Genomic DNA, 113440 nt, shown 5'->3' with positions numbered 1-113440 from the left:
CGCCACCGGCATCAAGGCCATCGACGCGATGACCCCGATCGGCCGTGGCCAGCGCCAGCTGATCATCGGTGACCGCGCCACCGGCAAGACCACCATCGCGATCGACACGATCATCAACCAGAAGCAGAACTGGGAGTCCGGCGACCCGGACAAGCAGGTGCGCTGCATCTACGTCGCCATCGGCCAGAAGGGCTCGACCATCGCCTCCGTGCGTGGCGCCCTCGAGGAGGCCGGCGCCCTGGAGTACACCACCATCGTGGCCTCCCCGGCGTCCGACTCCGCCGGCTTCAAGTACCTCGCCCCCTACACCGGCTCGGCCATCGGCCAGCACTGGATGTACGAGGGCAAGCACGTCCTGATCGTCTTCGACGACCTGACCAAGCAGGCCGAGGCCTACCGCGCCGTGTCGCTGCTGCTGCGCCGCCCGCCGGGCCGCGAGGCCTACCCGGGTGACGTCTTCTACCTGCACAGCCGGCTGCTCGAGCGCTGCGCGAAGCTCTCCGACGCCATGGGCAAGGGCTCGATGACCGGCCTGCCGATCATCGAGACCAAGGCCAATGACGTCTCGGCGTTCATCCCGACCAACGTCATCTCGATCACCGACGGCCAGATCTTCCTGCAGTCGGACCTGTTCGCGGCCAACCAGCGTCCCGCCATCGACGTGGGTGTCTCGGTCTCGCGCGTGGGTGGCTCGGCCATGACCAAGGCGATGAAGGCCGTCACCGGCTCGCTCAAGGTCGACCTGGCGCAGTTCCGCGCGATGGAGGCGTTCGCCATGTTCGCCTCCGACCTCGACGCGGCCTCGCGCCAGCAGCTCGACCGCGGCCAGCGCCTGATGGCCCTGCTCAAGCAGCCGCAGTACTCGCCGTACCCCGTCGAGGAGATGACCGCCTCGCTGTGGCTCGGCACCACCGGCCGCCTCGACAAGGTCCCCACCGACGACGTCCTGCGCTTCGAGCACGAGTTCCTGGACTACCTGCGCCGCAGCCACGAGGGCATCCTCGCGGGCATCCGGGAGACCACGAAGTTCGACGACGACGCCGAGGCCGAGCTCACCGCGGCCTACGACTCCTTCCTCGACCAGTTCGAGACTTCCGACGGCCAGAGCATCAAGGCCGGCAAGGAAGAGCACGTCGCCCTCGAGGACGAGGACGTCGAGCAGGAGCAGATCGTCAAGCAGAAGCGGGGCTGACGCAATGGCTCTCTCGGTACGCGAGTACCGCGCGCGGATCAAGTCGACGGAGTCGATGAAGAAGATCACGCGTGCCATGGAGCTCATTGCTGCGTCGCGGATCATCAAGGCACAGCAGCGGGCCCAGGCGGCAGCGCCGTACGCCCGTGAGCTGACGCGTGCGGTGTCGGCCGTGGCGACGTTCTCCAACGTCGACCACGCGCTGACCACCGAGCCGGAGGACCCCAAGCGGGCCGCCGTGCTCGTGGTCACCTCCGACCGCGGCCTGGCCGGCGCCTACTCCTCGAGCGTCCTCAAGGAGGCCGAGCGCCTCGTCGAGAAGCTCAAGAGCGAGGGCAAGGACGTCGACCTCTACGTCAGCGGTCGCAAGGGCGAGGCCTACTTCAAGTTCCGCCAGCGCGCCGTCGTGCAGGCGTGGACGGGCTTCTCCGACCAGCCGACCTACGACGTGGCGGCCGAGATCGGCGCCACGCTGATCGAGGCCTTCCTGGGCGAGACCGGCACCGACGAGGTCGCCGTGGACGAGGTCCACGTCGTCTACACGCGGTTCCGCTCGATGCTCAGCCAGGAGCCCACCGCCGTACGCCTGCTCCCGCTGGAGGTCGTCGAGGGCACCGAGGCGCCCGAGAAGGACGACCTGCTGCCGCTCTACGAGTTCGAGCCGTCTCCCTCCGAGGTGCTCGACTCGCTGCTCCCGCGCTACGTCCAGAGCCGGATCTTCTTCGCCCTGCTACAGGCGGCCGCCTCCGAGCTGGCCGCTCGCCAGAAGGCGATGAAGTCCGCCACGGACAACGCCGACGAGCTCATCAAGAAGTACACCCGAATCGCCAACCAGGCCCGCCAGGCCGGCATTACCCAGGAAATCAGCGAGATCGTCGGTGGCGTCAACGCCCTTGCCGACGCCAACGCCGGGAGTGAGTGAGAGAAATGACTGCCACTGTTGAAGAGACCCAGACCTCCGGCAACGCCGGCTCGGCCGGTCGCATCACGCGCGTCATCGGCCCGGTCGTGGACATCGAGTTCCCGACCGACGCGATGCCGGCGATCTACAACGCCCTCAAGGTCGACCTGACCCTGGGTGGCGAGACCACGACCATCACGCTCGAGGTCGCCCAGCACATCGGCGACGGCATGGTCCGCGCCATCTCGATGAAGCCCACCGACGGCCTGGTCCGTGGCGCGCAGGTGACCGACACCGGTGAGTCGATCACCGTGCCGGTCGGCGACGCGACCCTCGGCAAGGTGTTCAACACCACCGGCGAGTGCCTCAACCTCGAGGAGGGCGAGACCCTCGAGGTCAAGGAGCGGTGGGGCATCCACCGCAAGGCCCCGGCCTTCGACCAGTTGGAGTCCAAGACCCAGATGTTCGAGACCGGCATCAAGGTCATCGACCTCCTGACCCCCTACGTCCAGGGTGGAAAGATCGGCCTGTTCGGTGGCGCCGGCGTCGGCAAGACCGTGCTGATCCAGGAGATGATCGCCCGCGTCGCCAAGGACCACGGTGGTGTGTCGGTGTTCGCCGGTGTCGGCGAGCGCACCCGTGAGGGCAACGACCTCATCGTCGAGATGGAGGAGGCCGGCGTCATCGGCCAGACCGCCCTCGTCTTCGGCCAGATGGACGAGCCGCCGGGCACCCGCCTGCGCGTCGCCCTCTCGGCGCTGACCATGGCGGAGTACTTCCGTGACGTGCAGAAGCAGGACGTGCTGCTCTTCATCGACAACATCTTCCGCTTCACCCAGGCCGGCTCCGAGGTCTCCACGCTGCTCGGCCGCATGCCGTCCGCGGTGGGCTACCAGCCCAACCTCGCCGACGAGATGGGCCAGCTCCAGGAGCGCATCACCTCGACGCGTGGTCACTCGATCACCTCGATGCAGGCGATCTACGTCCCCGCCGACGACTACACCGACCCGGCCCCGGCCACGACCTTCGCGCACCTCGACGCGACGACCGAGCTCTCGCGAGAGATCGCCTCGCTCGGCATCTACCCGGCCGTGGACCCGCTGACGTCGACCTCGCGGATCCTCGACCCGCAGTACATCGGCGACGACCACTACCGCTGCGCCGTCCGGATCAAGCAGATCCTGCAGCGCAACAAGGAGCTCCAGGACATCATCGCGATCCTCGGTGTCGACGAGCTCTCCGAGGAAGACAAGATCATCGTCTCCCGCGCCCGTCGCATCCAGCGCTTCCTCTCGCAGAACACCTACGTCGCCAAGCAGTTCACCGGCATCGAGGGTTCGACCGTCCCGGTGGCCGACACCATCGAGGCGTTCAACAAGATCGCTGACGGCGAGTACGACCACGTGGCCGAGCAGGCCTTCTTCATGTGCGGCGGTCTGGACGACGTCGAGCAGAAGTGGGCCGAGATCCAGAAGAGCCTCTGATGGCCGAGTCGACCGACAAGGTCCTCCAGGTCGAGCTGGTCGCTGCGGACCGGCTCGTCTGGTCGGGCCAGGCCACCATGGTCATCGCCCGCACCACCGAGGGCGACGTCGGCATCCTGCCCAACCACGCGCCGCTGCTGTCCTCGATCATCGAGGGCGTCGTCGACGTGCAGACGGTGGAGGGTGAGACCTGGGTCGCGGCGGTCGACGCCGGCTTCCTGTCGGTGGCCGACAACCGCGTCTCGATCCTCTCCGAGCGGGCCGAGATGTCGCACGAGATCGACCTCGAGCAGGCACGCCAGGAGCTCGAGCGCTGCAAGCAGGCCGGCGAGAACGACGACGAGGCGCAGGAGAAGGTTCGCCGCGCCGAGGCGCGCGTCCGCGCCGCGGAGCGGGCCTCCTGACGAGGTCCTCCGCACGACCGCTAGGGTGAGCGCACGAACCACACGGTTCGTGCGCTCACCTTTGTTCTGTCGGCGTGTGGAGGGTGTGGATGCCGGTCTGGGAGTGGATGCTCGACGTCGTCGGGCTCGCCCTGCTGCTGGCCCTGCTCTACGGCATCTCGCTGATCGTCCGACGCCGCTTCCTCGCCCGCAACGGCGGCACCTTCGAGCTGAGCTACCGCGTCCGCACCGAGCACCCCGGGCGCGGCTGGCTGCTCGGCATCGGCCGCTACTCCGGGCAGTCGCTGGAGTGGTTCCGGATCTTCTCGCTGTCCCCGCGCCCCAAGCGCGTCTGGGCGCGTGACCACCTCGAGTACTCCGGGCGACGGGCGCCGGCCGGGACCGAGGAGATGTCGCTGTACGACGGCCACGTGGTCGCCGCGTGCCACTACGCCGGCGAGCCGCTGGAGATCGCGATGAGCGAGGCGTCGCTCACCGGCTTCCAGGCCTGGCTCGAGTCGGGTCCTCCCGGCACCGACTGGAACCGGCGCTAGTCCTCCCGGGCCGGCCCGGTGGACTCACCGACACGCAGCCTCACGGGGAGCAGCACGTCAGCGACGTCCTCGCCGTCGACCCGGGCCAGCGCCGCCTCGGCCGTGGCACGGCCCTTGTCGGCGATCGGCTGGACCACGGTCGTGAGCTCGAGGTCGAGCCACGGCGTCGCCACGCCGTCGAAGCCCGCGACGCTCAGGTCCTCGGGCACCCGCAGCCCGCGGCGGCGCGCCTCGATGACCACCGCCGCAGCCTGGACGTCGCTCTGGCAGACCACGGCCGTCACGTCGGGACCGGTGTCGAGGTAGCCGGCCACGATCGCCTGCGCCGCCTCGTGGTCGCTCGGGCACGCACCGATCGTGTTCGCGTCGGGGAAGACGTCCCGGATGCCGGCCTCACGCTCACGCTGCGGGTGCGACGCCTCGAGGGTGAGGAGGGCGACCCGGCGGTGCCCGAGGTCGTGCAGGTGCTCGGCCAGGGCGGCCGACCCGCCACGGTGGTCGACGTCGACGAACGTCGTGCCGGGCCACGCGGGGCCCTCGACGACGACCATCGGCACGTCGCGCGCCACCAGGTCGTCGTACGGAGCCCAGGTCTCGCGGCCGCAGTTGTCGTAGATGACCGCGTCGAGGGGGAGCCGGCTCTGCTCGTCGCCGTCGGCCATCAGCAGCAGGCCGACGCCGGCCGACTCGAGGACCTCGGAGACGGCGTCGAGCATCGGGAGCGCGGCGGGATCGCGGAACGCGGTGCTGAGGCGGCCGACGGCGATGCCGACGACTCCGCTGCGGCCCTGGCGCAGGTTGCGGGCGAGCGGGTTGGGGCCGGTGTAGCCCAGCGAGGAGGCGGCGTCGAGCACCCGCGCCCGGGTCGACTCGGAGACCGGCTTGTTGCCGGAGAAGGCGAGCGACGCCGTCGACAACGACACCCCGGCGGCCGCGGCCACGTCGGCGAGGGTCGGACTGCGAGTTGTCCCGGACACGGGGGAGAGGTTAGCATCGAATCGATTCGATCGAAACGTTTCGCCGCGAGCGCGGCGGACCCCTGCAAGGAGCGCCCGTGCCCACCCTGACCGCCGCCCGCAACGCCGTCGGGCTGTCGTTCTTCCTCAACGGGCTGGTGTTCAGCAGCTGGGTCTCGCGCATCCCCGAGGTCAGGTCCAGCTTCGACCTGACCAACGGCCAGCTGGGCCTGGTGCTCCTCGCGATCGCCCTCGGCTCGGTGCTCGCGCTGCCGACCAGCGGCGCCCTGATCAACCGGTGGGGGACCGTCCGCATCGTCCGTTTCGGCTCCACTGCGGCGACCGCCGGCATGCTCACCGCGGCGCTCGGGCTCGGGCACGTGCTGCCCGTGACGGTCGCCGGGCTCTTCGTCTACGGCCTCGGCATCGGCGTCTGGGACGTGGCGATGAACGTCGAGGGGGCCGAGGTCGAGCGCGGACTGCGGCGCACGATCATGCCGCGCTTCCACGCCGGCTTCAGCGGCGGCACCGTCATCGGCGCGCTCCTGGGCGTGCTCCTGATCGAGCTCTCCGTCCCGTCCGCGGTGCACCTCGTCGTGATCGTCGTGCTGGCGCTGCTGCTCGTCTGGCGCACGTCGCCCTCGTTCCTGCCGGTGGCGGAGTCCCACGAGGAGCAGCGGACCTCCGCCGCCCGTGCGTGGCTCGAGCCGCGCACGCTGCTGATCGGCGTGATGGTGCTGGCGCTCGCGATGACCGAGGGCACGGCCAACGACTGGCTCGCGGTCGCCCTCGTCGACGGCCACGACGTCTCCCACGCCACGGGCGTCGCCGGCTTCGCGGTGTTCGTGCTCGCGATGACCGCTGGCCGGTTCGCGGGCACCGGCCTGATCGACCGCTTCGGCCGGGTGCTCGTGCTCTGGGGCACGATGGCGCTCGCCGGGGCCGGTGTGCTGCTGATCGTCTTCGCCGACCAGCCGGGCCTCGTGGTCCTCGGCATCGTGCTGTGGGGCGTCGGCGCCTCGCTCGGGTTCCCGGTCGGGATGAGCGCGGCGGCCGACGACCCGGTGCGCGCCGCGTCGCGGGTCAGCGTGGTGTCGACCATCGGCTACGCCGCGTTCCTCGCCGGCCCGCCGTTCCTCGGCTTTGTCGGCGACCAGGTGGGCACCCTCAAGGCGCTGCTGGTGGTCGCCGTGCTGCTGATGCCCGCCGCGCTGGTCGTGCCGTCGGCACGGGAGCAGCGTGACGACCGGGCGCCCGCGACCCACTAGGAGGGTCAGCGGCGCCCGCGCTTGTCGGTGTACATCGCCGCGTCGGCGGCGGCCTCGGTCCCGGCCATCGTGCCGACCTGGTCCAGGGTGGCCCAGCCGATGCCGGCGGACAGGCCGGCCTCGGTCAGGTCGGAGCGCAGCCGCTGTGCGACAGGAGCGACCTCGTCGGCAGTCGTCTGCGGGCACAGCACGGCGAACTCGTCCCCACCGAGCCGGGCCACCACGTCGGTGCGGCGGCAGCCCGACCCGATCACCTCGGCGGCCAGCCGCAGCATCGCGTCGCCTGCTGCGTGGCCCTCGCGGTCGTTGACCTCCTTGAGGCCGTCGAGGTCGAGCATGATGATGCTTGCGTGGTCGCCCAGTCGGTGGTGCCGCGCCTCCTCGAGCTCGCACGCCCGGCGCCAGGCGCGTCGGTTGCGCAGGCCGGTCAGCAGGTCGGTCTCCGCCTCCTGGACGGTCGCCTCGAGCTGGCGTGACAGCCACATCGCCTGGTCGTCCAGGTTGCGCACGACCGAGAGCATCTGTCCCAGCAGCTCGAGCAGAGGGGTGTGCTCGGTGAAGGAGTCGGCCCGCACCTCGGAGTCGATGCCGCACACGGTGCCGAAGAGCGTGTTGTCACTGTTGAACAGCGGGATGCCGACGTAGCTGGCGACGGACAGCGCACGAGCGGCGGAGTTGTCGGCGTACTGCCGCACCCGGGACACGTCGGGGGCCACGCGAGGCCCGCCGTGCTCCCACATGGAGTGGCACAGGGAGTCCTGCCACGCGGGCCCGTCGCCGACGGCCAGGTCGAGGTCGTTGGGGGTGACGTCGAGGTAGACCTGTCGGCCGTCGATGACGCGGGAGACCGTCCAGAACTCCATCGGCACCTGCTGCTGCAGGTAGTCCAGGACCAGGCGGGTGGCCTCGTCGAAGGTGGACACCCCGGACAGGCGGGGGATCGCGGACGCGACGGATGGTGCGTTGTACTGCACGGACACGGCTCTCCTCGAGATGGTCAGGACCGAGTGCAGTCCATTGTGGGCCACCGGCAACGGGCTTCGGGCCGGAATCCGGCGGAGGGGTGGCTCAGCGCTCGCCGCCGGGCACCCACAGCACGTCGCCGTTCTCCCGGTTCGCGTGGCGGGCCAGGATGAAGAGCAGGTCGGAGAGGCGGTTGAGGTAGGTGATCGCCAGCAGGTTCATGGTCGCCTCGTGCTCGGCCCAGGCCGCCCACGCGGCGCGCTCCGCACGGCGTACGACGGTGCGCGCGACGTGGAGGTGGGCCGCCGCGACCGTGCCGCCGTTGAGGATGAACGAGCGCAGGGCCGGCAGCGACTCGTTGTAGTGGTCGCACCACGCCTCGAGCCGCTCGACGTAGTCCTGCTCGACGCGCAGCGGCGGGTACTTCGGGTCGGGGACGACGGGCGTGGAGAAGTCGGCGCCGACGTCGAACAGGTCGTTCTGCACCCGGGTCAGCACCGCGACCACGTCGTCCTCGAGGCCACCGTCGGCCGCCGCGTGGGCGAGCGCCACCCCGATGTGCGCGTTGCTCTCGTCGACGCAGGCGTAGGCCTCGAGCCGGAGGTCGGTCTTCGCCGTCTCGCTCATGTCGCCGAGCCGGGTGCTCCCTGCGTCGCCGGTGCGGGTGTAGATGCGCGTCAGGTTGACCATGCTCGGGAGCCTATCGGTGGGGGACTCGCCGAAAAGATCAGGCATCGATGCAACCGGACGGGGTACAACTGCGTCCTAGGAGTGACAGCGGTCACGGCCCTGGCGTCGGGGGACGCCGGTGAGGAGCACCAGATGGACATCGTCTCGGACGGTCACACGCTTGTCCTGCAGGGCGCCTTCGACGTGCGCAGCACCTCGGAGGTCCGCAACGCGATCTACGAGCACCTCGAGGGGCTCGACGACGACGTCGTCATCGACATGACCGACGTGACCACCATCGACCTCACGGCCCTGCGCCTGCTCGCGGTGGCGACCCGGCACGCCTGGCTGACCGGTCACCACCTCACCGTGCGCAACCCCGGGCCGGCCGTGCGCCGGATGGCCCACCTCGCGCGGCTCGCCCACGCGATCGAGGTCGAGCGGGCCGCCGCGACCGCCTGACCAGCCCTCCGGGCTGAGGTTGTTGTCACATTCCTGGCCGGTGACTGGCGGGTAACGAGCGTCCTACCCTGTCGCCATGACGGAATCTCCGGGCAACACTGCGGGCAGCTCCTCGGCCAAGGACCGCCCCTGGGTGATGCGCACCTACGCCGGCCACTCGACGGCCGAGGCGTCCAACGCGCTCTACCGCACCAACCTGGCCAAGGGCCAGACCGGCCTCAGCGTGGCGTTCGACCTGCCCACCCAGACCGGCTACGACCCCGACAGCCCGCTGAGTCGCGGCGAGGTCGGCAAGGTCGGCGTACCCGTCCCGCACCTGGGTGAGATGCGCAAGCTCTTCACCGACATCCCGCTCACGGAGATGAACACCTCCATGACCATCAACGCGACGGCCATGTGGCTTCTCGCGATGTACCAGGTCGTCGCCGAGGAGCAGAACCCTGACCTCTCGCCCGACGAGGTCGCGCACCTGCTCGCCGGCACGACCCAGAACGACATCATCAAGGAGTACCTCTCCCGCGGGACCTACGTCTTCGGGCCCGAGGCGTCGCTGCGCCTGATCGCCGACATGATCGCCTACACGGTCCACGAGATCCCCAAGTGGAACCCGATCAACATCTGCAGCTACCACCTGCAGGAGGCCGGCGCGACGCCCGTGCAGGAGCTGGCGTACGCCCTGTGCACCGCGATCGCCGTGCTCGACCAGGTCAAGAACTCCGGGCAGGTCTCCGACGACGACTTCGAGAAGGTCGTCGGCCGGATCTCCTTCTTCGTCAACGCGGGCGTCCGCTTCATCGAGGAGACCTGCAAGATGCGGGCCTTCGTGCAGCTGTGGGACGAGATCACCCGCGAGCGCTACGGCGTCACCGACCCCAAGATGCGGCGCTTCCGCTACGGCGTGCAGGTCAACTCGCTCGGCCTCACCGAGGCGCAGCCGGAGAACAATGTCCAGCGCATCGTGCTGGAGATGCTCGGCGTGACGCTCTCCAAGGACGCGCGCGCCCGCGCCGTGCAGCTGCCCGCCTGGAACGAGGCGCTCGGCCTGCCGCGACCGTGGGACCAGCAGTGGTCGCTGCGCTTCCAGCAGGTGCTCGCCTTCGAGTCCGACCTGCTGGAGTACGACGACATCTTCGCCGGCAGCCACGTGATCGAGGCCAAGGTCGCCGAGCTCGTGGAGGGCGCCAAGGCCGAGATCGACCGGGTGCAGGCCATGGGCGGCGCGATCGCTGCTGTCGAGTCCGGCTACATGAAGCAGAACCTGGTCTCCGCCCACGCCGCCCGCCGCGCCCGGATCGAGTCGGGCGAGGAGGTGATCGTCGGCGTCAACAAGTTCGAGACCACCGAGCCGTCGCCGCTCACCGCCGACCTCGACTCCGCGATCCAGGCCGCCGACCCCGAGGCCGAGCGGTCGGCGCTCGCGAGCCTCGAGGCGTGGAAGGCCCAGCGCGACGAGTCCGAGGTCACCGAGGCGCTGGCCGCGCTCGCGGCGGCCGCCAAGACCGACGCCAACCTGATGCGGCCGACCCTCGCGGCTGCCCGTGCCGGCGCCACCACGGGGGAGTGGGCCGGCGCGCTGCGTGAGGTCTTCGGCGAGTTCCGCGCCCCCACGGGGGTCTCGGGTGCCGTCGGGGTGGCCGAGGCAGGTGCCGAGCTGAGCGCGGTGCGCGACCGGGTGAAGGCCACCGGCGAGGAGCTGGGCGGTCGCCTGCGCGTGCTCGTCGGCAAGCCGGGCCTCGACGGGCACTCCAACGGCGCCGAGCAGGTCGCCGTACGGGCACGCGACGCGGGCTTCGAGGTGATCTACCAGGGCATCCGCCTGACCCCGGAGCAGATCGTCGCGGCCGCCGTGGCCGAGGACGTGCACCTCGTGGGCCTCTCGATCCTCTCCGGGTCCCACATGGAGCTGGTGCCCGACGTGCTCGACGGCCTCGAGGCCGCGGGCCTCGGCGACCTCCCGGTCATCGTCGGCGGCATCATCCCGAGCTCGGACGCGAAGGCACTCATCGAGCGCGGGGTCGCCGCCGTCTACACGCCCAAGGACTTCGGCCTGACCGAGATCATGGACGGCTTCGTCGACGTGATCCGCACGGCCAACGACCTGGACTGACCTGCTGGCACACTGCAGGTCATGCGACGCGTGATCGTGGTGGGGGCCGGCGTGGTCGGGCTGGCGTGCGCGGTGCGGCTGCTCGAGGCCGGGCACCGGGTCGACGTGGTCGCCCGCGACCTGCCGCTCGAGACGACGTCGGCGATCGCCGCGGCGCTCTGGTACCCCTACCGCGCGCTGCCGCAGGACCGCGTCACTGCCTGGTCCAAGGCGTCGTACGACGTCTTCGCCGGGCTGGCCGCCGACGAGCGGACCGGGGTGCGGATGCTCACCGGCACCGAGGTGCTGCGGAGCCACCAGCCCGATCCGTGGTGGCGCGCGGCCGTGCCGGCGCTCGACCGGGAGACCGCGCTGCCGGCCGGGTACGCCGACGGCTGGACGTTCGTCGCACCGGTGGTCGACATGCCGGTCCACCTGCGGTGGCTGGCGGCACGGGTCGAGGAGCTCGGCGGCACCCTCACCCGGATGAACCTCTCGTCGCTCCCGGACGACGGCACGCTCGTGGTCAACGCAACCGGTCTCGGGGCGCGGCACTTCGGCGCCGACCCGTCGGTCCACCCCGTCCGCGGCCAGGTGGTGGTCGTCGAGCAGGTCGGCCTCGACCGCTGGACGCTGGACGGGAGCGGGCTCACCTATGTCGTGCCGCGGGGCTCGGAGATCGTGGTGGGCGGCACCGACGTCGAGGGGGAGTGGAGCCGGACGCCCGACCCGGAGGTCGCCGAGCAGGTGCTGCACCGCGCGACCGCGCTCGTCCCCGAGCTCGAGGGTGCGCGGGTGCTGCGCCACAAGGTCGGGCTGCGGCCGGCCCGGCCCGAGGTCCGGCTCGAGCGCGTCGGGGAGGTCGTCCACTGCTACGGCCACGGCGGCGCCGGGGTGACCCTGGCGTGGGGCTGCGCGGCCGACGTGGTGGGGTTGGCCGGTGACTGACCTCCAGTGCGCCGCCCGGGTCTTCGTGGCCCGGCACGGCGAGGCCGCCTACGAGAGCGAGCTGCTCAGCGACGCCGGGGGCTGGCTGACCCCGCTCGGCCGCGAGCAGGCCCGGCGGCTGGCTGCCGACGTGGGGCCCGAGCGGATCTCGCGGGTGTGGACCAGCGACATGGCGCGCGCCGTCCAGACCGGCGAGATCGTCGCCGCCCAGCTCGGCGTCGACGTCGTCGTACGCACGGGGCTGCGCGAGTTCGGCGTCGGTGACGCGGCGGGCACCACCGGTGACCCCGACCCGTTCGCTGCGACGTTCGCCGCCTGGCTCGACGGCGAGCTCGACGCCCGGATCCCGGGCGGGGAGAGCGGCCACGAGGTCGTCGACCGCTACCGGGCTGTCCTCGAGGAGGTCGCCGACACCCATCGCGGGGAGGGCGTGCTTGTCGTGAGCCATGGAGGCGTCATGTGCATGGCGCTCTCGGCGCTGTCCCGCAACCTGACGATGGCCCACAGCCGCGACCTCCCGATGCCCAACGGCGGGGTGGTGGCGCTGGAGGCCGACGCCGACGGCTGGGTGGCGCGCTCCTGGGCAGGCACCCCTCTCGCGTGAGAGTGGGCGGGATGCTGGGTCGACACCAGGCAAGACGCTAGGTAAGGCTTCCCTAACCGTGCTGTAGTCTGCGGCGCGTGGGCAAGACCAAGAGCGCTTCGAAGAAGGCGGCCAAGGCGAAGATCGCCAAGCTGCCGAAGAAGAAGTGCTGCGTGTCCTCGACCAAGTGCGGACGCTGCCCGCTGCGGATGCTCAAGGAGGGCACGCTGCCCCCGGGCTACACCGTCAAGAAGCGCAAGCTGGTCAAGGTCGAGGTCATGGCCAAGAGCGGCAAGAAGGGCAAGAAGGCCGCCTGAGTCTCAGGCCAGCCGCTGGACGAGCAGCACCACGACGGCGATGAGCGCCATCACGAGCAGGGCGAGGCCCATCCGCCGGGCCATCTCCTTCACCCACAGCGACATCACGGACTCCACCGCGCCGGTCCGGCTCAGCGGGGCGACGTCGACAACGGCCCGGCGATTGATCGGGCCGTAGACGTGCGGGTAGGTGTCGTCGCCCACGGGCTCCACCCGGACCTCCGACTCGAGGCGCGTGGTGTCGATGGTGAGCAGGACCAGGTCCTCGTGCAGGGAGCGGTAGTAGCGGTCGAAGACGCCCTGCACCTGCTCGCGCCGGCTGGCGTGGATGAAGCCCTCCTCCTCGAGGGTCACCCCCACGGTCGAGGTGGTGTAGGTGCCGCTCCCGAGCGTCCGGCGCCAGTCCGCCGCCGTGGCGATGTGGAAGATGCGCTCGGGAGGGCTCGCGGTCACCGTGCGAGGGTAGCGACATGGCTGAGCAGCAGGGCGCGGGACGCGTCTACGTCGTGACCGACATCGAGGTGGACGGCTTCGTCCCGGGGGCGAACTCCATGCTGGCGCTCGCGAGCGTCGCGGTGACTGCCTCGGGCGACCTGGTGGGCGAGTTCGAGGCGGTGCTCGAGACGTTGCCCGGCGCCCAGGCGAACCCGGCGACGTGGGAGTGGTGGCTGAGCCAGCCGCCGGAGGTGCTGGCGGCCTCCACCGAGGGCGCCCGACCCGTGCCCGAGGTGATGGCGGAGTACGTCGCCTGGGTGCAGGGCCTGCCGGAGCGTGAGTTCGTCGCCTCGCCCCTCGGCTTCGACGGGACCTACGTCGACAGCTACCTGCGCCGCTTCACGTCGTACGGCCTCGCCCAGGGTCCCGACGAGACCGACCGCCTCTTCCACGGGGCGGGCCTGTGCCTCAAGAGCCTCGCGTGCGGGCTGGTCGGCGGCGACCCGGCCACCTTCACGGTGCACGACCTCCCGAGGGAGTGGTTCGGCGACGTGCCGCACACCCACCGCGCGATCGACGACGCCCGGGGCTACGCGAACCTCCTCGTCGAGGTGCTGCGCCGCTCGCGCGACCGGGCCGGCGTCTAGAACAGTCGGTGCTCGGCGTCGTCCATGCCGCGGAGGGCGTCGTAGTCGACGAGGGCGCAGGCGATGCCGCGGTCGGTGGCGAGCACGCGGGCCTGGGGCTTGATCTCCTGGGCGGCGTAGATGCCGCGGACCGGGCCCTTGCTGGTGAGCATCGGGTCGCGGTTCAGGAGCTCGAGGTAGCGGGTGAGCTGCTCGACGCCGTCGATCTCCCCGCGGCGCTTGATCTCGACCGCGACCGAGAGGCCGTCGGCGTCGCGGCACATCAGGTCGACGGGGCCGATGGCGGTCATGAACTCCCGGCGCACCAGGGTGAGCCCCTCGGCGAGCGTGGTGGGGTGCTCGGCGAGGAGCTCCTGGAGGTGCTTCTCGACGCCGTCCTTCTGCAGGCCGGGGTCGACGCCGAGGTCGTGGGACGAGTCGTGGAGCACCTCGTCGATGAGGATGCGCAGGGTGTCGTCGGACTTCGTCGCCGTCACCAGCCACTCGGGCCGGCCGTCCTCGGAGACGCCTTCGCGCACCGTGCACGGCGGTGACATCCAGTTGAGCGGCTTGTAGGAGCCGCCGTCGGAATGGATCAGCACGGAGCCGTCCGACTTGAGCATCAGGACGCGGGTGGCGAGCGGCAGGTGGGCCGAGAGCCGTCCGGCGTAGTCCACCTGGCAGCGTGCGACGACCAGCCTCATGAATACAGCCTCACGACGGGCGAATCTACAGTGACCTCGTGACCGACCACGCAGTACGCCCCGCGCGGGCGCGCGACCTCCCTCTTCTCGCCGCGATCGAGGACTCCGGCCTGCCGATGTTCGAGGAGGTCCTCGGCGACCTCACCGGAGATCCTCTCGCCTCCCCGGCCGTCAGCGGGCGCGAGCGGGCGGCCGAGCCGGGCTTCATCCTGGTCGCCGGCGACCCGGCTGTGGGCTTCGCCCACGTGCGCGACCTCGAGTCCCACGCACACCTCGACCAGATCTCCGTGCACCCCGACCACGCCCGCCGCGGGATCGGGACCGCGCTGCTGGAGGCGGCGGCCGAGCGAGCCGCGCTCAAGGGCCACGGCACGCTCACCCTGACGACGTACGCCGACCTGGCGTGGAACGCGCCGTTCTACGCCCGGCACGGCTTCGTCGAGGTCTCCGGCGACGAGCCGCGGACGGCCAGCCAGCTCGCGATCTCCGAGGCGGAGGAGGCGCTCGGCCTGGCGCGCCACGGCCGCCGGATCTGGATGCGACGAGTGCTGCGCACCCACCGGACGGCGGCGGAGCTCACCGCGTTCCTCCCCGTCCTCGACGCCGCGCCGCGCGACATCGGCGTGCTGCGGGCGGTCGTGCGGCGGCCGGCGGCGGGGGAGCGCGAGGTGCTGGAGGTCGGGCACCTGGACGTGACCGACGGCCTGGTCGGCGACACCTGGGCCGTCCGGGGGAGCAGGAACACCCCTGACGGGTCGGCCCACCCCGACATGCAGCTCAACATCATGAGCCAGCCGCTGGTCGAGTTCCTCGCCCAGGACCCCGAGCGCGAGCGGCTGGCCGGCGACCAGATGTTCGTCGACCTCGACCTGTCCCACGCCAACCTGCCTGCGTGGAGCGAGCTGCACATCGGCGGTCCCGAGGGGGCCGTGGTCGTGGTGACCGAGCAGCCGCACAACGGCTGCGCCAAGTTCATCGCCCGCTTCGGCAAGGAGGCGATGACCTTCGTCAACGGCCCGGAGGGCAAGCCGAGGCGGCTGCGCGGGCTGTGCGCGAAGGTGGTGCGCCCGGGTCCGGTGCGACCCGGCGACGAGGTGGTCGTCGTACGCCCCGGCCCGTCCGGAGAGTGACGGTTCCCACATTCGCGATGCGCGGACGGCATGGGAGCATGCGTCCATGACTGACACGGCTACTCGCGAGTTCACCACCATCGGCGTGATCGGCCTCGGCACCATGGGCGCCGGCATCGCCGAGGTCTTCGCGCGCAACGGCTACGACGTCATCGGCGTCGAGCTCAACGACACGGGCGTCGAGCGGGGCCGGCAGCACCTCGAGCACTCCACGGGCCGCGCGGTGAAGCGCGAGAAGATGACCGACGAGCAGCAGGCCGAGCTCCTCGGCCGGATCACGCTGACCACCGCGATGGAGGAGCTCGCCAAGGCCGACCTCGTCGTCGAGGCGGTCGTCGAGTCGCTCGAGGTCAAGAAGTCGATCTTCCGCACGCTGGACGGCATCGTCCGCGACGACGCCGTGCTCGCGACCAACACCTCGTCGCTGAGCGTCACCGAGATCTCCACGGCCAACTCCAAGCCCGGCCGCGTCATCGGCGTCCACTTCTTCAACCCCGCGCCCGTGCAGAACCTCGTCGAGATCATCCGCACGGTGGTCACCGAGCCGGAAGTGCTCTCGCAGGTCCAGGGCCTGCTGCGCGACCTCGGCAAGAACCCGGTCGTGTGCGGCGACAAGGCCGGCTTCATCGCCAACACGCTCCTGTTCGGCTACCTCAACCACGCCGTGGCGATGTACGAGGGCAAGTACGCGTCGCGCGAAGACATCGACGCCGCGATGCGCTTCGGCTGCGGCTACCCCATGGGCCCGCTGGCGCTGCTCGACCTGATCGGGCTCGACACGGCCTACGAGATCCTCGACACGATGTACAAGCAGGGTCGCGACCGGCTGCACGCCCCCGCGCCGATCCTCAAGCAGTACGTCACCGCGGGCCTGCTCGGCCGCAAGTCGGGTCGCGGCTTCTACACCTACGAGGCCCCCGACTCCCCGATCGTCGTCGACGACGCCCACACGCCCAGCGAGGACGACAAGCCCCAGCTGCGCCACGACATCACGCTCGTCGGAGTCGTCGGCACCGGGACGATGGCCTCCGGCATCGTCGAGGTCTTCGCCAAGGCCGGCTACGACGTGCTGTTCACCGGCCGCGGTCAGGACAAGGTCGACGGCGTGGTCGCCACGATCACGAAGAACTTCGACAAGCAGATCCAGCGCGGTCGGGCGACCGAGGAGCAGAAGACCGAGGTCCTCGGCCGGGTGCGCGGCACCACCTCGCTCGACGACCTCAAGGACGTCGACCTCGTGGTCGAGGCGATCGCCGAGGACCTGGCGATCAAGACCACCCTCTTCGAGAACCTCGACGAGATCTGCAAGCCCGGCGCGATCCTGGCCACGACCACCTCCTCGCTGCCGATCATCTCGATGGCCAAGGTGACCAAGCGTCCCCAGGACGTCATCGGCATGCACTTCTTCAACCCGGCGGCGATCATGAAGCTCGTCGAGGTCGTCTCGACCGTGGCCACCGACGAGGCGGTCACCGAGAGCGTCCTCGCACTGTGCGAGAAGGTCGGCAAGGTGGCCGTGAAGTGCGGCGACCGCGCGGGCTTCATCGTCAACGCGCTGCTCTTCCCCTACCTCAACGACGCGGTGAAGATGCTCGAGGCGCACTACGCGACCGCGGACGACATCGACACCGCGATGAAGCAGGGCTGTGCGCTGCCGATGGGCCCCTTCGAGCTGCTCGACGTCGTCGGCAACGACGTCTCGCTGGCCATCCAGAAGGAGCTCTACCTCGAGTTCCGCGAGCCCGGCTTCTCGCCGGCGCCGCTGCTCGAGCACCTGGTCACCGCGGGCTACCTCGGTCGCAAGACCGGGCGAGGCTTCCGCGACTACAGCGCGCGCTGACCCACCGATCCGGCAGAGTGACGGATCAGATCGTTGACGAGATGGTGCGGGTCGCCGAGGTCGCCTGCGGCGACGTGGCGTAGGCGGTGAGCGAGGCGACCGTCGACGGGCTGTCTGTCCGCTTGACCACGAAGACCAGCTCGGGGGTCGACTGGTTGCTGTTGTCGAGCTTCCCGGTCCACGTGAACGTGTAGGTGAAGTTGCCGCCCGCGGGGCCGGACACCGAGCCGTCCGTCCAGCCCGTGCCGGAGACCGAGGAGGCCTTGCCTCCGGCGGCCACCGAAGCGGGGATCACCACGCTCACCGTCAGGCTCTTGACCGCCGGGCCGGTGGCGGACCACGCGCGCCGGACCTGGATCTTGCCCTCGATGCGGGTGGGGACGCCCGCACCCGTGTAGCTGGTCGGGTAGGCCGTGAAGGTGTCGAACACGAGTGACGCGGCTGCCGACGCGGCGTAGGCCGGTGCGGTGCCGGCAGCGACGATCACGGGTGCGGTCCACGCGGCGCCGAGCAGGGCACGACGAGAGGTGGCCGGGCCACCGTCCTGGGTCGTCAGGTCAGTCATGCAGACCGCCCTCCCTCGAAGCGGTGTGCGAGCGTACTGTCACTCGTTGATCATTGAACCACGTGCGGCCCCGAGGGCCAGGCGATCAGTCGAGGCAGAACTCGTTGCCCTCCGGGTCGGTCATGATGATGTGACCACCGCTCATGGGCGGGGCGGGCTCGTGCCGCTCCACCCGCGAGGCGCCGAGGGCGACGAGGCGCTCGCACTCGGTCTCGAGCGCGGACATCCGCTCGTCGCCCTCGAGGCCCGGGGCCGCGCGCAGGTCGAGGTGCACACGGTTCTTCGCGGTCTTGCCCTCGGGCACCCGCTGGAAGAACAGGCGCGGGCCGTCGCCGTCGGGGTCCTCGGCGGCGGATGCGGCGTTCCACTCCGACTCGGGCACCCCGAGCTCGGCGAGGAACGCGTGCCACGCCTCGAACACGTCCTGGCCGGGCTCGACGTCGCGCCCGGGCGGGGGTGGGTTGACGTAGCCCATCGCCTCGGCCCAGAAGTGGGAGAGGGCCTGTGGGTCGTGGGCGTCGAAGGTCACCTGGATGGTCCGGCTCATGGGAGCCATCATGCGCACACGCCACCGACAGTGCCCTGGGCGAGCGGAGGGCAGACGTCAGAGCGCCCGCTGCGACTGCTCCATCACCAGGGCCGCCAGCCGCGCCCGGGTGTTGATGTCGAGCTTGCGGTAGATGTGGGTGAGGTGCGCGTCGACGGTGCGCGGGGAGACGAAGAGCTCCTCGGCGATCTTGCGGCTGGTCAGGCCGTGGGCGACGCGGTCCGCGACCTGGCGCTCGGCGGCCGTCAGCGCGTCGAGCGCCGACGGGGGAGCCGTGGCCGGGCGGTTGAAGACGGCCGTGATCAGCGGCAGCGCGTCGGCCGAGAGGTCGTCGCCGTCGAGCCACTCCTCGGGCGCGGTGCCCGGCGAGATGTCGTAGTCGGCGGAGTAGCCCCAGCGCACCGCCATCCGCGGCGCACGGAGGGCGACGGCGGCAGCGGCGAGCGCCCGGGCCTCGGGCAGCTCGCGGGCGCGGGCGACACCGGCCAGCCCGTCGAGCACGTCGGCCGCGCGCAGGGGCAGGCGCATCGTGCGGCACTGCTCGAGCGCGGTGAGGTACGTCGTCGTGGCCTGGTCGAGGTCGCCGAGGTCCACCAGCGCCCGCCCGAGCAGCAGCCGCGCCTCCACCCCGTCGCGACCCAGCCGCGCGGAGTCGGCCAGCGCCACGACGTCGGCCGCGAGCCCTGCGGCCTGCCGGGTCTCGCCGCGCGCGAGCAGGTCGCGGCCGTCCTGGGCCAGGACCGGCAGCCGGACCGCCCACGGCAGCGTGTCGCGGTTCACCTCGGTGGGCTCCCACGTCGGGTCGAGCCCGCGCAGCATCGTCTCGGCCAGCAGCCCGACGCGGTCCTCGGCCAGCTCGCGGGCCTCCACCACCACGGCGCGGGTGCCGGCCACCGCCTCGGCGATGCGTCCCTGCTCGAGCGCGATCCGGGCCAGCACGGTGCGGGCGGAGAGGTCGATCCAGCGCTCGTCGCGGCTGGCGCGCGCGGGCATCGCCTCACCGGCGGCGCGGGTGGCCTCGGCGAAGCGGCCCTGCGAGGCGTAGACGTCGGCGAGGGTGCGCGTCGCCTGGCGGCGCATCGAGCCCTCGGGGTCGAGCGCGATGGCCCGCTTCGCCTCGCTCTCGGCGCTGACGAGGTCACCGGCGTCGAGGTGCATCTCGGCGCGGATCGAGGCGGTCTTGGCGAGCTGCTCCTCGGGGCGGGGCGCGGAGGAGGCGTGCTCGTCGGAGCGGTCGAGCAGCCAGAGGCCCTCGTAGGTGCCGCGCATCTCCGAGGCGGCGATGCCGGCGCGACGGGCGATCTGTGCGCCGATCGCCGGCGGACCGTCTCCGCTCGCGATCGCACCCTCGAGGATCTCGAGCGCCTCGCGGGCCCGCATCGAGGTGTAGAGCGAGGAGTAGATCCGGTTGGCGAGGGAGTAGCCCTCGGCGCGGGTCGCCGGGTCGGCGCACGCGGCGAGCACGGCGTGGCGCATGGCCGGCAGGTCGCGCAGCCACGCGGCGTCGGCCGCGCCGAAGTTGTCGTGCTCGGGCACGTTCGCCCCGGCCCAGCGGAGCAGCCCGGCGTCGACCGCCCGGGTGTCGCCCGGCCGCGCCAGCGCCCGCGCGCGGCCGCGGATGGGCGACAGCATGTCGAAGTGACCGCGGTGGTCGACCTCGAGCAGGCTGCGTCGTACGAGTCCACCGGCGAGCTCGGCCGCGTCGGGGACCGGGAGCTCCAGCACCTCGGCGAGGACGCCGAGGCCCACCGGGAAGTCGAGCAGGCCGATCCGGCGCAGTGCCGTGGCGCTGGCGTCGTCGAGCAGGTCGTGCGCAGAGTCGACGGCCTGGTCGAGGCTGACGGTGGACATCGCGTTGCTGAGCCCGACCAGCGCCGACTGCACGGCGACCTGCTCGATCAGCAGCGGCAGGCCGCCGGTGGCGCTCAGGAGTCGTCGTACCTCGTGGGCCTGGGCGGCGAGGTCCACCTGCTGCCCGCCGGCAGAGCGGATGCGCTTCAGGAACAGCTCGACGGCGGGGCCCTCGAGCGGCGAGCGAGGTGTGGGCACCGGCAGCGGCCCGACACGTACGACGGACTCGTAGGGCTGCCCGGCCGTGGTCCGGGCGGTCACAACCACGCGCGCGTCGCTGGTGCTCTCCAGGACCGACTGCAGCACCGGACCTGCGTCGGTGGCGTCGAGGTCGAGCCCGTCGAGGACGAGCAGTGTGTCGCGGCCGTCGACCGCGCGACCGAGCGCGCCGGTCAGCGAGTCGCCCGGGGCGGTCTCGGACTCCAGGCTCGCGAGCGCTGCGACGAGCACGTCGTCGAGGGTGCGCAGGTTGCGCGCGTCGACCCACGACGCGGGCGCGACCTCCGCGACGTGGCGCACCAGCAGGGTCTTCCCGCTGCCGGGAGGACCGACGACGGTGACCCACCGGGACTCGTCGATCGCCTCGTTGAGCGCGCGCTGGACGTCGTCTCGACCGAGGCACGGGGACAGCACGGGGCTGAATCTATCGGCTTACGTAGGAGAGATAGGTAGGACTACGGATGCTGACACCCGGGGTTTCGCGGGAACGTAGTCCTACGCCGAGAGCGGCGGGACCGCACAGGGGAGGGTCCCGCCGCCCGGCCGCCTCTCAGGAGCAGGTCGCACATCGTCGGGGGTCGATGCGCGACCTGCTCTTCGGGTTCTGGGGCAGTTGCGGCCGCTGCGTACGCTGTGGCCATGGAAATCGTCCTGCTGCTGGTCGTCCTCGGCGGTCTCACCGCGGTCGCGGTGGCGGCGGGCAAGTCGGGCAAGAAGCGCGAGCTGGCCCGCGCCGAGGCCGAGGTCGCACCGGTCAAGAAGCTCGCCGAGGAGGACGTCACCGCCCTCGGCGTCGAGCTGCAGGACCTCGACATGGACCTCGCCGGCACCGAGCTCGACGCCGGTGCCAACGCCGACTACCAGCGAGCGCTCGACTCCTACGAGTCGGCCAAGACGGCGGCCGCGGGCCTGACCCGCCCCGAGGACGTGCGCCACGTGACCGAGATCCTCGAGGACGGCCGCTATGCGATGGCCTGCGTGCGCGCCCGCGTCGCCGGTGAGCCGCTGCCGCAGCGCCGTCCGCCGTGCTTCTTCGACCCGCGCCACGGCCTGTCGGTGGCCGACGTCCCGTGGACCCCGCCCGGCGGCACGTCGCGCGACGTGCCCGCCTGCGCCCTCGACGTCGAGCGCGTCCGCGCCGGCGCCGAGCCCGACATCCGCAAGGTGATGGTCGGCTCGCGGCGGGTGCCCTACTGGCAGGGTGGCCGCGCCTACCAGCCCTACGCCCAGGGCTACTTCGGCGCCTTCTCGCCGATGGACTGGATGTTCATGGGCATGCTCTTCGGCGGTGGTTTCGACGGCCTGGGTGAGGGCATCGGCGCGATCGGCGAGGGCATCGGCGACCTCTTCGGTGGGATCGGCGACGGCATCGGCGACATGTTCGACGGCTTCGACTTCTGAGCCGGCACCGACCTCGGGCCCCTTCGTCCTTCAGGGTGTGCTGGGCCTCCGGAGGCAGGTCTAGCGTCCGAAGACATGGCCGGAGTCCAGACAGGCACCATCACCACTGACATCCCCGCACGGATGGATCGCCTGCCGTGGGCGCGCTGGCACTGGCTGGTCGTCATCGGCCTCGGCACCGTCTGGATCCTCGACGGCCTCGAGGTGACCATTGTCGGCTCGATGTCGGAGGCGCTCAAGCCGAGCGACACCGGCCTCGGCCTGTCGAGCTCCGACGTCGGCATGGCCGGCGCGATGTACGTCGCCGGGGCCTGCGTCGGCGCGCTCTTCTTCGGCCAGCTCACCGACCGGTTCGGCCGCAAGAAGCTCTTCCTGCTCACCCTCGGCGTCTACACGGTGGCGACGGTGCTGACGGCGTTCTCGATGAACCCGGCGTGGTACTTCGCCTGCCGCTTCCTCACCGGCACCGGCATCGGTGGCGAGTACGCCGCGATCAACTCCGCGATCGACGAGCTCATCCCGGCGAACTACCGCGGGCGGGTCGACGTGGCGGTCAACGGCTCGTTCTGGGTCGGCGCGGCGCTGGGCTCGCTGCTGACCATCCCGCTGCTCGACCCCGACGTCGTCGACCCGAGCTGGGGCTGGCGCTCCGCCTTCGCGCTCGGCGCGATCCTCGCGATCGGCATCCTGGTGGTGCGTCGCCACGTGCCCGAGAGCCCCCGGTGGCTCTTCATCCACGAGCGCGAGGACGAGGCGGAGCGCATCGTCCGCGACATCGAGAAGACGGTCGTCGACGAGACGGGCCGCGAGCTGCACGACGTCGACGACACGATCACCATCAGGCAGCGCAAGACGATCAGCCTGCCGCTCATCGCGAAGACCGTGTTCACGCTCTATCCCCGCCGCACGATCCTGTGCTTCTCGCTGTTCGTCGGGCAGGCGTTCCTCTACAACGCGTTCTTCTTCACCTACGGCGACACCCTCAGCACGTTCCTCGACGTGAAGCAGACCGGCTGGTACCTCGCGGTCTTCGCGGTCAGCAACTTCGTCGGCGCGCTCGTGCTCAGCCCGCTGTTCGACAGCATCGGCAGGGTGCGGATGATCGCCGGCACCTACATCCTCTCGGGCGCTCTGCTCGCGGTGGCCGGCGTGATGCTGGGCGATCTGAGCGCGACGACGCTGACGCTGTTCGGCGCGGTGACCTTCTTCTTCGCCTCCGCCGGAGCCAGCGCGGCGTACCTCACCGCCTCGGAGATCTTCCCGATGGAGACGCGGGCGCTGTGCATCGCCTTCTTCTACGCGATCGGCACAGCGGCCGGCGGCATCGCCGGCCCGCTGCTGTTCGGCAAGCTCATCGACAGCGCGAGCAGCGACGGCGACATCACCGGCATCGCGATCGGCTACTTCATCGGCGCCGCCCTGATGATCGCCGGCGGGATCGTCGAGATCTTCCTCGGGGTCAAGGCCGAGGGCCAGTCGCTCGAGGACATCGCCCAGCCGCTGACCGCCGAGGACCAGCCCTCCCGCGTCTGAGCAGACGCCCCTGCGCGAGGATGGGACCGTGAGCCTGCACACCACGGTCCTCGGCGACCACGGCCCGACCGTCGCGTTCGCCCACGGCCTCTTCGGGCAGGGCAAGAACTGGACCCAGATCGCCAAGGCGCTCAGCGCCGACCACCGCGTGGTGCTCATCGACATGCCCAACCACGGCCGCTCGCCGTGGACCGAGACGTTCGACTACCTCGACCTCGCCGACCAGGTCGCCGAGACGCTGCGCCCGGAGGGCGAGGTCGCGCTCGTCGGCCACTCGATGGGCGGCAAGATCGCGATGTGTCTCGCGCTGCGGCACCCCGAGCTGGTCGAGCGGCTCGCCGTGGTCGACATCGCGCCGGTGGCCTACGACAGCGGGCGCGAGTTCGTCGGCTACATCGAGACCATGCGCGCGCTCGACCTGACCCGCATCGAGCGGCGCGACCAGGCCGAGGAGGCGCTGCGCGAGGCGGTGCCCAACCCCGTCGTGCGCAGCTTCCTCCTGCAGAACCTCCGCCGCACCGACGACGGCTGGCACTGGCAGGTCAACCTCGACCTGCTGGGGGAGGAGATGGCCGGGCTGGTCGGCTGGCCCGACGCCGAGCTGGGCGAGTCGTCGTACGACGGCCCGGTGCTGTGGGTGGGCGGGGCCGACTCCGACTACATCAGCGACGAGAGCGCCGGCGAGATGGACCGCCGGTTCCCACGCAACCGGCGGGTGCTGATCAAGGGAGCCGGCCACTGGGTGCACTCCGAGCAGCCGGAGATCTTCCTCGAGGTGCTGCGCCGCTTCCTGCCCTGAGCGGGCGAGCGGTCCGTCAGGAGCGCTGGCGGGCCCGGTAGGCCGCGACGGCCTCGCGGTTGCCGCAGGTGGTGGAGCAGTAGCGCCGCGAGCGGTTGCGCGACAGGTCGAGGACGACGTCCTCGCAGTCGTCGGCGGCGCAGCGGGCCAGGCGCGACATCTCGTCGGCGCGGATCACGTCGACCATCGCCATCGCGGTCTCCACCACCACGCGCTCCTCGAGCGGGCGATCCGGGTCGACGGCGTGCAGGTGCCAGTCCCAGGTGTCGTGGCGCTGGAGCTGGGGGAGCGCCTTCGCCTTGGCCAGCATGGTGTTCACGAGGTCGGCGGCCTCGTCGCGCTCGGCCAGCAGCAGGCCGCGCAGGGCCGGACGGAGACGTCGTACGGCGTCGAGCTCGGCGGGCGTCGCGTCGTGCCGACCGGTGTAGGACCACCCGACGAGGAAGGCCGACAGGTCCTCCACCGTCCCGAGCGGCTGGCCGGGCTCGTCGGTCGAGTTGGCCAGCGCGACGGCCGCCTGGAGCGCGGCGTCGGTGTCATCCGTGAAAAGCATGTTGACACATTACACGGACGGTCCCTAGTGTCATGGGCGTGACGCGCTTGACTCATGACGCGACCTCGTCGAGGACGGCCAGCGGCCTGCTCCTCGCGGTGGCGTCCGCGACCTCCTTCGGCCTGTCAGGCGCGCTCGCGCGCGGCCTGCTCGACACCGGGTGGAGCGCCGGCGCGACCGTCGCCCTCCGGATCGGCATCGCCGCCCTGGTGCTGGTGGTGCCCGGAGCGATGGCCCTGCGGGGGCAGTGGCACCTGCTGCGCACCAACGCCGGCCTGGTCGGCGTCTACGGCATGGGGGCGGTGGCCGGCGCGCAGCTGTGCTTCTTCTACGCCGTCACCTACATGCAGGTCAGCGTGGCGCTCCTGCTGGAGTACACCGCTCCGGTGGCCGTCGTCGTGTGGCTGTGGCTGCGCCACGGCCAGCGGCCCTCGCGCCTGACGCTCGTCGGCGGCTCGATCGCCGCGGCAGGTCTCGTCCTCGTGCTGGACGTCGTCTCCGGTGCCGACCTCAGCACGGTCGGCGTGCTCTGGGCGCTGGCCGCCATGCTCGGCGTGACGACGTACTTCATCATCTCCGCCGACGAGGGCAACGGGCTGCCCGGCATCACCCTGGCTGCCGGCGGCCTCGTGGTCGGCGGCGCGATCCTGCTCGCTGCGGGCGCGACCGGCATCCTGCCGTTCGACGCCTCGACCGCCGACGCCGTGTACGACGGTCGGGCAGTCGCGTGGTGGATCCCGGTCGTCGTGCTCGGCCTGGTCACCGCGGCCTTCTCCTACGTCACCGGGATCGCCGCGGGCCGCCGCCTCGGGAGCCGCCTCGCGTCGTTCGTCGCGCTGGGGGAAGTGCTGGCGGCGGTGGTCTGGTCGTGGGTGCTCCTCGGTGAGCTGCCGCGGCCACTGCAGCTCGCGGGCGGGCTGCTCGTGCTGGTCGGCGTCGTCGTGGTCAAGCTCGGCGAGGGTCGCGCGCAGTTGCTGGTCGAGCCGCTGCCCGAGCCGGAACCCGAACCCCTCAGCGAGCGTCCTGCCGCTTGAGGAACACCTCGCGGTGCAGCAGGAGCAGCGCCGCCGCGACCGGCACCGCGAGCAGGGCGCCGATGATCCCGAGGAGCGAGCCACCGATGAGCGCTGCGATCACCGTGACCGCGCCGGGGATGTCGACGGCGCGCTTCATGATCCGCGGTGAGATCAGGTAGGACTCGAGCTGCTGGTAGGCGATGTAGTAGATCGCTGCGACCAGCGCGACGGTCGGTGAGACCGTGAGCGCCAGCAGCGTCATGATCACCCCACTGACCACCGCACCGAGCACCGGGATCAGGCTGAGCAGGCCGACGATGAAGGCGAGCGCGAAGCTGTAGTCGCCCAGCCCGACGATCCAGGTGAAGATCAGCGTGCTGATTCCGGCGCACACGGCGACGAGGAAGGCGCCGGAGACGTAGGCGCCGGTGCTCCGGATGATCTTGTCGCCGAGCTCGCTGACCCGGGGACGGCGCGAGGCCGGCGCCAGGCTGTAGCCCGCGTGCTTGATGCTCGGCAGCGAGGCGAGGAAGTAGATCATCAGCACCAGCACGATGAAGGCGTTGGTCACGGCGGACAGGACCGCGAGGCCGAAGCCGAGGGCGCCGCCGAATGCTCGCTGGGTGAAGTCACCGTCGGTGACGTAGTCCTGGATCTTGTCGATCACCGAGAAGCGGTCGTCGAGCTGCTGGACGTAGGAGTTCTTCTGGAGGTCGGTGAACCAGCCCGGCGCGTTGGTGGTGATCAGCGCGATCTGGTCGCTGATGACCGGCGCCACCGCGCCGACGAACAGGGCGAGCACCGCGATCACGACGACCAGCACCAGGACGACCGCGAAGCCGCGGCGCATCCCACGCCGCATGAACCACTCGACGACCGGGTTGAGGCCCACCGCCAGGAACATCGCGAGCACCAGCAGCACCAGGATCGAGGAGATGCTCAGCACCTGTTGGGTGAGGAACACCGCGAACACCGCACCGAGCGCACCGAAGAACCCGATGTTGAAGGGCGAGTGGCGCAGCAGCGGCACCGGTCCGATCGTGTGGTCGGCAGGTGGCTCGGGGTACGACGGCAGGTCGGGGCTGACCACCAGGTCGGTGGCGTTGTCGATGCGCTCGGCGATGGCGGCAGACGACTCGGCCGCGTCCTCCGCGGCCTCGACCGCAGCCTCCTGGGCGTCCTGCGCGATGCCGGCGGCGTTGTCGGCCCGCTCGGCCGCCGACTCCGCCCGCTCGGCGGCGTCGACCGCCCCGGCCGCCCCGGGCTCGAGCTCGGAACCGGCGTCCGGGCCGCTCAGGACTCGTCCTCGCCGAACCCGGCGACCACGTCGCGCAGGGCGCCGAGCTGGGCCGTGATGGCGTCGCGGCGCTTGGTGACCCGCTCGACCTCGGACTGGATGTTGGCCAGCTCGCGCTCGGCCTCCGCGTGCTTGGTCGCGGTGATCGAGTCGGCCTGCGTCCGGGCGGAGGCGACGACCTGCTCGGCCTCGCGGCGGGCCCGGCTGAGCAGGCCCTCGGCCTCGCTCTGGGCCTGGGAGCGGTGGGTGTTGGCCTGGGCGGTCGCCTCGCGGGCCCGCTGCTCGGCGGCGTTGGCGCGCTCCTCGGCCTCGCTGACGAGGCGCTGGGTCTCCGCGGTGGCGTTGCTGTGGTGGTCGGCCGCCTCGCGGGTCAGCCGCTCCTTCTCCACCGCCAGCGTCCGGCGCGCCTCCTGCACCTCACGGTCTGCCGCCGCGCGGGCCTGCTCGGCCTCGCGGGTCGCGGTGGTGCGCATCTCGTTGGTCTCCTGCTGCGCGGCGAGCCGCAGCTGGTCGGCCTCGCGCCGCGCCGCGGCCAACAGGTCCTCGGCCTCCGCCCTGGCCATCGAGCGCTCGGTCTCGGCGTCGGCGGTGAGGCGCGAGCGCATCTCGTCGAGCTCCTTGAGCTGGACCATGCGCATGTCGTCGGCCTCGCGCGCGGCGTCGGCGCGGATGCTCTCGGCGTCACGGCCGGCGGCCTTGCGGATCTCCTCGGCGTCGCGCCGGCCCGCCGTACGGACGTCGGTGGCCTCGTCCTCGGCGAGCTTGAGCATCGAGGTGGCCCGGCCGCCGAGGCCGGCGTAGGTCGGGTTCGCGTTCTCCTCGAGCTCGGCCCGGAGGCGGGCGAGCTCGGACTCGAGCTCGATCACCCGCTCCTCGCTGCTGGCCAGGCTGCTGGCCAGGCCGGACTTCTCCGACTGGAGCTGGCCCACGCGCTGGTCGACGGCGGCCTTGTCGTAGCCGCCACGGCGCACCTGGGGGAGCGGCGCGGGCGCAGGTACGACCGGGCGGGCCGCCACCGGGGTCGGGGCAGGGGTCGGGGCAGGGGTCGGGGCAGGCGCGGGAGCCGGCGACGAGGCCCGGATCGGCGCGGTGGCCGGCGCAGGCTCGGCGGCCCGCTTCGGGGCCGCGGCGGGTGCCGGCGGCGGGATGATCGGCGCCTTGCGGGTCGCCTCCGGGTCGGGCGTCACCACCGGCTTCTCGGCCGGCTTCTCGGCGGCCTTCTCCGCCGGCTCTGCCGGCGCGGCAGCCTTGGGTGCCGCCGGCTTGGCGGCCGTCTTGGCGGCAGGCTTCTCCGCCGGCTTCTCGGCAGGCTTCTCCGCCGTGGCAGGAGCAGGCTGGTCCTTCGGCACCACCGGGAGCACCTGGGTCTCCTCGGCCGACTCGTCGGAGGACTCCGGCTCGTCGAAGATGGACAGGCCCTGGTCGGAGCTCATGCTGCGACACCCACTCTCACGTCGTACGGACTGCGTCGGTGCCAGTGTCTCCGATGCCGTCGAACAAACACACCCCGGCTCGCGGGCGCTCTGCATTCGAGCGGGCGAACCGGGGTGTGACGAATCTCAACATGCCCCGAAGGGGTGGGTCAGACCCCCCGGAAGCGGTTGATCGCGGTCTCGTGCTGGGCGCGCATCTCGTGGTCGAGGACGCCCTGGCCCTCCTCGGGGGCCAGGCACAGCACGCCGACCTTGCCCTGGTGGGCGTTCTGGTGGACGTCGAGCGAGGCCTGGCCGACCTCGTCGAGCGTGTAGGTGCGCGACAGCGTCGGGTGGATCTTGCCCTTTGCGATGAGGCGGTTGGCCTCCCACGACTCGCGGTAGTTGGCGAAGTGGCTGGAGATGATGCGCTTGAGGTTCATCCACAGGTAGCGGTTGTCGTACTCGTGCATGTAGCCCGAGGTCGAGGCGCAGGTGGTGATGGTGCCGCCCTTGCGGGTGACGAAGACCGAGGCGCCGAAGGTCTCGCGACCCGGGTGCTCGAAGACGATGTCGATGTCCTCGCCGCCGGTGAGCTCACGGATGCGGGCGCCGAAGCGCTTCCACTCGCGCGGGTCCTGCTCGGTGCCCTCGTCGTTCCAGAACTTGTAGCCCTCCTCCGAGCGGTTGATGATCAGCTCGGCGCCCATGCTGCGGGCGATCTGGGCCTTCTCCTCGTTGGAGACCACGCACACCGGGGTGGCGCCGCCGTTGAGGGCGTACTGCGTGGCGAAGCCGCCGAGGCCACCGGAGGCGCCCCAGATGAGGACGTTGTCGCCCTGCTTCATGTCGCCGCCGTTCTTGCTCACCAGCTGGCGGTACGCCGTGCAGTTGACGAGGCCGGGGGAGGCGGCCTCCTCCCAGGTGAGGTGCTCGGGCTTGGGCATCAGCTGGTTGGCCTTGACCATCGCCACGTCGGCGAGGCCGCCGAAGTTGGTCTCGAAGCCCCAGATCCGCTGCTCGGTGTCGAGCATCGTGTCGTTGTGGCCGTCGGGGCCCTCGAGCTCGACGGACAGGCAGTGCGCGACGACGCGGTCGCCCGGCTTCCACTTGGTGACGCCGGGACCGGTCTTCAGCACCACGCCGGCCAGGTCGGAGCCGACCACGTGGTAGGGCAGGTCGTGGCGCTTGGTCAGCTCGGAGTTGCGGCCGTAGCGCTCGAGGAAGCCGAAGGTGGAGACGGGCTCGAAGATCGAGGTCCACACGGTGTTGTAGTTGATGGCGCTCGCCATCACGGCCACGAAGGCCTCACCGGGGCCGAGCTCGGGCAGCGGCACCTCGTCGACGTGGAGCGACTTGCGCGGGTCCTTCTCCTTGGCCGTGAGGCCCTCGAACATGTCGACCTCGTCCTTCTTCACGAAGGCGGCGCGGTAGGACTCGGGGAGCTCGAGGCTGGCGAAGTCCTCCGACGTGGCGTTGCCGGACTGGATGGCTTCGAGGATGTTCTGCACGGGTGTCTCCTGGAATCAGGGGGCGAATCTCGGGCTGTGAGGCATCGGTGTCACGATCGAGGGCGAAGATACCGGCGAGTAACCTCGCGCGGGTGGAGGTGTGAGATACCTCGCTCAGTGGGAGGTCGCCGCAGGCTCGACCAGCTCGACCAGCACGCCGCCCGCGTCCTTGGGGTGGATGAAGTTGACGCGGCTGTCGGACGTGCCGCGCTTGGGGGCGTCGTACAGCAGGCGGAGGCCGCGCTCGCGCAGCACGTCGGCGACGTGCTCGACGTCCTCGACGCGGAAGGCCAGCTGCTGGATGCCCTGGCCGTTGCGCTCGAGGAATTTGGCGATGGTCGACTCGGGGGTCAGCGGGGCCAGCAGCTGGATGCAGGAGCCGGAGTCGCCGACGCCCACCATCGCCTCGCGGACGCCCTGCTCCTCGTTGGTCTCCTCGTGGAGGACCTGCATGCCGTAGGCGTCGCGGTAGAACGTCATGGCCTCGTCGAGGTCGGGCACGGCGATGCCGACGTGGTCGATCGCGGTGAAGAGGTGGCGCACGTCGGCAGGCAGGTCGGGGGTCATGGAGCACATCGTGTACGACGGCGCGCTCAGGGGCGAGGGGGTGTGACCGTCGCCACTCCCTCTCGCCCCCGTCGCCCCTGTCGTCGTGGGTGGCCGGGCGTGCCCGGCCGGGTGTCAGCCCAGGCTGGCGGTGCGGTCGTAACGACCGAGGACGGCCGCGCCGTCGATGTCGCCGACGAAGCCGAGCGGGCTGGCGCACGGGCCGCCGTAGTCGCCGACGTAGAAGTCGTCGCCGTTGGGCATGCCGTAGTAGACGTCGACCGCGGCCGGGACCGGAGTGCCCACCTGCCGGCCGTCGACCCAGAGCCGGATGGACTGGCCGTCGAAGGCGCCCATCACGGTGTGCCACGCACCGTCCCAGATCCCGGCACCTGCGTCGGCCGAGCGGAAGACGGTCGTGCCGTCGGAGACGTAGAACACCAGGCCTCCGTCGCCGCCGGTGAAGAGGCCGTAGGACGCGTTCTCGCACTGGAACGCCCCCTTCGACATCACGTAGCGGAAGGCGCCCGGGCCGGTGCTGCGCACGCGGGCCAGGACGGTGACACCGTCCGGCTCCAGCGACGGGGCGTCGGCCATCCGCACGCTCTGTGCGCCGTTGAAGCGGAGCGCGGACTGCTTGAAGAAGAGGAACCTGGGCAGTGAGACCCACGTCGGGTCGGCGGCGTCGGCACCTGCGGTGGTGCCGAGCTGGCCCCGGTTGCCGTTGAAGGAGAGGTCGTAGGCCACCTGGCCGGACCCCTCGTCGAACAGCCAGAGCCCACCCACGCCCCCGGCACGGGCGCTCGCCGGCGGTGCGGCGAGCACGGTGCCGAGCAGGGCGGCCGTGGCCAGCGCGACGGCGGAGGTCAGGGTGCGGCGTACTCGTGACATGGGCGCTCCTCGGAGACGTCGGGTCGGCCCCGAGGCCGCGGTGTGCCCAGCCCACCACCTCGGCGACCCCTGCGGCTCCGGGCGGGGGGCCGCTCCCTCATTTTGGTGAGCACTTCGGGGTGTGACGTGTGCCTCACAGGTGAAGGGTCGCTAACCCCTGCCGGACCCGCCACGCTGGTGGGTATCGTCCGAAGGAGCAGCACGTCTGCCGGACCCACCCCCGCACGCCTGGAGGAACAACATGCCCACGTCCGTGATCGTCGCCGGTGCCCGCACCCCGATCGGCCGCCTGCTGGGCGGCCTCAAGGACCAGTCGGCCGCCGACCTCGGTGGCGTCGCCATCAAGGGTGCGCTCGAGAAGGCCGGCGTGACCGGCGAGCAGGTCGACTACGTGATCATGGGCCAGGTCATCCAGGCCGGCACGGGCCAGATCACCGCCCGCCAGGCCGCGGTCAAGGGCGGCATCCCGATGGACGTCCCGTCGATCACCATCAACAAGGTGTGCCTCTCGGGCATCAACGCGATCGCGATGGCCGACCAGCTGATCCGTGCCGGCGAGCACGACGTGGTCGTGGCCGGTGGCATGGAGTCGATGACGCAGGCCCCGCACCTGCTGCCGAAGAGCCGCGAGGGCTTCAAGTACGGCGACACCGCGCTGGTCGACTCGATGGCCTACGACGCCCTCTACGACCAGTTCACCCACCAGGCGATGATCAACCTGACCGACGGTTGCAACGCCGCCGGCGCCAACCTCACCCGCGAGGAGCAGGACGCGTTCTCGGCCCAGTCGCACCAGCGCGCGGCTCTGGCCTGGAAGAACGGCCTCTTCGACGACGAGGTCGTCCCGGTCACCATCTCCACGCGCAAGGGCGACATCACCGTCGCCGAGGACGAGGGCGTGCGCGGCGACACCACCGCGGAGAGCCTTGCCGGCCTCCGCCCGGTCGCCAAGGACGGCAGCATCACCGCCGGCTCGGCGTCGCAGATCTCCGACGGTGCCTGCGCCGTGGTCGTGATGAGCAAGGCGAAGGCCGAGGAGCTCGGTCTCACCTGGATCGCCGAGATCGGCGCGTCCGGCCAGGTGGCGGGTCCCGACTCCTCCCTCCAGCTCCAGCCGGCCAACGCGATCGCGAAGGCCGCCGCCAAGGAGGGCATCGAGGTCTCCGACATCGACCTCTTCGAGCTCAACGAGGCCTTCGCCGCCGTCGGCATCGAGTCGGCCCGCCAGCTCGGCGTCAGCGAGGACAAGGTCAACGTCAACGGCGGCGCGATCGCGCTCGGCCACCCGGTCGGCATGTCCGGCGCCCGCATCGTGCTGACGCTCGCCCTCGAGCTCAAGCGTCGCGGTGGTGGCGTCGGCGCGGCCGCGCTGTGCGGCGGTGGCGGCCAGGGCGACGCGCTGATCATCCGCGTCCCGGCCTCCTGACAGAGCTCCTGATCGGGAGGTGGCGCGCGTGACCCGGCGGGGTGCCCTCGCGGTGCCCGACCTGGTCGCGCGCGCACGCACCGGCGACCCCGCTGCGGTCGCCCGGCTCATCACGCTGGTCGAGGACGCCTCCCCGCTGCTGCGCGAGGTGATGTCCGCGCTGCAGGAGCACGCGGGCCGCGCCCACGTCCTCGGCATCACCGGGGCCCCGGGCGTCGGGAAGTCCACGTCGACCAACGCGCTGGTGGCTGCCATGCGGCGGGCCGGCAAGCGGGTCGGCGTGCTCGCCGTTGACCCGTCCTCGCCCTTCTCCGGCGGCGCACTGCTGGGCGACCGGGTGCGGATGGGCGACCACGCGCTCGACAAGGACGTCTACATCCGCTCGATGGGCGCGCGGGGCCACCTCGGCGGGCTGGCCTGGTCGACCCCGCAGGCCGTGCGGGTGCTCGACGCGGCCGGCTGCGACGTGGTGATCGTCGAGACCGTCGGTGTCGGCCAGAGCGAGGTCGAGGTGGCCGGCCTGGCCGACACCACGCTCGTGCTCCTCGCGCCGGGCATGGGCGACGGGATCCAGGCCGCCAAGGCGGGGATCCTGGAGATCGGTGACGTGTACGCCGTCAACAAGGCCGACCGCGAGGGCGCCGACCGGACCCGCCGCGAGCTCCGGACGATGCTCTCGATGGCCGAGCGCCGCGACGGTGCGTGGCGGCCGCCGGTGCTCCAGACGGTCGCCAGCACGGGGCAGGGGATCGACGAGCTGCTGGCCGAGGTCGACCGGCATGCCGCCTGGCTGGCGGAGTCGGGCGAGCGCGCTCGTCGTCGTACGGCACGGGCGCGGCGGGAGGTCGAGGCGATCGCCCTGGCCGCGCTGCGCGAGCGCTGGGGGCAGGCAGGCGGCAGCGCCGACCTGGACCTGTTGGCCGGACGGGTCGCCTCAGGTGAGGTGGACCCCTATGCCGCGGCCGACGAGCTGCTGGCTCAGGGCTGACCAGCCAGCAGCCCGCGGAGCTCCTCGGCCGCGCGACGCGTCTGCGTGATGAGGGGAGTGGCGATGGTGGCGCCGTCGGCGGTCACCGCGAGGACGTGCTGGCCCATCTCGGTGCCGTGGACCGGGGCGACGACGGTGTGTGTGATGCCGGCGGTCAGGTGCACAGACTCGAGCCCGGACTCGTTGAGGGCAGCGGCAGCGCCGAAGAGCACGCCCGTCAGGTTCGAGGCGCGGGCCACGTCGGCGGACGCCAGGCCGTAGGTCGCCACGGCGCCTCCCGCCGAGCTGCACAGGACCACCGAGGAGACGTTGTCGAGCTCGCGGCACAGCATCTTGACGACCGGGAGCCAGCGCTCCTGGACCTGCGTCGCCCACGCGATGCGGACCTGGGCCAGGTCGAGCGCCAGGCGCTCTGACTGGACGGGCCCCGTTGGCCCCTCGTGCGTCGGGTGCGCCATCCGCGCCGCGATCTGCTCGCGGCGGTGCTGGGACACGCGGCCGGCCCAGACGGCGCGGGAGGGGGAGATCAGCTCGGTCAACGGGGGCTGTCCTTCCGAGTCGGTGGGCACGTTGCCCTCCTGTGGGTGGCTTGTGGCGTTGTGTGCATGAACCGTAACCGCGCGTCGCAGTTCGCGAGGCGTTTCCGGAGAACTCTACTTGCACGCCAGTGCAAAGTTGCACTACGGTGCAGATCATGACCTTGCAGATCAGCGGCGCCCGCGAGCGCCGCAAGCTCGAGACCCGCGCGGCCCTCACGGCCGCGGCGATCGAGGTCCTGGTCGAGGAGGGGCTCGAGGAGCTCACCGCCGACCGCATCGCCGAGGTGGCCGGCGTCTCGCGCCGCACCCTGTTCAACTACTTCCCGCGCGTCGAGGACGTGCTGACGGCCTCCCTCGAGGCCGCGACCGCGGAGACCATCGACGCCATCGTCGACCGTCCGGCCGACGAGCCGCTGCGCACCTCGGCGCTGGTCGTCCTCGAGGCGATGATCGACGGGCCCGTCTTCGCCCAGGCCCGTGAGCTGGAGCGGGCGGCGGGCCGCTCGACCGCCACCCGCCGCTTCCTGCTCGAGTTCGAGGACCGGCAGCGCGCCGCCCTCGAGGAGGGCCTGCGTCGCCGGCTGGGCCCCGACGCCGACCCGATCTACGTCGCCAGCCTGGCCGCCGCCTCGTTCGGCGCGCTCTGCGCGGTCACCCGCCTGGCTGTCTCCGCGTCCGCCGACGAGACGCAGGCCGCCGAGCTCCACAGGGTCTGGATCCGCCGGGCCATGGAGCACCTCTTCGCCGGCTTCGACGAGGCCGATGCCTTCCCCGCACGTCCCGAGATGGAGAACTGACGTGGCCACCCTGCTCCACCGACTCGGCCTGTTCTCGGCCCGTCGCCCGATCGCCGTGCTGCTCGCCTGGCTCTTCGTGATGGCCGCCGCCGTGGGCGGCATGGCCACCCTGTCGCGCCCGCTCAGCAACGAGTTCGAGATCCCGAACAGCGAGTTCGGGCGCGTGCTCGACGAGCTGGGCCAGGAGATCCCTGCCGTCGCGGGCGGCACCGGCACCGTCGTGGTGCACAGCGCCGACGGCTTCACCGCCGAGCAGAAGGCCGCCCTGCGCGACACCATGGCCGAGTGGAAGGACCTGCCCCACGTCACCGACGTGATGGACCCCTGGGACCTCCAGCGCCAGCTCGACAGCTCCGACGACCAGCTCGCCAAGGGCGAGCGGCGTCTCGTCAAGGGCCAGGAGCAGTACGACACCGGCCGCGCGCAGCTCATCGGCCTCGAGAACTACCTCGCCGACCACCCGGCGAAGGCCACACCCGAGCTCGAGCAGCAGCTCGCCGACGGTCGTACGCAGCTCGCCGAGGCCGAGGCGAAGCTCAGCGCGGGCTGGGATGCCTATCACGCGGGTCGCGACCTGCGGTCCGCCGGCGAGGGCGTCTCCTTCGTCAGCAGCGACGGCACGACCGCGCTCGTGCAGGTCCGCTTCGACACCCAGACCCAGCAGCTCGACCCGGCGGTCCTCGAGGCCGTGCCTGAGGCGGGCGCGGCTCTCGCCGACGCCGGGATCGAGGCCGACTACGGCCAGGAGCTGACCATGAGCCGCGAGGTCGGCGGCATCGGCGAGATCATCGGCGTGGTCGCCGCAGGCGTCGTGCTCCTGGTCATGCTCGGCTCGCTCGTGCTGGCCGGCCTGCCGCTCGCCATCGCGCTGGTCGGCGTCGGCGTCAGCCTGACGATCGGCATCGCCACCACGCACTGGATCGACCTCCAGCAGATGGCACCGGTGCTCGGGATGATGCTCGGGCTCGCCGTCGGCATCGACTACGCCCTCTTCATCGTCAACCGCCACCGGCGCCAGCTCGCCGAGCTCACCGCCGACGGCACGGAGCCGACCAAGGACAGGATCCGCGCCAGCATCGCGCTGGCGACCGGCACCGCCGGCTCGGCCGTCGTGGTCGCCGGCACGACGGTGGTGATCGCGCTGGCCGCACTCGCGGTCTCGGGCATCCCGACGCTGCTCCAGATGGGCCTGCTCGCCGCCTTCACCGTCGCGGTCACCGTCCTGGTCGCGCTGACCCTCACGCCCGCGCTGCTGTCGCTGGTCGGTCGCCGCGCGGTGCCCAAGCGGTCGCGTCGCAGCCCCGCATCGTCGACGCACGACGGCTGGCCGCAGCGCTGGGTCGGCGTGGTCACCCGCCGTCCGCGTGCGGCGACCGCGCTCGTCACGCTCGTGATGCTGGTGCTTGCACTGCCTGCCCTCTCGATGCGGCTCGGCCTCCCCGACGGCTCGTCGGAGCCGCAGGACTCGACCGCCTACCAGGCCTACGAGCGCGTCGCCGACAGCTTCGGCCCGGGCAGCAACGGACCCCTGCTCCTCGCGGCGGAGTACGACGCCCCGGTGGCCGACGACGACCTCGTGGCGGAAGAGGCCAAGGTCGCCCGCGCCGTGCTCACCGTCGACGACCGCGTCTCGGTGCTGCCGATCGGCACCAGCGAGGACCGTCGCACCATCGCCTTCCAGGTCGTGCCCGCCGAGGGCCCGTCCGCGGAGTCGACGGTCGAGCTCGTGCAGGGGCTGCGCCGGCTCGCCGACGGCGACGCCGCGCGGGAGGGCTCCTGGCTCGACCTGAGCCAGGTCATCGGCGACGCCAACCCCAGCGGCGAGCAGCTGCTGGGCGACGACGTCGAGCTCGGCCTGACCGGCGCCACCGTGGCCAACATCGAGGTGTCGGAGCGCCTCGCGGGCGCGCTCCCGCTCTACCTGACGATGGTCATCGGCCTCTCGCTGGTGCTGCTGACGATCGTGTTCCGCTCGATCCTGGTCCCGCTGGTCGCGACCGCGGGCTTCCTGCTCTCCGTGGCGGCCAGCTTCGGCGCGATCGTCGCGGTCTACCAGTGGGGCTGGCTCGGCTCGCTCTTCGACGTGCACGACCCGTCGGCGGTGTTCAGCTTCATGCCGACGCTGCTGATCGGCATCCTGTTCGGCCTGGCCATGGACTACCAGATGTTCCTGGTCTCCGGCATGCACGAGGCCTACGTCCACGGCAAGGACGCGCGTACGGCGGTCCGCGTGGGCTTCTCCTCGGGCGCCCGCGTGGTGGCTGCTGCGGCGCTGATCATGGTCGCGGTCTTCTCCGGCTTCATCTGGGCCGAGATGACGATGGCGCGCTCGATCGGCTTCGGCCTCGCGGTCGGCGTCTTCCTCGACGCCTTCCTGGTCAGGATGACGTTCACTCCCGCGGTGCTCTCGATGCTGGGCGACCGCGCCTGGTGGCTGCCGCGGTGGCTCGACCGCCTGCTGCCCAACCTCGACGTCGAGGGCGCGGCGCTGGCCGAGCGGCTCTCGGCGCAGCAGGAGACGGCGGAGCCGGAGCGCGAGCTAGCCCCGGTCGGCTGACCGATCAGCTCAGGCGCAGCGTCTGGCCGGTGACGCGGGAGGCGCCGCTGCTGGCGAGGAACAAGGTGGCCTCGGCCACCGCCTCGCTCACCCGCTGGCCGCGCACGAGGGTGTCGCCGGCGAGCCGGCTGCGGACGCTCGACGCCGCGACCGGGGCGTACTGGCGGGGGAGCACCGCGCGCTGGCGCTGCAGCACGGAGTTGACCCGGACGCCCAGGCCCGCCCACTGCTCGCCGGCGCGCGCCGTCGACTCGATGAGCTGGGACTGCGCCGCCTCCGGGGTGGTGGAGAGCTCCAGCCACCTGCTGACGGCGCCGGTGTTGATCACGCAGCCGCCGCCCTGGGCCGGGCTCTGGCCGAGCTTGAGCCGCAGCCGGGTGGTGAGGAAGGTCGGGCCGAGCAGGCCGGAGCGGGCGGCCTCGGCGACGAACGCCCGCTCACCGGCAGGCAGGTCGAACGGCAGGTGGCACGAGGCCGCGAGCACGAGCACGTCGATGGGGCCGATCACCCCGACCAGGTTGTCGATCGACTCCTGGCGGGCGAGGTTCACCGACTCGTAGTCGAACTGCGAGAGGTCGGTGTCGTAGAGCGCGCGCAGCATCATCGTGCCGGTGACGGTCACGGACGCGCCGGACCTGGCGAAGGCGGAGGCGATCGTGTGCCCCTCGCCGCGTGTCCCCCCGACCACCAGCACCTCGTAGCCGGTGAAGTCGTACGACCCCGAAGTCATGCCGCCTGTCGCCCCTCCCGTCGAACCCCGGGGCATTTTCTACCACGGGCTGGGTACGCCTAGATAGGTGAGGCTGTGCTCAGTTCAGGCACAGTTCGACACGCTCAGACCACATCGTCCCCAGCCATCACTTCCTCCTCACGGGTGGGGTCCTGGAGGTCGAGCCGGCCGGTCCGGACGGCCGCGAAGGTCCAGAGCTTGTTGAACACGAACGACAGCGGAGTGACCAGTGCGATCACGATGAGCTGCGACCAGTAGAGGCGGTTGCGCAGGCCCGTGGAGTCGTCGAAGACGTGGGTCGGCAGGCTCACCGGCGAGTGCGGGTGCATCAGCAGGGTGAGCAGCGCGAGGCCCACTGCCTGGCCGCCGAGGCCGACCACGAGGAACGGCCAGTACTCGTTCCACCACCGGGTGCGCCGGGTGGTCTGGAAGGTCCATGACCGGTTGAGCTGGAAGTTCGAGAGGTTGGCGACGAGGAACGCGATGGTGGAGTAGACGTGGTACCAGCGCAGGTTGAACTCCGAGGTGCCCAGCCCGACGACGGCGTCGTCGAAGTGGGGGCCGAGCTTGCGCAGCACGATGAGCGTCACCATGTTCACCAGGACGCCTGAGGCCCCGACGACCCCGAAGCGTGCGAGGAGGCCGAGGTTGCGGCGGTGGCGCGTCGACAGCGCGGCTCCCCGAGGTCCCATGTCGCGAGCCTAGCGGCGAGCGACGAAGGAGCTCGCCACTATCAGCGAGAGAGGTCGAGTGATCCCGCGGCCGAGGGACGAGGTCGCGACGGATCGTATCGAGACCCGGACCCTGGCCGACCGGAGCGGCGCCGCGTGGCGGCTCTCCCTAGGATTGGTCCCATGACGCAGCAGCCGTTCAGCCGTCCAGGTGCCATCGACCTCTCCGGGCTCGGTCAGCCCGCACGCCCAGCCCCGGCCGGGACGCCGGCGGGCGGGGGAGCTGCGGCAGGGTCGTCGTACAGCGTCGTGGTGGACGAGCAGAGCTTCCAGGGCCTGCTCGAGCAGTCCATGACGGCCCCCGTGCTGCTGGTGTTCTACTCGCGCAGCCGGATGCCGGAGAGCGGCCAGCTCGCCGACGACCTCGACACCGTGGTCGGTGAGCACGAGGGGCGCTTCCTCCTCGGCCTCGTCGACATCGACGCCGCACCCCAGATCGCCCAGGCGATGCAGATCCCGTCGATCCCGCTCGTCGTCGCCGTGGTGGACGGCCGGCCGATGCCGCTGTTCCAGGACCCGCTGCCGATCGAGGAGCTGCGCGCCGCGCTGACCCAGGTGGGCCAGCAGCTCACCGCGCAGGGCATCACCGGCCGCCACCAGCCCCGCTCCGCGGCCCCCGCTGCCGAGGGCGAGGAGGAGGTCGTCGACCCGCGCTACGCGCCGGCGCAGGACGCGCTCGCCGCCGGCGACATCGACGCCGCCGTCGCGGAGTACCAGAAGCTCGTCGACGCCAACCCCGCCGACGTCGAGGCCGCCGGTGGCCTGGCGATCGCGAAGGTCATGCAGCGCACCCAGGGCGTCGACCTCAACGAGGCGCGTGCCGCCGCGGCCGAGAACCCGGACGACGTGGACGCGCAGACCATGGTCGCCGACCTCGACATGCTCGGCGGCCACGTCGAGGACGCGTTCACCCGGCTGGTGAACCTCGTCGCCCGCACGGCCGACCCCGAGCGGGCCAAGGCCCGCGACCACCTGCTCGCGCTGTTCGCCGCGGTCGGCAACGACGACCCGCGCGTGCTCGCGGGCCGCCGCAACCTGGCGTCGGCGCTCTTCTGACCGGCGCCCGGCCTAGCGCTTGCCCAGGACGGACCGCCCGGCCTCGAGCCGGGCGACCGGAACGCGGAAGGGCGAGCACGAGACGTAGTTGAGCCCGACCTCGTCGAAGAAGTGAACCGACAGCGGGTCGCCGCCGTGCTCGCCGCACACCCCGATCTTGAGGTCGGGCTTGGTCTTGCGACCCTTCTTCGTCCCCATCTCGACCATGCCGCCGACGCCGAGCTGGTCGAGCGACTCGAACGGCGAGACGTCGAAGATGCCGTGCTCGAAGTAGCGCGAGAAGAACGACGCCTCGACGTCGTCGCGGGAGAAGCCCCACGCCATCTGGGTGAGGTCGTTGGTGCCGAAGGAGAAGAAGTCGGCCGACTTCGCGATGCGGTTGGCCAGGAAGGCCGCGCGCGGCAGCTCGATCATCGTGCCGATGGAGATGTCGAGCTTGACCCCGCGCTCCTCCTCGACCTCCGCGATCTGCTGGTCGAGCTCGGCCCGGACGATCTCGAGCTCGCGGACGCTGGCGACCAGCGGCACCATGATCTCGGGCAGCGGCGTCCCGTGGACGGCCATCCGGTCGGCCGCGGCCTCGGCGATGGCACGGCCCTGCATCCGGAAGAGGCCGGGGATCTGGATGCCGAGGCGCACGCCGCGCAGGCCGAGCATCGGGTTCTGCTCGTGGAGCCGGCGCACGTGCGTGAGCAGCGTGCTCGCGTGCTCGTCGACCTCGCCGCGCTCCTCGGCGAGCGCCACCTCGACGCTCAGCTCGGTGAGGTCGGGCAGGAACTCGTGGAGCGGCGGGTCGAGCAGGCGGATGGTGACGGGCAGGCCGTCCATCGCCTCGAGGATCTCGGTGAAGTCCTGGCGCTGGAGGGGCAGCAGCTCGGCCAGGGCCGCCTCGACGCCCGCGTCGTCCTCGGCGACGATCAGCTTCTCCACCAGCTCGCGGCGCTCGCCGAGGAACATGTGCTCGGTGCGGCACAGCCCGATGCCCTGCGCGCCGAAGCGGCGGGCGCGGGCGGCGTCCTCGGGGGTGTCGGCGTTGGTGCGCACGCGCAGGCGCCGGGCGCCGTCGGCGTGGGCCATGATCTTCGAGACGGCGAGAGCGAGGTCGTCGTCGATCTTCTCGCCCTCGAAGTGGCGTACGACGACGGAGTCGGCCACCGGCACGGCACCGGCGAACACCTCGCCCGTGGTGCCGTCGATGGAGATCACGTCGCCCTCACGGATGGTGTCGCCGTCGCGGACCCGGAACTCCTTGGCCTTGGTGTCGACGTCGAGCGACTCGGCGCCGCACACGCACGTACGACCCATGCCGCGCGCCACGACCGCGGCGTGCGAGGTCTTGCCGCCGCGGCTGGTGAGGATGCCGCGGGCGGCGACCATGCCGCGCAGGTCGTCGGGGTTGGTCTCCTTGCGCACGAGGATGACGTCCTCGCCCTTCTCGGCCCACTCCACCGCGGTGTCGGAGTCGAAGACGGCCTTGCCGACGGCGGCGCCGGGGGAGGCGTTCATGCCCTTGGCGAGGAGGGTGCGCTCGGCCGACTCGTCGAAGCGGGGGAACATCAGCTGTGCCAGCTGGTCGCCGGTGACGCGCAGGACGGCCTCGTCCATCTGGATCATGCCCTCGTCGACCATGTGCACCGCGATCCGGAAGGCCGCCTCGGGCGTCCGCTTGCCGACGCGGGTCTGGAGCATCCAGAGCTTGCCGCGCTCGACGGTGAACTCGATGTCGCACATGTCGCGGTAGTGGCGCTCGAGCCGCGTCATGATCGTCATCAGGTCGTCGTGGGACTTGCGGTCGATCTCGGCCATGTCGGCCAGCGACACGGTGTTGCGGATGCCGGCGACGACGTCCTCGCCCTGCGCGTTCTGGAGGTAGTCGCCGTACTCGCCCTGCGCGCCGCTCGCGGGGTCGCGGGTGAAGGCGACGCCGGAGCCGGAGTCCATGCCGAAGTTGCCGAAGACCATCGCCTGCACGTTGACCGCGGTGCCGAGGTCCTCGGGGATGCGCTCCTGGCGGCGGTAGAGCCGCGCGCGGTCGGTGTTCCACGAGTCGAAGACCGCGCGGATGGCGAGGTCCATCTGCTCGCGCGGGTCCTGCGGGAAGTCACGGCCGGTCTCGGCCTTGATGATGCCCTTGAACGTCTCGACCAGTCCGCGCAGGTCGTCGGCGTCGAGGTCGAGATCGTTCTCGGTGCCCTTGGCCAACTTCGCCTCGTCGAGCGCCTCGGAGAACAGCTCGGACTCCACGTGGAGCACCGTGCCGCCGAACATCTGCAGCAGCCGGCGGTAGGAGTCCTGGGCGAACCGCTCGGACTCGCTCCGGGCCGCGAGGCCGCCCACGGAGGTGTCGTTCAGGCCGACGTTGAGGACCGTCTCCATCATGCCGGGCATCGAGAACTTGGCGCCCGATCGCACCGAGACCAGCAGCGGGTCGTCGGCGTCGCCGAGCTTCTTGCCCATCGCCTCCTCGAGCGAGGCGAGGTGCTCGGTGACCTCCTCGGCCAGGCCGTCGGGCTCACCGTCCTCGGCCAGGTAGGCACGGCAGGTCTCGGTGGAGATCGTGAAGCCCGGTGGGACGGGCAGGCCGAGGTTGGTCATCTCGGCCAGGTTGGCTCCCTTGCCGCCCAGGAGGTCCTTCTGGTCCTTGCTTCCCTCTGCGAAGTCGTACACCCAGGTCATACAGGGCATCCTGCCTCAGCGACCGGACTCCGTATACGGCTGATCGCCACCGACTGCCGCGCGGATGCGCCGAGCGGTGAAGTCGGCGGCCAGCTCGTCGACCTCCTCGAGCGTGCAGAACCGCGCGTCGCGGATCTCGCGCTCCTGCTTCACGATGCCGTCGAGGATCGAGGAACTGTGGGTGCCGCCGTCGAAGACCAGGCACACCGCGTCGTCCCAGCCGCTCCACGCCGGCAGCCAGTCGGTGAGCACGAGCCCACCGGGCTCGATCGTGAGGCCGAGCTCCTCCTCGACCTCGCGCTCGACGGCCAGCCGCGGGGACTCGCCGACCTCGACGACGCCGCCGGGCAGGTCCCAGTCGCGCTTGTACGTCAGCTGGCACAGCAGCACGCGCCCGTCCTCGTCGCGCACCAGCATCTGGGAGATCGCGCGCTTGCGGGGGAGGAAGGAGTTGAGCAGCGACCGGAACGACTCGGGGTCGCTCAGCGGTGGGTCGGTGACGAGCCGGGCGAAGACGGCGTACGAGGTCGCGTCGGAGCGGTCGCCCATGCCGGGCACGATGCGCTGCATGCCTTCGAGCCGCAGCCCTGCCCGGGTCGCGACCCGGCGGCTCGCGTGGTTGCGGGGGTCGATACGTGCCTCGACGCGCTGGAGGCCGAGACCTCCGTCGTCAGCGTCGGCGAAGGCCCAGTCGACGAGCACCCGCACGGCCCGGGCGGCGTACCCGTGCCCGCGATGGCCGGCGTAGAGCGTCCAGCTGAGGCTGGCCCCCGCGTCACCGTTGCGGGTGATCTCGACGCTGCCGGCGACGTCGCCGCCGTGCTCGACGACGAAGCTGGTCCGGCGACGATCGGCCGCGTAGTCGGCGCGCCAGTCTGCGATGGCCCGACGGTGCGAGTCCTCCGTCACGTCGGCGGGGTCCCACCCGAACCACAGGGCCATCTCGTCGTCATGACCCGCGACCGCCTCGGCGACGTCCTCATCACGCCACGGGCGCAGGGTGATGGTCCCGTCGGTCAAGGTGGGCTGGTCGTCGGGCACCGGGCCACCCTAGCCAGTGCGGCGGTGACACGAGTGCAGGCAGTTGGTGCTGCACGAAGGGCTGCTCACGCTCAGCCTTGTGGCCGTGGGCCGCGAACTGCCTACGCAGTGCGGACCGTACGTCCCATGCTCGTCAGTCGACGACGTCGAAGCGGGCCATCATGCCGTGGTCCTCGTGGTCGAGCATGTGGCAGTGGATCATGAAGGGTCCGGTGTAGTCGGTGAAGCGGGCGGCGACGTCGACCACCTCGCCGGGCTCGAGGCGCCAGGTGTCCTCGAGGCCGCGCTCCCACGGGGGTGGGGCCTTGCCGTCGCGGCGCAGGGTGCGCCACTGCTCGGCGTGGATGTGGACGTAGTGCGTGATGTCGCTGGTGTTGCGGAACCGCCAGCGCTCGACGGTGCCGAGGCGGGAGCGGTGGTCGACCCGGTCGGGGTCGAAGGCCTCGCCGTTGATCGACCAGTAGCTGCCGTGGTGGTCGTTGCCGGACAGGCCGAAGGTCCACGTCTTGGCCACCTTCTTCGGCACGGGCGAGACCAGCTTCGGTGACGGCAGGCGTGACGGCAGCCGTGAGGTGTCGGGGGCCGGGTCGCCGACGCGGAACTCCATGACCGGCGTCCGGCGGGCGTCGTCGCCGCTCGTGCCGGTCGGGGCGGGTTCGGAGGAGAGCACCAGGTCATGGCCGGTCGCGCCATGGAAGTCGACCAGCACGTCGGCGCGCTGCGCGGGCCCCAGGAGCACGTGGGAGCGCACCACTGCCCTGGGCAGGAGCCCGCTGCCCGTGCCGATCTGGAGGAACGGACGACCGTCGGACAGCGCGAAGTTGTAGCTGGAGAAGGGCGAGGAGTTGAGCAGCCGCAGCCGGTAGCGCGTGGCCGAGACGCGGAGGTACGGCGCCTCGCGGCCGTTGACGAGCACGGTGTCGCCGATCGTGGCGTCGTCCGGCGGGGCATGTGGGCCGGTCCACGCCATCGAGCCGTGGTGGCCCACCATCGTCGGGCCGTGGGCGAACGGGTCGGTGAGCTGGTTGTTCGCGCGGAACGACCGCTCGGAGACCATCAGCGGCACGTCGCGGGCCCCGCTGGGCAGCCGGAGGCCGCGCTGCGGCGGGTCCGTCACGATGAACATGCCCTGGAGCCCGCGCCAGTTGTTGCGCGCGGTGCGGTCCATCCGGTGGTCGTGGTACCAGAAGAACGACCCCGGCTCCGGCTTGCCGGCGACGGTCAGCGGGTAGTCGTAGGTGCGGCTCGCGCCCCGCCGGATGAGGTACGACGTCGGCTGGCCGTCGTACTGCGAGGCGTGGTGGTCGCCGTGCAGGTGGGTCGACATCGCGCCGGCGCCCTCGGGCAGCCGGTTGACGACCGTGACCTCGGTGCCCTGGCCACCGCGCCGCCGGATGGTGGGGCCGGGATAGGTGCCGTCGTAGGTCCACATCGACGTCTTGGGGCCGTGTGCGCGGGTGCGCACCTTGCTCCGCTTCATGACGAGCCGGAGGTCGGCCCCCCGTTCGGTCCGTGGCACCACCAGCGGCTGGTCGAAGCTGGGCCGCTCGGGCTCAACCCCACCGCCCGTGCCCTCGACGGTGAGCGTGCCGCGCATGTTGGGGTGGAACTTGCAGTAGAACTCCCACGCCCCGGCGGCGAGCTGCGCGGTGCCCGGCACGGTCTCGGACGTCCCGGCCCGCACCCGTACGTCGAACACCGGCAGGCCGTCGGGACCCTTGGCCACCGAGGTGACGGTGTGGTCGAAGGAGTCGAGGTTGACCACGGTCACGGTGCCGCCGCCGGAGACCGTGACGAGCGGGGTCGCGTAGCCCTTCCGGACGCCGCCCTGGTCGATCACGATCGTGGCGTTGCGGACCGGCTCGGCATAGGCCGGGCGGGCGTCGGGGCCCTGCCCGACGTCGTAGGCCACCACGGCGCCGGCGCCCATCACGACCGCGGCCGCCGCGACCGCGGCGCGCACCTTGTTCTCCAGCGTCCCCCGCATCCGATCGAGTGTGCCCGCGGGGCGCCGGGTCCGCATACCCCGTTTGTGGGGTGTGGTCTGGACCTTGACGGAATCTCCGGTGACGCCCCCGGTCAAACGTGCCTTTACTTGACTGCTGTGCCGACGGGGGTCGGCACGGAGCACCGGAAAGGTTGGTCCGCACATGCAGATGGTGAACAGGATGCGCAGGGTGGTCGCAGTGGTGGGCGCAGTGGCGCTCGCCAGCACGCCGCTCCTGCTGTCGCCGACCGGGGCGAGTGCCTCCGGGTCGCCGACGGCCTCGCGGGCGGCGACGCCCCACATCAAGGCCACACTGACGAAGAAGACGATCACGGTGACCGGCACCAACGGCCTCAAGGCCGGCCGGGTCGACCTGAGCGTCAAGGGCAAGGGCATCGTGGAGTTCGCGATGTTCAAGCGCGGCTACGACGCCGGCGACTTCGTCGCGGACGTCAACAAGTTCGGCGCCAAGAACGACATCAAGGCGCTCAAGCGGGCGCTGGCCAACACCCAGATCCTGGGTGGGCTCAGCGGTGGGGGATCCGGCTCCATCGTGTTCCCCAAGCCCGGGTCGTACACGCCGTTCTCGCTCGGTGACCGCGGGGTTGTCACCGGTGACCCGGTCGTCGTACGGGGACCGGCGGGCTCGTCGAAGCTGCCGCGCACCGACGGCAAGATCATCGGCAAGTCCGGCCCGTCCTGGGGCGGTGCCTCGCACCTCCCGATGAAGGGCAGCTTCGAGCTGAAGAACAAGGGCAACACCGGCGTGCCGCACTTCGTCGTGCTGCAGCAGGTCGCCGAGGGCACCACCACCGACCAGGTGCTGGAGTTCCTCCAGACCAGCGACGAGAACACGCCGCCTCCGGCGTTCCTTCTCGCCGGCTCGCTGGAGACCGGCTCGGTCAGCCCGGGCAGGAGCATGACGGTGGACTACGACCTGCCCGCAGGCCAGTACGTCGTCATGTGCTTCTTCCCCGACCCCAAGATGGGCGGCATGCCGCACGCCCTCATGGGGATGCTGGAGATGATCCACCTGATGTAGTCAGGAGTCCTTCCTGAACCAGACCGTCGCCAGGGGCGGCACCACGATGTCGGCGTAGGCCGGCTGCCCGTGGTGGTCGCCCCCGGTGGCGGTGATGGAACCCAGGTTGCCGACGCCCGAGCCGGTGTAGGCCTCGGCGTCGGTGTTGAGGACCTCCGACCACGTCCCCTCCGACGGCAGCCCGAGCCGGTAGCCCTCGTGCGGCTGGCCGGCGAAGTTGGCCACGCAGACCAGGTCGGGGTGGCCGGGGGAGCGGCGTACGAACGAGAAGGTGTTGCGGCCCGCGTCGTTGGCGTCGATCCAGCGGAAGCCGTCGGGGTCGTTGTCGCGGCCCCAGAGCGCGCCCGACGCGGAGTAGACCGCGTTCATGTCGCGCACCATCGCATGGACGCCGGAGTGCTCGGGGTGCTCGAGCAGCCACCAGTCGAGCTCGCGGCTCTCGGCCCACTCGGACTCCTGGCCGAACTCGCAGCCCATGAAGAGCAGCTGCTTGCCGGGGTGGGCCCACATGTAGGCGAGGTAGGCGCGCAGGTTGGCCAGCTGCTGCCACCGGTCGCCCGGCATCTTGCGCAGCAGCGAGCCCTTGCCGTGCACGACCTCGTCGTGGCTGATCGGCAGGACGTAGTTCTCCGCGAAGGCGTAGACCAGCGAGAAGGTCATCTGCCCGTGGTGGTGGCTGCGGTAGAGCGGGTCCTTGGAGACGTAGTTGAGCGAGTCGTGCATCCAGCCCATGTTCCACTTGAACCCGAAGCCGAGCCCGCCGTCGCTGGTCGGGCCGGTGACGCCGGGCCACGCGGTCGACTCCTCGGCGATCGTGACGATGCCGGGCACGCGCTTGTAGACGGTGGCGTTCATCTCCTGGAGGAACTGCACTGCCTCGAGGTTCTCGCGGCCGCCGTGGACGTTGGGCGACCACTCGCCGTGCTCGCGGGCGTAGTCGAGGTAGAGCATCGACGCGACGCCGTCCACGCGCAGGCCGTCGGCGTGGTACTCCTCGAGCCAGTAGACCGCGTTGGCGTAGAGGAAGTTGCGCACCTCGTGGCGGCCGAAGTTGAAGATGTGGGAGCCCCACTCCTTGTGCCAGCCGCGCTGGGGGTTGGGGTCCTCGTAGAGCGGCGTGCCGTCGAAGCGGGCCAACGCCCACTCGTCGGTGGCGAAGTGCCCGGGCACCCAGTCGAGGATGACGCCGACGCCGGCCTGGTGCAGCCGGTCGATGAGCCGCTTGAGCCCGTCGGGGTCGCCGAAGCGCGAGTCCGGGGCGAAGTACGACGTCACGTGGTAGCCCCACGAGCCGCCGAACGGGTGCTGCATCACCGGCATGAACTCCACGTGCGTGAAGCCGAGGTCGGCGACGTAGGGCACCAGGGCGTCGGCGATCTCGTCCCAGGAGTACAGCTCGCCGCTGTAGTGCTTGCGCCACGAGGCGAGGTGCACCTCGTAGGTCGCCATCGCCTCGTCGACCGGCTGCTTGCCGCGCCGGGCCTCGATCCAGGCGTCGTCACCCCACTGGTGCTCCGAGCGCCACACCCGCGACGCCGAGCTCGGCGGCTTCTCGGCGTACTGCGCGAGCGGATCGGCGCGGTCGGCCCACTGGCCGTCGGCGCCGCGCAGGCGGTACTTGTACTGCGCGCCGACGCCCGCACCGGGCACGTGGACGTGCCAGACGCCCGAGCTGTCGAGCCGCGTCATCGGGTGGGCGGCGCCGTCCCAGCCGGCCCACTCGCCGGCGACCTGGACCTCCAGGGCGTTGGGCGCCCAGACGTTGAACGACGTGCCGCCGTCGGTGACCTGGGCGCCGAGGACGGTCCACAACTCCTCGTGCCGGCCCTCGCCGATCAGGTGAAGGTCGAGCTCGCCGGGGGCGGTCTCCTTGCTCGTGCTCATGTGGTCTCTCCCAACGCCGCCAGGGGGATGGACAACCAACCGGGCCTGTTGCGGGCTTCGTAGACAGCCTCGTAGACGACCTTGTCCGCGAGGTAGGCGTCCAGCAGGGTGCTGGCAGCGGCGCCGAGGTCCTCGCCGCGCTGCGTGGTGTAGGCGTCGAGGAAGGCGGCGCGGTTGCGCCCCGACCACTCGGCGGCGCGGTAGTCGCGCTGCTCGGCCTCTGCGCCGGCGTCCCTCTGCCGACTCGTGGCCCCGCCGGTCATCGCGACGACGCGGGGTGCGTAGTCGAAGCTCCGGATCATCCCTGCGACGTCACGCCACACCGAGTCGGGCTTGAGCCGCTCCGCCAGGGGCTTGGCGGGCTCGCCCTCGAAGTCGACGATCTTCCAGCCCTTGACCGTGCGCAGGGTCTGGCCGAGGTGCAGGTCGCCGTGGACCTGCTGCACCTCGACGCCGCCGAGCCCGCGCAGCCGGCCGAAGGTCTCGCGCAGCGCCGCCTCGTGCTCCGCCAGCTGGGGTACGACGTCGAGCGCGGCGTCGAGCCGGCCCTCCATCGCCCCGGCCAGGGCGTCGAGGGCCGCGGCGTCGCGCTCCTCGACCGGGAAGTGCGCGGCGAGGTCGGCGTGCACCTCGGCGAGCGCGACCCCGAGCCGGGCAGCCTCGCCGGCGAAGTCGCCGCCGACCTCCTCGGCGTGCAGGTCGGCCTCGGCGAAGAGGTTGCGCACGCTCGACAGGGCCAGCTCCCAGCCGTCGCTGGCGGTGCGCAGGAACTGCTGCAGCATGGCCAGCTGGATGGTCGTGTTGGTCTCCTCGTCCACGAGGTCGAGCCAGCCGTAGAGCGAGGCGACGTGGGAGGACCCGGCCTCGGTGAGCACCTGGTGGATCGCGATGTCCGGGTTCACGCCCGGGGTCACCTTGCGGAAGACCTTCATCAGCGAGTCCTCGCCGAAGGCCACCGAGGAGTTGGACTGCTCGCCGGAGAAGAGCGTCGAGTGCGCCTCCAGGTCGAGCTCGTGGCCGGGCAGCCGGTGGAAGTCGAGCAGGCCGCGCGCCGTGCTCGACGGGGGAGCGGCGAAGGCCTGCAGCCACAGGGCCATGGACTCGCGGTCGTGGACCGCGTCGTAGACCCAGGCGTGGCCGAAGTCCTCGTCGTCCCACTCGCCGATGAGCGCGTGCGAGAGGCGGTCCTGCGGCTCGGCGTAGTAGGCGAGCGGCGCCTGGTAGAGCTCGGTCTCGTCACCGAAGGAGATCTCGGCCAGCTCGACCGCCACGCGCAGCCCGTCGGGCGGGTCGGGCAGCTCGCCGACGCGGCGCAGGCCCGTCAGCGTCCACTCGCGACCCTTGCCGCCGAACCAGCGGGCCTGGTCGATCCAGCTGGTCAGCTGGGCGGTGTGGGCATCGGTCATCAGGCGTCCACCCCCGGGTTCATCGTGGAGTCGGTGAGCCGCAGCCAGAGGAAGCCGTATCCGCCCAGGGTGAGCAGGTAGGGCAGCTCGCCGATCGCCGGGAACGGCACGCCGCCGAGCAGCTCGACCGGCACCATCCCCTCCCAGTGGCGCAGGTCGAGCTCGACCGGCTGCGGGAAGCGCGAGAGGTTGTTCACGCAGAGGATCACGTCGCGGTCCTCGCCCTCGCCGTGCTCGCGGACGTAGGACAGCACGCTGGGGTTGGAGCCGCCGAGGTCGGTGAAGTCGCCGAGCCCGAAGGCGGGGTGGCGACGGCGGGCGTGCACGAGCCGGCGGGTCCAGTGCAGCAGCGAGGAGGTGTTCTCCAGCTGCGCCTCGACGTTGACCGACTGGTAGCCGTAGACCGGGTCCTGGATCGCCGGCAGGTGGAGCTTGCCGGGCGTCGCGGAGGAGAAGCCCGCGTTGCGGTCGGGCGTCCACTGCATCGGCGTACGGACTCCGTCGCGGTCGCCGAGCCAGATGTTGTCGCCCATCCCGATCTCGTCGCCGTAGTAGAGGACGGGAGATCCCGGGAGCGAGAGCAGGAGCGCGGTGAACAGCTCCATCCGGTTGACGTCGTTGTCGAGGAGCGGGGCGAGGCGGCGGCGGATGCCGATGTTGGCCTTCATCCGCGGGTCGTGGGCGTACTCCGACCACATGTAGTCGCGGTCCTCGTCGGTGACCATCTCGAGCGTCAGCTCGTCGTGGTTGCGCAGGAAGATGCCCCACTGGCAGCCGTCGGGGATCGACGGCGTCTGCTCGAGGATCTCCGAGATCGGGAAGCGCGACTCGCGGCGCACCGCCATGAAGATGCGCGGCATGACCGGGAAGTGGAAGGCCATGTGGCACTCGGTGCCGACCCAGCGGCCGTCCTCGGTCTGCTCGGGGCCGAAGTACTCGACCACGTCGGCGGGCCACTGGTTGGCCTCGCAGAGCAGCACCCGGCCGGGGTAGTTCTCGTCGACGAAGGTGCGGCACTTCTTCAGGAAGTCGTGCGTCTCCTTGAGGTTCTCGCCGTTGGTGCCGGGCCGCTCGTAGAGGTACGGCACGGCGTCGAGGCGGAAGCCGTCGAGGCCCATGTCGAGCCAGAAGGCCATCGACTCGAGCATCGCGTCGTGGACCTTGGGGTTGTCGAAGTTGAGGTCGGGCTGGTGGTGGAAGAACCGGTGCCAGAAGTACTGCTGCCGCACCGGGTCCCAGGTCCAGTTGGACGGCTCGGTGTCGACGAAGATGACCCGGGCCTCCTGGTAGAGCTCGTCGGTGTCGGACCAGACGTAGAAGTCGCCGTAGGGGCCGTCGGGGTCGCTGCGGCTGGCCTGGAACCACGGGTGGGCGTCACTCGTGTGGTTCATGACGAAGTCGATGATCACCCGGATGCCGCGCTGGTGGCAGGCGTCGATGAACTCGTGGAAGTCGTCGACGGTCCCGCACTCGGGGAGGATGTTGTTGTAGTCGGCGACGTCGTAGCCGCCGTCGCGCAGCGGCGAGGTGAAGAACGGCGGCACCCACAGGCAGTCCACGCCGAGCCACTCGAGGTAGTCGAGCTTCTCGATGAGGCCCTTGAAGTCGCCGGTGCCGTCGCCGTTGGAGTCCCGGAACGACCTCACCAGCACCTCGTAGAAGACCGCGGTGCGGAACCAGTCGGGTTCGGCGTTGAGCACCGCCGTGGCGGCTCCTGCGTCGGTCGGCATGGGCTGGTCGGTCAACGGGTCCTCCTGACGCTGATGACGTGCGCGGGCTCCCAGCCCGGGTCGAGCCGGACGTAGTTGTGCTGGCTCCAGCTCCAGTCGGCGCCGGTGATCTCGTCGTGGGCGACGAAGGAGTCGTGCCAGCCCAGGCCGAGGGCGGGCATGTCGAGGTGGACCATCGTCTCGCGCGCGCCGTGCGGGTCGAGGTTGATGACGGTGATGACGACGTCGTCCTCGTGCCTCTTGGAGAACACCAGCACGCTGTCGTCGTCGCTGGAGTGGATCGAGACGTTGCGCAGCTGCTGCAGCGCCGGGTGCTCGCGCCGGATCTGGTTGAGCCGGGTGATGTACGGCGCCAGCGTGGTGCCGTCGGCGTCGTGCTTCTTCCAGTCACGGATCCGGATCTGGTACTTCTCCGAGTCGAGGTACTCCTCCGACCCGGGCTTCACCGCGACGTGCTCGAAGAGCTCGTAGCCGGCGTACACGCCCCAGCTCGGAGACCCGGTGGCGGCGAGGGCCGCGCGGACCTTGAACGCCGCGGGGCCGCCGTACTGCAGGTAGGCGTGGAGGATGTCGGGCGTGTTGACGAAGAAGTTCGGACGCATCAGGTGGTCGGACTGCCGCGACACCTCGACGAGGTAGTCCTCGATCTCGCGCTTGCCGGTGCGCCAGGTGAAGTAGGTGTAGCTCTGGTGGTAGCCGACGGCGCCGAGGCCGTGCATCATCGCCGGCTTGGTGAAGGCCTCGGACAGGAAGAGCACGTCGGGGTCGGTGCGGCGCACCTCGGCGAGCAGCCACTCCCAGAAGGCCAGCGGCTTGGTGTGGGGATTGTCGACGCGGAAGATCCGCACGCCGTGCGACATCCAGAGCTTGATCACCCGCAGCACCTCGCGGCAGATGCCGGCGGGGTCGTTGTCGAAGTTGATCGGGTAGATGTCCTGGTACTTCTTCGGCGGGTTCTCCGCGTAGGCGATCGTGCCGTCCGCGCGGGTCGTGAAGAACTGCGGGTGCGTCGTCACCCACGGGTGGTCGGGAGCAGCCTGCAGCGCGAAGTCGAGCGCGACCTCGAGGCCGAGCTCCTTGGCGCGGGCCACGAAGGCGTCGAAGTCCTCGAACGTGCCGAGGTCGGGGTGGATGGCGTCGTGGCCGCCGTCCTTGCTGCCGATCGCCCACGGCGAGCCGGTGTCCTCGGGGCCGGGGGTGAGGGTGTTGTTGGGGCCCTTGCGGTTGACCTCGCCGATCGGGTGGATCGGCGGCAGGTAGATCACGTCGAAGCCCATCTCGGCGACGCGGTCGAGCCTCTCGAGCGCGGTGAGGAACGTGCCGCTCGTGACCTTGCCGGTCTTCTCGTCCTTCTTGGCGCCTTCGGAGCGGGGGAAGAACTCGTACCAGCTGCCGAACATGGCCCGCACGCGGTCGGCGCGGAAGCGGAAGGGACCGGTGACGGTCGTCAGCTCGCGCAGGGGGTGGGCCAGCAGCACGGCGTCGAGGTCGGGGTCCTGGAGCGCGGCCAGCCGCGCGGCGACCGGGCGACTGGTGTCGTCGGCGGCCTTGATCGCCCCTGCGACCAACGCGCCGGCGGCCTTGTCGAGCTTGTCGCTGCCGGTGGCCGCAGCCACCCGCTCGAGCAGCAGGCGCGCCTCGGTGAACATCAGCTCGACGTCGACGCCCGCGGGGATCTTGATGCCCGCGTCGTGCTGCCAGGTGGCGATCGGATCGGACCACGACTGGATCTCGAAGGTCCATTCGCCCTCGACGTCGGGGGTGATCCGCGCGATGTAGCGGTTGGGCTGGTCGCCGTCGGCGACCATCCGGACCGGGGCGCGGCGGGTGCCGCCCGGATCGATCGCGACGACCTCGGCGGCCAGCTGGTCGTGGCCCTCGCGGAACACGCTGGCCCGGACCGGCATCGGCTCACCGACCGTCGCCTTGGCCGAGAGCCGGCCCAGGTCGACGACGGGGGAAACATCCATCACGGGTATGCGTCCAACCATGACCCCACACTTGCGAAGGTCGGGTGCCGGACGCAACCCGTGACGGAGGTGGTCTCACCCGGTGGGGTGCTCGCTCACCGGTGCCTGACGACGATCCGCTGCACCCGGCTGCGGGCGGGACGGAACGCCGTGCGGTCCTCGGGGCGGAAGCGGACCCGCACCGTGTGGCGTCCGCGCAGCAGCCGCTTGGTCACCACGACGCGTCGCTCGCCGGTCGCGGTGGACACCGTGCGCCACTTCTCGCCGTCGATGACGACCACCAGGCGGCCCGCCGCAGGCAGTGCGCTGGCGGAGGCGACGTCGATGACGAGCGCCGGTGCCCTGGTGTCCGCGGTCTGGAGCTTGCGGAGGACCTTGAGGCCGACGGTGGGCTTGACCCGCGCGGTGCCGGGCGTGGTCGTCGTACCCGTCGAGCCGGTGCCGGTGCCGGTGCCGGATCCCGTCCCGGTGCCCGCACCGCCTGCGCCGCCGGGGTTCGGGCCCGGCTGCACCGGCAGCGTGGGCGCGTCGCCGAAGACCTGGAGCTCGGAGGCGTGGACGATCGTGCCGCGGTCCGAGCCCTCCTTGCAGTCGGTGAGGACGGTCTGGCTCGCGGTCTGCTGGCCGGCGTAGGCCGCCTGCCCGGTGCACTGGTTCTCCAGCGCCACCAGGCGTACGGCGGCCGCCTCCGTGTCGGGCACGTCGAACTCGCGCAGGTTGAGCGTCGGCGCCACCGGCCTGGGCAGCGCGCTCGGGAACGCGTCGGCGGGCGAGGTGTAGAACCGCGTCCAGGTGGCGTCGGCCGAGTCGCAGCCGGCGGTGCACGCCTCCAGCGCGAACTGGCGCAGGGCGGTGAAGCGCGAACCCGAGTCGGGGTCGTCCTGCGCGAGCGGGATGTCGGTCGGGGAGGCCGGCGCCGGGGTGAGGTAGGCGCTCACCTGCACCCGCTTGACGGTGCTCACCTCGCCGGCGAGGTCGACCGCGACCGACGGGTGGGACTCGTCGACCTGGGCCGCGGTGACTCCGCCCCAGTTCGTGGCCTCGGTGCCGTCGATGAGGGCCTCGGCGTTGAGCGAGCCGTCCGTGGCGGTGATGACCGAGGCGCCGGCGGCGCTGCTGGCCAGGTTGACCACGTCGCCGACGGTCTCCGTGCGGGCGGTGCCGTCGGCGAGGACCTTCATCGTCCAGCGGGTGAAGCCGCGGTCGGGGGAGACCGCCACCATGTCGTAGGTGCCGGGCGTGAACTCCGCGCTGGCCCCGAGGTCGGTGGCCGGGTCGGTGTCGGCCACCGGGGTCACCCGGGCCTCGTAGTCGCCGACGAAGACCTTCGCCGTGCCGGTGGTGGCGAAGGTGATCGTCGAGCCCGGACCGGTCGGGGTCGCGAAGCTCGGCGTCGGCTCGTCGTTGTCGGCGTCGACGGTGTGGGCGTCCACGCCCATGCCGCGGCGGGCGAAGGCCGCCCACATGGCGTCCTGGTCGGCACCGTCGAAGCGCATCCGGTCGGCGGCGAGCATCGCGTCACGGGCGTCGAGCATCGACGTGGAGCCCTGCTGGAGCAGGAAGGCGTCGAAGACCAGCTGGACCCAGCGGCGGTTGCCCGGGCAGGCGTCGGCCGGTCGCGGGGTGGCCGTGGCGGTCGCGTCGGCGCACTTCAGCTGCAGGGCCTTGTCGGCGTACGGGAACTGGGCGTCGTACTTCTCGACGAGGGCCTGGCGGACCTCCCACATCGTGCCGTTCCAGATCTCGCCGTCGGCGTGGACCTCGGGGCCGGTGGTGTCGAAGCCGTAGTCGGAGTAGTTCAGCGGGTTCTCGTCGATGGAGTAGTCGCGGATCGCGGTCTCGGTGTTGCCGGTGGCGTAGGCGCCGACAGCCCAGACGTTGCCGCCGTTGCTGTAGCCGTGCGCGAACTGGTACTCACCGGCGACCAGGTCGCCCCACGACTCGCCCATCGCGCCGCCCTGCTCGGACGTGATGCCCTCGTCCGGGCCGCCGATCATGCGGTTGCTGATGGCGTGGGTGTACTCGTGGCCGACGATGCCCATGTCGAGGCCGCCGTCGGTGCAGGGGGCGTAGAAGGCGCCGGCGATCGGCTCGAAGAGGTACTGGTTGGTGATGCCGGGGATGCCGTCCTGGAGGGCGATCTGGTTCGCGTTGTCACGACCGAGGAAGCTCGGGCTGCCGCCGGAGACGGCGCCGGCCTGGGCGTTGCCGACCTCGGGGTCACCGGCGGCGCCGCCGCGGCTGCCGTTGTCGGACTGGAGGTTGTAGTTCTCCTCGGTGAAGCCGAGGTAGTAGGAGTAGTCGTGCATCCGGTTGTGCGCGACGAACAGGTTGCCGACCGAGGCGTCGATGTCGTTGCCGCCCGGGACGAGCTGGGCGGTGTCGCAGCGGCTGTTGTTCCAGGCGTCGGTGAACTCACCGGTGTAGTGCCGCTCCGGCGAGATCGGCGCCTGCAGCAGGCCGCCGGGCGTGAGCGGGCTGGCCCACGCCTCGTGGGTGTTGGCGTTGTTGCCGACGGTCGTGAAGGTCGGGACGGCGCCGATCGTGTCCCACGGGCCGAAGGAGGCGATGGTGCGCAGCTCGCCGGGCGGGGTGGTGCACTCGGCATCGGTGAGCCGCCAGCAGCCGACGACCGAGTTGGTCGGCGTCTGGTCGGGGGAGTCGAGGGTCGGGTTGGCGGCGAAGTAGCGCCAGTGCGGGTTGGCGCTGAGGTCGTTGGTGCCCGGGGCAGCGGTGTCGCTCGTCGTCACGGCGAGGGCGTACTGCCCGACCGTCACCGACGCGGCGTCGAAGGGGCAGACCTGGGCGGAGTAGGTGCCGGCCGGGATCGCCGCGGAGGAGTACGTCGCCACCTCGGGGTTGGTGGCCAGGTCGCCGGTGACGAGCAGGCTGTCGCCCTTCCAGATCTTCACCGTGAAGTCGTCGACGGGCACGCCGGTGGCGACCGCGGTGATCGACCTCGTCAGGTCGTCGGTCAGGTCGAACGGGTGCTTGGGGCCGCACTCGGTGGGGGTGACCGCGCCGGTGAAGACGTCGTTGTAGGTGAAGTTCTCGGCGCGGTTGTGGCGGGCCAGCACGTCGCCGGTGACGGCGTCGACCAGCGAGGTGAAGCCGAGGGCGCTCTCGCCGGCGGCGTTGACCACGTTGGCCTCGAGCACCGGGCGGACCGAACCGTCGGCCATCGGCAGTGCGCGGAGCCGGACCTGCTGCTCCTGCGCGAAGCCCGGGACGGTGAGGCGGGTCCAGCCACCGCTCACCGCCTTCGTGATGTCTGCGAGCTTCGCGGCCGGGACGCCGACCGAGAGGTCGGTGGCCGCCTTCAGCCACCCGTCGAGCGGCGAGAGGGTCGCCGCGGGCATCGCACCCGTCGTCCGGGCCAGCGAGGACGACACGTAGGCGACCTTGCCGTCGGCGACGCCGAGGGTGACCAGGCCGCCGAGCGCGGGGGCGACGCCGTCGAAGTCCTGGCGGAAGAGCACCGCTCGGGCGGGGGACTGGGCGAGCTTCTGCGAGCTCACCAGCACGAGCCCGTCGACGTCGGAGGCGGTCATGCCGAAGAGGTCGGCGTGGCTGCGCAGCCACGCGCGAGCGCCGTCGGCCGCTGCACCGGGGGCCGCGCCGAGGCTGCCCGAGGCTGGCAGGATCGAGGCGGGCGTGCCGAGGGTGTTCCAACGTGCGGTGACGGTGCCGAGGGCGGCGACGGCTGCCTTCTGGGCCGCGGTCGGGGCGGCGGTGCCGCGGCCGTCGACGTCGGCCGGACCGGCGACCGGGTCGCCCAGTGTCCGTACGTCGCCGGGCGTGGGGCCCGGCGTGACGCTCTCGGGCTCGGCGGTCGCCGGGGCGGCGATCGTGGTGAGGGTGGAGATCGCGAGTAGCGATGCGGCCGCGAGGGCGGTGCGGCCGAGGCGAGGGCGGGGCTGGCTCATGCGCGGACAACGGCGCTGCCTACCGGCGAGTTATGCGGCGCCTCTCACCGCGCCGCGCGGCACAGGCTTCGCGCAACGGGTTGGATCGATCCAAGAAATGCCCTAGCGTGCTCGATCGTGCGAGCGTTTCGTCGATTCACCGTCCGTCCTGTCCTGCCCGAGCCCCTGGGTGCGCTGTCCGTCCTGGCCGGCAACCTGCGCTGGTCGTGGCACCCGCCCACCCAGGACGTGTTCGCGTCCATCGACCCCCAGCTGTGGCGCGACGTCGCCGGCGACCCGGTGCGCTTCCTGGGTGCCGTCGGCCGCGAGCGGCTGGACCAGCTGGTCGACGACGGCGACTTCCGCAACCGGCTCGACGCCGCCCACGCAGACCTCGAGCGCTACCTCTCCGAGGACCGGTGGTACGCCCGAAAGGCCGGTGACGACGCGCCCCGCGCGATCGCGTACTTCTCCTCCGAGTTCGGCATCACCTCGGTGCTGCCGCAGTACTCCGGCGGCCTCGGCATCCTCGCCGGCGACCACCTCAAGGCATCGTCCGACCTCGGCATCCCGCTGGTCGGCGTCGGCCTGTTCTACCGCCACGGCTACTTCAAGCAGGCGCTCGACCGCGACGGCTGGCAGCAGGAGAGCTACCCCGTCCTCGACCCCGACGAGCTGCCCCTGACCGTCCTCCGCGAGGCCGACGGCAGCCGTGCCACCGTCTCGATCGCGCTGCCCGACGGCCCGGACCTCGTGGCCCGGATCCTCGTCGCGCACGTCGGCCGCGTGCCGCTGCTGCTGCTCGACACCGACATCGAGGAGAACAGCGCCCACTACCGCGACGTCACCGACCGGCTCTACGGCGGCAACTCCGAGCACCGGCTGCGCCAGGAGCTGCTCCTCGGCGTCGGTGGCGTCCGCGCGCTCCGCGTCTGGTCGCGCATCTCCGGTGCCCCGGCGCCGGAGGTCTTCCACGCCAACGAGGGTCACGCGGGCTTCCTCGGCATCGAGCGGATCCGCGAGCTCACCGTCGGCGAGGGCGGCCCGCAGCTCGACTTCGACACCGCGCTCGAGGTCTCGCGCGCCGGCACGGTCTTCACGACCCACACCCCGGTCCCCGCGGGCATCGACCGCTTCCCGCGCGAGCTCGTCGAGCAGTACTTCGGCGGCAACTCGCCGACCCCCGGCGTCCCGGTCGAGCGGGTGCTCGCCCTGGGTGCGGAGGACTACGACGGCGGCGACGCCGGCGTCTTCAACATGGCCGTGATGGGCTTCCGGCTCGCTCAGCGCGCCAACGGCGTCTCGCAGCTGCACGGCCACGTGTCGCGCGGCATGTTCAACGGCCTCTGGCCGGCCTTCGACGAGGCCGAGGTGCCGATCAGCTCGATCACCAACGGCGTCCACGGCCCGACCTGGATCGCCCGCGAGGTCATCGAGCTCGCCGCGAGCCGCGGTGCCGACGTCGACGGCGACGACACCGACGCCCTGTGGCCGCTGGTCGACCAGATCAGCGACCGCGAGATCTGGGACCTCAAGCGCACCCTGCGCACCCGCTTCATCGAGGACGCCCGCAGCCGGATGTCGAAGTCGGCGGCCAAGCGCGGCTTCGCGCCCGCCGAGTCCACCTGGATCGACAGCGCCCTCGACCCCGACGTGCTGACCATCGGCTTCGCTCGTCGCGTGCCGACCTACAAGCGGCTCACCCTGATGCTCCGCGACCCCGACCGCCTGCGGAAGCTGCTCCTCGACCCCGAGCGCCCGATCCAGCTGGTCATCGCCGGCAAGGCGCACCCCGCCGACGAGACCGGCAAGCGGCTGATCCAGGAGATGGTGCGCTTCGCCGACGACCCGGAGATCCGGCACCGCATCGCCTTCCTGCCCAACTACGACATCGCGATGGCGCAGCCGCTCTACCCCGGCTGCGACGTGTGGCTCAACAACCCGCTGCGCCCCTACGAGGCGTGCGGCACCTCGGGCATGAAGGCCGCGCTCAACGGCGGCCTGAACCTCTCCATCCTCGATGGCTGGTGGGACGAGTGGTACGACGGCAACAACGGGTGGGCGATCCCGTCGGCCGACGGCATCGACGACCCCGACCGGCGTGACGACCTCGAGGCCAACGCGCTCTACGACCTCATCGAGAACGACGTGGTCCCGCGGTTCTACGAGACCAACCACGAGGGCGTCCCGCCGCGCTGGCTGGAGATGGTGCGCCACACCCTCAAGTCGCTCGGCCCGAAGGTTCTCGCGACGCGCCAGGTGCGCGACTACGTCCGTGAGCTCTACGCCCCTGCTGCCCACACCTCCCGCGCGCTGAACTCCGACTACGCCGGCGCCCGCGAGCTCTCCTCGTGGAAGCAGACCGTCCGCGCGGCGTGGTCCGGCGTCCGGGTCGAGCACGTGGACTCCGAGGGCGTCGGCGACCAGGCCGAGGTCGGCGCGACCCTGGCCGTCCGCGCCTGGGTGGCCCTCGGTTCGCTCTCGCCCGACGACGTCGAGGTGCAGGTCGTGCACGGCAAGATCGGCTCCGACGACGAGCTCACCGCCACCTCGGTGACGCCGATGCTCGTGGGGGAGTCGTACGACGGCAACCGCCACCGCTTCGACGCCGCGGTCTCCCTCGACCACTCCGGCGCCTTCGGCTACACGGTGCGCGTCATCCCGCGCAACGAGGCCCTGGCCTCGGTCGCCGAGCTGGGCCTGGTCACCGAGCCCGCCTGACTGTCCACTTCAGTGATCCCCGGCTGACCGGGGATCACTGAAGTTGTCGGCCCGTGCACGGCCTGACAAGTTCAGGGAGTGCCTGACAACCCCACCAGGTGCCGACCGCGGCCCGCTCAGGCGACTGCCTGCGGGATCGACCTCCGGCACGTGCAGGTGTCGCTGCACGGCAGGTAGGTGTGCGTGGCGTGCCCGCACCTCGGGCACGGCACGTCGTGGCTGAGGTGGCTGCTGGTCTTCTCGACGGTGTCCCACATGGTGCGTCTCCCTTCGGTGATCGGGGGTTGCTGGTCCTGACAGGGTGCGCCTCCGGGTGCCCTGCTCGCATCGGGGTTTCTACGTACTCGTCCCCGACTGGCTGTCCGGATGGCCGTGCGGTGTCGAGATCCCGGACTCGGCTCCGACCCAGTGGCGCAAGCACCACTGAGGACCGGAGGATCGACCCATGACCAGCATCAGGAGCTTCGACCACATCGGCGTCACCGTCTCCGACCTCGAGGAGGCGACCGACTTCTTCGTCGGCCTCGGCCTCGAGGTCGAGGGGCGCGGCTTCGTGGAGGGCGAGTTCATCGACACCGTGTGCGGCATCCCCGACTCGCAGTGCGAGATCGTGATGCTGCGGCCGACGGGTGGCGGGACCGGCCTCGAGCTGGCCCGCTTCGTGCGGCCCGACCACACGCCCGGCTCGCCCGGGGCGATGGCCAACGAGCTCGGTCTGCGCAACGTCTGCTTCGAGGTGGACGACGTCAACGCGGCGGTCGAGCGGCTCGCCGCCGACGGCTACGGACTGGTCGGGGGAGTGGGTGACTACGAGGACACGTGGCGGATGGCCTACGTCCGCGGCCCCGACGGGATCGTCGTCTCGGTGACCCAGCGGCTCGGCTGAGGCATCCTCGGAGTGCGCAAGCACGATCAAGCGGAGCCGGTCACCCGGCGGGGAGGGTGAGGGCATGACGACAGTGGCGGACACCTTCGGGGAGTTCCTCGCGACCCTCGCCGAGACGCTCGACCTGGGCAGCGAGGAGCGGGCGCGACGGCTCCACCTCTCGCGCCACCACCTCGACCGTGTCGTGTCCGCGGCGGGCGGCGAGCCACCCGAGAAGATGCGCCGGCGGCTCCTGCTCGAGCGGGCGGCGTACGTGCTGGTCACCACCGACCGGCAGGTGCTCGACGTCGCGATCGAGGCGGGCTTCGGCTCCCACGAGGCGTTCACCCGCGCGTTCTCGCGGGCCTACGGCTCCGCCCCCAGCCGCTGGCGTCACGCACCGACCCGCACGCAGATCCAGGCCGCGAGCCAGGTGCACTTCCACCCACCGGGCAGCCTCCGGCTGCCCACCGCCCGAAAGGTGACCGCCATGGACCTGCTGACCCGGATGATCGAGCACCACCTCTGGCTGACGAGCGAGATGCTCGACCGCGCCGCCCGCCTGAGCGACGAGCAGCTCGACGCCCCGATCGAGGTGCCGATCGGCACCATCGACGACGACATGACGATCCGCTCCGTGCTCGGCCGACTCGTCGGCCAGCTCACCCAGTGGAACGCCGCCGTCGAGCAGCGCCGCTACGACTGGGACCAGGAGCGCGGCAAGTCGATCAGCACGTTGCGCCGCGAGCTCGCCGACGAGGGCTCGACGTTCCTGACCCAGGTGCGCACGACGATCGAGGAGGGCCGCCTCGACGACACCTTCGTCGACGCCACCTGCGACCCCGTGAAGGTCTTCACCTACGGCGGCATGGTGGCGCACGTGCTCACCTTCGCCGCCGTACGACGCCTCGTGGTGCTCGGCGCCTACGAGACCCTCGGCATCACCGACCTCGACGCCGGCGACCCGATGGAGTGGGTGGCTAGCCCAGCGTGAGCCAGAGGCCCACCAGCGTGGGCACCAGGCCCAGCAGCAGCCAGGCCGACAGGATCCGCTTGCCGTGGATGGCGCGGCCGACCGCCACGGCGATGGCGCCGAACGCGCCGGCCACGACGGTGAGGCCGACCTGCGAGCTGACGGGCGAGTCGTCGAGCATCACCGCGGCGACCACGAGGCCGACCACGAGGTGCAGGATCGTGGTGACGGCGAGCGTCGACATCACCCAGCGCTGCACGCGGGCCAGGTCGCGGGCGTCGCCCTCGGGGTCCTTGACCACCACTCGCGGCGCATCGAGGTCGAGGAGGTGCCCGCGGCCCTTCTCCTTGCGGCGGGCGGGAACGGTGTGCGCCATGCGACCACCTCCGGACTCGTTGTTACGACACATTGTCGGAGATGCCCCCGGTTCCGCCCAAATCCGCGTCACACTCGGGCCCGGATGAACTTCCACGCACTGGGGTGGAAGTTCAGGCCGTCCGCGGCGGTCCCACGCTCGGGCCCGGATGAACTTCCACGCACTGGGGTGGAAGTTCATCGCGGGTCAGGTTTGGCGCAGCACCAGCACCGAGTGCGCCTGCAGCTCGAGCGTGCTCCCGGCGACGACCTCGGTGCCGAGGGCGACCTCGGCGTTGGTGGAGAGCACGACCTCGCCGTGGTGGACCCACTTGTTGTCCGGAAGGGTCAGCTTCACGTCCTCGCCGCCGGCGTTGAGCCAGATCATGAACGAGGTGTCGCGGACCTGCTCGCCGCGCGGGCCGGGGGAGCGCAGCGGGGCGCCGTTGAGGAACATCCCGACGGTGCGTCCGCCGTCGTCGTTCCAGTCCTCGGTCGACATCTCGCGCCCGCTGGGGTGCACCCAGACGAGGTCCTTGATGCCGCCCTTGATGGTCGGGCGCCCCTCGAACCAGTGCCGTTGGCGCAGCGCGGGGTGCTCGCGGCGCAGCCGCAGGGCGGTCTTGGTGATCTCGTAGACGTCGAGCCAGGCGTCGTCGGGCCGCCAGTCGATCCACGACGTCTGGTTGTCCTGGCCGTAGGCGTTGTTGTTGCCGCCCTGGGTGCGACCGCGCTCGTCACCGGCGGTCAGCATCGGCACGCCGCTGGAGAAGCAGAGCGTGGCCATCAGGTTGGCCGCCTGCCGGCGTCGTACGGCGATGATCTCCGCATCGTCGGTCTCGCCCTCGACGCCGCAGTTCCACGAGCGGTTGTTGTCGGTGCCGTCGCGGTTGTCCTCGCCGTTGGCCTCGTTGTGCTTGTCGTTGTACGACACCAGGTCGCGCAGGGTGAAGCCGTCGTGCGCAGTGATGAAGTTGACCGAGGCGTAGGGCGAGCGGCCGTCGTCGGCGTACAGGTCGCTCGAGCCGGCGAGCCGCGTCGCCACGGTGCGCACGCCGGCGGACTGGCCGCGCCAGAAGTCGCGCATGGTGTCGCGGAACTGGTCGTTCCACTCGATCCACGGCGGCGGGAACTCGCCCACGCGGTAGCCGTCCATCGAGGCGTCCCAGGGCTCGGCGATGAGCTTCACGTGCCGCAGGACCGGGTCCTGGCCGATCGCGGTCAGCAGGTGGCTGCCCATGTCGACGACCTGGTCGGTGCGGGTGATCGCGCTCATCAGGTCGAAGCGGAAGCCGTCGACGTGCATCTCGTTGACCCAGTAGCGCAGCGAGTCGAGGATCATCCGCAGGCTCTGGGTGTGGGTGGAGTCGACGGTGTTGCCGCAGCCGGTGACGTCCCAGTAGGTGACCGGCATCGGCTCCTCGCCCTCCTCCGGGGGAGGCGGCACCACGCGCTGGTAGTAGCCGCGGTCGTCGAGCCCGCGGAAGCTCAGAGTCGGTCCGAGCGGACCGGCCTCGGCGGTGTGGTTGTAGACCACGTCGAGGATCACCTCGAGGCCGGCGGCGTGGAAGTCCTTGACCATCTGCTTGAACTCGGTGACCTGCTGGCCCCGGTCGCCCGCGTGCGAGTACGCGTTGTGCGGGGCGAAGAAGCACAGCGAGTTGTAGCCCCAGTAGTTCACCAGGCCGCGCTCGGCGAGGGCCGGCTCGGAGAAGAACTGGTGGATCGGCAGCAGCTCGACCGCGGTGACGCCGAGGTCGTTGAGGTAGTCGGTCACCGCGGGGCTGGCGAGGCCGGCGTACGTGCCGCGCAGCTCCTCGGGCACCCGGTCGTGCAGCTCGGTCATGCCCTTGACGTGCAGCTCGTAGATCACGGTGTCGCGCCAGCGTCGGCGCGGCGAGGTGTCGGCCCCCCACTGGAAGTCGTCGTAGACGACGACGCTGCGCGGGACGTACGGCGCCGAGTCGAGGTCGCTCGGGGTCTCGGGCTCGCCGATCGTGTAGCCGAAGATCGCGTCGTCGACGACCAGGTCGCCGGAGACCGCCTTGCCGTAGGGGTCGAGCAGCAGCTTCTCGGCGTTGAACCGCAGGCCGGCGTCGGGGTCCCAGGGACCGCTGGCGCGGTAGCCGTAGCGGGCGCCGGGCGACACACCCGGGATGGCGCCGTGCCACACGCCGAGCGAGTGCTCGGTGAGCAGGTGCCGCACCTCGGCACCGTCGTCGTCGAACAGGCACACCCAGACGTGTTCCGCGGCCGGTGCGTAGACGGCGAAGTTCGTCGCCTCGTGCGACCAGGTCGCGCCCAGTGGGTAGTTGCGACCCGGCCAGACCGTCATGGTCTCGCCGTCGTGGTTCCAGACTGAGGACTCGGGGGGTGTCACGCGGGTCATTGTGGTCGAGTCCGGCCCGCACGGCACAATGCGGCATCTCAATCGTGCAACACCGCTCACGGGACGCGGCGTGCACGGCACCGACGATGAGGAGCAACCATGGAGTTCGTCTCGATCGACGTGACCGACGGGGTCGCAGTGCTGCGGCTGGACCGCCCGAAGATGAACGCGATCAGCATCCAGGTGCAGGCCGACCTCCGGGAGGCGGCCGCCGAGCTCGCCGAGCGCGACGACGTAAGAGCCGTGGTGCTGTGGGGCGGTGAGCGCGTCTTCGCGGCGGGCAACGACGTCAAGGAGATGGCCGACCTGACCTACTCCGACATGGTCAAGGTCTCCACCTCGGTCAGCTCCGCGACCACCGCCATCGCGCGGATCCCGAAGCCGGTGGTCGCTGCCGTCAACGGGTACGCCCTGGGCGGGGGCTGCGAGCTCGCGCTGGCCGCCGACCTCCGCTTCGCTGCCGAGGACGCGGTCTTCGGCCAGCCGGAGGTCCTCCTCGGGATCATCCCCGGCGCCGGCGGCACCCAGCGCCTCGCCCGCCTCGTCGGCACCGCGAAGGCGAAGGACATCATCTTCACCGGCCGCTTCGTCAAGGCCGACGAGGCACTGCGCATCGGCATGGTGGACCGCGTGGTCCCCGCCGAGAAGGTCCTGGAGGAGGCAGTGTCCTACGCCGCGCAGTTCAGCGGCGCGGCCGCCCTGGCGATCCGGGCGGCGAAGGAGTGCATCGACCGGGGGAGCGAGGTCGACCTCGACACGGGCCTGGAGATCGAGCGCCAGCAGTTCGCCGGCGTCTTCGCGACCGAGGACCGTACCCGTGGCATCACCTCGTTCGTTGAGAACGGACCGGGCAAGGCAACCTTCGTGGGGCGCTGACACCGGGTACGCTCCGGCAGCCGGCCTGAGCGCCGGACACGTCGCCGTGACGACCTTGAGGAGAAGACCAGTGGACAAGATCCGGGGAACCCTGGCCCAGCTCGTGTGGATCGTGAGCGCCCTCTCGGCGCTGCTGCTCGCCATGGGCGCCCTGCTGATCGCGCTCGAGGCCAACCGGTCCAACGACGCGGTGGACCTCATCCTCCGTGGCGCCGGCTACGTCGACCTCGACATCTTCTCGCGCAGCGACGGCATCAAGCAGTTCCGCGGCGAGGGCGCCGACATCAAGAACGCGCTCTTCAACTGGGGCCTCGGCGCGATCGCCTGGCTCGTCGTCGGCCGCATCGTCAGCAAGGTCATCAAGCCCTAGGTCTGGCTCTCGACCCCCGGCAGGCAGATGCTGGGGGGATGAGGGTCCGTCCCGCCCTTCTGCCACGTCGGCGGGCCGCGTCGGCTGCACTGGTCGCGCTGCTCGCCTCGATCGCGGTCGGCCTCGGCCCGGTCGCACCCGCCGTGGGTGCCTCGGGTCCGCTCGAGCTCCACTGCACCTCGAACGGGTCTCCGTCGAGCGTGACCCTCACCGTTGACGCCGACACGGAGGCACCGCTGGGCACGGGCCCGATGCGGATCGGACAGAGCGTGCCGGCGACGCTGTCGAGCGCCCTTCCGGGGCCGGTCGCCGCGGACGCGGTGGCCCGGGGCGCCGATCGCTTCTCCGGCGTCGTCCATCTCGGCATCAGCGAGGGCGGCACTGTCCGCACCCTGGACCTGGCCGTCCCTGTCACCGACCTCGGCGATCAGGGCACTCCGGCGGACGTTCCCTTCCTCGCCACCGGCAGCTACACCGCCCTCCACGCCGGAGACTGGTGGGTCGCGATCCGCGACGCCACCATCGACCTGGACCTCTTGCATCCGGACGGCTCTGCGACTCACCTCAGCCTGACGTGCCCGTCCGACGGCTCGGGCTACCTCGACTACATCCAGGTCCTCTCGACGTCGACCACGACGCTGACGCTGTCGGCATCGCCGGTGGCGTCCTACGGGCAGCCCATCGTGGCGACTGCGCGGGTCGACGTCGACGACCTGACGACCTTCGGTCGGGTCTCCTTCCGCGTGGACCAGGTCGAGCACCTCATCGACATCCACGACTCGCCTCTCGCGTCCATGACCCTCCCGCCCCTCGCGATCGGTGTGCACCAGGTGGCCGCGACCTACCAGACCTTCCTGTATCGCAACCAGACCGGCAGCGAATCCGCTCCCCAGACGCTGACAGTGGTGGGGGCCCTGACGCGCACGATCGTCAACGTCACAGGTCGGGCGCCGCAGCGTCGGACACGCGCGGTCGTGCGGGTGCGAGCGGCGTACGACACGATCCCGACGGGCCGGGTCCGGCTGACCCTGCGCGAGCTCGGCACGACGCACCACTCGGTCGTCAGGGCCAGGCTCGACGCAGGGAGCGCGGTCGTCCGGCTCGGCCGGCTCGGTCCCGGTCGCTACCGACTGGTGACGACCTATCGGGGCGACGGTAACCACGCGCGGTCCCGTGCGACCCGCGTCTTCGAGGTGCGGGCAACTCGGTGAACACGCGTACCGCATCGTGGGACAGGGTGTACCTCAGTGTGTAACTGAGTGTCACAGTGCGGGGGCGACCACCGGCCAGGGAGGGACGGTGGCGCTGACCCGTTGTTCCTTGGGAGGGAAAACGCATGCACCTGAAGTCCAGCCTCGCCGCGTTCGGCATCGCCTCGCTCGTCGTCACCGGCCTCGGCGCCGTGCCCGCGGTCGCGGCGTCCGACAACCTCGCCTATGCGTGCAAGGACCCGCTGAACCGTGACTTCACCTTCACGGTCACGGCCGACACCAACGCGCCTGCCTCGATCAAGGTCGGGGAGTCGTTCACGCCCACGGTGACCGCGAAGGTGACGGTCCCCAACGCGCTGAGGGAGACGCTCGCCAGCCTCGGCGCGGCGACGGTCGAGGGCGGCACCAACGCCGCCGGCGAGTCGACGAGCTTCGGGTTCGCCGTCAACGGCGCGGCCGGGCAGCTGCCGGCGTCGGTCCCCGTCACGACCGTGCCCGCCTCGGGCGACATGGTGGTCCCCGCGACCGCCGTCGGCACGGCGATCACCCCGACCGCCGAGGGCACCGTGAAGCTCACGGCCGGCAACTTCACCGCCGTGCTCGCCGGCAAGACCTCCGGCGGTGGCGCGAGCACGCTCTCGCCCTACAAGGTGACCTGCACGCTCAACCCGGGCCAGGACGCCACCGTCGACACGGTCGCCGTGACGGCCGACGGCACCCTGCCCCCGTCCGCCGTGCAGGCGACGACCACGAAGGTCAGCGGCAGCTACGCCAAGAAGCAGTCGAAGATCGTCGCCCGGATCAAGGTCGGGTCTGCCGACAAGGCCGCCGGTGGCACGGCGAAGGTGAAGGTGACCCGCGGGAAGAAGAAGGTCAAGAGCCTGCGCGTGGACGTCACCAAGGGCAAGGCCAAGGTCGTCCTCACCAAGGTCACCAAGCCCGGCACCTACACGATCACCGTGTCCTACAAGGGCGACGCCACCCACGCGAAGTCCACGGGCAAGGCGAAGGTCAAGGTCGGCTGAGCCACCCTGCCCGTGATCTACGATCCGGGCAGGGGGTTCCACATGACTCGTTCGTCCGTACGCCGGCAGGCGACCCGCGTGGTCGCCGCCGGCGTGCTCGGCCTCGCGGCCGCCGGCGCACCGGTGCCGACGGCCGCGGCGGCGGCACCGTCCAGCACCACGCTCCTGCTGAGCACCCAGCAGTCGGACTACGGCCAGGTCGTCACCGCCACTGCGGCGGTCACCGCCGCCGACGGTCCGGCGCAGGGCGACGTGGTCTTCGCCGTCGACGGGGTCGCGTTCAAGGCCAACCTCGGTGCGAGCGGCACCGCCGGTCTCGTGCTCCCCAGGGCGGTCACCGGCGCTCACGAGGTGCAGGCCACCTTCCTGCCCCAGGACCCGCTGCGCCAGGACGGCAGCGCGTCGACGCCGCTGAACTGGCAGGTCGTGCCGGTGCGCACCCGGCTGCAGATCGACGTCACCGGCAAGCGGCTGCGTGGACAGCTGGCCGTCCACGTGCGGGCCACCGGCGACTACGGCACCACGCCGTCGGGGCGGGTGCGGGTCGTCGTACGGAAGTCGGGGCGGACGGTGCGCGTCGCTCGCGGTGCCCTCGAGAACGGGGTCGTGGTGGCCCCGATCGGGCTGCGCGAGGGACGCTCGCGCGCGGGCCGCTACCGCGTGGAGGTCACCTACCGCGGCGACGGCGACCACGCCGCGGCGACGCGCGTGGAGCGCTTCCGCATCCGCGGCCGCCGCTGACGGCGCCGCCCCGCTCGAACGAGCGGACCGTGACAGTGTCACTGTGAGAGACCCCACCCCGATCTCCATTCCGTGCCGGGGTGACTCGCTTGTAACCTCACGAGCACATCCGAGTGCACAGGAGGGGCCGCGAGGCCACACCACCATGAACATTGTTGTCTGTGTGAAGTACGTGCCGGACGCGACGGCCGACCGCAAGTTCGAGGACGACAACACCGTCGACCGCGTCGGTGTCGACGGCCTGTTGTCCGAGCTGGACGAGTACGCCGTGGAGCAGGCGCTGCAGTTCCGCGAGAAGCGTGAGGGTGAGGAGATCACCGTGACCGCGCTGACCGTCGGCCCCGAGAAGGCTGTCGACGCGGTCCGCAAGGCGCTGCAGATGGGTGCCGACTCCGGCGTCCACGTGGTCGACGACGCGATCGCCGGCTCCGACTACATCGCCACCTCGCTGGTGCTGGCCAAGGCCGTCGAGAAGATCAAGGCCGACGCCGGCGCCGACCTCGTGGTCTGCGGCATGGCCTCGACCGACGCGTCGGGCTCCGTGGTGCCGGCGATGCTCGCCGAGCGCCTCGGCCTCCCGCAGGTCACGCTCGCCTCCGTGGTGGAGTCGCAGGGCGACCAGGTCCGCATCAAGCGCGACAACGAGGGCTCGACCGAGGTCATCGGCGCGACGCTGCCGATCGTGCTGTCCGTGACCGACCAGTCGGGTGAGGCCCGCTACCCGTCGTTCAAGGGCATCATGGCGGCGAAGAAGAAGGGGCTCGAGACCTGGTCGCTGTCCGACCTGGGTGTCGACGCCGGCGAGGTCGGCCTCTCGGTCGCCTGGTCGCAGGTCGAGGACACCACCGCCCGCCCGCCGCGCACGGCCGGCGAGATCGTCACCGACGAGGACGGCTCGGGCGCCACTGCGCTGGTCGACTTCCTCGCCTCGAAGAAGTTCATCTGAGGAGGCTTCGAACATGTCTGAAGTTCTTGTTGTGATCGACCACGCCGACGGCGAGGTCAAGAAGCCGACCTACGAGCTGCTCACCATCGCGAAGCGTCTCGGCGAGCCGTCCGCGGTGTTCTTCGGCTCGCCCGACCAGGGCGACGCGGTGGCGGAGAAGGTCAAGAAGTACGGCGCCGGCAAGGTGTACGTGATCGACGACGCGCAGATCAAGGGCTACCTCGTCGCCCCGAAGGCCGAGGCGCTCCAGCAGCTGGCCGAGAAGACCAGCCCGGCGGCGATCCTGCTGCCCTCGACGTTCGAGAACAAGGAGGTCGCCGGTCGCCTGGCGATCAAGCTGGGCTCGGGCATGATCACCGACGCCGTGGACGTGACCGACGGTGGCGTCACCACCCAGTCGGTGTTCGCCGGCAACTTCACCGTGCAGGCGAAGGTCACCACGGGCACGCCGATCATCACGGTCAAGCCGAACTCGGCCGCTCCTGAGGAGGCCGAGGGCGCGGGTGCCGTCGAGGCGTTCGCCGTGACCATCAGCGATGCCGCGAAGGGTGCCCAGATCGTGGCCACCCAGCCGCGCCAGTCCACCGGTCGCCCGGAGCTGACCGAGGCCGCGATCGTGGTCTCGGGAGGTCGTGGCACCGGCGGCAACTTCGAGCCCGTCGAGGGCTTCGCCGACAGCCTCGGTGCGGCCGTGGGTGCCTCGCGTGCCGCGGTCGACTCGGGCTGGATGCCGCACGCCTTCCAGGTCGGCCAGACCGGCAAGACGGTCTCGCCGCAGCTCTACGTCGCCAACGGCATCTCGGGTGCGATCCAGCACCGGGCCGGCATGCAGACCTCGAAGACCATCGTCGCGGTCAACAAGGACCCCGAGGCCCCGATCTTCGAGCTCGTCGACTTCGGTGTCGTGGGCGACCTGCACTCCGTGCTGCCCGCCGCCACCGAGAAGATCACCGAGCGCAAGGGCTGACCCCAGCACCACCCGCTCACGACGGCCCGGCAGGTGACGTGCCGGGCCGTCGGCGCGTCCGGGCTCAGTAGCGGCTGCGCAGGGCCTTCCACACGCCCCCGCGCTGGACGACCCGCACCGAGTAGCCCTTCCACGTGCTGTAGATGTCGAAGCGGTAGGGCAGCTCGTAGTTCGAGGAGCGAGCCTTGACGCAGGTCTGCGCGTAGGTGGGCAGGTTCGTCCTGGAGATGCGGTCCCAGCCGGTCGGGGACGAGTGCTGGAGCACCGTCGGCCAGCCGTGGTGGCGGCCGGAGGCGGTCAGGAGCACGGCACCGTCCGGGCCGTCGGGCACCACGACGTCGCACGCGCCCCCCACCCCGAGCGGAAGGGCCACGACACCGCGTTCCGGCGAGATGATCGACGTGCTGCTCCGGCCGGGTACGGCGACGTACGTGCCGTCGGGGGAGATGCCGGGCACGTGGCGGGCCATCCGCAGCGCCTGCCAGTGCACGGCGTCCGACGTGGTCAGGACGACGGAGCGAACCCCGCACCGCACGGTGACGGCCACGACCGCCAGCGGCTGCGCGATCCAGTTGTCGCCCCACCGGCAGCTCTTCCCGCCGGGGTCGTACGCCACGGTGGAGGGGCCCCACGTCTGGGTCGCGGTGTCGTACGCCTGCGCCCGGATCGGCTGTCCCTTGCCGGCCCCGAGCGCGAGGAGGGGGAAGCCCGTCGGGTCGAAGAAGTCGGTGGGGAGCCGGCGCCCGCCGGCCCTCTCCAGCCCGGGCGCGGAGGCCGGCGCGATCGCGGTGACGGCCCACGGCGAGGACGCATCGGCCCGCGCGATCGTCGTGACGAAGGCCGGGTTGCTGAAGTCGCCGAACAACGCGGTGTTCGCGTCGAGGTTGGCGAAGTTGCTGTCGGAGCACGCGCTGTCGAACCGCAGGACCTGCCGGGTCGGCGGGTCGTCGCCGGTGCGGGTCAGCGCGACCAGGCCGCACCGGCCGCCGAGGCCCTTGCCGTAGAGGTAGGAGACCTGGCCGGTGTCGGTGATCGTGGTGGTCGCGGTGTACTCCTGGCCGGGCGTCTCCAGCGCGTGGCGGGTGAACCCGTCCGGCCCGAAGGTCACGTAGCGGTCGGACTCCGGCCACACCGCCCGGCTGCCGTCGGGGGAGATGCCGGGCTCCTCGTACGCCTCGCCCTCGAGCCTGTACGACGACCACGTCACGGTGTCGGCCGACCAGACCGCGCGGGAGTGGGTGGGCGCCTGGTCCTCCGCGTAGCCGAAGCGGTCGCACCTCGCGGTCACTGCGACCGCGCCGTTGGCGGTCCGGGCATCGACGCTCCCGCGGGAGAGGTTCTTCTCCCGGAGCACCACCGTCCGCGCACCCCAGGCGCCGGTCGCGGCGTCGTACCGCTTGGCCCACACGGTCCGGTAGTTCGTCGCCGCCCAGACGCGCAGCTGGTCGCCATCGGCGAGCGTGAGCTCCACGCCGCCGGTGATCTCGCGCGGCAGCTGGGCCGTCGGCGGCGCCGCTGCGCCCGTGCCGGCGTCCGCCGTCGAGCCGGTCAGGACCGCCGCTGCGGTCGCCAGCGCGACCACCACCCCCGTGATGCGAGACATGGGCTCAGGATAGGCACGACGCACCTACGCTGGACGGCATGAGCAGCGAGGATGCCGTCCGCGAGGTCGCCGGCCGGGCCCGGACCGCGAGCCACGAGCTCGCCACGGCGACCCGGGCGACCAAGGACGCCGCGCTCCTGGCGATGGCCTACGCGCTGCTCGCCTCGGCGACGGAGATCCTCGCGGCCAACGTGGAGGACGTCGCGCGTGCGGAGTCCGGCGGCACCCCCGCCAACATCGTCGACCGGCTCCGCCTCGACGACGCGCGCCTCGAGGCGATGGCGCAGGGGCTGCGCGACGTCGCCGGGCTGCCCGACCCGGTGGGGGAGGTGCTGCGGGGCAGCACGCTCGCCAACGGCCTGGAGCTGCGCCAGGTGCGCGTGCCGTTCGGGGTCGTCGGGATGATCTACGAGGCCCGGCCCAACGTCACCGCCGACGCCGCCGGCATCTGCCTCAAGGCCGGCAACGCCGTCCTGCTGCGCGGCTCGTCCAGCGCCCGGTCCAGCAACGCCGCGATCGTCACGGCGATGCGCGGCGCGCTCGCCGACAGCGGCCTGCCGGAGGACGTCGTGCAGCTGGTGCCGGGGGAGACCCACGACAGCGTGAAGGCGCTGATGCGCGCCCGTGGGCTGGTCGACGTGCTGATCCCGCGCGGTGGCGCCGGGCTGATCCGCAGCGTCGTTGAGGAGTCGACGGTGCCGGTGATCGAGACGGGCGTGGGCAACTGCCACGTCTACGTCGACGCCTCCGCCGACCTCGACCAGGCGCTGGCGATCGTGCTCAACGCCAAGACCCAGCGCACCAGCGTGTGCAACGCCGCCGAGTCGCTGCTCGTGCACCAGGACGTCGCCGACGAGTTCCTGCCGACCGTGATCGAGGCCCTGCAGGGTGCGGGCGTCACCATCCACGGGGACCCCGCCTTCGCCGAGTACGACGACGTGGTGGCGGCGACCGACGACGACCACGGCGCGGAGTTCCTCGCGCTGGAGATCTCGGCCGCCGTCGTCGCCGACGTCGAAGGGGCGATCGACCACATCCGGCGCTACTCCTCGGGCCACACCGAGGCGATCGTGGCGCGCGACCAGGGCACCATCCGCCGCTTCGTCGCGGCCGTCGACTCCGCGGCAGTGGTCGTCAACGCCTCGACCCGCTTCACCGACGGCGGCGAGTTCGGCTTCGGTGCCGAGATCGGCATCTCCACCCAGAAGCTGCACGCCCGCGGCCCGATGGGACTGCCGGAGATGACCTCGAGCAAGTACGTCGTGGTCGGCGACGGCCACGTGCGCTGACGCACGAGCGCAGACGATAGGATCGCGCCCATGCTGAGCACCGTCACCACGCTTGCCGCCGAGACCGCCGAGCACGGCGAGCCCGCGATCCCGCCCGTCTTCGTCGGTGTGATCGCCCTGGGCCTGCTGATCGTCCTGCTGCTCGCAGTCGTGTCCTTCGGTGGCGGCCGCGAGCACAGCTGACCCCGTGCCCGACCAGCAGGCACCGCGCCGCGTCGGGGTGATGGGCGGCACCTTCGACCCGATCCACCACGGCCACCTCGTGGCCGCGTCGGAGGTGCAGGCCTGGTTCGACCTCGACGAGGTCGTCTTCGTCCCCACAGGCGACCCCTGGCAGAAGAGCGACCGCGAGGTCACCGAGGCCGAGCACCGCTACCTGATGACGGTGGTCGCCACGGCCGCCAACCCGCGCTTCAACGTCTCCCGCGTCGACATCGACCGCGAGGGCCGGACGTACACGATCGACACGCTCCGCGACCTCAAGGCCGAGATGCCCGACGCCGAGCTGTTCTTCATCACCGGCGCAGACGCACTCGCCGACATCTTCACGTGGCGTGACGCCGAGGAGCTCTTCGAGCTGGCGAACTTCGTGGGCTGCACGCGCCCCGGCTACGCCATGGACCCCGAGGCACTGGCCCGGATCCCGTCCGACCGCGTCACCATGGTCGAGATCCCCGCCCTGGCGATCTCCTCCACCGACTGCCGCGACCGCAAGCGGCGCGGCGAGCCGGTCTGGTACCTCGTGCCCGACGGCGTCGTCCAGTACATCGCCAAGCACGACCTCTACGCACCACCCGCAACGACCACCACCGGCACCAGCAAGGACTCCGCATGACTGCCACCGACCACGCCCTCGAGCTCGTCGCCGTCGCCGCCCAGGCCGCGCACGACAAGAAGGCCGACCAGGTGCTGGCCTTCGACGTGAGCGACCAGCTCGCGATCACCGACGCCTTCGTGCTGGCCAGCGCCAACAACGAGCGCGCCGTCGGCGCGATCGTCGACGAGGTGGAGGAGAAGCTCCGCGACGCCGGCGCCAAGCCGATCCGCCGCGAGGGCCACAGGGAGGGTCGCTGGGTGCTGCTCGACTACGGCGAGATCGTCGTGCACGTCCAGCACGAGGAGGAGCGCTCCTTCTACGCCCTCGAGCGCCTCTGGAGCGACTGCCCGCTCATCCCGCTGACCCTCGCGTGAAGCGCCTGGTCCTGCTCCGCCACGGCCGCACGGAGTGGAACGACTCCGGGCGGGCGCAGGGGCACGCCGACATCCCGCTCGACGCCCAGGGGCAGCTGCAGTCCAAGGCGGTGGCGCCTGCCCTGGCTGCGTTCGCGCCCGTGGCGATGTGGACCTCAGACCTCTCGCGGGCTGCGCAGACCGCTGGGTTCGTCGCAGCCGAGGCTGGCCTCGAGCCCGTCCTCGACCCGCGCCTGCGCGAGTTCGACATCGGCCCGAACCGCACCGGCCTGACCAGCGACGAGTACGCCGCCGCCCACCCCGTGGAGCACGCCGCGCTGCTCGCCGGCAACGACGCCGACATCCCCGGCCGCGAGACCGACGACGACGTGCTCGCCCGCTTCCTGCCCGCCCTGGGGGAGTACGCCGATGCGCTGGGCGAGGGCGAGACCGGGATCGTCGTCTCCCACGGCGCCGCGCTGCGCGTCGCCGTGCCGGCGTTCCTCGACCTCCCCGACCCGGGTGAGGCCCTCGGGGTGCTGGCCAACTGCGGCTGGATCGAGCTCGAGCACTCCGCCTCGACCTGGACGGGGGGCGTCGAGCGGTGGCGTCTGATGGCCTGGAACCGGGTCGTGGCGTGAGCGAGCGCGCTCGCGAGGTCGACGTACGACTCAGCCGGCAGCTGGCCAAGGTGATGGACGACGCGGTGACGGTGCCCGGCACCCGCTTCGGCGTCGGTCTCGACGCGGTGATCGGGCTGGTGCCCGGCATCGGTGACGCGGTCGGCAGCGCCCTGTCGTCGGTCATCGTGCGCGACGCGATCCTGGCGCGGGTGCCGATGGTGGTGCTCGCGCGGATGGCGCTCAACCTCGTCGTCGACGCGCTGCTGGGCCTGCTCCCGGGCATCGGCGACCTGCTCGACGTCGCCCACCGCGCCAACCGCAAGAACCTCCACCTGCTGCTCCGCGAGCTCGAGAAGGAGCCGTTGCGCGAGCCGCCGACACCGGCCTACATCGCCGGCGCGCTCGCCCTCACGGTCGTGCCGATCCTCGCCGGACTCGCGGTCGCGGTCTTCACGATCGTGCTCCTGGTGCGCTGGATCGCCTGAGGGCGACCCCGATTTCACGTCGGCTGAACTGTCGGCTAATGTTCTCGGCTGTTGGGGCTGTGGCGCAGCTGGTAGCGCATCTGCATGGCATGCAGAGGGTCAGGGGTTCGAGTCCCCTCAGCTCCACCAACACAGAAGGCCGGATCCGCAAGGGTCCGGCCTTCTGCATGTCCGGCGTGCGCTGAGCACACGTGTCCGAGAAGTCGCCCTCCGCCTGCCGGCCGGGGGGCGGTTTCCCGGACACGTGTGGTGGGGCAGGGCGGTGGTCGGTCAAGCCCTGAGCGCCTCCACCACCGCTGCCATGTCGGCGGCGCCGAAGCCGAGGGCGGAGGAGCGGGTGTAGAGGTCGTGGCTCCGGCGGGCCATCGGGGCCCCGGTCCCGGCGGACTCGGCGAGCTCGAGGACCAGCTGGCAGTTGCGGACCACGTCGTCGATCGCGGTCTGGGGTGCGTAGTCGCGCTCGAGCATGGCGGCCAGGCGCATCCGGGACACGGCGCTGGCCATCGGCCCGGAGTCCAGGACGCGGTGCAGCACGTCGAGGTCGACCCCACTTCTCTCCGCCAGGTGCACGGACTCGGCCAGGGCGGTGACCAGGCTGACGAGGAAGGCGTTGACCGACAGCTTCGTGGCCGTCGCGGCCGGCACCGCACCGCAACGGACGACCGCCCGGCTGATCGGCGCCAGCAACTGTTCGAGGGGGTCGAGGTCCCCGTCGCCCGCGAGCATCACGACGAGCTCGCCGCGCTGCGCCGGGACGCGCGACCCGGAGACGGGTGCCTCGACGTAGCGTCCACCCGCCTCCCGCACCCGCTCGTGGAACGCCGAGGCGGAGGCCGTCGACACGGTCCCGAGGTTGACCAGGGTGCGTCCGGCGAGGGGGTGGGCGAAACCCGAGCCGTCCCAGCCCAGCACCTCGTCCAGCGCGGCCGCGTCCGCGAGCATCACGAGGACGACCTCGCAGGAGTCCAGCACCTGCCCGACGTCGACCGCCCCGGTGGCCCCGGCGCGCACCAGCTCCTGCACCCGCTCCGCCCGTCGTGTCCACGCCACCAGCCGTCGTCCGGCGCGCAGCAGGTTGACGGCGATCGGCTCGCCCATGTGCCCGAGCCCGATGAAGCCGACCGGGTCCACGTCGTCCATCGTGTGCCTCCCTCGCAGGTGTCCACCGATGACACCAGTCGCGCGTGCGCCTTGTCGCGGGCCACCTGGAGATCAGTGGTCTCGTCGCTTCGGCGCTTTCGTCCGCGCGGTGGCACCATGTGCCCATGACCGCGACTGACCCCGCCACCAGCACCATCTCGGAGCGCACGGCCGCCCACATCGAGACGACCGAGCGCTACGCCGCGCACAACTACCACCCGCTCCCGGTGGTGCTCGCCGAGGGCGACGGCGCGTGGGTCATCGACGTCGACGGCAAGCGCTACCTCGACTGCCTCGCGGGCTACTCCGCGCTCAACTTCGGCCACTCCAACGAGCGCCTCGTCGCCGTCGCGCGCGAGCAGCTCGGCAAGCTGACGCTGACCAGCCGCGCGTTCTTCAACGACAAGCTGAGCGGCTTCGCCGAGGCGCTGGCCCGGCTGACCGGCAAGGACATGATCCTGCCGATGAACTCCGGCGCCGAGGCCGTCGAGACCGCGATCAAGGTCAGCCGCAAGTGGGGCTACGAGGTCAAGGGCGTCCCCGCCGGCCAGGCCACGATCATCACCATGGAGGGCAACTTCCACGGCCGCACCACCACCATCGTGAGCTTCTCCGACGACGAGGTCGCGACGTCGGGCTACGCGCCGTTCACGACCGGCTTCCGCAGCGTGAAGTACGGCGACATCGCCTCCATCGCCTCCGCGATCGACGAGACCACCGTCGCGGTGCTCTTCGAGCCGATCCAGGGCGAGGGCGGCGTCGTCATGCCGCCCCAGGGCTTCCTGCGCGAGCTGCGCGAGCTCTGCACCGAGCGCAACGTGCTGATGGTCGCCGACGAGATCCAGTCCGGCCTCGCGCGCTCCGGCAAGACGTTCGCCTGCGACCACGAGGACGTCGTCCCCGACATCTACATCATGGGCAAGGCGCTCGGCGGCGGCATCTACCCCGTCTCCGCGATCGCGGCCGACCACGAGATCATGGACGTCATCACGCCCGGCTCGCACGGCTCGACGTTCGGCGGCAACCCGCTCGCCGCGGCCATCGGCACCGAGGTCGTCGCGATGCTCGAGGAGGGCACGTTCCAGGCCCGCTCGGCGGAGATCGGCGACCTGCTCGAGGCCCGGTTCCGCCCGCTCGTCGGCAGCGGCCTCTCCGACGTACGCGTCCGGGGCGCGTGGGCCGGCATCGACATCGACCCGTCGCTGATGAGCGGTCGCCAGATGTCCGAGGCCCTCATGGCGCGCGGCATCCTGGCCAAGGACACCCACGGCTCGACGGTCCGCTTCGCCCCGCCGCTCGTGGCCAGCGACGACGACATCGCCGGCCTGGTGCGCGCGGTCTCCGAGATCCTCGCGGGCTGATCCTCCTGGGCGCCCGTTTCGACCACCTCGTGGTCGCCGTCGTGGACCTCGACGAGGCGGCGGCGCGCTGGCGTGCGGCCGGCCTCCCCGCCGAGCGCGGCGGACGCCACCCGATGGGCACGGAGAACGTGCTCGTCCGCGGACCGCGGCCGGCCTACGTCGAGCTGATCGCCGTCGGCAGCGACGAGTCGAACCCCTGGCTCGACCGCATCCGAGCCGCCCGCGGGCCGATCTCATGGGCGATCGCGGTCGACGACATGGAGGCCGCGCGCGAGGCGCTCGTCGACGCGGGCTTCGCCCCTGGGCCGGCCACGCCGGGCTCGCGGCGTACGCCCGACGGTGACATGGTCCAGTGGGTCGGCTGCGACCTCGCCGCCGGGCCGTACGACGACGCGCTGCCGTTCCTCATCGAGTGGACCACCCCGATGCCGCCCGGCCCCGCCGACGGCGCCGTGGTCGAGTCGATCTCCCTCTCGCCGCCCGACCTCGACCGTGTCGCCGACCTGCTGCTCGCCCTCGGCTTCGTGCCGAGCCGCCACTGGCCGCGCCGCATGTTCCACCAGGGCGACGGCACGACCGTCAGCCTCAGCCCGGTCGGCGAGCCGGAGGAGCTCGGCCGGGGTGCCTGGGTGATGTTCTGGCCCGACGGCGAGGACGACGACTCCGTGGCGCCGCTGGTCTCGATCGGGGTGTCGCTCGCGTCGGGTGACCGCTTCGAGCAGGTGGTGCTCGACGGTGTCGCCGTCTCGAGGCACGCCGACCGGCGTCGCTTCCCGCCGGCCGCACTGCTGCCGGCAGTCGACGCGGCGTTCGCGCGATTGCGCGGCGACCTCGCCGACTGGCCGAACCCGCACCCGGACGGACCGTCGACGCTCGAGGAGGAGTACTCCCGCGTGACCGATGCAGGCCGCTACCGGTTGCTCGCCGTGCGCTCGGACGCCTGGATCGAGGCGATCACGAGCGCCGGTCTCGGTGCCGCGGAGCAGGTCGACCCGGTGGGCGTCGAGTGGCTCGGCGACCAGCACCTCGCACCGAGTCGCGCCACCATCGTCCGCGGCCGGCCGGGCACCCAGCCCCTGGTGGTGGGACTGTTCGCCGACGACACCTTCGTCCGGGTCGGTGTGGGGGAGCCCACGGAGGTGCTCGAGCTCCAGCCCGACTGCGGCTGCGACGCCTGCGACACCGGCTCGGCCGACCTGCTCGACACGATCGACAGCGCGTTCGTCCTCGCGCTGTCGGGAGGCGTCTACGTCGTGCGGGAGGGCGAGGGGGTCGTCACCCGGTCGCTCGACGGCTGGGGGAGCAGGGGCGTGTCCGACGGTGAGCGCTGGCTGGCCGAGGCGTCCGCCGGGCGGCGTACTGCCGGGGTGGTCGCGGGCGAGCCCTGGCTCTGATCAGTGGGACGGATCGACCGTGCGGAGGTGACGGTAGCCGCGCGCTTCGTAGCCCACGACCGTGATCCACGGCGCCAGCATGAGCACCACCAGTGCCACGGACAGTGACACGCCTGCGGCGGCGAGGGCGTACGCCGCACCCAGGACGAGCAGCGTGGTGAGGACCAGCCACACGTGGAGCGGGTCGTGGCCAGGCAAGAGCAGGTGGAAGAGCGCGTAGAGGGCGAGGACGAACACCGCGAGGGGAATCACCACCGTGAGCACGGTCTGGCTGGCGTCGAGCTCGGTGTGGTGCTCCGCGAAGTACGCGGCCGCGTGCAGGCCGGCACCTGTCGCCGTGATCGAGGCGTACAGGACGAGGTGGCCGAAGCCGAAGATCATGCTGCGCCGGTCGCTGTGGCTCAGCGCGTCGCCGAAGGGCACCACGAAGTAGGACCACCACATGCCGACCGCGAGGGACACGCCGCTGAGAGCGATCAGGACGGGCTCGAGGCTCCAGCCCTCCGTGTCCACCACGGCCTCGATCGCCGTCGTGGTGCCGAGCACGACCTCGCCCAGGGAGATGATGGCCAACAGGCCGTAGCGCTCGGCGATGTGGTGCGGGTGCCACGGGGTGGGCGGGAAGTGGGTCTCGATCCAGACCAGCCCGCCGACCTCGAGGGCGAACAGCGCGAGGGCGAGGGCCAGCTGGACCGGCACCGGCAGCACGTCGGTCGCGGTGACGACCCAGCCGACCTGGGCGACGGCGATGAGCTCGACGTACGCGAGGCAGGTCGACCGCCGCTCGGGGTCGTGGGCAGCGGCCCGTGCCCAGAGCAGGATCATCGAGATCCGCATGGTGACGTATCCGGCGACCACCACCGCGTTGTCGAACTCCCCGTGGTTGAAGCCCTCGAAGAGGTCGGGCAGGCCGAGCGCGAGCAGGAGGACACCGACCATCTGGAGCAGCGTGGCGAGGCGCATGAACGCGTCGTCCGTGTCGTACGCCGAGGCGAACCACGAGAAGTTGATCCACGCGAGCGTGATCGCGAACATCGCCACCGCGAAGCCGAGCAGGCCCGCGAGGACGTGGCCCGTCGTCAGTGCGTGGGCGAGCTGCGACCCGGCGAGGCTGAAGGCCACGACCAGGGTGAGGTCGTAGAGCAGCTCCAGGGGCGTCGCGGTGCGGTGCGACTCGCTGGGGTCGCGACCGTTCATGCGCCGCAGGCGGTGGGTCTCTGCTCCCTCGCTCATGCCCCCGGATCTTGGCAGAAAGTCAGGCGATCGTGAGGCCACCGTCGACCGGGATCATCTGTCCGGTGACGTAGCCGGCGGCGTCGGACGCCAGCCAGACCGCGGTCGCGGCGAGCTCGCGCGGGTCGCCCTTGCGGCCCGCCGGCACGCGCTGCATGGCGAGCTCGAGGTAGCCCTCGGGGTAGGTCTCGGTCATCTCGGAGGTGAAGAAGCCCGGCGCGAGCGCGTTGACGCGGATGCCCTTGCGGCCCATCCACTGCTGCGCGAGGTCACGGGTGAGCCCGCCGAGCCCGGCCTTCGAGGCGGAGTACGCCGCCTGCGGCAGGCCGCCGGTGGTGATGCCGAGGATCGAGGAGATGTTGATGATGCTCGACCCGGGCTCCATCACGCGGCCGCAGGCCTGCGCCATCCAGTAGCAGCCGTTGAGGTTCACCTCGATGACCGAGCGGAACTGGTCGGGGGTCTCACGCGTGGCCGGGACGGCGGTGCCGACACCGGCGTTGTTGATCAACACGTCGACCCGGCCGAACTTCGCCATCGCCTCGTCGACCAGGCGCTGGCACTGGTCGGGGTCGGCCACGTCGGTCGCCACGGTGTGCACGCGGCGGCCGGTGGAGCGCACCGAGTCGGCGACCCGCTCCAGCTTCTCCACCCGGCGCGCGCCGAGCACCAGGTCGGCGCCCGCCTCGGCGAAGCAGTGGGCGAACGCGACGCCCAGCCCGCTCGAGGCACCGGTGACGATGACGACCTTGTCGTCGAGGCGGAACAGGTCCATGACTCCCATGTCGTTGGACCCTACGGCGTGGCGCTCGTCACCGGCTCCGTCGGGGTGACGGGGGCGCGCTGGAGGGTGCGGACCGAGCGGGAGCAGAGCACCAGCGCGACGATGACGACGTACGCCACCGCCGAGACGACCAGCACCTCCTCGAAGCCGAACGCCAGGGCCAGCGGCCCGAAGGCGAGCTGGCCGAGCGGAAGGGCGACGAACGACCCGAGGGCGTCGTAGGAGTAGGCCCGCGAGAGCATCGAGTCGTCGATGTGCTCCTGCATCGCGAGGTTCCAGCCCATGCCGAACACCTCCGTGCCCACACCGGACAGGAAGGCGGCGGCGACGAGCCCGACCACGTGCGGGGAGACGCCGAGCACGAGCATCGGCGGCGCCATCATCGCCACTCCCAGCATGCCGAGCAGGAGCGGCCGCTCCAGCCGCACCCGCAGCAGGATGACGGTGGTGACCAGCAGTCCGACGGCCTCGGCGGACAGGACGTAGCCCCATGCCTGTCGGCCGATCGTGTCGTCGGCGACGGCGGGACCGAGGGTGGTCCAGGCGCCGGCGTGGATGAAGTTCAGGGCGCCGAAGCCGACGACGACGGCCCACAGCCACGGCGTGGCCCAGAAGAAGGTCCAACCCTCACGCAGCTCGCCGACCGTGTCGGCGGGCTCCTTGTCCGCCGGTCGTGGGGGCAGCGCGACCGGCAGAAGGAGCAGCGCGGCGACCAGCCACGTGGCCGCGTCGACAGCGAGCGCCCAGCCGGAGCCGACGGTCACGACCAGCAGGGCGCCGACCGTCGGGCCGAGCACCGCCATGCCGTTGCGGGTCAGGGAGATCAGGGCGTTGGCGGGCTGGAGGTGCTCGCGCGGCACCAGCTGGGGCAGCGCGCTGGCCATCGCCGGGAACCCGATGCCCGAGACGGCGCCGTGGGCCACGCTGAGCACCACCAGCATCCAGATCTCGGCGTGGCCGCCGAGCACCAGCAGCGCGATCGCACCCTGGGTGATGGCCGAGGTGAAGTTCGAGAACTGCAGCACCAGCGTGCGCGGGAACCGGTCCGCGATCACACCGCCGTAGAGCAGCAGGGCGACCATCGGGATCGTGTGCGCGGCCAGGACCTGGCCGAGCGCCGCGGGGGAGTCGGTGATGTCGAGCACGGCGAACGCGAGCGCGATGCTCGCCATCATGTTGCCGAGCGTGTTGACGAAGCGCGAGGCGAAGTACCACGCGAAGTTGCGGTTGCGCAGCGGCTCCAGCGCGTGCTGCCAGGTCATCGCGCACCTCCGCGCGCCACGCGGTTCCACTTCACGTCGGCCCCCGTGAGGCCGCCGCTCATCGTGAAGGCCTGCGCGGTGCCGCTGACGTGGACGGTGTCGGCCGTCCCGGTCGGCCGCGCCTCGGAGTGGAGGAGCAGGGAGGCTTCGTCGAGCAGGTCGAGCGCGCGGTGCCAAGCCGCGACCGGGACCCACGCCTCGAGGTCGAATGAGAAGCCGGCACCCGACGCTGCGTCGAGCAGCCGTCGCTCGACCTCGACGGCGTTCGCCCGGGCGTAGGCGATCTGCTCGTCGTTGGTGTTGTCCTGGTGAGGGAGCTCGCGCTCCGGGTCGTAGCGGTAGCGCTTGGCGACGCCCCCTCGGATCTTCTCCTCCGACTCCACGACGAGCACGCCGTTGTCGTGCAGCACGCGCAGGTGGTACGACGCGTTGGCGTGGGTGGTCGCCAGGGCGCGGGCGACCTCGGCCGCGCTCATCGCCTCCGCTGTCAGCAGGGACAGGATCCTCAGCCTCAGCGGGTGCGCGGTCGCCCGCAGGCGCGCCACCGTGTCGTCGTGCGGCTCCTCGGCCATGCTTACCCTCCAACGATTGTTGGGGAGTAGTGTCACCGGGCCGCCCCGTACTGTCAAACACTTCTTGGGAGGTCGGCCCGGAACCACCCCTGACCCGACCCTGAACGGACCCCGGAACGGGATGAAATCGCCTTCCGGACGTGCTTGGCTTGGCGTCATCAACGGGCACCCCGCCCGCCGAGGAGTGAGAGAGATGTCCGACCAGTACCCGACCACCCCGCAGGGCAACGACCCGACGCAGGCCTACGGCCAGCAGCCCCAGACCACCTACCGCGCGACGCCGTCGACGATGTCGCCCGAGGACGAGCGCACCTGGGGTGCGATCAGCCACGCCGGCGCCGTGGTGGCGATGATCTGCTCCGCCGGCTTCCTCGGCTTCATCGCCTCCGTGCTCGTCTACATGATCCACAAGGACCGCGGCCCGTTCGTCCGGGCCCACGCCGCCAACTCGATCAACATCCAGATCACCATGTTCATCTGGCTGGTCGTGCTCGGCATCCTCACCATCCCGGTCGCCCTGCTGACGCTGGGCCTGGGCCTGGTCGTGATGCTGCCGGCGCTGGCCGCCGCCTTCGTCGTGGCCGGCATCCTGCACGTGATCGGCGCCGTGAAGGCCTACAACGGCGAGTGGTGGAACCCGCCGCTCACCCCGCAGTTCGTCAAGTGACGATCAGCTGAGCTCCCGCAGGACCTCGTCCTGCCACGTGAACGCTGCCCGGGCGCGGACCGAGAGGTCCGGCCCGGGCAGCAGTGCTTCCACCCGCTCCGCCATCCCGGCCGGCAGGTCGGTGCGCAGGTAGCGCAGCCCGTAGTCGAAGCGTGCCGGGCAGTGCTGGATCCGGAGCAGCTTCACCAGCGGCTCGACCGCGAACCGCAGGTGCAGCGACGTCGCCTCGGCGAGGTCGTCGCGGGCGATGGCCCGCTCCACCAGCCAGGCCGCCGTCTGCCGGCGCGCAGCGGTCTGGGCCACGGCCTGCCGGCGCTGGGCCTCCATCTCGGCCTCGTCGTCGTCCTCGAGCACGAGCAGCCCGTCGGGGTCGTGCAGCACCATCGGCGTGCCGTGGCGGCGGGTGTCCATGGTGAGCCGCTCGGGCGTGGTCTGGATGACCACGTCGAGCAGCCGGGTCGGCCGGCTGAGGTCGGCGGCGTCGGGCTGGAGGTGGATGAAGCACTGGCGGCCGGTCGGCCAGGTCGCGTCGGGCAGCTCCCACACTTGGTCGACCTCGAGCTCGTCGCGCACCAGCGCGAGCACGGCGTCGTACGCCTCGGTGGGGTCGCCGCTGCACCACGCCTCGACGTCGAGGTCCGAGTGCTCGTCCCAGCCGCCGGTGACGGCCGATCCGTTGACCACGACCACCTGCAGCGCCGGCACGTGGCGGGGGAGCGCCTCCAGCAGCCGGAGGACGTCGTCGTACCTGCTCAGGTCAGCGGTCATGGGAGCGAGTATGATGTGTCCCGTGCAGAAGCAGCTCCTTCTTCGACAGCCGCGCTGATCCGTCCGACACCCACCGGACCGACACGCGGCTACCCCTCCATGCGAGGGGTTTTTTCATGCCCGACCCAGCCTGACCCGAGGACAACGCCATGACGCAGGACACCGGAGCCCACGACGCCGAGCGCGCGACGTACGACATCGCCGCCACCGAGACGAAGTGGCAGCGCGTCTGGGAGGACCTCCAGCCGTTCCGGGCCGACGACGACAGCCCGCGCGAGAAGCGCTACGCGCTGACGATGTTCCCCTACCCGAGCGGCGACCTGCACATGGGCCACGCCGAGGTGTTCGCGCTGCACGACGTGGTGGCGCGCTACTGGTGGCAGCGCGGTTACGAGGTGCTGAACCCGATGGGCTTCGACTCCTTCGGCCTGCCCGCGGAGAACGCCGCGATCCGCCACGACGAGCACCCCGACACCTACACGCGGGCCAACATCGCGAAGTCGATCGAGTCGTGCCAGAAGTACGCCGCGTCCTTCGACTGGACGCGCACCTTCAACACCAGCGACCCGGAGTACTACCGCTGGACGCAGTGGCTGTTCCTGAAGTTCTACGAGCGCGGCCTGGCCTACCGGAAGAACAGCCCGGTCAACTGGTGCCCCAACGACCAGACCGTGCTGGCCAACGAGCAGGTCGTCGGCGGCGTCTGCGACCGCTGCGGCGCCGAGGTGACCAAGAAGAACCTGACGCAGTGGTACTTCAAGATCACCGACTACGCCCAGGAGCTGCTGGACGGCCTGGACGAGCTGGAGCAGACCTGGCCCGACCGCGTCGTCACCGCGCAGCGCAACTGGATCGGCCGGTCCGAGGGCGCCCACGTCGACTTCGTCGTCGAGGGCCGCGACGAGCCGGTCACGGTCTACACCACCCGCCCCGACACGCTGTTCGGCGCGACCTTCATGGTGGTGGCGGCCGACGCCGCGCTGGCCTCCGAGCTGGTCACCGACGAGCAGGCCCAGGCGCTGGAGGACTACCTGGTCGAGGTCCGCAAGGAGACCGACATCAACCGCCTGGCGACCGACCGGCCCAAGACCGGCGTCTTCCTGGGCGTCCACGCGACCAACCCGCTGACCGGCACGCAGATCCCGGTGTACGCCGCCGACTACGTGCTGGCCGACTACGGCACCGGCGCGATCATGGCCGTGCCGGGCCAGGACCAGCGCGACTGGGAGTTCGCCCAGGCCTTCGACCTGCCGGTGATCCGCACGGTCGAGCCGCCGGAGGGCTGGGAGGGCGAGGCCTTCACCGGCGACGGCCCGGCGATCAACTCCGCCAACGACGAGATCGACCTGTCCGGGATGGGCGTCGCCGAGGCCAAGACCACGACGATCGCCTTCCTGGAGGGCAAGGAGCTGGGCCGCGGCACGGTCAACTTCCGGCTGCGTGACTGGCTGATCAGCCGCCAGCGCTACTGGGGACCGCCGATCCCGATCATCCACTGCCCGGTGGACGGCGAGGTCCCGGTGCCCGACGACCAGCTGCCGGTGACCCTGCCGATGCTGAAGGGCATGGACCTGAAGCCCAAGGGCACCTCGCCGCTGGGCGGGGCGACCGAGTGGGTCGAGGTCGCCTGCCCGACCTGCGGCGGCCCGGCCACGCGCGACACCGACACCATGGACACCTTCGTGGACTCGTCCTGGTACATGTTCCGCTACTGCTCGCCGCACGAGGACACCCAGCCGTTCGACAGCGCCAAGGTCAACGCGTGGATGCCCTGCAACCTGTACGTCGGCGGCGTCGAGCACGCCGTGCTGCACCTGCTGTACGGCCGGTTCTTCACCAAGGTCCTGAACGACATGGGCCTGGTCGACTTCCGCGAGCCGTGGTCGGCCCAGCTGAACCAGGGCTTCGTGATCAACCAGGGCAAGAAGATGAGCAAGTCGCTGGGCAACGGCGTCAACCTGGGGGAGCAACTTTCCACCTTCGGCGTGGACGCGGTGCGGCTGACCCTGGTCTTCGCGGGTCCGCCCGAGGACGACATCGACTGGGCCAACATGTCGCCCGACGGCTCGCTGCGCTTCCTGCAGCGCGCCTGGCGGCTGTCGGGTGACGTCACCTCGGCGCCCGGCGTGGACGTCGGAGGCGGCGACGTCGCGCTGCGGCGTACGACGGCACGGACCGTGCACGACGCGGCCGAGCTGGTCGAGGCCTTCCGCTTCAACGTGATGGTCGCCCGGGTGATGGAGCTGGTCAACGCGACCCGCAAGGCCATCGACTCCGGCTGCGGTCCGGACGACCCGGCCGTGCGCGAGGCGACCGAGGCGGTGGCGATCCTGCTGTCCCTGGTCGCGCCCTACACGGCCGAGGAGATGTGGGAGCGGCTGGGCCACGAGCCCACCGTCGTACGCACCGGGTGGCCGACCGTCGACGAGGCGCTGCTGGTCGAGGACACCGTCACCGCGGTCGTCCAGGTCAAGGGCAAGGTCCGCGCGCGCCTGGAGGTCTCCCCGGACATCTCCGAGGCCGACCTGGAGGCCGCCGCGATGGCCGACGAGGGCGTGCAGCGCGCCATCGACGGGGCGACGGTGCGCAAGGTGATCGTGCGCGCGCCGAAGCTCGTGAACATCGTCGTCTGAGCCCTCCGTCTGCCGTTAGGGTCACCGCTATGCCTCGCGTGGTGGTCGTGACCGACTCGACCGCGAGCCTGCCCGCCGAGGTGGCGCAGGCTCGCGGCATCCGGGTCGTGCCGCTGCAGGTGGTGATCGGCGCCAAGGTGCTCGACGAGGGCCCCGACGGCGCGACGCCCGACGTGGTCGCGCAGGCGCTGCGCGACTTCGTGCCGGTGAGCACCTCGCGCCCGGCGCCGGCACTGTTCGCCGACCTCTACCGCTCCCTGGAGGCCGACGGGGTCGACGAGATCGTCTCGGTCCACCTCTCCGGGGAGATGAGCGGCACCTTCGAGTCCGCCCAGCTCGCCGCGCTCGAGGTCGAGCTGCCCGTGCACGTCGTCGACTCCGGGCAGGTCGGCATCGCGACCGGCTACGCCGCGCTCACCGCTCTCGACGCGCTGGAGGCCGGCGGGAGCGGGCAGGAGGCCGCCGAGGCCGCGCTCGCGCGTGGTCAGGCCGCCTCGTCGCTGTTCTACGTCGACACCCTGGAGTACCTCCGCCGCGGCGGCCGGATCGGCGCCGCCGCCGCGATCTTCGGCAGCGCTCTCGCGGTCAAGCCCCTCCTGGAGATCAAGGACGGCAAGGTCGTCCCGCGCGAACGCGTCCGTACGGCGTCGCGCGCACTCGCCCGGCTCGCCGACCTCGCCGTCGAGATCGCGGGTGAGCAGCAGGTCGACGTCTGCGTCTCCCACCTCGCCAACGCCGAGCGTGCCGAGGAGCTCGCGGCCACGCTCGCCGAGCGTCTGGCGCCCGGCCTCGACGGGCGCGAGGTGATGTGCGGCGAGCTCGGTGCGGTGCTGGGCGCGCACGTCGGGCCGGGCATGGTCGCGGTCTGCGTCTCGCCCCGGCCCTGACCCCTTCAGCGATCCCCGGCTGACCGGGGATCGCTGAACATGTCAGGCCGTGCACGGGCCGACAAGTTCAGAGAAGGCCTGACAAGTCTCTCCACAGATCGCTCGTCGCCCCTGTTGGGAGGACGTACGCCGTTCCTAGCGTGGAGGCATGCGTCGATCCCAGTCCTCGTCCGAGCACGCCGAGGCGGTGTCGCGACGACTGGCGACGCTGAGCGCCGAGCTCGCCGCCGTACGAGGAGAGCCGCAGGCGTCGACGCACACCCGCGTCCGGCCGTCCGAGGAGCCGCCCGCGCCCGTGGTGCTTCCGGTGCCCGGCCGGCACGCGTCGCGGCGGCTGCGGATCGGGCGGCTCCAGCTGGGTCCGGTGCACCTCGCCGTCGTCGCGGTGGTCGCCGCCGTGGCGGTCGGGCTGGCGGCGTGGTGGGCCGTGCGCGACCAGGCCGAGGCCGTGCCGCTGACCCCGGTCGAGTCCGCACCCTCGCCCCTTGCTGCGGTGTCTCCAGCGGAGCCCGGCGCTGGCGATCCGACGTCGGAGTCATCGGCCGACGTGGTGGTCGACGTCGCCGGCAAGGTGCGCAAGCCGGGCATCGCGGTGCTGCCGCCGGGCTCGCGGGTCGTCGACGCGCTGGAGGCGGCCGGCGGAGCTCGGCGGGGCGTCGACCTCACCTCGCTCAACCTCGCGCGGCTCGTCGTCGACGGGGAGCAGATCCTCGTCGGGGTGGCGCCCGCTGCCGGAGTGGCAGGCACCCTCGGCTCGTCCGCGCCGTCGGGCACGACGCTGGTCAACCTCAACACCGCCGACCAGGCCACCCTCGAGACGCTGCCCGGGGTCGGCCCGGTGACGGCCGAGGCGATCCTGTCCTGGCGCACGGAGCACGGTGGCTTCACCGCCGTCGACGAGCTGCTGGAGGTCGACGGGATCGGCGAGGCCACGCTCGCCGACCTCGCCCCGCTCGTGACGCTCTGACCCGTGCCCGACCTGCGCGCGGTCGCGCTCGGGGTGGGCGCGTGGGCCGGCGCGCTGCTGGTGCTGGTGCTGCCGGGGTGGACCGCCCTGCTCGCCGTGCTCGGGGTGATGTCGCTCGTGGTCCTCGGTGCGGCCCGGCGCTGGTGGTTCGCGGCCTGGTTGGGCCCGCTCACGGCCCTGGTCGCGGTCGCGGGCGTCGCCGCGCTCCAGCAGACGCTGGTGGCGACCTCGCCCCTGACCGCGCTCGCCGACGAGGGAGCGGTCGCCACGGTGCGGCTCGACCTCACCTCCGACGTGCGCGTCGTCGCCGGTCAGTACGGCGACCTCCAGGTCGTGCGTGCCCGCGTCACCCGGGTCGAGGGTCGGGGGAGCGCGTGGTCGCTCGACGCACCGGTCGTGGTGATGGCCGACGCCGAGTGGCCGAGGTTCGCCCTCGGCACGACACTCGAGACCTCGGCGCGGCTCGTCGCGGGGGACGACGACGTGGCGGCGCTCGTGCGGCCGCTGGGGGAGCCGCGGGTGGTCGCCGAGCCGGACGCGTGGTGGGACGCCGCCGCAGCCGTACGACGATCAGTGCGCGCCGCGGTCGCCGGGCGGGCCCCCGATGCTCGCGAGCTGGTGCCCGCTCTGGTCGACGGCGACGACGGCGGCCTCGACCCGGACGTCGCCGACGACTTCCGGACGACCGGGCTCACCCACCTCCTCGCCGTCAGCGGCACCAACCTCACGCTGGTGGTGGGCTTCCTGCTGGTGCTCGGGCGGTGGGCGGGTGTGCGCGGGCGGTGGCTGCGCGTCCTGGCGGTGGTGGGGATCGTCGGCTTCGTGATGACCGCCCGGGCGGAGCCGAGCGTGGTGCGGGCGGCGGCGATGGGCACGGTCGCGCTCGTCGGGATGGGGCGCAACGGCCGCTCGCGCGGCACCCGCGGGCTCGGCGTCGCCGTGCTGCTGCTCCTGCTCGTGTGGCCGCGGCTGGCGACGACGGCCGGCTTCGCCCTGTCCGTGCTGGCGACCGCGGGGATCCTGCTCCTGGCGCCCGGGTGGCGCGACGCGCTGATGCGCTGGACGCCGCGCTGGGTGGCCGAGGCGGTCTCGGTGCCGCTGGCGGCCCAGGTCGCCTGCACGCCCGTCGTGGCCGCGCTGTCCGGGCAGGTCAGCCTCGTCGCGGTGGCGGCCAACCTGCTGGCCGCGCCTGCGGTCGCCCCGGCCACAGTGCTGGGTCTGGCCGGCGGGCTCGTCGGCCTGCTCTGGATGCCGGTCGGAGAGCTGGTCGCGGCCCCGGCCGCGTGGTCGGCGGGCTGGATCATCGCGGTGGCCCGCTGGGGCGCCGGGATCCCGACCGCGGCGGTGTCGTGGGGGACCGGGCCGGTCGCGCTGGTCGTCCTCACCCTGCTGTGCGTGGCGATGGTGCTGCTTGCGCCGCGGGTGCTGCGGCAGCCCTCGACCGCGCTGGCGTGCACCGGCCTGCTCGTGGTGGCGATGCTGGTGCGGCCGCCGTCGATCGGCTGGCCGCCCGACGGCTGGGTGCTCGCGATGTGCGACGTCGGCCAAGGTGACGGCCTGGTGCTGCGAGCGGCCGAGCACGCCGCCGTCGTGGTCGACGCCGGTCCCGACCCGGTCGCGATGGACGCATGCCTCGACCGGCTCGGGGTCACCTCGGTGCCGCTGCTCGTGCTGACCCACTTCCACGCCGACCACGTCGACGGGGTCGCCGGCGTGCTGGAGGGACGACGGCTCGGCGAGGTCGAGGGGTCCTCGCTCCTCGACCCCGCGGAGGGCGCACATGAGGTGGAGTCCGTGCTCGGCCGCGACCCTGCATTGCCGTCGTACGGAATCACGCGGACGGTGGGCGAGGTGACGCTCCAGGAGGTGTGGCCCCGACCCGGCGCGACCCTCGACGGCTCCGGCGAGAGTGCCCCGAACAACGCCAGCGTCGTGCTCGTGGCAGAGGTGCAGGGCCTGCGGATCCTCCTCACCGGCGACGTGGAGCCGTCGGCCCAGTCGGCCCTTGCTCGCGCCCTCGCCGGGCTGCGGATCGACGTGCTGAAGGTGCCCCACCACGGCAGCCGGCACCAGGACCTCGACTGGCTGACCTCGCTCGGCGCGCGGGTCGCGCTGGTGTCGGTGGGGGAGGACAACGACTACGGCCACCCCGCCCCGGACGTCCTCGCCGCGCTCGCGAGCGCCGGGATGCGGGTGTGGCGCACCGATCTCTCGGGCGACGTGGTCGTGGTGGCACGGGAGGGCGCCGTCGGTGTCGTCGCTCGCGGATAGGGTGGGTGCACCATGGCACGCACCCCCACCGCCGCGCAGGTCCTCGGCCACGTCGTCCTCGTGACGGGCAAGGAGGAGTACCTCTCGGCCCGCACGGTCTCCTCGGTGCGCGACGCGGTCAGAGCCCACGACGCGGAGGCCGAGCTGGCCGAGTCGGCGGCCGCCGAGCTGACGCTGGCCTCGCTGGGGGAGATGTCGGCGCCGTCGCTGTTCTCCGCCATCCGGTGCGTCATCGTGCGCGGACTGGAGGACCTGCCCGACGAGTCGGTGGACGGCCTGCTCGACTACTGCGCGGCCCCGGTGGACGACGTTGCTCTCGTGCTGGTGCACTCCGGTGGTCCGAAGGGCAGCGGCGTTCTGGCCAAGCTCCGCAAGCTGGCCGCGGTCACCGAGGTGAAGTCGGAGGAGGTCAAGCCCAGCGAGATGCCGGGCTTCGTCACCTCCGAGGTCGCCTCGCACGGCGCCAAGATCGCCTCCGACGCAGCCACCTTCCTCGTGCAGGCCGTCGGCAACGACCTCCGCTCGCTGGCCGCCGCGGCCGACCAGCTCACCAACGACTTCCCCGGCGAGCAGCTCACCGTCGACAAGGTCCAGCGCTACTTCGGCGGCCGGGCCGAGGCCAAGTCGTTCACCGTCGCGGACGCCGCCTTCGCCGGCAAGCGGGCCGTGGCGCTGGAGGAGCTGCGCTGGGCGCTCGACTCCGGCACTGCCGGGGTCCTGGTCACCTCGGCCATGGCGGCGTCCGCGCGCAGCCTGGCGCGCTACCTCGGCGCCCCGCGCGGCGCCCGCGACGCCGACCTGGCCCGGGATCTCGGCGTGCCGCCGTGGAAGGTCCGCACGGTCCGCGACCAGTCCCGGTCGTGGACGCCCGAGGGCATCGCCGCCGCGGTGCGAGCGGTCGCCGTGGCCGACGCCGACATCAAGGGCCAGGCGCACGACGCGTCCTACACGCTGGAGCGGCTCGTGCTCACCGTCGCCGCCCTGCGCGACGGGCGCTGACACGCCCCTGAAATGCGAAACACCCGCCACGAGGGCGGGTGCTCAGCGTGAAGACGTGGCTCAGAGAGCGGCGGTCTTCTTGGCGATCGACGACTTGCGGTTGGCGGCCTGGTTGGAGTGGATGACACCCTTCGAGGCGGCCTTGTCGAGAGCCTTCATGGCGTCGCGACCGGCGGCCACGGCCGCGTCCTTGTCGCCCGCCTCGGAGAGCTCACGGAACTTGCGAACGGCGGTCTTCAGGCGCGACTTGACGGCCTGGTTGCGCTGACGCGCCTTCTCGTTCTGCTTGTTGCGCTTGATCTGGGACTTGATGTTCGCCACGTGTGAATCCTCGGAGCTAGAACTGGTCTGGAATGGAAGTCTGGTGCTTGTCGGCTGCCTGGCAACCCCGGGTAGAGGGTCGGGTGCCGGACATGCAGGTAGGAACTCTACCGGCAGGCCTCGTGCGCGCCCAAATCGCCTGAGCGTGCGTGAACGCGCTCAGCGACCGGTGCGACGGGCCACTGCTCCCAGCATGCGCCGGGACTCGGTGATCCGGAAATCGTTGAGCGTGGGGAGGTTCACGTCCACGGCGACCACGGAGCGTACGGCGAGGTGCGCACCGAAGCCGGCGAGGAAGGCCGTGACGACGTCGTCGCCCGCCTCGCGAAGGGTGGGGGAGGAGGCGAGCGAGCCGTCGAACCACGACTCGTCGACCCGCTCGAGGCGCGCCAGCAGGGGGTCTGCCCACGCAGGGCCGCGGGCCGCCACGCCCCAGTCGACGAAGACGACCTCGCCGCTCGGTCGGCGCAGCAGGTTGTCGACCCGGATGTCCCAGTGCACGACGTGCGGCATCGGCCGGGCAGCGTGCTCGCGGAGCACCTCCGCCCAGCCGTCGGGGTCGCCGCGGAGCCAGTCGGGCACCGGGGTCGCGGCCGGGGCGTCGACGAGGCCGTCCAGTGACTCGGCCCACTTGCCGAGGACGTGGGACACGTCGACGAGGTCAACCGATGCCGGTACGTCGCGCTCCTGGAGCAGCGCGGACAGGCGATCGGTGCCGGCCAGGACCGCCTCGACCTCGTCGGGACGGGTGAAGTCGGGGTGGCGTCCCTCCACGTCCTCGATCAGCAGCGCGACCCACTCCCCGTTGTCGTACGACGCCAGCAGGCGCGCCCAGAGCTCGTGCTCGCCGAGGTGGGTCAGCACGCCGACCTCGCGCCGGAACAGGCCGGGGGTGTCAGGGTTGAGGCCCGAGCTGACCGCCTTCACGAAGGCGCGGGTGCCGTCGGCGCAGGTCACCCGGGTCGCGCAGCCGGGCGACATGCCGCCGACCTGCTCGGCGGTCGCCACGACGGGCGAGCCGAGGGTCGCCCCGACCCACTCCCGCACGGACTCGGGCACAGCGGCGTTCGGCAGCCGCACCCCGACCGCGCGGGGAGCGGTCACGACCAGCCCCGCCGCTCGGCGAGCCAGTCCCAGCACACCTCGCCCTGCCAGCGCTGGTGGTCGCGGAGGTGCGGCGAGGTCGGCGGCACCGGCAGCTCGCACTGGGTGAAGAAGTAGCCGACGTAGAGCGCGAGGTTGATGTCGAACGCCTCGGGGTCGACGTCGCGGAGCAGCCTCCGCGAGGCGATCACGGCGTCGACGTCGATGCCCTCGCCGCGCGGACCGATGAGCGCGGCGAAGGAGTCGAACCACGCGGCGCCGCGCACCGGCCAATTCCAGTCGCAGATCATCGCGCGGCCGTCGGAGTCGATGAGCACGTTGTCCGAGCGGATGTCGGTGTGGACGAGGGTGTCGCCGCCCACGACCTCGGCGTGGCGACGCGCCAGGGCCTCGGCCTCCGCGAGGTGGGCCGCGTCGAGGTCGGTGCGGTGCTCGCGAAGCGATGTCCAGCCCTCAAGCAGGGGCGCGAAGTCGGCCGCGGCCGGGTCGAGGTCGAGTCCCGCGGGCGGGGGAGTCAGCACCTCGGCCACCTCCTCGAGGGAGTCCAGGAGCGCGTCGAGCTCATCGGCCCGCCACGGGCGTCGCGGCGCCCGCCCGGCGACGTACTCGATGCCGAGGACGACCCAGTCGTCGTCGAGGTGCCACAGCAGCCGGGGTGCCGGCACGCCGGTCGGCAGCGCGACGAGCTTTCGCGCCTCCTCGCGGTAGGAGTCGGCGAAGGCGCGCTGGGCCTTGACCGAGGCGGCCTTCACGAAGTGCCGCGAGCCGTCCTCGCACACCAGGACGGAGGCGAAGCCGGGGGTGAAGCCGCTCGTCTGGGAGATCGCCGTGACGACGGGCGAGCCGCACTTGCGCTCGATCCACGCGCGGAGGTTGGGCGGGAGGAACGCCCACTCCAGCCGCCGGGCGGTCCTGTCGTGCGGGACGGGGTACGGCGCGACGGGTGCGGGGCGGGACATGGGCGGCATCCTTCCCCACGCGCTCGCCGACCACGACCGATATCTGAGGACGTGGTGGACGGATCCGACCTGGATCCACGACCACCACGTCCTCAGATATCGGGTGGAGCCGGTGTCCGGACCGGCGCTACAAATGGATCCATGCCAGAGCTCGTCCTGCCGACCACGTCCGTCCAGCAGTCGTTCCTCGAGGCGATGGACGAGTTCGTCGCCGAGGGCGCCGAGTTCAGCCAGACCGCAGCGTGGATCGAGCACAACGCCCCCGGCTGGCAGGACCCCGACGCTTTCGCGACCTTCGTCGACGCGGTGAAAGCCGACGCCGACGAGGACAACCCGCGCCCGTCCTTCCACGTGCCGTGCACGACGCTGTGGTGGGTCGACGGCGAGGACTACCTCGGCCGGATCGCCATCCGCCACCGGCTGAACGACTTCCTCCTCGACGTGGGCGGCCACATCGGGTACGACGTCCGCCCGACGCGGCGGCGCGAGGGCCACGCGACCGCCATGCTCCAGCAGGCGCTCCCGTGGGCCCTCGGCCTCGGGATCGACCCCGCCCTGGTCACCTGCGACGTGGACAACCACGGCTCGATCCGCGTGATCGAGGCCGCCGGCGGCGAGCTCGAGGACGTGCGCGGCGTGAAGCGGCGCTACTGGGTGCCGACCTCGGGGTAGTCCAGTGGCGAGTGGTCGTCCGGGACGGCTGCTGGCAGCCGGACGCCACTGGACTACGGGGGTGGGGCCACGGGCGTCGACCGCGTGCGCGTGGCCGCGCCGACGCCGACGACGGCGACCACGAGCCCGACGAGCTGGGTCCAGGTGAGCGTCTCGTCGAGGACGACCCACGCCATCACCGCGGTGACGGGCGGGCTGAGGAAGAACAGGCTGGCGGCTGCCCCGGAGCCGCCGCGGAGCACGAGCAGCGACAGCAGCACGAGCCCGATGATCGAGTTCACGATCGCGAGCAGCAGCACGGACACGACGGCCTGCGAGGTGTCGGTGACCGGCCAGGCGCCCTCGGTGGTCCAGCCGAGGACGAGCATCGGGGGAGCGGACACGGCGAACTGGACGGCCGCCGACCACAGCAGGTCGGGCTGGGCGCCGATCCACCGTTGGCCGAGCGTGCCGAGGCTGAGCGTCAGCATGCTCAGGCAGCCGATGAGGACGGCGACCGGCCCGCCGGCGTGGCCGAGGTCGGCGCCGAGGACGAGCAGCACCCCGACGACGCCGACGACGAAGCCGACGACCTGGAGCAGGGAGACCCGCTCGCCCAGGAGCCCGGCCGCGAGGATCGCGGTGAGCACCGGGCTGAGCGCGTGGAAGAGGGACGCGAGGGTGGCGCCGAGGCCGAGGTCGAAGGCGACGTACATCAGCCCGAACTGGAGCGCGTTCATCACCAGGCCGACGACCGCCACCCGACCGAGCGTGCCGCGGTCCATCCGGGTGGGCCGTCGCATCGCCAGGGCAAGCGCGGCCCCGATGATCGCGGCGAGGACGAAGCGCCAGCCGAGCACGGAGAAGGGCGCGGCGGCGTGCACGGCCGCCGGCCCGGAGATGTAGCCGGACGACCAGACGAGGACGAAGGCGGCCGCCGGGACGAGGGGCAGGTGGGACGAGTGTGGCGGCCGGGTCACGTCCGGCACGCTAGCGTCCGGCCGACGGCGGGCCGTCGCCGGTTCGGTGTGCCCCCGCCTGCGTGGAACAATGACCCGAGCCCGTCGTCGTACCCCTGAAAGCAGTCCGTGAGCCTCAAGAACGCGCCCCAGCCTGGCTCGACCGACCCGTCGATCATCCGCAACTTCTGCATCATCGCGCACATCGACCACGGCAAGTCGACGCTGGCCGACCGGATGCTGCAGCTGACCGGCGTGGTCGACGAGCGCGCGGCGCGGGCGCAGTACCTCGACCGCATGGACATCGAGCGCGAGCGCGGCATCACGATCAAGAGCCAGGCCGTGCGGATGCCGTGGACGGTCAAGGCCGACAACGCCGCCGGCGCCGAGCCTGGCACCTACGTCCTCAACATGATCGACACGCCCGGTCACGTCGACTTCACCTACGAGGTCTCGCGCAGCCTCGAGGCGTGCGAGGCCGCGATCCTGCTGGTCGACGCCGCGCAGGGCATCGAGGCCCAGACGCTGGCCAACCTCTACCTCGCGATGGGCGCCGACCTCCACATCATCCCGGTGCTCAACAAGATCGACCTGCCGAGCGCCAACGTGGAGAAGTACGCCGCCGAGCTCGCCGGCCTGGTCGGCTGCGAGCCCGAGGAGGTGCTGCTCACCAGCGCCAAGACCGGCCTCGGCGTCGAGGCGCTCCTCGACGAGATCGTGCTCCAGACCCCCGCCCCGGTGGGCGACGCCGACAAGCCGGCGCGTGCGCTGATCTTCGACTCGGTCTACGACACCTACCGCGGCGTGGTCACCTACGTCCGCGTGGTCGACGGCAAGCTCAGCCACCGCGACCGCATCAAGATGATGTCGACCAACGCGGTCCACGAGATGCTCGAGGTCGGCGTGATCAGCCCGGAGCCCGTCAAGGCGGGGGAGATCGGCGTCGGCGAGGTCGGCTACCTGATCACGGGCGTGAAGGACGTACGCCAGTCGCGCGTGGGTGACACGGTCACCTCCCAGCACCACGGGGCCACCGAGCCGCTCGGCGGCTACAAGCACCCCAACCCGATGGTCTACGCCGGTCTCTACCCGATCGACGGCGACGACTACCCGACGCTGCGCGACGCCCTGGAGAAGCTCCAGCTCAACGACGCGGCCCTGACCTACGAGCCGGAGACCTCCGGCGCGCTCGGCTTCGGCTTCCGCTGCGGCTTCCTCGGGCTGCTCCACATGGAGATCACCCGCGACCGGCTCGAGCGCGAGTTCAACCTCGACCTCATCTCGACTGCGCCCAACGTGGTCTACGGCGTCGTGATGGACGACGGCACCGAGCACGTGGTGACCAACCCCAGCGAGTACCCCGACGGCAAGGTCGCCGAGGTCCGTGAGCCGGTGGTCAAGGCGACGATCCTGGCGCCGGCCGACTACATCGGCACGATCATGGAGCTCTGCCAGCTCAAGCGCGGCAGCCTGCAGGGGATGGACTACCTCTCCGAGGACCGCGTCGAGATGCGCTACACCCTGCCGATGGGCGAGATCGTCTTCGACTTCTTCGACCAGCTGAAGTCGCGCACCAAGGGCTACGCCTCGCTCGACTACGAGCGCTCCGGCGAGCAGGCCGCCGACCTGGTCAAGGTCGACATCCTGCTCCAGGGCGAGCCGGTCGACGCGTTCAGCGCGATCGTGCACCGCGACGCCGCCTACGGCTACGGCGTGATGATGGCCGGCAAGCTCAAGGACCTCATCCCGCGCCAGCAGTTCGAGGTGCCGATCCAGGCCGCCATCGGCGCCCGGGTCATCGCCCGCGAGACCATCCGCGCGATCCGCAAGGACGTGCTCGCCAAGTGCTACGGCGGTGACATCAGCCGCAAGCGCAAGCTGCTGGAGAAGCAGAAGGCCGGCAAGAAGCGGATGAAGAACATCGGCTCGGTGGAGGTGCCGCCGGAGGCGTTCGTCGCGGCGCTCGCCACGACCCAGCCGGCGGAGAAGTCCGGCAAGAAGTGAGCGGTGTCGTCCGCAGCGACGAGGTCACGCCCCAGCCGTGGGCCAACGGCGGTGGTACGACGCGGGAGCTGGCGCGCGCGGACGACGGGGCCTGGCGGATCAGCCTCGCCGACATCGACGCGGACGGGCCGTTCTCGACGTTCGCCGGCCGGCACCGGTTGCTGACCGTGGTCGACGGCCCGGTGCTCGGCCTCGAGGTCGACGGCGAGACCCAGGTCGTCGAGCCGCACCGGCCCTTCGCCTTCTCCGGTGACGCGACGGTCGAGGCCTCCGTGCCCGAGGGCGCGGTGCGCGTGCTCAACGTCATCGTCGACCCGGCCGTGGTCTCGCCCTTCGTCACCGTCCTCGAGCTGGGCCGGTCCTCGGCCCTCCCGCTCGCCGACGACCAGGCTGCCTTCGTGGTGAAGGGCGACGGGGTCGGAAGCCTCGTGCTCGGACCGGGCGAGGTCGCCGGCCGGTGCACCGTCGCCGTGGTCACCCTCGAGCACGTCTGACCAATCCGGTCGCCCGACCGGCCGCGAAGCCCTCCCATGCGACTGGCTGACCGGCTCCGGGTCGAGGCGATGCGCGCGAGCGCCCGTTTCACGGTCCGCTACGGGGAGCACCTGCGGCTGGCCGGGAGCGAGCTCCCGTCACCGGAGCGCATCACGGTCCGCACGCGGCATGGCAAGGTCCCCGTCCGGCTCTACCGACCAGCCCCGGGCGCCCTTCCCGTGCACGTCCACTTCCATGGTGGCGCGTTCCTGATGCGCTACCCGGCGATGGACGACTGGTGGTGCCGCTACGTCGCGGCCACCGCAGGTGTGGTGGTCGCCAACGTCGACTTCGAGGTGGCGCCGCGCGTGGCCTACCCCGTGGCCCAGCACCAGTGCCACGACGTGGCTGCGGCGCTCGCCGCGGACGGTGCCGCTGTCTCGGTCGGCGGCTTCAGCTCGGGTGGCGGGCTCGCCGCGTCGGTCGCCCTCCAGGCACGCGACGCCGGCTCGTTCACCCCGACGCTCCAGGTGCTGGGCGTCCCGGCGCTCGACCTCGCCGCGGAGCCGCGCGACGGCGATCCCGGCATGATCTCGCCGTCGCTGCGCCGGCTCGTGCGCCGCACCTACTTCCCCGACCCCGCCACCCGGCGGGAGCCCTGTGCCTCACCCCTGCTGGCGCCCGACCTCTCGGGCCTGCCGCCGGCGGTGGTGCTGACGGCGGAGCGTGATGTGCTTCGCGCCGAGGGCGATGCGTACGCCGAGCGGCCCCGGGAGGCGGGCGTGCGGGTCGTGCACGACACGACACCAGGGGTCGACCACTACTTCCTCACCGAGGACCCCGTCCGGGCACGGACCACGATGGCGATGGTCGCCGAGGAGATCCGTCGCGCTGGTCAGGCCGGCGGGCGCCGCCCCGGGTCGCGGACGAGCCGCGCCACCAGGCGGTCGATCGCCGACGCGTGATAATTCGACACATGACGACCCCCGCGGTGCCGCGACCGGTGGAGCCGGTCGACCGGGCACACCTCACGGGAGTGAGCCGGCCGTCGCCGCCGATCCACCGCTATGCGCCGAGCGAGCAGCTGGCCGACCTGGTCGACCGCTACTGGATCCCGGTCTGGTCGCTGGCCAAGCCGTCGACGCAGACCACGCTCCAGCACCCGGTCTGCCTGGTGGTCGTGAGCAACACCTACGCCCGCTTCTACGGCGTCGCCCGCGGGCGCTCGAGCGTGACGCTGGAGGGCGACGGCTGGGCGGTCGGCACGATGTTCCTGCCCGCGGCGGGGCGGCTGGTCCTCGGCCGGTCGGTCGCGGACGTCACCGACCGGTGGATCGACCTCGACGAGGTGCTCCCCGCCGAGCACGCTGGGCTGGTCGACGAGGTGGGTGCCGCGATGGCCGACGACCCCCACGACCCGTCGTCGCACGCCGCCGCCATCGCGGCCACGGAGCGGTGGTTCTCCTCGCTGCTGCCGGTCGACGAGCAGGGGTTGCTGGTCAACCACCTCGTGGCCTGGCTGCGCGACCACCCCGAGGTCACCCGCGTCTCCGACCTCGCCGACGAGGCCGGCCTCTCCGAGCGCAGCCTGCAGCGGCTCGTCGAGCAGCGGCTCGGGCTCAGCCCCAAGTGGCTGGTGCAGCGCCGCCGGCTGCACGACGCAGTGGAGGCGCTCAAGTCCGGCACGACCGGGCTCGCCGACATGGCGGCCGACCTGGGCTACACCGACCAGGCCCACTTCACCCGCGACTTCCGCACGGTCACGGGGATGACGCCGGGGGAGTTCCTCAAGGACCAGCCCGTCACACCGCCTCGCGGGTGAGCGCCACGTCGGTGATGGTGATCCCGAGCCCGGTCTCCAGCGCCGCGACCGGTCCGTCGAGCTCGGCCTTGCGGGGCTTGCGGGTGCCGGCGAACCACACCACCTCCAGCGGTCGCCGCATCGCAGAGCCGGTGGCCCGCCAGTAGCCGGTGATCCGCCCGTCCACGAGCAGCGGCGGCAACACCATCCCGTTGGCGCCGATCCAGAGCCGGTCGAGGTGCTTCTGCTCGGCGAAGCGCACGCGCCCGGCCGGGTCGTAGCCGCACATCAGCGCGTCGAACTCCGGCAGCAGCCGGACGCCCTCCGGCACCCGCGGGTCCGGCGCCCCGGGGAGGGCGACGTACGTCCTGCCGTCGGGGCCCTCGTCGGCCACCAGCCCGTCGAGGTCGCCGAGCAGCTCGTCGACGACGCGCAGCCCGAGGCCTGACCACCACGCCACGTCCTGCCGCGAGGCCGGGCCGTGGCTGCGCAGGTGGAGGAGCACCGCGTCCGCGAGACCGGCGGCGACGACCGGCGGGAGCGTGCGGTACTCCGGCGCCCCCTGTCCGGCCCAGTCGCCGTTGACCGGTCGCCGCACCAGGCCGCCGTGCCCGAAGGAGAGGTAGCGGCCGGCGGCGTTGCTCGTCACGTCGTCGTGGCCCTCGTGCTCCACGAGCCAGCGGTGGAGGTGGTCCTGCAGGTCGTCGGGCGTGCGCCATTCGGCGGCGTACTGCTCCGTGGCGTCCCACAGGTCCTCGAGGGTGGAGTGCTCGAGCTTGAGCATCCGCTGCCACAGCGTGCGCTGGCCGACCCGGGTCGTGGCGCCCAGGGCGGCGTACTGCTCGGGCGTCGCGGTGTGCACGGTGCCGCGGATGGTGCTGCCGCGCACGATCGCCCCGGAGTCGTACGACGCCTCGACCTCCGCGCGCGTCGTGCCCGGGAAGCGCGCGGCGAGGCCGAGGAACGGCGAGCGCGCGGTCTGCGCCTGGATCGGCCCGACCTGGGTGAGCCGTCCGGCGACGTCGGGTGCGGGATCGGGGAACTGGCGCGCGAGCGCCGCCGCCGCGAGGTCGTCCCAGGAGAGCGCCACGCTCAGTCGCGCATCGGACCGCCGGGGCGGTCGTAGGACTCGGCGACGATCTCCGCGACGACCGAGAGCGCGATCTCGCCCGGCCCCTTGCCGCCCAGGTTGTGCCCGGCCGGGACGTGGAGCGCCGAGACGTCGACCCCCTCCTCGACCAGCTCGTCGAGCACCGTCACGGCGCGGCGACGGCTCGCCATCATCGCGACGTAGGACGCCTCCGAGGCGAGCGCCGCCCGCAGCACCGCCGGGGCGTCGGGCGCGTCGTGGTCGCAGAGCACCACGGCGTCACCGGCCTCCGGGGCCAGGCCGGGGCCGCCGTCGTCGGCCGGCTCGACGACCACGTCACGGCCGACGGTGGCGGCGATGACCGCGATCGCCCGCGAGATCGGGTTGTCGCTGAGGACCAGGATCCGACCGTGGGTGGGCCCGTCGTCCGACCACGGCTGCTGACGCTCGCTCATGCGCGTACTCGCTGACGCTCTGTCATGGCCGCCACCCTAGGCTCGCCGCATGCCCGTCACCATCCCTCCGGGACTGCTGTCGCAGCGCGACCTAGGAGACGACTGGGGGCGGTGGCTCGACCGGCTGCCGCGGCTGACCGCCGACCTCCTCGACGACTGGCACCTCACGCCGACCGGCGAGGCGCTGCACGGCTACTGCTCGCTCGTCGTGCCGGTGACCGACGCCGACGGCCGCCCGGCCGGGCTCAAGGTCACCTTCGACGGCGACGACGAGTCGCTGCACGAGGGGATCACGCTGCAGCGGTGGGGTGGGCGCGGCGCCGTGCACCTCGCCCGGGCCGACCCGCGCCGCCGCGCGCTCCTGCTCGACTGGCTGCCCGGCCCCGACCTCGCCGACACGTGGGACGTCGAAGCGTGCGAGGTCGTCGGCGGGCTCTACCGCCAGCTCCACGTGCCCGCCCTCCCGCAGCTCGCGAGCGTGGCGTCGTACGTCGAGAGGTGGCTGCGCGAGCTCGACGGGCTCGGCCGCGACGTGCCGATCCCGCGGCGCTACGTGGAGCAGGCGCTGTCGCTCGGACCCGACCTCCTCGCCGACGACCGGCCGCAGGTCGTGGTGCACGGCGACCTCCACTACTTCAACGTGATGGCCGACGCCGCGGGGGAGTGGCTGGCGATCGACCCCAAGCCGATGGCCGGCGACCCGCACTACGAGCCCGCGCCGATGCTGTGGAACCGGATGGACGAGCTCAGCGGGCCTGGCGCGGTGGGGTCCGTGCGCGACGGGCTGCGCCGGCGCTTCCATGCGCTCGTCGACGCCGCCGGGCTGGACGAGGACCGGGCCCGCGACTGGGTCGTGGTCCGGATGGTCATCAACGCGGGGTGGTCGGTGCAGGACGCGCGCGAGGCCGGCCGCGCGCTCAGCAGCGACGAGCAGGAGTGGATCACGCGCTGCATCGCGATCACCAAGGCCGTGCAGGACTGACAGACTGCCGGCATGGCGAGCTGGCAGGACGTCGAGCGCCTCGCCCTGGCACTGCCGGGGGCGCGGACCGGGCTGTCGCACCGAGGCGACCCGGCCATCGAGGTCGGGCGGCACCCCTTCGCCCGGCTGCGCTGGGACGACGACGGCCGCGAGCTCCTGCAGTACTGGTCGATGGACCTGGACTCGGCCGCCGCCCTGGCCGACCGGTCCGACACCTTCGTCCGCATCGACACGTTCAAGGTCAAGGCCTCGATCTGGGCGCGCCTGGACCGGTTGGACGAGACCGAGCTGGGCGAGCTGCTGGAGGAGTCGCACCGCGCCAGGAGGGGCGTGCGACGCTGATCACGGTCCGTGGTCCGGACAGATGGCGAGTTTGCTACCACCCGGTAAACAAAGTGATCTAGGTTACAGCCCAAGTCAGCAGCCAGCCCCGCTGTGTGGCGCGGTCGCGTCACGCTCCGACGAATGAGTAGGTCACAGATGCCGATCACCATCGACACCGCCTTCCTCGACACCATGCCGGCCAACGTGGCCGTCCAGTTCTTCGATCGCGTCGCCGCCACCCCCGAGGCCGAGGCCTTCCGCTTCCCGCGTGGCGAGGCCTGGGAGTCCGTGACCTGGAAGCAGGCCGGCGACAAGGTAGAGGCCCTCGCAGCCGGACTGATCGCGCTCGGCGTGCAGCCGGAGCAGCGCGTCGGCATCGCCTCCGGCACCCGCTACGAGTGGATCCTCGCCGACCTCGCGATCATGTGCGCCGCCGGCGCGACGACCACGGTCTACCCCAGCACCAACGCCGAGGACACGACGTACATCCTGGGTGACTCCGAGAGCCACGTGGTCTTCGCCGAGGACGACGAGCAGCTCGCCAAGCTCTCCGCCCACCGCTCCGAGCTGCCCCACGTCAGCAAGGTCGTCACCTTCGACGGCAAGGCCGACGGCGACTGGGTCATCACCCTCGACGACCTCGCCGCGCTGGGCACGAAGCTGCTCGCCGAGCAGCCCGACGTGGTGCGTACGACGTCGCAGGCGATCCGTCCCGACCAGCTCGCCACCCTGATCTACACCTCCGGCACCACCGGCCGTCCCAAGGGCGTGCGGCTGCGCCACTCGTCGTGGGTCTACGAGGGCGAGGCCATCCGCGCGCAGGGCATCCTCGGTCCCGAGGACCTCGAGTTCCGCTGGCTGCCGATGGCGCACTCCTTCGGCAAGGTGCTCATGTCGACGCAGATGGCGTGCGGCTTCGCGGCGGCCATCGACGGCCGCGTCGACAAGATCGTCGACAACCTCGGCGTCGTGAAGCCGACCTTCATGGGTGCGGCGCCGCGCATCTTCGAGAAGGCCCACGGCCGCATCGTCACGATGCAGGCGGCCGAGGGCGGGGCCAAGGAGAAGATCTTCAAGAGCGCCTTCAAGGTCGGCCTCGAGGTCGAGCGGCTCAAGCGCGAGGGCAAGTCGATCCCGCTGCCGCTGAAGGTCCAGCACGGCCTGTTCGACAAGCTGGTCTTCACCAAGATCCGCGACCGCTTCGGTGGAAACGTCCGCTTCTTCATCTCCGGTGCGGCGGCGCTCAACCAGGACATCGCCGAGTGGTTCGGAGCGGCCGGCATCAAGATCCTCGAGGGCTACGGCCTCACCGAGACCTCGGCCGGCTCCTTCGTCAACCACCCCGACCACAACAAGTTCGGCACCGTCGGCCCGGTCTTCCCGGGCAGCGAGGTCAAGCTGGGCGACAACGACGAGATCATGATCAAGGGTCCCGGCGTGATGGACGGCTACCACAACCTCCCGGAGGAGACGGCGAAGACGCTGACCTCCGACGGCTGGCTGCACACCGGCGACAAGGGTGCCCTCGACGAGGAGGGCCGCCTGGTCATCACCGGTCGCATCAAGGAGCTCTTCAAGACCTCCGGCGGCAAGTACATCGCTCCGCCGGCGATCGAGTCGAAGTTCAAGGCGGTGTGCCCCTACGCCAGCCAGTTCATGGTGTTCGGCAACGAGCGCAACTACTGCGTCGCGCTCGTGACCCTCGACCCCGACGCGATGGCCGGCTGGGCCGACGAGAACGGCATGAGCGGGAAGTCGTACACCGAGGTCGTGCAGTCCGACGCCGTTCAGAAGATGGTCGGCGACTACGTCGAGGAGCTCAACAGCCACCTCAACCGCTGGGAGACCATCAAGAAGTGGAAGCTGCTCGACCACGACCTCACGGTCGAGTCCGGTGAGCTGACCCCCTCGATGAAGGTCAAGCGCAACGTCGTCGAGGACAACCACAAGGCGCTGATCGACGAGATGTACGCGTAGCCGGAGGCCAGCGCCCCCACAGGGAGCGCACAGGTTGCACCGGTCGAATGGGTGCCAGTGGGAGACCACCGGCACCCATTCACCATTTCACTGCCCCTCCAGGAGCACCCCATGACCCAGCACCACAGCGACCACCACCACGACGGCGAGGAGGTCCACGAGCACGACCTCGGTCTCCAGCACGACCTCGGCACGATCGAGCGTCGCGGCTTCTCCCGCAGCATGGGCCGCAGGGGAGTGCTCGGCGTCCTCGGCGGGCTCGGCGTGGTCGCGGTGGCCGGCTGCGCGAGCGACGACTCGAGCACCTCGTCGGCCTCGACCGCATCAGATGCCGCGGCGGGTGGGCCGCCGAGCGGCGGTCCCGGCGGTGGTCCCGGCGGTGGTCCCGGTGGGGGCGGCATGGGTGCGGACTCGTCCGTCGAGGTCGCCGAGGGCGAGATCCCCGAGGAGACGGCCGGCCCCTACCCGGGCGACGGCTCCAACGGACCCGACATCCTCAGCGAGAGCGGCGTGGTGCGCAGCGACATCACCAGCAGCTTCGGCTCGGCCTCCGGCGTCGCCGAGGGCGTGCCGCTCACCCTGCGCTTCAAGGTCTACGACCTCACCGGCGACGACGTCGAGGTGCTCGCCGGCGCCGCCGTCTACGCCTGGCACTGCGACCGCGACGGCAGCTACTCCATGTACGACGGCGACGCGCAGGACGAGAACTACCTGCGCGGGGTCCAGGAGTCCGACGCCGACGGCTGGGTGGAGTTCACCTCCATCTTCCCCGGCTGCTACTCCGGCCGCTGGCCGCACGTGCACTTCGAGGTCTACGAGTCTCTCGACGCCGCGACCGACGTGTCGAACAAGCTGCGCACCTCCCAGCTCGCCTTCCCCGAGGACGTCTGCTCGACCGTCTACGCCACCTCCGGCTACGAGTCGTCGGTGACCAACCTGGCGTCGATCAGCCTCGACTCCGACAACATCTTCAGCGACGGCTACTCACTGCAGATGGCCACGGTGAAGGGTTCTGTCACAGACGGTTACACCGCGACGCTCAACGTCCCCATCTGAGGGGTGGTTGGATACGGGCTGTGCCCCCCGCTCAGCCCGACGGTGACGTCGCCCCCGAGGACGGCCTGCTCCCCGAGGAGGCGAGGGCCGAGTTCGGCAGCAAGCCCTTCGGGCTCTACGTCCACGTCCCGTTCTGCAGCGTCCGGTGCGGCTACTGCGACTTCAACACCTACACCGCCCACGAGCTCGGCGACGAGGTCGGCGCCAGCCGGTCGTCGTACGCCGAGGCGGCGATCCGCGAGATCCGCTTCGCCCGCAGCGTGCTCGGGCACCGTGACGTGCCGATCGACACCATCTTCTTCGGCGGCGGCACGCCCACCCTGCTGAAGCCGGCCGACCTCGGCGCGATCGTCGCGAGTGCCGCGGCCGAGTTCGGCCTCGTCCACGACGTCGAGATCACCACCGAGGCCAACCCCGACAGCGTCGCCGCCTGGGACCTCGAGGAGCTGCGCTCGCTGGGCTTCAACCGGATCAGCTTCGGCATGCAGTCCTCGGTCGACCACGTGCTCCGCACCCTCGACCGCACCCACGACCCGATGCGCGTCCCCGCCGTCGTCGACTGGGCCCGGCAGGCCGGCTTCGAGGACGTCAGCCTCGACCTGATCTACGGCACGCCGGGGGAGTCGCTCGCGGACTGGGAGGCCTCGGTCGACGCGGCCCTCGAGTGCGAACCCGACCACATCTCGGCGTACAGCCTGATCGTCGAGGAGGGTACGGCGATGGCGCGCCAGGTCGCGCGCGGCGAGCTGCCGATGCCCGACGAGGACGACCTCGCCGACAAGTACCACGTCGCCGACGAGCGCTTCGCCGCCGCCGGGATGAGCTGGTACGAGGTGTCCAACTGGGCGACCTCGCCCGACCACTGGTGCCGGCACAACCTCCTCTACTGGACCGGCGGCCACTGGTGGGGCGTCGGCCCCGGCGCCCACTCCCACGTCGGCGGCGTGCGCTGGTGGAACGTCAAGCACCCGGCGGCGTACGCCGAACGGCTCGGCCGCGGCGTCTCGCCGGCCCTCGCCCGCGAGGTCCTCGGCTACCGCGACCAGCGCACCGAGCGGATCCTGCTGGAGATCCGGCTCGTCGAGGGCCTCCCCGTCAGCGCCCTCGAGGCCACCGGCCGCTCTCACGTCGCCCGCATGGTCGCCGACGGCCTCGTCGAGCTCGCCGCCGAGCGCCTCGTCCTCACCCAGCGCGGTCGCCTCCTCGCCGACGCCGTGGTGCGCGACCTGGTGGAGTAGAGCCACCGCCGGTTGAGGCGCGAGCGAAGATAGCCTCGAAACCGGGCTGCTTGGGGCTGGGGGCGGTGCTATTTGGCGCTCGCTCCGCTCGCGCGTGCTCGGCGCCCTGCAAGACGTCGTCTTCCCTCGTCGCTCCCGAGCTGCCTCGCTGCGCTCGTCGCGCTCGCTCGCTCCTCAGTCCAGACGACGTCGGGCGCCGAGCGCGTGTGCTGGGGAGGCTGGGGCGATCCGGGCGCGGTGATGCGTGCTGGTCCCGACTCGAATTGAATTGAGCTCAACTCAATCCAGCTCGAACCGATGATCGTCGGCGGGTGGTTCGTCGCGGCGCGCCCGGGAGTGCAGGAGGAGGGTTGCGAGCGGAGGAGCGCAGCGGGGGAGGTCGCAACAACGACGAACGAGCGGGTTACGAGCGCCGCGACACGCGAGCGGAGCGAGCCAATGTCACTGCGCGGTGGTGAAGTCGATCAGTTCTTCGACCCGCCCGAGGAGGGCGGGCTCGAGGTCGGCGTAGGAGGACACCCGGCCGAGGATGTGCTTCCAGGCGCGGGCGATGTCGGCCTGGTCGCGGTGGGGCCAGCCGAGCTGCTGGCAGGTGCCGGACTTCCAGTCGATGCCCTTGGGCACCGACGGCCAGCGCGGGATGCCGAGGCGGTCGGGCTTGACGGCCTGCCAGACGTCGATGAACGGGTGGCCGACGACGAGCACGTGCTTGCCGATGGGGGAGCGGGCGATGCCCTGCGCGATCCGCGCCTCCTTCGACCCCGGCACCAGGTGGTCGACCAGGACCCCCACACGGCGCTGCGGGCCGGGCTTGAAGTCGCGGAGGTGGTCGGCGAGGTCGTCGACGCCGCCGAGGTACTCCACGACGACGCCCTCGATGCGCAGGTCGTCGCCCCAGACCTTCTCGACGAGCTCGGCGTCGTGGCGGCCCTCGACGAAGATCCGGCTGGCGCGCGCGACCCGGGCGCGGGCCTGGGGCACGGCGACGGAGCCGGACGCCGTACGCGTCGGGGCTGCGGGTGCGCCGGCGCGCACGGGACGGGTGAGGATCACCGGCTTGCCCTCGAGCAGGAAGCCCGGGCCGAGCGGGAACGTACGCCGCTTGCCGCGGCGGTCCTCCAGCGTCAGCGTGTCGATGTCGCGGTCGACGGCGACCACCTCACCGCACCAGTCGGTGGTGACCTCCTCGACGACCATGCCGACCTCGGTCGGCACCTCGACGGCACGTCCGTTCTTCGGGACACGCCAGTCGCCGGAGAGGACGTCGGTTCCGTATCGATCGTGAGGCACCGGGACACGCTAGGCGGGCACAGCGCGATATCGGCGGTGGCACGCCGTGGCCGGCCGGGCTCAGCCCTCGGCGACCCCGTCGCCCTCGGCACCCTCGCCGCTGTTCGCGGCCGGCTCGTCGGACCCCTCGGAGTCGTCGGAGTCGTCGGCGGAGTCGTCCGACGAGGACTCGACAGGCGGGTTGCCGAGGTCCTCCTGGGTGGCGTCCATGTCGAGCTCGTCCTGGTCCTTGGTCGCCTCGTCGTCGGGGTCGAGCGGCTCGGCGAGCGGGTTGTCCTCGCCGGGCTGGAGGTCCTCGGGCAGCTGGTCGTCGGAGATGCCGCCCAACGTCGCGTCGTCGGGGGAGGCGGTGCCGCCGGAGTGGTCCGAGTCGGCCGGGCTCGTGCCGCTGCCGGCCTCAGGGGTCTCGCCGGGCTCGGTCTGGGATCCGCTGTTCTCGCTCATCACCCAGTCCTAGCCGCCGCCCGGTGGCGCGACCAGCCCCGTGAGGGTGGGCTCAGCAGATGCCCGCGTGCAGGTGCGAGCGCAGCGCCGCGCCGAGCTCCTGCGGCGAGGAGACGGTGCGCAGGAAGTCGAGCCGCTCGGTGTGCGCGCCCGCCGCGTCCAGCCACGACACGTCCACCCCGGTCGCCTCGACACGCAGCAGGCTGGCCGCAAGGAGCGACTGGATCGGGAGGCCGAACGTCGCGGCCATCGCCGAGCGCAGCTCGAGCTCGTGGGCGTCGTTGGCGTGCTCGGCCGTGCGCTGGAGGTAGCCCTCGTTCAGCACGTGGCGCCGGTCGCGGAACTGGGCCAGGTCGACGGGGATCGCGAGCGCGTCGCGGTGGAGCGTCACGTCGGTCAGCTCCAGCGCCACCAGCGACCGCGGGTCACCGCAGCACGCGCAGCCGGAGTCGCGCACCGCCAGGCGCCCGTGGAGCAGCAGCGTGAGGCGGCGCTCGCGGGAGGAGTGGTGGCCCAGGCCGCTCGTCACCTCGACGACGCCGTCGAGGCCGACCCGGGCCGCGGCGAGGAGGGCGGAGTCGTCGCTCGCGCTGAACACGGGTGCGCCGTGCACGTCGCAGGTGACGTCGTACGTCTCGTCGCGCAGCTCGTCGTCGGCGTCACCGACCCGCCGCACGATCGAGGACGGGCACGACAGCACGCTGCGCGCGATCAGGGCCGCATGTGCCGGGGTCATCCGCCACCTCCGTGAGTCAGGTAAGGCAAGCCTAACCTCACTGACGGAGTCAGATCAACGGCAACCGCTTCTGGCTGTGTGGGAGGTGCTCGTAGCCCAGGCGCACGGCGCTCACCAGGCGCTCCGGCTCCCACGGCCACTCGCCCTGCGCGAGCGCCTCCGACTGGGGTACACCGCGCGACGCGAGGTCGCGGATGGTCTCGGCGATGACACCGAGCTCGACGCGCTGGTCCTGCACGAAGTCCTTGTCGACGACCTGGCCGTGCCCGGGGACGACCACGGTCGAGTCGGTCATCAGCCCGATCACCAGGTCGAGGGTCGACGGCCACTCCAGTGGCCACGAGTCGTCGCCGATGAACGGCGGGTCGGACTCCTCGACCAGGTCGCCGCCGAGCACCACGTCGGCGTCGGGCACACGGACGACGAGGTCGCCGGCCGTGTGGCCGCGGCCCGGGTGGATCAGCTCCACGGCCCGGTCGCCGAGGTCGAGCTGGCGCACGGAGGAGAAGGTCTCGGTGGGCAGCAGCAGCGTCGTGGCCAGGATCTCCTCGCGCCGCGGGTGGTCGGCGGCCTGCTCGTACATCTCGAAGGTGTGACCCGCCGACTCCTCGGCGTGGTCGCGCGCCCACTCCGTGGAGTGGATCGGCATCTCGCCGAACTGCTCGACCATCGTGGCGTTGCCGAAGTGGTGGTCCCAGTGCTCGTGGGTGTTGACCAGCCCGGTCAGCGGACCCGCGCCCAGACGTCGTACGTCGTCGGCGACGATGCGCGCCTGCGCGGCTGACCCGTGGGTGTCGACCATGACGAGGCCGTCCGACCCGCCGATCAGGGTGATGTTGACGTGCATCCAGTCGTAGTGCGCCACCCAGACCCGCGGCGCCACCTCGGTGAAGTCGGGCATGCTCCGGACCCTACGGGCTCCTAGTAGAGTTGGCACTCCAGTCGGACGAGTGCCAGCAACCAGCAGCGAGGAGGGCTCCATGGTCGACGACCGCAAGCTCGACGTGCTGCGCGCGATCGTGGAGGACTACGTCGCGACGGAGGAGCCCGTGGGCTCCAAGGCGCTGGTCGAGCGGCACGGCCTCGGGGTCTCCCCGGCGACCGTCCGCAACGACATGGCCGCGCTCGAGGACGAGGGCTACATCCACCAGCCCCACACCAGCGCGGGCCGCGTGCCGACCGACAAGGGCTACCGGCTCTTCGTCGACAAGCTGGCGACCCTCAAGCCGATGACCGTGGCCGAGCGACGCGCGATCGCCACGCTGCTCGACGGAGCGGTCGACCTCGACGACGTCGTGCAGAAGTCGGTGCGGCTGCTCAGCCAGCTCACCCGCCAGGTCGCCATCGTCCAGTACCCCACGCTCTCGCGCTCGACGGTGCGCCACGTCGAGCTGGTGCCGCTGACCCCGACCCGCCTGATGCTGATCCTGATCCTCAGCACCGGCCGGGTGGAGCAGCGCCTCGTCGAGCTCGACGAGGCGATCGGCGACGCCGACCTCGCCGAGCTGCGCGTCGCGGTCAACCAGGCCAGTGCCGGCGTGCAGATCGCCGCGGCCGCCGCGGCGCTGTGCGCCCTGCCCGACGACGTACGCCCCGAGCAGGTCGAGTCGACCCGCGCCGTGGTGGGCGTGCTCGCCGAGGCGATGTCCGACCACCGCAGCGACGAGCGCGTCGCGGTGAGCGGCACCGCCAACCTCGCGCGCTACGGCGACTTCGACACCGCGGTCCGACCCCTGCTCGAGGCGCTGGAGGAGCACGTCGTGCTGCTCAAGCTGCTGGGGGAGTCGGGCGCCGACGCGGTCACCGTCCGCATCGGCCACGAAGGCCCCTACACCGAGCTCGCCGCGACCAGCGTCGTGGCCACCGGCTACGGCCCGCTCGACGCGCACCTCGGTTCGCTCGGCGTGGTCGGCCCCACCCGC

General features: G+C 71.5%; 104 protein-coding genes and 1 tRNA gene (2 of these 105 only partly in view). 60 read left to right on the top strand and 45 right to left on the bottom strand.

Going from position 1 to position 113440, the window contains the following annotated elements; all coding sequences use genetic code 11:
- The 5 genes from atpA to J2X46_RS00800 all read left to right on the top strand — a co-directional run.
- A protein-coding gene (atpA, locus tag J2X46_RS00820) for a F0F1 ATP synthase subunit alpha (RefSeq protein ID WP_310245685.1) crosses the window boundary here: on the top strand, positions 1 to 1192 show its 3' portion. 449 nt of this gene lie to the left of the window's left edge; the window shows 1192 of its 1641 coding nt (coding positions 450-1641); its start codon lies off the left edge, out of view; its stop codon occupies positions 1190 to 1192.
- Between the two features lie 4 nt (positions 1193 to 1196).
- A complete protein-coding gene (locus J2X46_RS00815) occupies positions 1197 to 2114 on the top strand; it encodes a F0F1 ATP synthase subunit gamma (RefSeq protein WP_310245683.1) in 918 nt (305 codons plus the stop codon).
- Positions 2115 to 2119: 5 nt separating this feature from the next.
- On the top strand, positions 2120 to 3577 hold the full coding sequence (gene atpD / locus J2X46_RS00810) for a F0F1 ATP synthase subunit beta (RefSeq protein WP_310245680.1): 1458 nt from the start codon (positions 2120 to 2122) through the stop codon (positions 3575 to 3577).
- Entirely contained in the window at positions 3577 to 3981 is a 405-nt protein-coding gene (locus J2X46_RS00805; protein ID WP_310245677.1) for a F0F1 ATP synthase subunit epsilon, read from the top strand. The genes atpD and J2X46_RS00805 overlap by 1 nt, the downstream gene beginning before the upstream one ends.
- An 89-nt stretch (positions 3982 to 4070) precedes the next feature.
- Positions 4071 to 4514 (top strand): DUF2550 domain-containing protein, encoded by a 444-nt coding sequence (locus J2X46_RS00800; RefSeq protein WP_310245674.1) that lies wholly within the window; start codon positions 4071 to 4073, stop codon positions 4512 to 4514.
- Here the strand turns inward: J2X46_RS00800 and J2X46_RS00795 are convergent.
- The gene (locus J2X46_RS00795; protein ID WP_310245671.1) at positions 4511 to 5491 is read right to left on the bottom strand and encodes a LacI family DNA-binding transcriptional regulator; all 981 of its coding nucleotides are present in this window, start codon (positions 5489 to 5491) and stop codon (positions 4511 to 4513) included. The genes J2X46_RS00800 and J2X46_RS00795 overlap by 4 nt on opposite strands.
- Positions 5492 to 5568: 77 nt before the next feature.
- Between J2X46_RS00795 and J2X46_RS00790 the strand changes: the two genes are divergently transcribed.
- Entirely contained in the window at positions 5569 to 6738 is a 1170-nt protein-coding gene (locus J2X46_RS00790) for an MFS transporter (protein ID WP_310245669.1), read from the top strand.
- A gap of 5 nt (positions 6739 to 6743) precedes the next feature.
- On the opposite strand, the gene J2X46_RS00785 is transcribed toward J2X46_RS00790, so the two are convergent.
- Together J2X46_RS00785 and J2X46_RS00780 are read right to left on the bottom strand one after the other, a co-directional pair.
- A complete protein-coding gene (locus tag J2X46_RS00785) occupies positions 6744 to 7718 on the bottom strand; it encodes a sensor domain-containing diguanylate cyclase (RefSeq protein WP_310245667.1) in 975 nt (324 codons plus the stop codon).
- Between the two features lie 88 nt (positions 7719 to 7806).
- Complete coding sequence (locus J2X46_RS00780; RefSeq protein WP_310245665.1) at positions 7807 to 8391, bottom strand: cob(I)yrinic acid a,c-diamide adenosyltransferase; 585 nt, start codon at positions 8389 to 8391, stop codon at positions 7807 to 7809.
- A 132-nt stretch (positions 8392 to 8523) separates the two neighbouring features.
- On the opposite strand from J2X46_RS00780, the gene J2X46_RS00775 reads away from it, so the two are divergent.
- From J2X46_RS00775 to J2X46_RS00755, 5 genes are all read left to right on the top strand, one after another.
- On the top strand, positions 8524 to 8832 hold the full coding sequence (locus tag J2X46_RS00775; protein ID WP_310245663.1) for an STAS domain-containing protein: 309 nt from the start codon (positions 8524 to 8526) through the stop codon (positions 8830 to 8832).
- A 76-nt stretch (positions 8833 to 8908) separates the two neighbouring features.
- Positions 8909 to 10939, top strand: a complete 2031-nt coding sequence (locus J2X46_RS00770; RefSeq protein WP_310245661.1) for a protein meaA — start codon at positions 8909 to 8911, stop codon at positions 10937 to 10939.
- 21 nt (positions 10940 to 10960) lie between these two features.
- Entirely contained in the window at positions 10961 to 11866 is a 906-nt protein-coding gene (locus J2X46_RS00765) for an FAD-dependent oxidoreductase (protein WP_310245659.1), read from the top strand.
- Positions 11859 to 12470 (top strand): histidine phosphatase family protein, encoded by a 612-nt coding sequence (locus J2X46_RS00760; protein WP_310245657.1) that lies wholly within the window; start codon positions 11859 to 11861, stop codon positions 12468 to 12470. The genes J2X46_RS00765 and J2X46_RS00760 overlap by 8 nt, the downstream gene beginning before the upstream one ends.
- 77 nt (positions 12471 to 12547) lie before the next feature.
- On the top strand, positions 12548 to 12766 hold the full coding sequence (locus tag J2X46_RS00755; protein WP_310245655.1) for a hypothetical protein: 219 nt from the start codon (positions 12548 to 12550) through the stop codon (positions 12764 to 12766).
- A gap of 3 nt (positions 12767 to 12769) precedes the next feature.
- Here J2X46_RS00755 and J2X46_RS00750 read toward each other — a convergent pair whose 3' ends face one another.
- On the bottom strand, positions 12770 to 13219 hold the full coding sequence (locus J2X46_RS00750; protein ID WP_310245653.1) for a DUF952 domain-containing protein: 450 nt from the start codon (positions 13217 to 13219) through the stop codon (positions 12770 to 12772).
- A gap of 17 nt (positions 13220 to 13236) precedes the next feature.
- Here J2X46_RS00750 and J2X46_RS00745 point away from each other — a divergent pair, with 17 nt between their 5' ends.
- Positions 13237 to 13848, top strand: a complete 612-nt coding sequence (locus tag J2X46_RS00745; RefSeq protein WP_310245651.1) for a 3'-5' exoribonuclease domain-containing protein — start codon at positions 13237 to 13239, stop codon at positions 13846 to 13848.
- On the opposite strand, the gene nucS is transcribed toward J2X46_RS00745, so the two are convergent.
- Entirely contained in the window at positions 13845 to 14531 is a 687-nt protein-coding gene (gene nucS / locus J2X46_RS00740; RefSeq protein WP_310245649.1) for an endonuclease NucS, read from the bottom strand. The two genes, J2X46_RS00745 and nucS, sit on opposite strands and share 4 nt — an antisense overlap.
- 38 nt (positions 14532 to 14569) lie before the next feature.
- Here nucS and J2X46_RS00735 point away from each other — a divergent pair, with 38 nt between their 5' ends.
- Both J2X46_RS00735 and J2X46_RS00730 read left to right on the top strand, forming a co-directional pair.
- Positions 14570 to 15661 (top strand): GNAT family N-acetyltransferase, encoded by a 1092-nt coding sequence (locus J2X46_RS00735; RefSeq protein ID WP_310245646.1) that lies wholly within the window; start codon positions 14570 to 14572, stop codon positions 15659 to 15661.
- 46 nt (positions 15662 to 15707) lie between these two features.
- The gene (locus tag J2X46_RS00730; protein ID WP_310245645.1) at positions 15708 to 17501 is read left to right on the top strand and encodes a 3-hydroxybutyryl-CoA dehydrogenase; all 1794 of its coding nucleotides are present in this window, start codon (positions 15708 to 15710) and stop codon (positions 17499 to 17501) included.
- Positions 17502 to 17526: 25 nt separating this feature from the next.
- Here J2X46_RS00730 and J2X46_RS00725 read toward each other — a convergent pair whose 3' ends face one another.
- The 3 genes from J2X46_RS00725 to J2X46_RS00715 all read right to left on the bottom strand — a co-directional run bounded on the left by J2X46_RS00725 (position 17527) and on the right by J2X46_RS00715 (position 21097).
- Positions 17527 to 18066, bottom strand: coding sequence for a hypothetical protein (locus J2X46_RS00725; protein WP_310245642.1), 540 nt, complete (start codon positions 18064 to 18066; stop codon positions 17527 to 17529).
- An 85-nt stretch (positions 18067 to 18151) separates the two neighbouring features.
- Entirely contained in the window at positions 18152 to 18613 is a 462-nt protein-coding gene (locus tag J2X46_RS00720; protein ID WP_310245639.1) for a VOC family protein, read from the bottom strand.
- Between the two features lie 57 nt (positions 18614 to 18670).
- Positions 18671 to 21097 carry a LuxR C-terminal-related transcriptional regulator gene (locus tag J2X46_RS00715; protein WP_310245637.1) on the bottom strand — a complete coding sequence of 809 codons (2427 nt, stop codon included), beginning with the start codon at positions 21095 to 21097 and terminating at the stop codon, positions 18671 to 18673.
- Between the two features lie 225 nt (positions 21098 to 21322).
- Between J2X46_RS00715 and J2X46_RS00710 the strand changes: the two genes are divergently transcribed.
- The 3 genes from J2X46_RS00710 to J2X46_RS00700 all read left to right on the top strand — a co-directional run bounded on the left by J2X46_RS00710 (position 21323) and on the right by J2X46_RS00700 (position 24416).
- On the top strand, positions 21323 to 22084 hold the full coding sequence (locus tag J2X46_RS00710; protein ID WP_310245635.1) for a hypothetical protein: 762 nt from the start codon (positions 21323 to 21325) through the stop codon (positions 22082 to 22084).
- A gap of 75 nt (positions 22085 to 22159) precedes the next feature.
- Entirely contained in the window at positions 22160 to 23617 is a 1458-nt protein-coding gene (locus J2X46_RS00705) for an MFS transporter (protein WP_310245630.1), read from the top strand.
- Positions 23618 to 23645: 28 nt separating this feature from the next.
- Entirely contained in the window at positions 23646 to 24416 is a 771-nt protein-coding gene (locus tag J2X46_RS00700; protein ID WP_310245628.1) for an alpha/beta fold hydrolase, read from the top strand.
- A 16-nt stretch (positions 24417 to 24432) separates the two neighbouring features.
- On the opposite strand, the gene J2X46_RS00695 is transcribed toward J2X46_RS00700, so the two are convergent.
- Positions 24433 to 24969, bottom strand: coding sequence for a CGNR zinc finger domain-containing protein (locus J2X46_RS00695; protein ID WP_310245625.1), 537 nt, complete (start codon positions 24967 to 24969; stop codon positions 24433 to 24435).
- A gap of 38 nt (positions 24970 to 25007) precedes the next feature.
- Here J2X46_RS00695 and J2X46_RS00690 point away from each other — a divergent pair, with 38 nt between their 5' ends.
- Complete coding sequence (locus tag J2X46_RS00690) at positions 25008 to 26003, top strand: DMT family transporter (protein ID WP_310245621.1); 996 nt, start codon at positions 25008 to 25010, stop codon at positions 26001 to 26003.
- Here J2X46_RS00690 and J2X46_RS00685 read toward each other — a convergent pair.
- The 5 genes from J2X46_RS00685 to J2X46_RS00665 all read right to left on the bottom strand — a co-directional run bounded on the left by J2X46_RS00685 (position 25981) and on the right by J2X46_RS00665 (position 31642).
- Complete coding sequence (locus J2X46_RS00685) at positions 25981 to 27075, bottom strand: AI-2E family transporter (protein WP_310245618.1); 1095 nt, start codon at positions 27073 to 27075, stop codon at positions 25981 to 25983. The genes J2X46_RS00690 and J2X46_RS00685 overlap by 23 nt on opposite strands.
- A gap of 203 nt (positions 27076 to 27278) precedes the next feature.
- Positions 27279 to 28715 carry a hypothetical protein gene (locus tag J2X46_RS00680; protein WP_310245616.1) on the bottom strand — a complete coding sequence of 479 codons (1437 nt, stop codon included), beginning with the start codon at positions 28713 to 28715 and terminating at the stop codon, positions 27279 to 27281.
- A 149-nt stretch (positions 28716 to 28864) separates the two neighbouring features.
- Entirely contained in the window at positions 28865 to 30205 is a 1341-nt protein-coding gene (ccrA, locus tag J2X46_RS00675) for a crotonyl-CoA carboxylase/reductase (RefSeq protein ID WP_310245614.1), read from the bottom strand.
- 114 nt (positions 30206 to 30319) lie between these two features.
- A complete protein-coding gene (gene mce / locus J2X46_RS00670; protein ID WP_310245612.1) occupies positions 30320 to 30772 on the bottom strand; it encodes a methylmalonyl-CoA epimerase in 453 nt (150 codons plus the stop codon).
- A gap of 114 nt (positions 30773 to 30886) precedes the next feature.
- Positions 30887 to 31642: a LamG-like jellyroll fold domain-containing protein gene (locus tag J2X46_RS00665; RefSeq protein WP_310245611.1), complete on the bottom strand. Its 756-nt coding sequence runs from the start codon at positions 31640 to 31642 to the stop codon at positions 30887 to 30889.
- Positions 31643 to 31883: 241 nt separating this feature from the next.
- Between J2X46_RS00665 and J2X46_RS00660 the strand changes: the two genes are divergently transcribed.
- Positions 31884 to 33068, top strand: coding sequence for an acetyl-CoA C-acetyltransferase (locus J2X46_RS00660; protein ID WP_310245608.1), 1185 nt, complete (start codon positions 31884 to 31886; stop codon positions 33066 to 33068).
- 28 nt (positions 33069 to 33096) lie between these two features.
- Positions 33097 to 34056, top strand: coding sequence for a methylmalonyl Co-A mutase-associated GTPase MeaB (gene meaB / locus J2X46_RS00655; protein ID WP_310245606.1), 960 nt, complete (start codon positions 33097 to 33099; stop codon positions 34054 to 34056).
- Here meaB and J2X46_RS00650 read toward each other — a convergent pair.
- Positions 34047 to 34625 carry a hypothetical protein gene (locus tag J2X46_RS00650; RefSeq protein ID WP_310245604.1) on the bottom strand — a complete coding sequence of 193 codons (579 nt, stop codon included), beginning with the start codon at positions 34623 to 34625 and terminating at the stop codon, positions 34047 to 34049. The two genes, meaB and J2X46_RS00650, sit on opposite strands and share 10 nt — an antisense overlap.
- Positions 34626 to 34750: 125 nt before the next feature.
- Here J2X46_RS00650 and J2X46_RS00645 point away from each other — a divergent pair, with 125 nt between their 5' ends.
- Both J2X46_RS00645 and J2X46_RS00640 read left to right on the top strand, forming a co-directional pair.
- Positions 34751 to 35392 carry a TetR family transcriptional regulator gene (locus J2X46_RS00645; RefSeq protein WP_310245602.1) on the top strand — a complete coding sequence of 214 codons (642 nt, stop codon included), beginning with the start codon at positions 34751 to 34753 and terminating at the stop codon, positions 35390 to 35392.
- Between the two features lies 1 nt (position 35393).
- Positions 35394 to 37949 (top strand): MMPL family transporter, encoded by a 2556-nt coding sequence (locus tag J2X46_RS00640; protein WP_310245600.1) that lies wholly within the window; start codon positions 35394 to 35396, stop codon positions 37947 to 37949.
- Positions 37950 to 37953: 4 nt separating this feature from the next.
- On the opposite strand, the gene J2X46_RS00635 is transcribed toward J2X46_RS00640, so the two are convergent.
- Together J2X46_RS00635 and J2X46_RS00630 are read right to left on the bottom strand one after the other, a co-directional pair.
- The gene (locus tag J2X46_RS00635) at positions 37954 to 38679 is read right to left on the bottom strand and encodes an SDR family oxidoreductase (protein ID WP_310245598.1); all 726 of its coding nucleotides are present in this window, start codon (positions 38677 to 38679) and stop codon (positions 37954 to 37956) included.
- A gap of 104 nt (positions 38680 to 38783) precedes the next feature.
- The gene (locus J2X46_RS00630; protein ID WP_310245595.1) at positions 38784 to 39371 is read right to left on the bottom strand and encodes a GtrA family protein; all 588 of its coding nucleotides are present in this window, start codon (positions 39369 to 39371) and stop codon (positions 38784 to 38786) included.
- A gap of 162 nt (positions 39372 to 39533) precedes the next feature.
- Here J2X46_RS00630 and J2X46_RS00625 point away from each other — a divergent pair, with 162 nt between their 5' ends.
- Positions 39534 to 40466: a tetratricopeptide repeat protein gene (locus tag J2X46_RS00625; RefSeq protein WP_310245593.1), complete on the top strand. Its 933-nt coding sequence runs from the start codon at positions 39534 to 39536 to the stop codon at positions 40464 to 40466.
- Between the two features lie 12 nt (positions 40467 to 40478).
- Here J2X46_RS00625 and ppdK read toward each other — a convergent pair whose 3' ends face one another.
- The 3 genes from ppdK to J2X46_RS00610 form a co-directional block, all read right to left on the bottom strand.
- Positions 40479 to 43142, bottom strand: a complete 2664-nt coding sequence (ppdK, locus tag J2X46_RS00620; protein ID WP_310245591.1) for a pyruvate, phosphate dikinase — start codon at positions 43140 to 43142, stop codon at positions 40479 to 40481.
- A gap of 15 nt (positions 43143 to 43157) precedes the next feature.
- The gene (locus J2X46_RS00615; RefSeq protein WP_310245588.1) at positions 43158 to 44183 is read right to left on the bottom strand and encodes a GNAT family N-acetyltransferase; all 1026 of its coding nucleotides are present in this window, start codon (positions 44181 to 44183) and stop codon (positions 43158 to 43160) included.
- A 133-nt stretch (positions 44184 to 44316) separates the two neighbouring features.
- A complete protein-coding gene (locus J2X46_RS00610; protein ID WP_310245586.1) occupies positions 44317 to 46170 on the bottom strand; it encodes a multicopper oxidase domain-containing protein in 1854 nt (617 codons plus the stop codon).
- A gap of 190 nt (positions 46171 to 46360) precedes the next feature.
- On the opposite strand from J2X46_RS00610, the gene J2X46_RS00605 reads away from it, so the two are divergent.
- A complete protein-coding gene (locus J2X46_RS00605) occupies positions 46361 to 47212 on the top strand; it encodes a hypothetical protein (protein ID WP_310245585.1) in 852 nt (283 codons plus the stop codon).
- On the opposite strand, the gene glgB is transcribed toward J2X46_RS00605, so the two are convergent.
- The 5 genes from glgB to J2X46_RS00580 all read right to left on the bottom strand — a co-directional run bounded on the left by glgB (position 47213) and on the right by J2X46_RS00580 (position 58128).
- Positions 47213 to 49096, bottom strand: a complete 1884-nt coding sequence (gene glgB, locus J2X46_RS00600) for a 1,4-alpha-glucan branching protein GlgB (RefSeq protein WP_310245584.1) — start codon at positions 49094 to 49096, stop codon at positions 47213 to 47215. It abuts the gene before it with no gap.
- Complete coding sequence (locus J2X46_RS00595; protein WP_310245583.1) at positions 49093 to 50502, bottom strand: maltokinase N-terminal cap-like domain-containing protein; 1410 nt, start codon at positions 50500 to 50502, stop codon at positions 49093 to 49095. The genes glgB and J2X46_RS00595 overlap by 4 nt, the downstream gene beginning before the upstream one ends.
- A complete protein-coding gene (treS, locus tag J2X46_RS00590) occupies positions 50502 to 52232 on the bottom strand; it encodes a maltose alpha-D-glucosyltransferase (protein ID WP_310247306.1) in 1731 nt (576 codons plus the stop codon). The genes J2X46_RS00595 and treS overlap by 1 nt, the downstream gene beginning before the upstream one ends.
- Positions 52233 to 52243: 11 nt before the next feature.
- Entirely contained in the window at positions 52244 to 54202 is a 1959-nt protein-coding gene (locus J2X46_RS00585) for a maltotransferase domain-containing protein (protein ID WP_397212322.1), read from the bottom strand.
- Positions 54203 to 54297: 95 nt separating this feature from the next.
- Entirely contained in the window at positions 54298 to 58128 is a 3831-nt protein-coding gene (locus J2X46_RS00580; RefSeq protein WP_310245579.1) for a M36 family metallopeptidase, read from the bottom strand.
- A 117-nt stretch (positions 58129 to 58245) separates the two neighbouring features.
- Between J2X46_RS00580 and glgP the strand changes: the two genes are divergently transcribed.
- Complete coding sequence (gene glgP, locus J2X46_RS00575) at positions 58246 to 60828, top strand: alpha-glucan family phosphorylase (protein WP_310245576.1); 2583 nt, start codon at positions 58246 to 58248, stop codon at positions 60826 to 60828.
- A 116-nt stretch (positions 60829 to 60944) separates the two neighbouring features.
- Here glgP and J2X46_RS00570 read toward each other — a convergent pair whose 3' ends face one another.
- Entirely contained in the window at positions 60945 to 61085 is a 141-nt protein-coding gene (locus J2X46_RS00570; RefSeq protein ID WP_310245574.1) for a hypothetical protein, read from the bottom strand.
- Between the two features lie 188 nt (positions 61086 to 61273).
- Between J2X46_RS00570 and J2X46_RS00565 the strand changes: the two genes are divergently transcribed.
- Positions 61274 to 61714 (top strand): VOC family protein, encoded by a 441-nt coding sequence (locus tag J2X46_RS00565; protein WP_310245572.1) that lies wholly within the window; start codon positions 61274 to 61276, stop codon positions 61712 to 61714.
- 64 nt (positions 61715 to 61778) lie between these two features.
- Entirely contained in the window at positions 61779 to 62687 is a 909-nt protein-coding gene (locus tag J2X46_RS00560) for a helix-turn-helix transcriptional regulator (protein WP_310245569.1), read from the top strand.
- Here J2X46_RS00560 and J2X46_RS00555 read toward each other — a convergent pair.
- A complete protein-coding gene (locus tag J2X46_RS00555; RefSeq protein ID WP_310245566.1) occupies positions 62674 to 63042 on the bottom strand; it encodes a hypothetical protein in 369 nt (122 codons plus the stop codon). The genes J2X46_RS00560 and J2X46_RS00555 overlap by 14 nt on opposite strands.
- 186 nt (positions 63043 to 63228) lie before the next feature.
- Positions 63229 to 65409 (bottom strand): glycogen debranching protein GlgX, encoded by a 2181-nt coding sequence (glgX, locus tag J2X46_RS00550; RefSeq protein ID WP_397212315.1) that lies wholly within the window; start codon positions 65407 to 65409, stop codon positions 63229 to 63231.
- Between the two features lie 99 nt (positions 65410 to 65508).
- On the opposite strand from glgX, the gene J2X46_RS00545 reads away from it, so the two are divergent.
- The 7 genes from J2X46_RS00545 (at position 65509) to J2X46_RS00515 (ending at position 71545) form a co-directional block, all read left to right on the top strand.
- Positions 65509 to 66285, top strand: coding sequence for an enoyl-CoA hydratase-related protein (locus J2X46_RS00545; protein ID WP_310245562.1), 777 nt, complete (start codon positions 65509 to 65511; stop codon positions 66283 to 66285).
- A 70-nt stretch (positions 66286 to 66355) separates the two neighbouring features.
- Positions 66356 to 66655, top strand: a complete 300-nt coding sequence (locus J2X46_RS00540) for a hypothetical protein (protein ID WP_310245559.1) — start codon at positions 66356 to 66358, stop codon at positions 66653 to 66655.
- Positions 66656 to 66693: 38 nt separating this feature from the next.
- Entirely contained in the window at positions 66694 to 67866 is a 1173-nt protein-coding gene (locus tag J2X46_RS00535) for a hypothetical protein (RefSeq protein ID WP_310245557.1), read from the top strand.
- A 125-nt stretch (positions 67867 to 67991) separates the two neighbouring features.
- Entirely contained in the window at positions 67992 to 68891 is a 900-nt protein-coding gene (locus tag J2X46_RS00530; RefSeq protein ID WP_310245554.1) for a DUF6801 domain-containing protein, read from the top strand.
- 42 nt (positions 68892 to 68933) lie between these two features.
- On the top strand, positions 68934 to 69632 hold the full coding sequence (locus J2X46_RS00525; protein WP_310245552.1) for an Ig-like domain repeat protein: 699 nt from the start codon (positions 68934 to 68936) through the stop codon (positions 69630 to 69632).
- Positions 69633 to 69777: 145 nt separating this feature from the next.
- Positions 69778 to 70578 (top strand): electron transfer flavoprotein subunit beta/FixA family protein, encoded by an 801-nt coding sequence (locus J2X46_RS00520; protein WP_310245550.1) that lies wholly within the window; start codon positions 69778 to 69780, stop codon positions 70576 to 70578.
- Between the two features lie 13 nt (positions 70579 to 70591).
- A complete protein-coding gene (locus J2X46_RS00515; RefSeq protein WP_310245547.1) occupies positions 70592 to 71545 on the top strand; it encodes an electron transfer flavoprotein subunit alpha/FixB family protein in 954 nt (317 codons plus the stop codon).
- A 64-nt stretch (positions 71546 to 71609) separates the two neighbouring features.
- On the opposite strand, the gene J2X46_RS00510 is transcribed toward J2X46_RS00515, so the two are convergent.
- Positions 71610 to 73148, bottom strand: a complete 1539-nt coding sequence (locus J2X46_RS00510) for a hypothetical protein (protein ID WP_310245545.1) — start codon at positions 73146 to 73148, stop codon at positions 71610 to 71612.
- A gap of 38 nt (positions 73149 to 73186) precedes the next feature.
- On the opposite strand from J2X46_RS00510, the gene J2X46_RS00505 reads away from it, so the two are divergent.
- The 7 genes from J2X46_RS00505 (at position 73187) to J2X46_RS00475 (ending at position 76844) form a co-directional block, all read left to right on the top strand.
- Positions 73187 to 74437, top strand: coding sequence for a glutamate-5-semialdehyde dehydrogenase (locus J2X46_RS00505; protein ID WP_310245544.1), 1251 nt, complete (start codon positions 73187 to 73189; stop codon positions 74435 to 74437).
- Between the two features lie 30 nt (positions 74438 to 74467).
- Entirely contained in the window at positions 74468 to 74620 is a 153-nt protein-coding gene (locus tag J2X46_RS00500) for a hypothetical protein (RefSeq protein WP_310245543.1), read from the top strand.
- A 4-nt stretch (positions 74621 to 74624) separates the two neighbouring features.
- Positions 74625 to 75272, top strand: coding sequence for a nicotinate-nucleotide adenylyltransferase (gene nadD / locus J2X46_RS00495; protein WP_310245540.1), 648 nt, complete (start codon positions 74625 to 74627; stop codon positions 75270 to 75272).
- Positions 75269 to 75628, top strand: coding sequence for a ribosome silencing factor (gene rsfS, locus J2X46_RS00490; protein ID WP_310245538.1), 360 nt, complete (start codon positions 75269 to 75271; stop codon positions 75626 to 75628). Before nadD ends, rsfS begins: the two co-directional genes overlap by 4 nt.
- Positions 75625 to 76248, top strand: coding sequence for a histidine phosphatase family protein (locus J2X46_RS00485; RefSeq protein WP_310245536.1), 624 nt, complete (start codon positions 75625 to 75627; stop codon positions 76246 to 76248). Before rsfS ends, J2X46_RS00485 begins: the two co-directional genes overlap by 4 nt.
- Positions 76245 to 76715 (top strand): DUF4112 domain-containing protein, encoded by a 471-nt coding sequence (locus tag J2X46_RS00480; RefSeq protein ID WP_310245533.1) that lies wholly within the window; start codon positions 76245 to 76247, stop codon positions 76713 to 76715. Before J2X46_RS00485 ends, J2X46_RS00480 begins: the two co-directional genes overlap by 4 nt.
- 53 nt (positions 76716 to 76768) lie before the next feature.
- A tRNA-Ala gene (locus J2X46_RS00475) sits at positions 76769 to 76844 on the top strand.
- 141 nt (positions 76845 to 76985) lie between these two features.
- Here J2X46_RS00475 and J2X46_RS00470 read toward each other — a convergent pair.
- Entirely contained in the window at positions 76986 to 77855 is an 870-nt protein-coding gene (locus J2X46_RS00470) for an NAD(P)-dependent oxidoreductase (protein ID WP_310245530.1), read from the bottom strand.
- Between the two features lie 125 nt (positions 77856 to 77980).
- Between J2X46_RS00470 and rocD the strand changes: the two genes are divergently transcribed.
- Positions 77981 to 79216, top strand: a complete 1236-nt coding sequence (rocD, locus tag J2X46_RS00465) for an ornithine--oxo-acid transaminase (protein ID WP_310245528.1) — start codon at positions 77981 to 77983, stop codon at positions 79214 to 79216.
- A gap of 29 nt (positions 79217 to 79245) precedes the next feature.
- Complete coding sequence (locus tag J2X46_RS00460; protein WP_310245526.1) at positions 79246 to 80610, top strand: DUF6226 family protein; 1365 nt, start codon at positions 79246 to 79248, stop codon at positions 80608 to 80610.
- Here the strand turns inward: J2X46_RS00460 and J2X46_RS00455 are convergent, their stop codons facing one another.
- Genes J2X46_RS00455 through J2X46_RS00440 form a run of 4 tightly spaced genes read right to left on the bottom strand, consistent with a single transcriptional unit; the run spans position 80611 to position 84461 of the window.
- Positions 80611 to 81843 (bottom strand): low temperature requirement protein A, encoded by a 1233-nt coding sequence (locus J2X46_RS00455; protein ID WP_310245524.1) that lies wholly within the window; start codon positions 81841 to 81843, stop codon positions 80611 to 80613.
- 22 nt (positions 81844 to 81865) lie between these two features.
- Positions 81866 to 82627 carry a glucose 1-dehydrogenase gene (locus tag J2X46_RS00450; RefSeq protein WP_310245523.1) on the bottom strand — a complete coding sequence of 254 codons (762 nt, stop codon included), beginning with the start codon at positions 82625 to 82627 and terminating at the stop codon, positions 81866 to 81868.
- A gap of 11 nt (positions 82628 to 82638) precedes the next feature.
- Positions 82639 to 83889 carry an MFS transporter gene (locus tag J2X46_RS00445; protein WP_310245521.1) on the bottom strand — a complete coding sequence of 417 codons (1251 nt, stop codon included), beginning with the start codon at positions 83887 to 83889 and terminating at the stop codon, positions 82639 to 82641.
- Positions 83886 to 84461 carry a helix-turn-helix domain-containing protein gene (locus tag J2X46_RS00440; RefSeq protein WP_310245517.1) on the bottom strand — a complete coding sequence of 192 codons (576 nt, stop codon included), beginning with the start codon at positions 84459 to 84461 and terminating at the stop codon, positions 83886 to 83888. Before J2X46_RS00440 ends, J2X46_RS00445 begins: the two co-directional genes overlap by 4 nt.
- Before the next feature lie 193 nt (positions 84462 to 84654).
- On the opposite strand from J2X46_RS00440, the gene J2X46_RS00435 reads away from it, so the two are divergent.
- The gene (locus J2X46_RS00435; RefSeq protein WP_310245516.1) at positions 84655 to 85128 is read left to right on the top strand and encodes a DUF4870 domain-containing protein; all 474 of its coding nucleotides are present in this window, start codon (positions 84655 to 84657) and stop codon (positions 85126 to 85128) included.
- 3 nt (positions 85129 to 85131) lie between these two features.
- Here the strand turns inward: J2X46_RS00435 and J2X46_RS00430 are convergent, their stop codons facing one another.
- On the bottom strand, positions 85132 to 85896 hold the full coding sequence (locus J2X46_RS00430; protein WP_310245514.1) for a hypothetical protein: 765 nt from the start codon (positions 85894 to 85896) through the stop codon (positions 85132 to 85134).
- Between the two features lie 149 nt (positions 85897 to 86045).
- Here J2X46_RS00430 and leuS point away from each other — a divergent pair, with 149 nt between their 5' ends.
- From leuS to holA, 5 genes are all read left to right on the top strand, one after another.
- Complete coding sequence (leuS, locus tag J2X46_RS00425) at positions 86046 to 88529, top strand: leucine--tRNA ligase (RefSeq protein ID WP_310245513.1); 2484 nt, start codon at positions 86046 to 86048, stop codon at positions 88527 to 88529.
- A 29-nt stretch (positions 88530 to 88558) separates the two neighbouring features.
- On the top strand, positions 88559 to 89416 hold the full coding sequence (locus tag J2X46_RS00420) for a DegV family protein (protein ID WP_310245510.1): 858 nt from the start codon (positions 88559 to 88561) through the stop codon (positions 89414 to 89416).
- Positions 89417 to 89564: 148 nt separating this feature from the next.
- Positions 89565 to 90383: a ComEA family DNA-binding protein gene (locus tag J2X46_RS00415; protein WP_310245508.1), complete on the top strand. Its 819-nt coding sequence runs from the start codon at positions 89565 to 89567 to the stop codon at positions 90381 to 90383.
- Positions 90384 to 90386: 3 nt separating this feature from the next.
- On the top strand, positions 90387 to 92654 hold the full coding sequence (locus J2X46_RS00410; RefSeq protein ID WP_310245506.1) for a ComEC/Rec2 family competence protein: 2268 nt from the start codon (positions 90387 to 90389) through the stop codon (positions 92652 to 92654).
- A 12-nt stretch (positions 92655 to 92666) separates the two neighbouring features.
- Entirely contained in the window at positions 92667 to 93653 is a 987-nt protein-coding gene (holA, locus tag J2X46_RS00405; protein ID WP_310245504.1) for a DNA polymerase III subunit delta, read from the top strand.
- Positions 93654 to 93713: 60 nt separating this feature from the next.
- Here holA and rpsT read toward each other — a convergent pair whose 3' ends face one another.
- The 3 genes from rpsT to J2X46_RS00390 all read right to left on the bottom strand — a co-directional run bounded on the left by rpsT (position 93714) and on the right by J2X46_RS00390 (position 96037).
- Entirely contained in the window at positions 93714 to 93974 is a 261-nt protein-coding gene (gene rpsT / locus J2X46_RS00400) for a 30S ribosomal protein S20 (protein ID WP_310245502.1), read from the bottom strand.
- A gap of 159 nt (positions 93975 to 94133) precedes the next feature.
- The gene (locus J2X46_RS00395) at positions 94134 to 95078 is read right to left on the bottom strand and encodes a phosphotransferase (protein WP_310245501.1); all 945 of its coding nucleotides are present in this window, start codon (positions 95076 to 95078) and stop codon (positions 94134 to 94136) included.
- Entirely contained in the window at positions 95075 to 96037 is a 963-nt protein-coding gene (locus J2X46_RS00390) for a phosphotransferase (protein WP_310245498.1), read from the bottom strand. The genes J2X46_RS00395 and J2X46_RS00390 overlap by 4 nt, the downstream gene beginning before the upstream one ends.
- A 141-nt stretch (positions 96038 to 96178) precedes the next feature.
- On the opposite strand from J2X46_RS00390, the gene J2X46_RS00385 reads away from it, so the two are divergent.
- Positions 96179 to 96709 (top strand): GNAT family N-acetyltransferase, encoded by a 531-nt coding sequence (locus tag J2X46_RS00385; protein WP_310245495.1) that lies wholly within the window; start codon positions 96179 to 96181, stop codon positions 96707 to 96709.
- A 53-nt stretch (positions 96710 to 96762) separates the two neighbouring features.
- Here J2X46_RS00385 and J2X46_RS00380 read toward each other — a convergent pair whose 3' ends face one another.
- Positions 96763 to 97668, bottom strand: coding sequence for a DMT family transporter (locus tag J2X46_RS00380; RefSeq protein ID WP_310245493.1), 906 nt, complete (start codon positions 97666 to 97668; stop codon positions 96763 to 96765).
- Positions 97669 to 97776: 108 nt separating this feature from the next.
- Here J2X46_RS00380 and lepA point away from each other — a divergent pair, with 108 nt between their 5' ends.
- The 4 genes from lepA to J2X46_RS00360 are packed head-to-tail and all read left to right on the top strand — an operon-like array spanning position 97777 to position 101947.
- A complete protein-coding gene (gene lepA, locus J2X46_RS00375; protein WP_310245490.1) occupies positions 97777 to 99651 on the top strand; it encodes a translation elongation factor 4 in 1875 nt (624 codons plus the stop codon).
- The gene (locus tag J2X46_RS00370) at positions 99648 to 100145 is read left to right on the top strand and encodes a HutD family protein (RefSeq protein ID WP_310245487.1); all 498 of its coding nucleotides are present in this window, start codon (positions 99648 to 99650) and stop codon (positions 100143 to 100145) included. Before lepA ends, J2X46_RS00370 begins: the two co-directional genes overlap by 4 nt.
- 36 nt (positions 100146 to 100181) lie before the next feature.
- Positions 100182 to 101090, top strand: a complete 909-nt coding sequence (locus J2X46_RS00365) for an alpha/beta hydrolase (RefSeq protein WP_310245484.1) — start codon at positions 100182 to 100184, stop codon at positions 101088 to 101090.
- An 11-nt stretch (positions 101091 to 101101) separates the two neighbouring features.
- The gene (locus J2X46_RS00360) at positions 101102 to 101947 is read left to right on the top strand and encodes a helix-turn-helix domain-containing protein (RefSeq protein WP_310245482.1); all 846 of its coding nucleotides are present in this window, start codon (positions 101102 to 101104) and stop codon (positions 101945 to 101947) included.
- Here J2X46_RS00360 and J2X46_RS00355 read toward each other — a convergent pair.
- Positions 101928 to 103016, bottom strand: coding sequence for a DNA glycosylase AlkZ-like family protein (locus tag J2X46_RS00355; RefSeq protein ID WP_310245481.1), 1089 nt, complete (start codon positions 103014 to 103016; stop codon positions 101928 to 101930). The genes J2X46_RS00360 and J2X46_RS00355 overlap by 20 nt on opposite strands.
- A 2-nt stretch (positions 103017 to 103018) precedes the next feature.
- On the bottom strand, positions 103019 to 103471 hold the full coding sequence (locus tag J2X46_RS00350; RefSeq protein WP_310245480.1) for an XdhC family protein: 453 nt from the start codon (positions 103469 to 103471) through the stop codon (positions 103019 to 103021).
- Positions 103472 to 103520: 49 nt separating this feature from the next.
- On the opposite strand from J2X46_RS00350, the gene J2X46_RS00345 reads away from it, so the two are divergent.
- The 5 genes from J2X46_RS00345 (at position 103521) to hemW (ending at position 109048) form a co-directional block, all read left to right on the top strand.
- Positions 103521 to 104453, top strand: coding sequence for an aminoglycoside phosphotransferase family protein (locus J2X46_RS00345; protein WP_310245478.1), 933 nt, complete (start codon positions 103521 to 103523; stop codon positions 104451 to 104453).
- A 12-nt stretch (positions 104454 to 104465) separates the two neighbouring features.
- A complete protein-coding gene (locus J2X46_RS00340) occupies positions 104466 to 104795 on the top strand; it encodes a hypothetical protein (RefSeq protein WP_310245475.1) in 330 nt (109 codons plus the stop codon).
- Positions 104796 to 104933: 138 nt separating this feature from the next.
- Positions 104934 to 106754 carry a long-chain fatty acid--CoA ligase gene (locus J2X46_RS00335; RefSeq protein ID WP_310245473.1) on the top strand — a complete coding sequence of 607 codons (1821 nt, stop codon included), beginning with the start codon at positions 104934 to 104936 and terminating at the stop codon, positions 106752 to 106754.
- A 111-nt stretch (positions 106755 to 106865) separates the two neighbouring features.
- Complete coding sequence (locus J2X46_RS00330) at positions 106866 to 107810, top strand: intradiol ring-cleavage dioxygenase (protein WP_310245470.1); 945 nt, start codon at positions 106866 to 106868, stop codon at positions 107808 to 107810.
- Between the two features lie 20 nt (positions 107811 to 107830).
- Positions 107831 to 109048, top strand: coding sequence for a radical SAM family heme chaperone HemW (gene hemW / locus J2X46_RS00325; RefSeq protein ID WP_310245467.1), 1218 nt, complete (start codon positions 107831 to 107833; stop codon positions 109046 to 109048).
- Between the two features lie 441 nt (positions 109049 to 109489).
- Here the strand turns inward: hemW and J2X46_RS00320 are convergent, their stop codons facing one another.
- Genes J2X46_RS00320 through J2X46_RS00305 form a run of 4 tightly spaced genes read right to left on the bottom strand, consistent with a single transcriptional unit; the run spans position 109490 to position 112419 of the window.
- Complete coding sequence (locus J2X46_RS00320) at positions 109490 to 110338, bottom strand: DUF3097 domain-containing protein (RefSeq protein ID WP_310245466.1); 849 nt, start codon at positions 110336 to 110338, stop codon at positions 109490 to 109492.
- 60 nt (positions 110339 to 110398) lie between these two features.
- Positions 110399 to 110782 (bottom strand): hypothetical protein, encoded by a 384-nt coding sequence (locus J2X46_RS00315; RefSeq protein ID WP_310245464.1) that lies wholly within the window; start codon positions 110780 to 110782, stop codon positions 110399 to 110401.
- A gap of 52 nt (positions 110783 to 110834) precedes the next feature.
- Complete coding sequence (locus tag J2X46_RS00310) at positions 110835 to 111518, bottom strand: hypothetical protein (RefSeq protein ID WP_310245461.1); 684 nt, start codon at positions 111516 to 111518, stop codon at positions 110835 to 110837.
- Between the two features lie 49 nt (positions 111519 to 111567).
- Positions 111568 to 112419: an MBL fold metallo-hydrolase gene (locus J2X46_RS00305; protein WP_310245458.1), complete on the bottom strand. Its 852-nt coding sequence runs from the start codon at positions 112417 to 112419 to the stop codon at positions 111568 to 111570.
- A gap of 79 nt (positions 112420 to 112498) precedes the next feature.
- Between J2X46_RS00305 and hrcA the strand changes: the two genes are divergently transcribed.
- Positions 112499 to 113440 carry the 5' portion of a heat-inducible transcriptional repressor HrcA gene (gene hrcA, locus J2X46_RS00300; protein WP_310245455.1) on the top strand. 81 nt of this gene lie beyond the right edge of the window, so 942 of the gene's 1023 nt are visible here — the first part of the coding sequence; its start codon is at positions 112499 to 112501; its stop codon lies off the right edge, out of view.

The organism is Nocardioides sp. BE266, from assembly GCF_031457855.1.
Lineage (GTDB): Bacteria > Actinomycetota > Actinomycetes > Propionibacteriales > Nocardioidaceae > Nocardioides.
The sequence above is the reverse complement of the archived record's forward strand: the minus strand, read 5'-3'. Positions and strand labels throughout refer to the sequence as shown.

Bases quoted from the DNA above. Each gene is read 5' to 3' on its own strand.
- J2X46_RS00815 (WP_310245683.1), top strand. From the start codon at position 1,197: ATGGCTCTCTCGGTACGCGAGTACCGCGCGCGGATCAAGTCGACGGAG.
- atpD (WP_310245680.1), top strand. From the start codon at position 2,120: ATGACTGCCACTGTTGAAGAGACCCAGACCTCCGGCAACGCCGGCTCG.
- J2X46_RS00805 (WP_310245677.1), top strand. From the start codon at position 3,577: ATGGCCGAGTCGACCGACAAGGTCCTCCAGGTCGAGCTGGTCGCTGCG.
- J2X46_RS00800 (WP_310245674.1), top strand. From the start codon at position 4,071: ATGCCGGTCTGGGAGTGGATGCTCGACGTCGTCGGGCTCGCCCTGCTG.
- J2X46_RS00780 (WP_310245665.1), bottom strand. From the start codon at position 8,391: ATGGTCAACCTGACGCGCATCTACACCCGCACCGGCGACGCAGGGAGC.
- J2X46_RS00775 (WP_310245663.1), top strand. From the start codon at position 8,524: ATGGACATCGTCTCGGACGGTCACACGCTTGTCCTGCAGGGCGCCTTC.
- J2X46_RS00770 (WP_310245661.1), top strand. From the start codon at position 8,909: ATGACGGAATCTCCGGGCAACACTGCGGGCAGCTCCTCGGCCAAGGAC.
- J2X46_RS00765 (WP_310245659.1), top strand. From the start codon at position 10,961: ATGCGACGCGTGATCGTGGTGGGGGCCGGCGTGGTCGGGCTGGCGTGC.
- J2X46_RS00745 (WP_310245651.1), top strand. From the start codon at position 13,237: ATGGCTGAGCAGCAGGGCGCGGGACGCGTCTACGTCGTGACCGACATC.
- nucS (WP_310245649.1), bottom strand. From the start codon at position 14,531: ATGAGGCTGGTCGTCGCACGCTGCCAGGTGGACTACGCCGGACGGCTC.
- J2X46_RS00730 (WP_310245645.1), top strand. From the start codon at position 15,708: ATGACTGACACGGCTACTCGCGAGTTCACCACCATCGGCGTGATCGGC.
- J2X46_RS00725 (WP_310245642.1), bottom strand. From the start codon at position 18,066: ATGACTGACCTGACGACCCAGGACGGTGGCCCGGCCACCTCTCGTCGT.
- J2X46_RS00720 (WP_310245639.1), bottom strand. From the start codon at position 18,613: ATGAGCCGGACCATCCAGGTGACCTTCGACGCCCACGACCCACAGGCC.
- J2X46_RS00710 (WP_310245635.1), top strand. From the start codon at position 21,323: ATGGAAATCGTCCTGCTGCTGGTCGTCCTCGGCGGTCTCACCGCGGTC.
- J2X46_RS00705 (WP_310245630.1), top strand. From the start codon at position 22,160: ATGGCCGGAGTCCAGACAGGCACCATCACCACTGACATCCCCGCACGG.
- J2X46_RS00695 (WP_310245625.1), bottom strand. From the start codon at position 24,969: ATGCTTTTCACGGATGACACCGACGCCGCGCTCCAGGCGGCCGTCGCG.
- J2X46_RS00680 (WP_310245616.1), bottom strand. From the start codon at position 28,715: ATGAGCTCCGACCAGGGCCTGTCCATCTTCGACGAGCCGGAGTCCTCC.
- mce (WP_310245612.1), bottom strand. From the start codon at position 30,772: ATGACCCCCGACCTGCCTGCCGACGTGCGCCACCTCTTCACCGCGATC.
- J2X46_RS00665 (WP_310245611.1), bottom strand. From the start codon at position 31,642: ATGTCACGAGTACGCCGCACCCTGACCTCCGCCGTCGCGCTGGCCACG.
- J2X46_RS00660 (WP_310245608.1), top strand. From the start codon at position 31,884: ATGCCCACGTCCGTGATCGTCGCCGGTGCCCGCACCCCGATCGGCCGC.
- J2X46_RS00645 (WP_310245602.1), top strand. From the start codon at position 34,751: ATGACCTTGCAGATCAGCGGCGCCCGCGAGCGCCGCAAGCTCGAGACC.
- J2X46_RS00635 (WP_310245598.1), bottom strand. From the start codon at position 38,679: ATGACTTCGGGGTCGTACGACTTCACCGGCTACGAGGTGCTGGTGGTC.
- J2X46_RS00630 (WP_310245595.1), bottom strand. From the start codon at position 39,371: ATGGGACCTCGGGGAGCCGCGCTGTCGACGCGCCACCGCCGCAACCTC.
- J2X46_RS00625 (WP_310245593.1), top strand. From the start codon at position 39,534: ATGACGCAGCAGCCGTTCAGCCGTCCAGGTGCCATCGACCTCTCCGGG.
- ppdK (WP_310245591.1), bottom strand. From the start codon at position 43,142: ATGACCTGGGTGTACGACTTCGCAGAGGGAAGCAAGGACCAGAAGGAC.
- J2X46_RS00610 (WP_310245586.1), bottom strand. From the start codon at position 46,170: ATGCGGGGGACGCTGGAGAACAAGGTGCGCGCCGCGGTCGCGGCGGCC.
- glgB (WP_310245584.1), bottom strand. From the start codon at position 49,096: ATGAGCACGAGCAAGGAGACCGCCCCCGGCGAGCTCGACCTTCACCTG.
- J2X46_RS00595 (WP_310245583.1), bottom strand. From the start codon at position 50,502: ATGACCGATGCCCACACCGCCCAGCTGACCAGCTGGATCGACCAGGCC.
- treS (WP_310247306.1), bottom strand. From the start codon at position 52,232: ATGCCGACCGACGCAGGAGCCGCCACGGCGGTGCTCAACGCCGAACCC.
- J2X46_RS00585 (WP_397212322.1), bottom strand. From the start codon at position 54,202: ATGGATGTTTCCCCCGTCGTCGACCTGGGCCGGCTCTCGGCCAAGGCG.
- J2X46_RS00580 (WP_310245579.1), bottom strand. From the start codon at position 58,128: ATGAGCCAGCCCCGCCCTCGCCTCGGCCGCACCGCCCTCGCGGCCGCA.
- J2X46_RS00570 (WP_310245574.1), bottom strand. From the start codon at position 61,085: ATGTGGGACACCGTCGAGAAGACCAGCAGCCACCTCAGCCACGACGTG.
- J2X46_RS00565 (WP_310245572.1), top strand. From the start codon at position 61,274: ATGACCAGCATCAGGAGCTTCGACCACATCGGCGTCACCGTCTCCGAC.
- J2X46_RS00560 (WP_310245569.1), top strand. From the start codon at position 61,779: ATGACGACAGTGGCGGACACCTTCGGGGAGTTCCTCGCGACCCTCGCC.
- J2X46_RS00555 (WP_310245566.1), bottom strand. From the start codon at position 63,042: ATGGCGCACACCGTTCCCGCCCGCCGCAAGGAGAAGGGCCGCGGGCAC.
- glgX (WP_397212315.1), bottom strand. From the start codon at position 65,409: ATGACCCGCGTGACACCCCCCGAGTCCTCAGTCTGGAACCACGACGGC.
- J2X46_RS00545 (WP_310245562.1), top strand. From the start codon at position 65,509: ATGGAGTTCGTCTCGATCGACGTGACCGACGGGGTCGCAGTGCTGCGG.
- J2X46_RS00535 (WP_310245557.1), top strand. From the start codon at position 66,694: ATGAGGGTCCGTCCCGCCCTTCTGCCACGTCGGCGGGCCGCGTCGGCT.
- J2X46_RS00530 (WP_310245554.1), top strand. From the start codon at position 67,992: ATGCACCTGAAGTCCAGCCTCGCCGCGTTCGGCATCGCCTCGCTCGTC.
- J2X46_RS00525 (WP_310245552.1), top strand. From the start codon at position 68,934: ATGACTCGTTCGTCCGTACGCCGGCAGGCGACCCGCGTGGTCGCCGCC.
- J2X46_RS00520 (WP_310245550.1), top strand. From the start codon at position 69,778: ATGAACATTGTTGTCTGTGTGAAGTACGTGCCGGACGCGACGGCCGAC.
- J2X46_RS00515 (WP_310245547.1), top strand. From the start codon at position 70,592: ATGTCTGAAGTTCTTGTTGTGATCGACCACGCCGACGGCGAGGTCAAG.
- J2X46_RS00510 (WP_310245545.1), bottom strand. From the start codon at position 73,148: ATGTCTCGCATCACGGGGGTGGTGGTCGCGCTGGCGACCGCAGCGGCG.
- J2X46_RS00505 (WP_310245544.1), top strand. From the start codon at position 73,187: ATGAGCAGCGAGGATGCCGTCCGCGAGGTCGCCGGCCGGGCCCGGACC.
- J2X46_RS00500 (WP_310245543.1), top strand. From the start codon at position 74,468: ATGCTGAGCACCGTCACCACGCTTGCCGCCGAGACCGCCGAGCACGGC.
- rsfS (WP_310245538.1), top strand. From the start codon at position 75,269: ATGACTGCCACCGACCACGCCCTCGAGCTCGTCGCCGTCGCCGCCCAG.
- J2X46_RS00470 (WP_310245530.1), bottom strand. From the start codon at position 77,855: ATGGACGACGTGGACCCGGTCGGCTTCATCGGGCTCGGGCACATGGGC.
- rocD (WP_310245528.1), top strand. From the start codon at position 77,981: ATGACCGCGACTGACCCCGCCACCAGCACCATCTCGGAGCGCACGGCC.
- J2X46_RS00455 (WP_310245524.1), bottom strand. From the start codon at position 81,843: ATGAGCGAGGGAGCAGAGACCCACCGCCTGCGGCGCATGAACGGTCGC.
- J2X46_RS00450 (WP_310245523.1), bottom strand. From the start codon at position 82,627: ATGGGAGTCATGGACCTGTTCCGCCTCGACGACAAGGTCGTCATCGTC.
- J2X46_RS00445 (WP_310245521.1), bottom strand. From the start codon at position 83,889: ATGACCTGGCAGCACGCGCTGGAGCCGCTGCGCAACCGCAACTTCGCG.
- J2X46_RS00440 (WP_310245517.1), bottom strand. From the start codon at position 84,461: ATGGCCGAGGAGCCGCACGACGACACGGTGGCGCGCCTGCGGGCGACC.
- J2X46_RS00435 (WP_310245516.1), top strand. From the start codon at position 84,655: ATGTCCGACCAGTACCCGACCACCCCGCAGGGCAACGACCCGACGCAG.
- J2X46_RS00430 (WP_310245514.1), bottom strand. From the start codon at position 85,896: ATGACCGCTGACCTGAGCAGGTACGACGACGTCCTCCGGCTGCTGGAG.
- leuS (WP_310245513.1), top strand. From the start codon at position 86,046: ATGACGCAGGACACCGGAGCCCACGACGCCGAGCGCGCGACGTACGAC.
- J2X46_RS00420 (WP_310245510.1), top strand. From the start codon at position 88,559: ATGCCTCGCGTGGTGGTCGTGACCGACTCGACCGCGAGCCTGCCCGCC.
- J2X46_RS00415 (WP_310245508.1), top strand. From the start codon at position 89,565: ATGCGTCGATCCCAGTCCTCGTCCGAGCACGCCGAGGCGGTGTCGCGA.
- holA (WP_310245504.1), top strand. From the start codon at position 92,667: ATGGCACGCACCCCCACCGCCGCGCAGGTCCTCGGCCACGTCGTCCTC.
- J2X46_RS00390 (WP_310245498.1), bottom strand. From the start codon at position 96,037: ATGTCCCGCCCCGCACCCGTCGCGCCGTACCCCGTCCCGCACGACAGG.
- J2X46_RS00385 (WP_310245495.1), top strand. From the start codon at position 96,179: ATGCCAGAGCTCGTCCTGCCGACCACGTCCGTCCAGCAGTCGTTCCTC.
- J2X46_RS00365 (WP_310245484.1), top strand. From the start codon at position 100,182: ATGCGACTGGCTGACCGGCTCCGGGTCGAGGCGATGCGCGCGAGCGCC.
- J2X46_RS00360 (WP_310245482.1), top strand. From the start codon at position 101,102: ATGACGACCCCCGCGGTGCCGCGACCGGTGGAGCCGGTCGACCGGGCA.
- J2X46_RS00350 (WP_310245480.1), bottom strand. From the start codon at position 103,471: ATGAGCGAGCGTCAGCAGCCGTGGTCGGACGACGGGCCCACCCACGGT.
- J2X46_RS00345 (WP_310245478.1), top strand. From the start codon at position 103,521: ATGCCCGTCACCATCCCTCCGGGACTGCTGTCGCAGCGCGACCTAGGA.
- J2X46_RS00340 (WP_310245475.1), top strand. From the start codon at position 104,466: ATGGCGAGCTGGCAGGACGTCGAGCGCCTCGCCCTGGCACTGCCGGGG.
- J2X46_RS00335 (WP_310245473.1), top strand. From the start codon at position 104,934: ATGCCGATCACCATCGACACCGCCTTCCTCGACACCATGCCGGCCAAC.
- J2X46_RS00330 (WP_310245470.1), top strand. From the start codon at position 106,866: ATGACCCAGCACCACAGCGACCACCACCACGACGGCGAGGAGGTCCAC.
- J2X46_RS00315 (WP_310245464.1), bottom strand. From the start codon at position 110,782: ATGAGCGAGAACAGCGGATCCCAGACCGAGCCCGGCGAGACCCCTGAG.
- J2X46_RS00310 (WP_310245461.1), bottom strand. From the start codon at position 111,518: ATGACCCCGGCACATGCGGCCCTGATCGCGCGCAGCGTGCTGTCGTGC.
- J2X46_RS00305 (WP_310245458.1), bottom strand. From the start codon at position 112,419: ATGCCCGACTTCACCGAGGTGGCGCCGCGGGTCTGGGTGGCGCACTAC.